The 115,343-nt window shown below is 71.3% G+C and carries 96 protein-coding genes and 1 pseudogene; 47 read left to right on the forward strand and 50 right to left on the reverse strand.

Annotation, left to right across the window (positions count from 1 at the left end):
• The 6 genes from HHX41_RS24675 to HHX41_RS24700 all read right to left on the reverse strand — a co-directional run.
• The coding region (locus HHX41_RS24675) for a hypothetical protein (protein WP_182907892.1) at positions 1 to 539 on the reverse strand (539 nt) is incomplete at its 3' end.
• Entirely contained in the window at positions 536 to 769 is a 234-nt protein-coding gene (locus HHX41_RS24680; RefSeq protein WP_076434397.1) for a helix-turn-helix transcriptional regulator, read from the reverse strand. The genes HHX41_RS24675 and HHX41_RS24680, both read right to left, overlap by 4 nt.
• A 30-nt stretch (positions 770 to 799) precedes the next feature.
• Complete coding sequence (locus HHX41_RS24685; protein WP_182907893.1) at positions 800 to 1,588, reverse strand: ABC transporter permease; 789 nt, start codon at positions 1,586 to 1,588, stop codon at positions 800 to 802.
• On the reverse strand, positions 1,585 to 2,427 hold the full coding sequence (locus tag HHX41_RS24690) for an ABC transporter ATP-binding protein (protein ID WP_182907894.1): 843 nt from the start codon (positions 2,425 to 2,427) through the stop codon (positions 1,585 to 1,587). The genes HHX41_RS24685 and HHX41_RS24690 overlap by 4 nt, the downstream gene beginning before the upstream one ends.
• Positions 2,428 to 2,521: 94 nt before the next feature.
• Positions 2,522 to 3,169 (reverse strand): nitroreductase family protein, encoded by a 648-nt coding sequence (locus HHX41_RS24695; protein WP_169984681.1) that lies wholly within the window; start codon positions 3,167 to 3,169, stop codon positions 2,522 to 2,524.
• Between the two features lie 89 nt (positions 3,170 to 3,258).
• Complete coding sequence (locus HHX41_RS24700) at positions 3,259 to 4,377, reverse strand: CaiB/BaiF CoA-transferase family protein (RefSeq protein WP_182907895.1); 1,119 nt, start codon at positions 4,375 to 4,377, stop codon at positions 3,259 to 3,261.
• Positions 4,378 to 4,451: 74 nt separating this feature from the next.
• Between HHX41_RS24700 and HHX41_RS24705 the strand changes: the two genes are divergently transcribed.
• The 3 genes from HHX41_RS24705 (at position 4,452) to HHX41_RS24715 (ending at position 8,280) form a co-directional block, all read left to right on the forward strand.
• Positions 4,452 to 5,441 (forward strand): NAD(P)-dependent oxidoreductase, encoded by a 990-nt coding sequence (locus HHX41_RS24705; RefSeq protein ID WP_182907896.1) that lies wholly within the window; start codon positions 4,452 to 4,454, stop codon positions 5,439 to 5,441.
• A 186-nt stretch (positions 5,442 to 5,627) separates the two neighbouring features.
• Positions 5,628 to 6,998 (forward strand): FAD-binding oxidoreductase, encoded by a 1,371-nt coding sequence (locus tag HHX41_RS24710; RefSeq protein ID WP_259401268.1) that lies wholly within the window; start codon positions 5,628 to 5,630, stop codon positions 6,996 to 6,998.
• 25 nt (positions 6,999 to 7,023) lie between these two features.
• Positions 7,024 to 8,280 carry a class I SAM-dependent methyltransferase gene (locus tag HHX41_RS24715; protein WP_182907897.1) on the forward strand — a complete coding sequence of 419 codons (1,257 nt, stop codon included), beginning with the start codon at positions 7,024 to 7,026 and terminating at the stop codon, positions 8,278 to 8,280.
• 10 nt (positions 8,281 to 8,290) lie between these two features.
• Here the strand turns inward: HHX41_RS24715 and HHX41_RS24720 are convergent, their stop codons facing one another.
• Together HHX41_RS24720 and HHX41_RS24725 are read right to left on the reverse strand one after the other, a co-directional pair.
• The gene (locus HHX41_RS24720) at positions 8,291 to 9,817 is read right to left on the reverse strand and encodes a long-chain fatty acid--CoA ligase (RefSeq protein WP_182907898.1); all 1,527 of its coding nucleotides are present in this window, start codon (positions 9,815 to 9,817) and stop codon (positions 8,291 to 8,293) included.
• A gap of 112 nt (positions 9,818 to 9,929) precedes the next feature.
• Positions 9,930 to 10,334, reverse strand: a complete 405-nt coding sequence (locus HHX41_RS24725) for a hypothetical protein (RefSeq protein WP_182907899.1) — start codon at positions 10,332 to 10,334, stop codon at positions 9,930 to 9,932.
• Between the two features lie 99 nt (positions 10,335 to 10,433).
• Between HHX41_RS24725 and HHX41_RS24730 the strand changes: the two genes are divergently transcribed.
• From HHX41_RS24730 to HHX41_RS24740, 3 genes are read left to right on the forward strand one after another with little or no spacing between them, the layout of a single operon-like run.
• Positions 10,434 to 11,474: a GlxA family transcriptional regulator gene (locus tag HHX41_RS24730; RefSeq protein ID WP_182907900.1), complete on the forward strand. Its 1,041-nt coding sequence runs from the start codon at positions 10,434 to 10,436 to the stop codon at positions 11,472 to 11,474.
• 43 nt (positions 11,475 to 11,517) lie between these two features.
• A complete protein-coding gene (locus tag HHX41_RS24735) occupies positions 11,518 to 12,801 on the forward strand; it encodes a cytochrome P450 (RefSeq protein ID WP_169984674.1) in 1,284 nt (427 codons plus the stop codon).
• A 17-nt stretch (positions 12,802 to 12,818) separates the two neighbouring features.
• Complete coding sequence (locus tag HHX41_RS24740) at positions 12,819 to 13,802, forward strand: phosphotriesterase (protein ID WP_182907901.1); 984 nt, start codon at positions 12,819 to 12,821, stop codon at positions 13,800 to 13,802.
• Here HHX41_RS24740 and HHX41_RS24745 read toward each other — a convergent pair.
• Positions 13,786 to 15,249 carry a hypothetical protein gene (locus HHX41_RS24745; protein WP_182907902.1) on the reverse strand — a complete coding sequence of 488 codons (1,464 nt, stop codon included), beginning with the start codon at positions 15,247 to 15,249 and terminating at the stop codon, positions 13,786 to 13,788. The two genes, HHX41_RS24740 and HHX41_RS24745, sit on opposite strands and share 17 nt — an antisense overlap.
• Before the next feature lie 539 nt (positions 15,250 to 15,788).
• On the opposite strand from HHX41_RS24745, the gene leuS reads away from it, so the two are divergent.
• The 3 genes from leuS (at position 15,789) to HHX41_RS40890 (ending at position 23,340) form a co-directional block, all read left to right on the forward strand.
• Positions 15,789 to 18,251: a leucine--tRNA ligase gene (gene leuS / locus HHX41_RS24750; protein ID WP_182907903.1), complete on the forward strand. Its 2,463-nt coding sequence runs from the start codon at positions 15,789 to 15,791 to the stop codon at positions 18,249 to 18,251.
• A 99-nt stretch (positions 18,252 to 18,350) separates the two neighbouring features.
• Complete coding sequence (locus HHX41_RS24755) at positions 18,351 to 21,500, forward strand: S41 family peptidase (protein WP_220504390.1); 3,150 nt, start codon at positions 18,351 to 18,353, stop codon at positions 21,498 to 21,500.
• Between the two features lie 184 nt (positions 21,501 to 21,684).
• Positions 21,685 to 23,340 (forward strand): cellulase family glycosylhydrolase, encoded by a 1,656-nt coding sequence (locus HHX41_RS40890; RefSeq protein WP_259401269.1) that lies wholly within the window; start codon positions 21,685 to 21,687, stop codon positions 23,338 to 23,340.
• A gap of 9 nt (positions 23,341 to 23,349) precedes the next feature.
• Here the strand turns inward: HHX41_RS40890 and HHX41_RS24765 are convergent, their stop codons facing one another.
• Together HHX41_RS24765 and lexA are read right to left on the reverse strand one after the other, a co-directional pair.
• The gene (locus tag HHX41_RS24765) at positions 23,350 to 24,444 is read right to left on the reverse strand and encodes a MalY/PatB family protein (protein WP_169984669.1); all 1,095 of its coding nucleotides are present in this window, start codon (positions 24,442 to 24,444) and stop codon (positions 23,350 to 23,352) included.
• 87 nt (positions 24,445 to 24,531) lie between these two features.
• On the reverse strand, positions 24,532 to 25,248 hold the full coding sequence (gene lexA / locus HHX41_RS24770) for a transcriptional repressor LexA (protein WP_169950829.1): 717 nt from the start codon (positions 25,246 to 25,248) through the stop codon (positions 24,532 to 24,534).
• 431 nt (positions 25,249 to 25,679) lie between these two features.
• On the opposite strand from lexA, the gene nrdR reads away from it, so the two are divergent.
• From nrdR to HHX41_RS24785, 3 genes are all read left to right on the forward strand, one after another.
• Complete coding sequence (gene nrdR, locus HHX41_RS24775) at positions 25,680 to 26,144, forward strand: transcriptional regulator NrdR (protein ID WP_182907905.1); 465 nt, start codon at positions 25,680 to 25,682, stop codon at positions 26,142 to 26,144.
• A gap of 120 nt (positions 26,145 to 26,264) precedes the next feature.
• A complete protein-coding gene (locus tag HHX41_RS24780; RefSeq protein ID WP_182907906.1) occupies positions 26,265 to 29,177 on the forward strand; it encodes a vitamin B12-dependent ribonucleotide reductase in 2,913 nt (970 codons plus the stop codon).
• A gap of 168 nt (positions 29,178 to 29,345) precedes the next feature.
• Positions 29,346 to 29,972 carry an NADPH-dependent F420 reductase gene (locus HHX41_RS24785; protein ID WP_220504392.1) on the forward strand — a complete coding sequence of 209 codons (627 nt, stop codon included), beginning with the start codon at positions 29,346 to 29,348 and terminating at the stop codon, positions 29,970 to 29,972.
• Between the two features lie 51 nt (positions 29,973 to 30,023).
• Here the strand turns inward: HHX41_RS24785 and HHX41_RS40895 are convergent, their stop codons facing one another.
• Positions 30,024 to 30,149 carry a hypothetical protein gene (locus HHX41_RS40895; protein ID WP_259401270.1) on the reverse strand — a complete coding sequence of 42 codons (126 nt, stop codon included), beginning with the start codon at positions 30,147 to 30,149 and terminating at the stop codon, positions 30,024 to 30,026.
• Between the two features lie 108 nt (positions 30,150 to 30,257).
• On the opposite strand from HHX41_RS40895, the gene HHX41_RS24790 reads away from it, so the two are divergent.
• Positions 30,258 to 30,800 carry a PadR family transcriptional regulator gene (locus tag HHX41_RS24790; protein ID WP_182907908.1) on the forward strand — a complete coding sequence of 181 codons (543 nt, stop codon included), beginning with the start codon at positions 30,258 to 30,260 and terminating at the stop codon, positions 30,798 to 30,800.
• Positions 30,772 to 32,202, forward strand: a complete 1,431-nt coding sequence (locus HHX41_RS24795; RefSeq protein ID WP_182907909.1) for a DHA2 family efflux MFS transporter permease subunit — start codon at positions 30,772 to 30,774, stop codon at positions 32,200 to 32,202. Before HHX41_RS24790 ends, HHX41_RS24795 begins: the two co-directional genes overlap by 29 nt.
• A 177-nt stretch (positions 32,203 to 32,379) precedes the next feature.
• Here HHX41_RS24795 and HHX41_RS24800 read toward each other — a convergent pair whose 3' ends face one another.
• Positions 32,380 to 32,814, reverse strand: coding sequence for a YbjN domain-containing protein (locus HHX41_RS24800; RefSeq protein WP_169984664.1), 435 nt, complete (start codon positions 32,812 to 32,814; stop codon positions 32,380 to 32,382).
• Positions 32,815 to 32,856: 42 nt separating this feature from the next.
• On the opposite strand from HHX41_RS24800, the gene HHX41_RS24805 reads away from it, so the two are divergent.
• Both HHX41_RS24805 and HHX41_RS24810 read left to right on the forward strand, forming a co-directional pair.
• The gene (locus tag HHX41_RS24805; RefSeq protein ID WP_182907910.1) at positions 32,857 to 33,750 is read left to right on the forward strand and encodes an RNA polymerase sigma-70 factor; all 894 of its coding nucleotides are present in this window, start codon (positions 32,857 to 32,859) and stop codon (positions 33,748 to 33,750) included.
• A 4-nt stretch (positions 33,751 to 33,754) separates the two neighbouring features.
• Positions 33,755 to 34,552 (forward strand): SDR family oxidoreductase, encoded by a 798-nt coding sequence (locus HHX41_RS24810; RefSeq protein ID WP_182907911.1) that lies wholly within the window; start codon positions 33,755 to 33,757, stop codon positions 34,550 to 34,552.
• Positions 34,553 to 35,119: 567 nt separating this feature from the next.
• On the opposite strand, the gene HHX41_RS24815 is transcribed toward HHX41_RS24810, so the two are convergent.
• The 3 genes from HHX41_RS24815 to HHX41_RS24825 all read right to left on the reverse strand — a co-directional run bounded on the left by HHX41_RS24815 (position 35,120) and on the right by HHX41_RS24825 (position 37,893).
• Positions 35,120 to 36,064, reverse strand: coding sequence for a hypothetical protein (locus HHX41_RS24815; protein ID WP_182907912.1), 945 nt, complete (start codon positions 36,062 to 36,064; stop codon positions 35,120 to 35,122).
• 64 nt (positions 36,065 to 36,128) lie between these two features.
• Positions 36,129 to 36,698, reverse strand: coding sequence for a carboxymuconolactone decarboxylase family protein (locus tag HHX41_RS24820; RefSeq protein ID WP_169984658.1), 570 nt, complete (start codon positions 36,696 to 36,698; stop codon positions 36,129 to 36,131).
• A 139-nt stretch (positions 36,699 to 36,837) separates the two neighbouring features.
• Positions 36,838 to 37,893 (reverse strand): saccharopine dehydrogenase NADP-binding domain-containing protein, encoded by a 1,056-nt coding sequence (locus HHX41_RS24825; protein ID WP_182907913.1) that lies wholly within the window; start codon positions 37,891 to 37,893, stop codon positions 36,838 to 36,840.
• 81 nt (positions 37,894 to 37,974) lie between these two features.
• Here HHX41_RS24825 and HHX41_RS24830 point away from each other — a divergent pair, with 81 nt between their 5' ends.
• Positions 37,975 to 38,553: a TetR/AcrR family transcriptional regulator gene (locus tag HHX41_RS24830; protein WP_169984656.1), complete on the forward strand. Its 579-nt coding sequence runs from the start codon at positions 37,975 to 37,977 to the stop codon at positions 38,551 to 38,553.
• A gap of 48 nt (positions 38,554 to 38,601) precedes the next feature.
• Here the strand turns inward: HHX41_RS24830 and HHX41_RS24835 are convergent, their stop codons facing one another.
• From HHX41_RS24835 to HHX41_RS24870, 8 genes are all read right to left on the reverse strand, one after another.
• Positions 38,602 to 39,240, reverse strand: a complete 639-nt coding sequence (locus HHX41_RS24835; RefSeq protein ID WP_182907914.1) for a pyridoxamine 5'-phosphate oxidase family protein — start codon at positions 39,238 to 39,240, stop codon at positions 38,602 to 38,604.
• A gap of 79 nt (positions 39,241 to 39,319) precedes the next feature.
• Complete coding sequence (locus HHX41_RS24840) at positions 39,320 to 39,493, reverse strand: hypothetical protein (protein WP_220504393.1); 174 nt, start codon at positions 39,491 to 39,493, stop codon at positions 39,320 to 39,322.
• A gap of 265 nt (positions 39,494 to 39,758) precedes the next feature.
• Complete coding sequence (locus HHX41_RS24845; protein WP_182907915.1) at positions 39,759 to 40,211, reverse strand: carboxymuconolactone decarboxylase family protein; 453 nt, start codon at positions 40,209 to 40,211, stop codon at positions 39,759 to 39,761.
• Positions 40,208 to 41,113, reverse strand: a complete 906-nt coding sequence (sigJ, locus tag HHX41_RS24850; protein ID WP_310742160.1) for an RNA polymerase sigma factor SigJ — start codon at positions 41,111 to 41,113, stop codon at positions 40,208 to 40,210. The genes HHX41_RS24845 and sigJ overlap by 4 nt, the downstream gene beginning before the upstream one ends.
• A 52-nt stretch (positions 41,114 to 41,165) precedes the next feature.
• Positions 41,166 to 42,167, reverse strand: coding sequence for a LacI family DNA-binding transcriptional regulator (locus HHX41_RS24855; protein ID WP_182907917.1), 1,002 nt, complete (start codon positions 42,165 to 42,167; stop codon positions 41,166 to 41,168).
• A 44-nt stretch (positions 42,168 to 42,211) separates the two neighbouring features.
• Entirely contained in the window at positions 42,212 to 43,093 is an 882-nt protein-coding gene (locus HHX41_RS24860; protein WP_182907918.1) for a carbohydrate ABC transporter permease, read from the reverse strand.
• Positions 43,093 to 43,989, reverse strand: coding sequence for a carbohydrate ABC transporter permease (locus HHX41_RS24865; RefSeq protein WP_182907984.1), 897 nt, complete (start codon positions 43,987 to 43,989; stop codon positions 43,093 to 43,095). Before HHX41_RS24865 ends, HHX41_RS24860 begins: the two co-directional genes overlap by 1 nt.
• A gap of 2 nt (positions 43,990 to 43,991) precedes the next feature.
• A complete protein-coding gene (locus HHX41_RS24870; protein WP_182907919.1) occupies positions 43,992 to 45,308 on the reverse strand; it encodes an ABC transporter substrate-binding protein in 1,317 nt (438 codons plus the stop codon).
• A gap of 207 nt (positions 45,309 to 45,515) precedes the next feature.
• On the opposite strand from HHX41_RS24870, the gene HHX41_RS24875 reads away from it, so the two are divergent.
• From HHX41_RS24875 to HHX41_RS24885, 3 genes are all read left to right on the forward strand, one after another.
• Positions 45,516 to 47,501 carry a beta-galactosidase gene (locus tag HHX41_RS24875; protein WP_310742161.1) on the forward strand — a complete coding sequence of 662 codons (1,986 nt, stop codon included), beginning with the start codon at positions 45,516 to 45,518 and terminating at the stop codon, positions 47,499 to 47,501.
• Positions 47,502 to 47,604: 103 nt separating this feature from the next.
• Complete coding sequence (locus HHX41_RS24880; protein ID WP_182907920.1) at positions 47,605 to 48,747, forward strand: arabinogalactan endo-1,4-beta-galactosidase; 1,143 nt, start codon at positions 47,605 to 47,607, stop codon at positions 48,745 to 48,747.
• 90 nt (positions 48,748 to 48,837) lie between these two features.
• Positions 48,838 to 49,929, forward strand: a complete 1,092-nt coding sequence (locus HHX41_RS24885; protein ID WP_169984644.1) for a glycosyl hydrolase 53 family protein — start codon at positions 48,838 to 48,840, stop codon at positions 49,927 to 49,929.
• A gap of 79 nt (positions 49,930 to 50,008) precedes the next feature.
• Here the strand turns inward: HHX41_RS24885 and HHX41_RS24890 are convergent, their stop codons facing one another.
• The 3 genes from HHX41_RS24890 to HHX41_RS24900 all read right to left on the reverse strand — a co-directional run bounded on the left by HHX41_RS24890 (position 50,009) and on the right by HHX41_RS24900 (position 51,445).
• Positions 50,009 to 50,260, reverse strand: coding sequence for a hypothetical protein (locus tag HHX41_RS24890; protein ID WP_182907921.1), 252 nt, complete (start codon positions 50,258 to 50,260; stop codon positions 50,009 to 50,011).
• Positions 50,253 to 51,128 (reverse strand): hypothetical protein, encoded by an 876-nt coding sequence (locus HHX41_RS24895; RefSeq protein WP_220504394.1) that lies wholly within the window; start codon positions 51,126 to 51,128, stop codon positions 50,253 to 50,255. Before HHX41_RS24895 ends, HHX41_RS24890 begins: the two co-directional genes overlap by 8 nt.
• 80 nt (positions 51,129 to 51,208) lie before the next feature.
• Positions 51,209 to 51,445, reverse strand: coding sequence for a hypothetical protein (locus HHX41_RS24900; RefSeq protein WP_169984568.1), 237 nt, complete (start codon positions 51,443 to 51,445; stop codon positions 51,209 to 51,211).
• Between the two features lie 177 nt (positions 51,446 to 51,622).
• Here HHX41_RS24900 and HHX41_RS24905 point away from each other — a divergent pair, with 177 nt between their 5' ends.
• The 5 genes from HHX41_RS24905 to HHX41_RS24925 all read left to right on the forward strand — a co-directional run bounded on the left by HHX41_RS24905 (position 51,623) and on the right by HHX41_RS24925 (position 60,015).
• The gene (locus HHX41_RS24905) at positions 51,623 to 53,887 is read left to right on the forward strand and encodes a TIM-barrel domain-containing protein (RefSeq protein WP_259401271.1); all 2,265 of its coding nucleotides are present in this window, start codon (positions 51,623 to 51,625) and stop codon (positions 53,885 to 53,887) included.
• Positions 53,888 to 53,910: 23 nt separating this feature from the next.
• Positions 53,911 to 55,230 carry an extracellular solute-binding protein gene (locus HHX41_RS24910; RefSeq protein ID WP_182907924.1) on the forward strand — a complete coding sequence of 440 codons (1,320 nt, stop codon included), beginning with the start codon at positions 53,911 to 53,913 and terminating at the stop codon, positions 55,228 to 55,230.
• Between the two features lie 74 nt (positions 55,231 to 55,304).
• Positions 55,305 to 56,207: a carbohydrate ABC transporter permease gene (locus HHX41_RS24915; RefSeq protein WP_169984639.1), complete on the forward strand. Its 903-nt coding sequence runs from the start codon at positions 55,305 to 55,307 to the stop codon at positions 56,205 to 56,207.
• Positions 56,204 to 57,043 (forward strand): carbohydrate ABC transporter permease, encoded by an 840-nt coding sequence (locus HHX41_RS24920; RefSeq protein ID WP_310742162.1) that lies wholly within the window; start codon positions 56,204 to 56,206, stop codon positions 57,041 to 57,043. Before HHX41_RS24915 ends, HHX41_RS24920 begins: the two co-directional genes overlap by 4 nt.
• A gap of 41 nt (positions 57,044 to 57,084) precedes the next feature.
• Positions 57,085 to 60,015 carry a glycoside hydrolase family 3 protein gene (locus HHX41_RS24925; RefSeq protein ID WP_182907925.1) on the forward strand — a complete coding sequence of 977 codons (2,931 nt, stop codon included), beginning with the start codon at positions 57,085 to 57,087 and terminating at the stop codon, positions 60,013 to 60,015.
• 61 nt (positions 60,016 to 60,076) lie between these two features.
• Here the strand turns inward: HHX41_RS24925 and HHX41_RS24930 are convergent, their stop codons facing one another.
• The 4 genes from HHX41_RS24930 to HHX41_RS24945 all read right to left on the reverse strand — a co-directional run bounded on the left by HHX41_RS24930 (position 60,077) and on the right by HHX41_RS24945 (position 66,481).
• A complete protein-coding gene (locus HHX41_RS24930) occupies positions 60,077 to 60,400 on the reverse strand; it encodes a DUF1330 domain-containing protein (RefSeq protein ID WP_169984637.1) in 324 nt (107 codons plus the stop codon).
• A gap of 129 nt (positions 60,401 to 60,529) precedes the next feature.
• Positions 60,530 to 62,521, reverse strand: a complete 1,992-nt coding sequence (locus tag HHX41_RS24935; RefSeq protein ID WP_182907926.1) for a protein kinase domain-containing protein — start codon at positions 62,519 to 62,521, stop codon at positions 60,530 to 60,532.
• 5 nt (positions 62,522 to 62,526) lie between these two features.
• Complete coding sequence (locus HHX41_RS24940) at positions 62,527 to 64,473, reverse strand: hypothetical protein (RefSeq protein WP_182907927.1); 1,947 nt, start codon at positions 64,471 to 64,473, stop codon at positions 62,527 to 62,529.
• A gap of 4 nt (positions 64,474 to 64,477) precedes the next feature.
• Entirely contained in the window at positions 64,478 to 66,481 is a 2,004-nt protein-coding gene (locus HHX41_RS24945) for a protein kinase family protein (RefSeq protein ID WP_182907928.1), read from the reverse strand.
• Positions 66,482 to 66,596: 115 nt separating this feature from the next.
• Between HHX41_RS24945 and HHX41_RS24950 the strand changes: the two genes are divergently transcribed.
• The 4 genes from HHX41_RS24950 (at position 66,597) to HHX41_RS24965 (ending at position 72,025) form a co-directional block, all read left to right on the forward strand.
• Complete coding sequence (locus tag HHX41_RS24950) at positions 66,597 to 68,105, forward strand: serine/threonine-protein kinase (RefSeq protein WP_182907929.1); 1,509 nt, start codon at positions 66,597 to 66,599, stop codon at positions 68,103 to 68,105.
• Positions 68,106 to 68,107: 2 nt separating this feature from the next.
• Complete coding sequence (locus HHX41_RS24955) at positions 68,108 to 69,484, forward strand: serine/threonine-protein kinase (protein WP_182907930.1); 1,377 nt, start codon at positions 68,108 to 68,110, stop codon at positions 69,482 to 69,484.
• Between the two features lie 841 nt (positions 69,485 to 70,325).
• Entirely contained in the window at positions 70,326 to 71,705 is a 1,380-nt protein-coding gene (locus tag HHX41_RS24960; protein WP_169984631.1) for a hypothetical protein, read from the forward strand.
• Between the two features lie 65 nt (positions 71,706 to 71,770).
• Positions 71,771 to 72,025: a hypothetical protein gene (locus HHX41_RS24965; RefSeq protein WP_169984630.1), complete on the forward strand. Its 255-nt coding sequence runs from the start codon at positions 71,771 to 71,773 to the stop codon at positions 72,023 to 72,025.
• Positions 72,026 to 72,040: 15 nt separating this feature from the next.
• Here the strand turns inward: HHX41_RS24965 and HHX41_RS24970 are convergent, their stop codons facing one another.
• Both HHX41_RS24970 and HHX41_RS24975 read right to left on the reverse strand, forming a co-directional pair.
• Positions 72,041 to 72,388 (reverse strand): hypothetical protein, encoded by a 348-nt coding sequence (locus HHX41_RS24970; RefSeq protein ID WP_169984629.1) that lies wholly within the window; start codon positions 72,386 to 72,388, stop codon positions 72,041 to 72,043.
• Positions 72,389 to 72,494: 106 nt separating this feature from the next.
• Positions 72,495 to 73,592, reverse strand: coding sequence for a cytochrome P450 (locus HHX41_RS24975; protein WP_182907931.1), 1,098 nt, complete (start codon positions 73,590 to 73,592; stop codon positions 72,495 to 72,497).
• Between the two features lie 651 nt (positions 73,593 to 74,243).
• Here HHX41_RS24975 and HHX41_RS24980 point away from each other — a divergent pair.
• The 5 genes from HHX41_RS24980 (at position 74,244) to HHX41_RS25000 (ending at position 82,015) form a co-directional block, all read left to right on the forward strand.
• The gene (locus HHX41_RS24980) at positions 74,244 to 75,455 is read left to right on the forward strand and encodes an ROK family transcriptional regulator (RefSeq protein WP_182907932.1); all 1,212 of its coding nucleotides are present in this window, start codon (positions 74,244 to 74,246) and stop codon (positions 75,453 to 75,455) included.
• Between the two features lie 218 nt (positions 75,456 to 75,673).
• On the forward strand, positions 75,674 to 76,585 hold the full coding sequence (locus tag HHX41_RS24985) for a PD40 domain-containing protein (protein ID WP_182907933.1): 912 nt from the start codon (positions 75,674 to 75,676) through the stop codon (positions 76,583 to 76,585).
• A gap of 347 nt (positions 76,586 to 76,932) precedes the next feature.
• A complete protein-coding gene (locus tag HHX41_RS24990; RefSeq protein ID WP_182907934.1) occupies positions 76,933 to 79,737 on the forward strand; it encodes a glycoside hydrolase family 3 protein in 2,805 nt (934 codons plus the stop codon).
• The gene (locus HHX41_RS24995) at positions 79,728 to 80,735 is read left to right on the forward strand and encodes a LacI family DNA-binding transcriptional regulator (protein ID WP_169984825.1); all 1,008 of its coding nucleotides are present in this window, start codon (positions 79,728 to 79,730) and stop codon (positions 80,733 to 80,735) included. The genes HHX41_RS24990 and HHX41_RS24995 overlap by 10 nt, the downstream gene beginning before the upstream one ends.
• Positions 80,732 to 82,015 carry a GH1 family beta-glucosidase gene (locus HHX41_RS25000; protein WP_182907935.1) on the forward strand — a complete coding sequence of 428 codons (1,284 nt, stop codon included), beginning with the start codon at positions 80,732 to 80,734 and terminating at the stop codon, positions 82,013 to 82,015. Before HHX41_RS24995 ends, HHX41_RS25000 begins: the two co-directional genes overlap by 4 nt.
• A gap of 82 nt (positions 82,016 to 82,097) precedes the next feature.
• Here HHX41_RS25000 and HHX41_RS25005 read toward each other — a convergent pair whose 3' ends face one another.
• Complete coding sequence (locus tag HHX41_RS25005) at positions 82,098 to 83,099, reverse strand: isopenicillin N synthase family oxygenase (RefSeq protein ID WP_182907936.1); 1,002 nt, start codon at positions 83,097 to 83,099, stop codon at positions 82,098 to 82,100.
• Positions 83,100 to 83,293: 194 nt separating this feature from the next.
• Here HHX41_RS25005 and HHX41_RS25010 point away from each other — a divergent pair, with 194 nt between their 5' ends.
• On the forward strand, positions 83,294 to 84,685 hold the full coding sequence (locus HHX41_RS25010) for an ATP-binding protein (protein ID WP_310742163.1): 1,392 nt from the start codon (positions 83,294 to 83,296) through the stop codon (positions 84,683 to 84,685).
• An 85-nt stretch (positions 84,686 to 84,770) separates the two neighbouring features.
• A complete protein-coding gene (locus HHX41_RS25015) occupies positions 84,771 to 85,709 on the forward strand; it encodes a DMT family transporter (protein ID WP_182907937.1) in 939 nt (312 codons plus the stop codon).
• Between the two features lie 30 nt (positions 85,710 to 85,739).
• Here HHX41_RS25015 and HHX41_RS25020 read toward each other — a convergent pair whose 3' ends face one another.
• Entirely contained in the window at positions 85,740 to 86,498 is a 759-nt protein-coding gene (locus HHX41_RS25020) for a DoxX family protein (protein WP_169984620.1), read from the reverse strand.
• A 155-nt stretch (positions 86,499 to 86,653) separates the two neighbouring features.
• Here HHX41_RS25020 and HHX41_RS25025 point away from each other — a divergent pair, with 155 nt between their 5' ends.
• On the forward strand, positions 86,654 to 87,856 hold the full coding sequence (locus HHX41_RS25025; RefSeq protein WP_182907938.1) for an RNA-guided endonuclease TnpB family protein: 1,203 nt from the start codon (positions 86,654 to 86,656) through the stop codon (positions 87,854 to 87,856).
• Positions 87,857 to 87,949: 93 nt separating this feature from the next.
• Here HHX41_RS25025 and HHX41_RS25030 read toward each other — a convergent pair whose 3' ends face one another.
• On the reverse strand, positions 87,950 to 89,539 hold the full coding sequence (locus HHX41_RS25030) for an MFS transporter (protein WP_182907939.1): 1,590 nt from the start codon (positions 89,537 to 89,539) through the stop codon (positions 87,950 to 87,952).
• A 236-nt stretch (positions 89,540 to 89,775) separates the two neighbouring features.
• Here HHX41_RS25030 and HHX41_RS25035 point away from each other — a divergent pair, with 236 nt between their 5' ends.
• Both HHX41_RS25035 and HHX41_RS25040 read left to right on the forward strand, forming a co-directional pair.
• Positions 89,776 to 92,139 (forward strand): AAA family ATPase, encoded by a 2,364-nt coding sequence (locus HHX41_RS25035; protein ID WP_182907940.1) that lies wholly within the window; start codon positions 89,776 to 89,778, stop codon positions 92,137 to 92,139.
• Positions 92,140 to 92,241: 102 nt separating this feature from the next.
• Positions 92,242 to 93,945, forward strand: a complete 1,704-nt coding sequence (locus HHX41_RS25040) for an ABC transporter family substrate-binding protein (protein ID WP_182907941.1) — start codon at positions 92,242 to 92,244, stop codon at positions 93,943 to 93,945.
• Between the two features lie 28 nt (positions 93,946 to 93,973).
• Here HHX41_RS25040 and HHX41_RS25045 read toward each other — a convergent pair whose 3' ends face one another.
• Together HHX41_RS25045 and HHX41_RS25050 are read right to left on the reverse strand one after the other, a co-directional pair.
• A complete protein-coding gene (locus HHX41_RS25045) occupies positions 93,974 to 95,476 on the reverse strand; it encodes a hypothetical protein (RefSeq protein ID WP_169984824.1) in 1,503 nt (500 codons plus the stop codon).
• Between the two features lie 225 nt (positions 95,477 to 95,701).
• Positions 95,702 to 95,884, reverse strand: a complete 183-nt coding sequence (locus HHX41_RS25050; protein ID WP_396705307.1) for a hypothetical protein — start codon at positions 95,882 to 95,884, stop codon at positions 95,702 to 95,704.
• A 173-nt stretch (positions 95,885 to 96,057) separates the two neighbouring features.
• On the opposite strand from HHX41_RS25050, the gene HHX41_RS25055 reads away from it, so the two are divergent.
• The 4 genes from HHX41_RS25055 (at position 96,058) to HHX41_RS25070 (ending at position 101,937) form a co-directional block, all read left to right on the forward strand.
• Positions 96,058 to 96,624, forward strand: a complete 567-nt coding sequence (locus HHX41_RS25055) for an HhH-GPD-type base excision DNA repair protein (RefSeq protein ID WP_182907942.1) — start codon at positions 96,058 to 96,060, stop codon at positions 96,622 to 96,624.
• A 177-nt stretch (positions 96,625 to 96,801) separates the two neighbouring features.
• Positions 96,802 to 98,883: a SpoIIE family protein phosphatase gene (locus HHX41_RS25060; protein WP_182907943.1), complete on the forward strand. Its 2,082-nt coding sequence runs from the start codon at positions 96,802 to 96,804 to the stop codon at positions 98,881 to 98,883.
• Positions 98,884 to 99,102: 219 nt separating this feature from the next.
• Positions 99,103 to 100,779 (forward strand): RNA polymerase sigma factor, encoded by a 1,677-nt coding sequence (locus HHX41_RS25065; RefSeq protein ID WP_310742164.1) that lies wholly within the window; start codon positions 99,103 to 99,105, stop codon positions 100,777 to 100,779.
• 267 nt (positions 100,780 to 101,046) lie between these two features.
• Positions 101,047 to 101,937 (forward strand): hypothetical protein, encoded by an 891-nt coding sequence (locus HHX41_RS25070; RefSeq protein WP_259401272.1) that lies wholly within the window; start codon positions 101,047 to 101,049, stop codon positions 101,935 to 101,937.
• A 1-nt stretch (position 101,938) separates the two neighbouring features.
• On the opposite strand, the gene HHX41_RS25075 is transcribed toward HHX41_RS25070, so the two are convergent.
• A complete protein-coding gene (locus HHX41_RS25075) occupies positions 101,939 to 102,688 on the reverse strand; it encodes a YaaA family protein (protein WP_182907945.1) in 750 nt (249 codons plus the stop codon).
• Positions 102,689 to 102,730: 42 nt separating this feature from the next.
• Between HHX41_RS25075 and HHX41_RS25080 the strand changes: the two genes are divergently transcribed.
• Positions 102,731 to 103,462 carry an N-acetyltransferase gene (locus HHX41_RS25080; protein WP_182907946.1) on the forward strand — a complete coding sequence of 244 codons (732 nt, stop codon included), beginning with the start codon at positions 102,731 to 102,733 and terminating at the stop codon, positions 103,460 to 103,462.
• Positions 103,463 to 103,684: 222 nt separating this feature from the next.
• On the opposite strand, the gene HHX41_RS25085 is transcribed toward HHX41_RS25080, so the two are convergent.
• Complete coding sequence (locus tag HHX41_RS25085; protein ID WP_169950713.1) at positions 103,685 to 103,915, reverse strand: hypothetical protein; 231 nt, start codon at positions 103,913 to 103,915, stop codon at positions 103,685 to 103,687.
• A 247-nt stretch (positions 103,916 to 104,162) separates the two neighbouring features.
• Here HHX41_RS25085 and HHX41_RS25090 point away from each other — a divergent pair, with 247 nt between their 5' ends.
• Positions 104,163 to 106,235, forward strand: coding sequence for a type IIA DNA topoisomerase subunit B (locus HHX41_RS25090; RefSeq protein ID WP_169984609.1), 2,073 nt, complete (start codon positions 104,163 to 104,165; stop codon positions 106,233 to 106,235).
• Between the two features lie 37 nt (positions 106,236 to 106,272).
• On the opposite strand, the gene HHX41_RS40900 is transcribed toward HHX41_RS25090, so the two are convergent.
• From HHX41_RS40900 to HHX41_RS25115, 6 genes and pseudogenes are all read right to left on the reverse strand, one after another.
• On the reverse strand, positions 106,273 to 106,569 hold the full coding sequence (locus tag HHX41_RS40900; protein WP_182907947.1) for a hypothetical protein: 297 nt from the start codon (positions 106,567 to 106,569) through the stop codon (positions 106,273 to 106,275).
• 109 nt (positions 106,570 to 106,678) lie between these two features.
• Positions 106,679 to 106,759, reverse strand: a pseudogene (locus HHX41_RS42380) (DUF6210 family protein); the annotation flags it as partial.
• 114 nt (positions 106,760 to 106,873) lie between these two features.
• Positions 106,874 to 107,164: a hypothetical protein gene (locus tag HHX41_RS25100; protein WP_182907948.1), complete on the reverse strand. Its 291-nt coding sequence runs from the start codon at positions 107,162 to 107,164 to the stop codon at positions 106,874 to 106,876.
• A 225-nt stretch (positions 107,165 to 107,389) separates the two neighbouring features.
• On the reverse strand, positions 107,390 to 107,713 hold the full coding sequence (locus HHX41_RS25105; RefSeq protein WP_169984607.1) for a hypothetical protein: 324 nt from the start codon (positions 107,711 to 107,713) through the stop codon (positions 107,390 to 107,392).
• Positions 107,714 to 107,728: 15 nt separating this feature from the next.
• Positions 107,729 to 108,736 (reverse strand): SPFH domain-containing protein, encoded by a 1,008-nt coding sequence (locus HHX41_RS25110; protein ID WP_182907949.1) that lies wholly within the window; start codon positions 108,734 to 108,736, stop codon positions 107,729 to 107,731.
• A 198-nt stretch (positions 108,737 to 108,934) separates the two neighbouring features.
• Positions 108,935 to 109,435, reverse strand: a complete 501-nt coding sequence (locus HHX41_RS25115) for a carbonic anhydrase (RefSeq protein ID WP_169984605.1) — start codon at positions 109,433 to 109,435, stop codon at positions 108,935 to 108,937.
• A gap of 138 nt (positions 109,436 to 109,573) precedes the next feature.
• Here HHX41_RS25115 and HHX41_RS25120 point away from each other — a divergent pair, with 138 nt between their 5' ends.
• Positions 109,574 to 109,945 carry a VOC family protein gene (locus tag HHX41_RS25120; protein ID WP_169984604.1) on the forward strand — a complete coding sequence of 124 codons (372 nt, stop codon included), beginning with the start codon at positions 109,574 to 109,576 and terminating at the stop codon, positions 109,943 to 109,945.
• Between the two features lie 4 nt (positions 109,946 to 109,949).
• Here HHX41_RS25120 and HHX41_RS25125 read toward each other — a convergent pair whose 3' ends face one another.
• Together HHX41_RS25125 and HHX41_RS25130 are read right to left on the reverse strand one after the other, a co-directional pair.
• Entirely contained in the window at positions 109,950 to 110,237 is a 288-nt protein-coding gene (locus tag HHX41_RS25125; RefSeq protein ID WP_182907950.1) for a DUF3817 domain-containing protein, read from the reverse strand.
• A gap of 2 nt (positions 110,238 to 110,239) precedes the next feature.
• Positions 110,240 to 110,722 (reverse strand): hypothetical protein, encoded by a 483-nt coding sequence (locus HHX41_RS25130; protein ID WP_182907951.1) that lies wholly within the window; start codon positions 110,720 to 110,722, stop codon positions 110,240 to 110,242.
• Between the two features lie 274 nt (positions 110,723 to 110,996).
• Here HHX41_RS25130 and HHX41_RS25135 point away from each other — a divergent pair, with 274 nt between their 5' ends.
• Positions 110,997 to 111,953: a GlxA family transcriptional regulator gene (locus HHX41_RS25135; RefSeq protein WP_169984601.1), complete on the forward strand. Its 957-nt coding sequence runs from the start codon at positions 110,997 to 110,999 to the stop codon at positions 111,951 to 111,953.
• A 44-nt stretch (positions 111,954 to 111,997) separates the two neighbouring features.
• On the opposite strand, the gene HHX41_RS25140 is transcribed toward HHX41_RS25135, so the two are convergent.
• Together HHX41_RS25140 and HHX41_RS25145 are read right to left on the reverse strand one after the other, a co-directional pair.
• Complete coding sequence (locus HHX41_RS25140; RefSeq protein ID WP_182907953.1) at positions 111,998 to 114,526, reverse strand: DNA topoisomerase (ATP-hydrolyzing) subunit A; 2,529 nt, start codon at positions 114,524 to 114,526, stop codon at positions 111,998 to 112,000.
• Between the two features lie 186 nt (positions 114,527 to 114,712).
• Complete coding sequence (locus tag HHX41_RS25145) at positions 114,713 to 115,288, reverse strand: GNAT family N-acetyltransferase (protein ID WP_182907954.1); 576 nt, start codon at positions 115,286 to 115,288, stop codon at positions 114,713 to 114,715.
• Positions 115,289 to 115,343 lie beyond the last annotated feature (55 nt).

Below are 115,343 nucleotides of genomic sequence, written 5' to 3' on the forward strand. Positions count from 1 at the left end.
TCGTCGTCGAGGTCGTCGTCCGGCGGCGGGTCGGGCAGCCGCCACCCGGCGACCAGCAGCGGCAGCAGGAAGTGGGTCCACCACAGGGCGAAGACGCCGAGGAAGACGGCGGCGCCGGGGATGTGCGCCTTCTCTCCCTCATCCCACATCGCGACCACGACGAACGCCGCCAGGCCGCCCAGGATGAGCCGCATCGCCGTGTTGGCGTACGTGTGGGCCCGGAGCCTTTCGGTGATCTGCCGCTCGTCGAGGTGGCTCTCCGGCAGCGAGGCGAGCCCGCGGGTGGCGCTGTTGAGGGCGGACACGACCGGGATGCAGATCGCCAGCATGACGACCAGCAGCACGAGGTTGACCCGGACGGCGGCGTCGCTCGGGGCGATCGCCCACGACACCGCGGCGTCCGCCCACAGCAGCAGCACGCTGGCCGCGCCCGCCACGACGAGCAGGCGGCGCCGCCGCCGGGTGCGGTGCAGCGGCACGAGGCGGTCCTGCTCCATCGCCCGGGCCATGTGGCGGTTCCAGCGCTCGCGCACGCTCACGACGTGCTCCCCAGCTTGGGAAACGGCTTGAGGGAGAAGACGACCTCCACCGGCACCTCGAAGAACTCCGCGATCCGCAGGGCCAGGTGGAGACTCGGGCTGTACTCGCCGCGCTCCAGGTAGCCCACCGTCTGGTAGTGCACCCCGAGCGCGGCGGCCAGGTCCCGGCGTGAGACGCCGCGGTCGGCCCTCAGCACCGCGATGCGGTTGAACACCGGCTCCTCGGCCACGTCTCACCTCCGTCGGGCCCACGGGACCGCTCACCTTCCGCGGACCCGGCGCAGCAACCAGGGGGCTAGAACCATACCGCCGACGGCCCACGCGCCCAGCACGGTGGCCGCCTGGCCCAGCCGCCACACGTGCGCGACCTCGGTCGCGAGGACCGAGTCGGGCAGGAGCGCCGCGCGCAGCCCGAGCGCCTGCCAGTAGAGCGGGAACACCTCGGCGATGCGGCGCACCAGGTCGGGCAGCGTCTCCAGCGGCAGCATCACCCCGGAGACGACCATCAGGAGCATCGCCGGCAGGGCGAGCATGGCGCCCGCCTTCGGGCCGGGCAGCAGGCTGCCGATGACCGCGCCCACCGGCACGACGGCCAGCGTGCCGAGCACGACGACCCAGGCGAGGGTGAACCAGCGCGCGGGAGTCGCCGGCGCCGGGACCCCGGCCAGCGGGATCGCGAACGCCAGGACCAGGGCGACGTTGACGAGGATCGTGAGCAGCACCGTGGTGGCGCGGCCGACCAGGTAGACCCGGATGCCCCGGGGCAGCGTGCGCGCCCGCAGCAGCGTCCCCTCCTCCCGGTCCGCGGCGATCAGCATGGGCAGCGCCGTCAGCCCGGTCGTGAAGATCGCGAACGCGATGAAGCCCGGCGTCATGAACGTCCCCGCGGTGACGGTCGTGCCCCCGACCGGAGTGTCGCCGATCCAGAGGATGAGCAGCCCGTAGGTGACGACGCTCCCCGCGACGGCGTTGAACAGCTCCTTGCGGTCGCTCCACTGGTTGAGCTGCTCGATCCAGCCCCGCCGCAGTCCCAGCATCGTCGCGTTCATCGGGTCCTCGCCTCCTCGATGAGGTCCAGGTAGCTCTCCTCCAGCGTCGGCCGCCGGATCTCCAGCCCGGGGACCGGGCCTCCGTACCGCCGGTGCAGTTCCCAGGCCACCCCGGACGGGTCGTCGGTCTCCAGTTCGCCCTCCGCCCAGCGCACCCGCGACGGCGCCTGTACGGCTCGCGCGAGCTCGGCCGGGCTGCCGCAGGTGAGCACCCGCCCGGCCACCAGCACGGCGATCCGCCCGGACAGCCGTTCGGCCTCGGCCAGGTCATGGGTGGTGAGCAGCACGGTCAGCCCCTCCTCGGCCGCCAGCCGCTCGATCAGCAGATGGAACTCGCGCCGGGCCTCGGGATCGAACCCGGTCGTCGGCTCGTCCAGGAACAGCACCTCCGGCCGCCCGACGATGCCGAGCGCCACGTCGAGCCGCCGCCGCTGGCCCCCGGACAGCACGGCGGCCCGGACGTCCGCCGACTCGGTGAGGCCGAGCACGGCCAGCAGGTCGTCGACGTCGCGGGGGTCGTCGTAGTGCGCGGCGACGTGGCGGAGCAGGTCGCGCACCCGCCAGCGCGGGTGGTCGCGCCACGACTGGAGCACCACCCCGAGCCGCGCCCGCCAGGCGTCGCCGGCCCGTGCAGGGTTCTCCCCGAGCACGCTCACCTCGCCGGTCCAGCCGGTCCTGAAGCCCTCCAGGATCTCGACGAGGGTGGTCTTGCCGGCGCCGTTGGGCCCCAGGAGCGTGAACACCTCGCCGCGCCGCAGGTCGAGATCGACCCCCTCCAGCACCCGGACGGATCCGTACGCCATGCGTAGCCCGCGTACGCGGATGACGACATCGTTCATACGCCCTCCAATGAAGCAGCCTTGCTCTCGAATGTAGTAGGTGTACTACATATGAAACAAGAGCTGCTGCATCAGAGGGCGTGTCGATGATCGCTCAGGGCGTCCAGAGAGGCTCGGGGATCTCGAAGCCGACCGGGTCGCCCCAGCGGTTGCGGTAGGCGACCTCGTGGGCGGGCCGGCGCGGGGCCACCCCCCAGCGGCCGGTCGGGTAGCCGAAGGTAACCATGCACGCCACCTGCCAGCCCTTGCCCTCGGGCACACCGAGGATCCGCATCGTCTCCGCGCCGTGGAACAGTCCCAGCACGGACGTCAGCGCGCTGCCCACGCCGAAGGCCCGGGCGGCGAGCTGGGCGCTCCACACCGAGGGGTAGATGGAGCCGCCGCCGGGGTCGTTGCGGGTGAAGGCGAACATGAGCAGGGGATAGGACTCGAAGTTGTCGGCCAGATGCTGGGCCGAGCGCAGCACGTTGAGCGTGCCGGTGTCGCCGGTCGCCTCGGCCCGCTCGCGCATCGGCTTGTAGTGCCCCTCGAACAGCCTGCCGAGCGCGTCCCGGTACAGCGGCCCCAGCTGGGACTTCACCTCCGGGTCGTCCACCAGCAGGAAGCGCCAGCCCTGGGTGTTGCCGGCGCTGGGGGCGCGGACCGCGGCGTCCAGGATGCGTTCCTGGACCTCCGCGGGGATCGGGTCGGGCTTGACCCGCCGCATGGCACGGGTCGTGTAGAGGGCTTCGAAAACGTCCATGTGCGGGGGGACTCCTCGTTCTGTCAGCACGATAGAAACCGGCACGGTCAGGCCGGCACGGTCAGGCCGGCACGGTCAGGCCGGCACGGTCAGGCCAGCACGCCGGCGGCGCGCAGGGCCTTCGCCTCGTCGTCGGGCAGGCCCCAGGAGCTCAGGTCCCGCAGCCGGGTGGCGGGGGACAGGTCGCCGCGCGGCGCGCCGACCAGCCGGGGCGCGGGCGCCGCCTGCGGCAGCCCGCCGACCTCCACGAACGTGCCGCGCGCCCGGTTGTGCGGGTGCCTTGCGGCCTCGCGCGGGTCGAGCACCGGGGACACGCAGGCGTCGGAGCCCTCGAAGACCGCCTCCCACTCGGCCCGCGTACGCGACCGGAACGCCTCGGTCAGCCGCTCCCGGACGGCCGGCCAGTTCGCCCGGTCGTCGCGGTCGGGCATGTCGTCGATGCCCATCCGGGCGAGCATCTTCGCCCAGAACTGCGGCTCCAGCGCGCCCACGGCGAGGAAGCCGCCGTCGGCCGTCTCGTAGGTGTCGTACATGGGGGCGCCGGTGTCGAGGAGGTTGGTGCCGCGCGGACCCCAGTGGCCGCCGTGCACCGCGCCGTAGAACATCGACAGCAGCAGCGCCGCGCCGTCGACCATCGCCGCGTCCACCACGCGGCCCCGGCCGGTGCGCTCCCGCTCCAGCAGGGCCAGCAGCACGCCGTAGGCCAGCATGAGCCCGCCGCCGGCGAAGTCGCCGAGGATGTTGATCGGCGGGGTCGGCTTGCCGCCCTCGCGGCCCAGCATCGACAGCGCCCCGGCGATCGCGATGTAGTCGATGTCGTGCCCGGCCGTGGAGGCGAGCGGGCCGTCCTGGCCCCAGCCGGTCATCCGGCCGTAGACCAGCCGCCCGTTGACCGCGTGGAGGTCGGCGGGCCCGATCCCGAGCCGTTCGGCGACCCCGGGCCGGAACACCTCGATCACCACGTCGGCCCGCTCGGCCAGTCGTCTGAACGCGGCGACGCCCTCGGGCGACTTCAGGTCGAGGCCGATCGTGCGCTTGCCGCGGTCCATCACGTCGCGGCGCGGGGTGTCGCTCACGGCCTTCACCCGGTCGATCCGCAGCACCTCGGCGCCGTGGTCGGCGAGCATCATCCCGGCGAACGGCCCGGGCGCGAGGCCGGCCAGCTCCAGCACGCGGACCCCCGCCAGCGGTCCCCGCGACTCGTCCATCCGAACCCTCCTCAACGCGGCATCACTTCACGCGACAGTAGAACATGTTTCTGGAGACGTGCGAGACTGCGCCCGTGACGTGGAATGTTCTCGCGCTGCCGCCGCTCCCCGAGGACGCGGTGCGCGGCCTGCTCGCCGACCTCGACGGGCGCGCCGAGGTGCGCGTCCCCGCCCGGCGCGACCGCGAATCGCTGCTCGAGGCGCTGCCGGACGCCGAGATCGTCGTCGGCGACTGGAGCGGCGCCCTGGCCCTCGACGCGCGGGCCGTACGGCTGGCGCCGCGCCTGGCGTTCGTGCAGCAGCCGTCCGTCGGAGTGGACGGGCACGACCTGGAGGCGCTGGCCCGAGCCGGGGTGCCCCTCGCCAACACCGCCGGGGTGAACGCCGCCGCGGTCGCCGAATGGTGCCTGGCCGCCGCGCTGGCGCTGCTGCGCCACCTCGCGGACGGCGACAGGGACATGCGGGCGGGGGAGTGGCCGCAGTTCGCCTACCAGCGCCGCGAGCTCGCCGGATGCCGTGTGGGAGTGGCCGGCTTCGGACCGATCGGCGCGGCCTGCGCCCGCCTGTTCGGCGCGCTCGGCTGCCGGGTCTCCTACTGGTCGCGCACGCCCAAGCCCGAGTCGTACGGCGCGGCCTACCTGGACCTCGACGCGCTGGCCGCGGGCAGCGACGTGCTGGTCCTGGCCGTGCCGCTCGCGCCGGAGACCCGCGGGCTGATCGACGCCGCCAGGATCGGGCGCATGCCCAGGGGGTCGGTGCTGGTCAACGCGGCCCGCGGCGGGGTGGTGGACCAGGCGGCGCTGCTGGCCGCGCTGGAGTCCGGCCACCTCGCCGGCGCGGCGCTCGACGTGTACGACAGCGAGCCCCCGCCGCCGGACGACCCGCTGCGCTCCTGCCCGAGGGTCCTGCTGTCGCCGCACGCGGCCGGGGTCACGCCCGAGGCGACGACGCGGCTGATCCGGTGCGTGCTGGACAACCTCACCGCGGCGATCGAGGGCCGTCCCGTCGTCAACGTGGTGAACGGCGCGGACCCGCTCGTGCGTCGGCGTCCGCCCAGGTCCTGACGGTTTCCACAGTTACACCAGGGGCGGCGGGGGCGATGTAAAGGGGCAAGATACGATCTACGCCGGTGGGCCGCCGTGAGAACACCGGATAGTTTTCGCGGGCGTAACGTGTCTACTCTGGTCTGCGATCCCCTCCAGGGATAGCGTGCCAAGAAAGCGATCTCTACGATCCATGGGGGTGGTGTCATGCCAGAGCGCACGGCCAGTATGACCGCCCATAACAAGGCCGTCGAGCAGATCAGGGACTCCTACGCCGCGATTCCCGCGGACGCGGCGCCACGGCTGGCCAAGGCCACGACGAACCTGTTCCGCTTCCGTACGCCGGCCAAGACGGCCTCGCTGTCCGCCCGCGATCTGGACCAGGTCATCCACGTGGACCCGGTGACCATGACGGCCGAGGTCCAGGGCATGACCACGTACGAGAACCTCGTGGACGCGACGCTGCCGTACGGGCTCATGCCGTACGTCGTGCCACAGCTCAAGACGATCACGCTGGGCGGCGCGGTCACCGGCCTCGGCATCGAGTCGACGAGCTTCAAGGACGGGCTGCCGCACGAGTCGGTCGAGGAGTTGGAGATCCTCACCGGCGACGGGCGGATCGTGGTGGCCCGGGCCGACAACGAGCACGCGGACCTGTTCCGGGCGTTCCCCAACTCCTACGGCACGCTCGGCTACGCCCTGCGGATCCGCATCAAGCTGGCCCGGGTGAAGCCGTACGTCAAGCTGACGCACATCCGCTTCGGCGACGCCGACAAGTGCATGCTCGCCATGCAGGAGATCTGCGAGAGCCGCGAGCACGACGGCGAGCAGGTCGACTTCGTCGACGGCACGTTCTTCGGCCCGGAAGAGCTGTACATCACGGTGGGCTCGTTCTCCGACCGGGCGCCCTACACGTCCGACTACACCGGTATGCGGATCTACTACCAGTCGATCCGCAGCCGTGTCCGCGACTGGCTGACCGTGCGCGACTACCTGTGGCGCTGGGACACCGACTGGTTCTGGTGCTCGCGCGCCTTCGGCGTGCAGCAGCCGCTGGTCCGCTCGCTCCTGCCGCGCCGCTACCTGCGCTCGGACGTCTACCGCAAGCTCGTCGGCCTCGACCAGAGGTACGGCGTGACCGCCCGCGTCGACCGCTGGCGGAACAACCCGGTGCACGAGTCGGTGATCCAGGACGTCGAGGTGCCGGTCGAACGCGGCGCCGAGTTCCTGGAGGTCTTCCACGACAGGGTCGGCATGACCCCGGTGTGGATGTGCCCGCTCAAGGCGACCGGCCGGTGGTCGCTCTACCCCCTGGAGCCCGGCCGTCTGTACGTGAACTTCGGCTTCTGGGGCATGGTGCCGCTGCCGCGCGGTCAGTACGACGGGTACTACAACCGGCTGATCGAGCGGGCGGTGCACTCGCTCGACGGCCACAAGTCGCTGTACTCCACCTCTTTCTATGAGCGTGAGGAGTTCTGGCGGCTCTACAACGGAGACGCTTACTGGCCGGTCAAAGGCGCCTACGACCCGGGTGGCCGGCTGCTTGACCTCTATGACAAGTGCGTCAGGGGCAGGTAGGCGTCGAAACGTCGGGAGAGGTGCAATGACTCTTGCGGAGATCTTTGAGAAGATCGTCGGTCCTGACGCAGGCGTCGAGTTCGTCGCCTACGACGGCAGCAAGGCCGGATCCTTGGGGGCGGAAGTCCGGATCGAGGTGAAGTCGCCGGCGGCGGTGGCCTACCTCGCGCAGGCGCCGGGGGAACTCGGCCTCGCCCGTGCGTACATCTCCGGGCACATCGACGTGCACGGTGACATGTACACCCTGCTCGACCGGATGTGGTCGCTGACGATCAACGACCTGCCGCTGAGCGAGAAGATCGCCGCAGTCCGCTCGCTCGGGCTCAAGCCGCTGCTGATGCGCGTCCCGCCCCCGCCGCAGGAGGCGCGGCAGAGCACTCTGGCCAAGCTGGGCAGCAGGCACGCCAAGCAGCGCGACGCCGAGGTGATCCATCACCACTACGACGTCTCGAACCGCTTCTACGAGTGGGTGCTCGGCCCCTCCATGGCGTACACCTGCGCGACGTTCCCACGGCCGGACGCGACGCTGGAGGAGGCGCAGTACACGAAGTTCGACCTGGTCGCCAAGAAGCTCGACCTCAAGCCCGGCATGCGCCTGCTCGACGTCGGCTGCGGCTGGGGCGGCATGGTCATGCACGCGGCCAAGGAGTACGGCGTCAAGGGCCTCGGCGTCACGCTGTCGCGCCAGCAGGCCGAGTGGGCGCAGAAGGCCATCGCGGAGGCCGGGCTGTCGGAACTCGCCGAGGTCCGTCACATGGACTACCGCGACGTCGCGGAAACCGGTTTCGACCGGGTCAGCTCGATCGGCCTGACCGAGCACATCGGCAAGGACAACCTCCCGTCCTACTTCTCCTTCCTGTACGGCAAGCTGAAACCGGGCGGGCGCCTGCTCAACCACTGCATCACCCGCCCGACGAGCACTGAGAAGACCCTGAACAAGGGTGGTTTCATCAACCGCTACGTCTTCCCCGACGGCGAGCTGGAGTCGGTGGGCTACCTGATCCGCCAGATGGAGGACACCGGGTTCGAGGTCCGCCACGAGGAGAACCTGCGCGAGCACTACGCGCTGACGCTGCGCGAATGGTGCAAGAACCTCGACGCCCACTGGGACGAGGCGGTCGAGGAGGTCGGCCAGGGCACCGCCCGGGTCTGGCGGCTCTACATGGCCGGTTGCGTCGTCGGGTTCGAGCGCAACAAGGTGCAGCTCCACCAGGTGCTCGGCGTCCGGCTCGACGAGGGACGGTCGCACGTCGCGCTGCGCCCGTCCCTCGACTGGCCGTAGGCACTCGTTATTACCGCAGCTCGCGCTTGAGGATCTTGCCGGTGGCGGTCATCGGCAGGGACTCGCGGAACTCCACGATCCGCGGGTACTTGTAGGCCGCCATCGTCTCCCTGCACCAGGCCACCAGTTCCTCCTCGGTGGTCGTGGCGCCGGGCTTGCGGATCACGTACGCCTTGATCTCCTCGCCGTGGGAGTCGTGGGCCACCCCGACGACCGCGGCGAGCGAGACGGCCGGGTGGGTCATGAGGACCTCCTCGATCTCCCGGGGGTACACGTTGAAGCCACCTCGGATGATCATGTCCTTGGCCCGGTCGACGATGAAGTAGTAGCCGTCCTCGTCGCGGCGGGCCACGTCGCCGGTGCGGAACCAGCCGTCCTTCATCACCTCGGCGGTCGCCTCGGGCCGGTTGTAGTAGCCCTTCATGATGTTGTGCCCGCGGATGGCGATCTCGCCGACGTCGTCGGCCGTGTTCCAGCCGGCGTCGACCAGCTTCATCTCCACGCCCCAGACCGGGGTGCCGATCGAGCCGGCCTTGGCGGGCCTGCCGGGCTGGTTGAACGACGCCACCGGCGAGGTCTCCGACAGGCCGTAGCCCTCCAGGATGTCCACGCCGAACGTCGCGTTGAATTCCTTGAGCACCTCCACCGGCAGCGCGGCGCCGCCGGAGACCGCCGTGACCAGCGACGACGGCACCTCGGCGGCCCCGGTCTGCACCGCGGTGAGCATCGCCCAGTACATGGTCGGCACGCCGGCGAACAGCGTGACCTCCTCCCGCTTCATCAGCGCGAGGGCCTCGACCGGCTCGAAGCGCGGCATCAGCACGAGCGTGCCGCGGCGCCGGAAACCGGCGTTCAGCAACACGGTCTGGCCGAAGGAGTGGAACAGCGGCAGCGTGACGAGATAGGCGTTCCGGGCCTGCCGGGGGAACATCTCGTCGCTGACGACGGCGTTCATGACCATGTTCTGGTGGGTGAGCTCGGCGCCCTTCGGCTGGCCGGTGGTGCCGCTGGTGTAGAGGATCACCGCAGTGTCCTCGGCGGAGGTCTGCACGGTCTCGAACTCGCCGGACACCCCGTCGAGGGCGGCCCAGAGCGTCTCGCCCAACTCGGACTCGGTCGCGAACGGCGTGGCCGGCAGTACGAAGAAGTGCTCGGTGATCTCGGTCTCGGCGAAACCGGCCCGGCCCCGCTCGCCCAGCGGCAGTTCCGGTGAGCCCTCGAAGCAGAAGAAGGCCTTGGCGTCGGAGTCGTTCAGGTGATAGGCGATCTCCCTGGTCTGCAGCAGCACGTTCAGCGGGACGACGGTCGCGCCCGCCTTGAGGATCCCGTAGTAGACGAACGGGAAGTACGGCAGGTTGGGGCAGGCCAGCGCGACCTTGTCACCCCTGCCGATGCCGCGCGAGACGAGCAGGTTGGCGACCTGGTTGGCGATGGTGTTCACGAGCGAGTACGGCAGGCGGAGGTCTCCGAAGACGACCGCTGTGGCGTCGGGCGTGTCTCGTGCGGTGTCTTCCAGCACGACGGCCAGGTTGAGCATCTGCCGCTCCCTCTTCTGTCGGACCCTCGGTCCATACCTACCGGTAGGTACCTCAGCGTAACGGCTCGGAGGGCGTATTTTGGGGGGCCGGTTATCCGGGCTGCTCCGGCCCTCAATGGGCGTACTCGTCGCGGCGCCGCAGCATGGCCGCCAGCATCAGCGGGAACATCGCGACGTGGGCCGCGACCATCAGGGCCATGCCGTCGATCAGGCCCAGCCACAGCACCGGGAACAGCGGCACGACCGGGGCGAACATCGCGCCGCACATCTCCAGGGCCGGGGCCCAGGCGTGGCCGCGCACACGCATCCAGGCCGCCATGCCGGCCGACATGTCGAACGCCATCAGCAGATAGGCGATCTCGGGGTCGCGTGCGTACGAGGGATCGATCCCCAGGGCGGACCACAGCAGGCCGAGCGCGAACATCCCGGCGAACATGGCGACGATCATCTCGAGGTAGTGCAGGGCGAAACGGCCCCAGCGCCGCGCGGCGTGTCTTTCAGGCGTCGTGTGCGTCATGGGCTCAACTGTCCGGTCGGCCCCGGGGCGCGCCAAGGAGGGAGACGGGGACAGGTCCGGAATCTTGGGCTCCCCGTCCGTCCGGCCTACAGTCGTGTCATGACCCAGCGGCGCATGGTCGTGGTCGGATACCACGCGGCGGAGCTCGTCGACATCGCCTGCGTGACGTCGACGCTGATCATGGCGAACGCCTACGGCGCGTCCCCGTGCTACGACGTGTGCCTGGCCACCCCGTCGGGCCTGCCCGTCACCTGCGGCAGCGGGCTGACGCTGCAGGGGCAGCAGGCGCTCGAACGCGTCACCGGGCCGCTGGACACGCTCCTCGTCTCGGGCGGGATCGGGCACGAGGAGGCGGCCGCCAACCGGGTGATCGTCGGCCACGTGCGGCGGCTGGCGCGGGAGAGCCGCCGCGTCGCGTCGGTGTGCACGGGCGCGGCGGTGCTCGCCGCCGCCGGCCTGCTCGACGGGCGGCGCGCCACCACGCACTGGCAGTTCGCGCACACGCTCGCCGCCCGCCACCCGGAGATCGCCGTCGACGCCCGCCCGATCTTCATCCGCGACGGCAACGTCACCACCGCCGCCGGCGTCACCAGCGCGCTGGACGTGACCCTCGCCTTCATCGAGGAGGACAACGGCCCCGCCCTCGCCAGGCAGGTGGCCCGCAACCTGGTGACCTACCTGCAGCGACCCGGCAACCAGGCGCAGATGAGCATGTTCACCGAGGGCCCGCCGCCCGGCGACGGCCTGGTCAAGCGGGTCGTCGACCACATCACCGGCCATCCGGGCGCCGACCTGTCCACCGCCGCCCTGGCGGCCGGTGCGGGCGTGAGCGAGCGCCACCTGACCCGGCTGTTCCTCAAACACACGGGGCAGACGCCGGGCCGGTTCGTCCGCCGGGCCCGCACCGAGGCCGCCGCCCACCTGCTCGCCTCCACCTCGCTGCCCATGGCCGCCGTCGCGGCGCGCTGCGGCTTCGGGACGGCCGAGGCCCTCCGCCAGGCGTTCGTCGACCTGTACGGCGTCCCGCCCTCGCGCTACCGCCTGACCCAGGCGACCGCGCTGCCGTCCTCCTTCGCCGACGATCCGCCTTCCCCGCCCGAACAGGCCCCTGTGGTTGGGCCGGGGAGTGTGGCAGACTGACGACCGAATATGGTTCTAGTCACTCGGAAGGGCCGGCCTCTCCATGACGACACAGCCGACGGAGCCCGCGGAGCGCACGCCCATCACCTCGGCCGCGGACATCGACCTGAACGACTGGAACTTCTGGGGCCGCCCCGACGCGGAGCGGGAACACGCCTTCCGGCTGCTGCGCGACCTGGACAAGCCCGCCTTCTTCCCCGAGCCGGAGTTCGGCTTCGCCGGCGCCACCGGGCCGGGTTACCACGCGCTCGTCCGGCACGCCGACATCCTGGAGGCCAGCCGCAACCCGGAGATCTTCTGCTCGGGCGACGGCGGGGCCACCAACATCCCGGACCTGCCGGCGGAGTTCGCCGAGTACTTCGGCTCGATGATCAACATGGACGACCCGCGCCACGCGCGGCTGCGGCGGATCGTCTCGCGCGCCTTCACGCCGAGGATGATCAAGCAGTTCGAGTCCGACGTGGACGCCGCCGCCACGCGCATCGTCGACGAGTTGCTGGAGACCGGCCCGGGCTGCGACTTCGTCACCGAGGTGGCCGCGAAGCTGCCGCTGAAGATCATCTGCGACATGATGGGCATCGCGGAGAAGGACTACCAGTTCGTCTTCGACCGCTCGAACATCGTCCTCGGCGCCACCGACCCCGAGTACGTCAGCGACCGCGAGGACATCGCCCACGCGCTGCTCACCGCGGGGATGGAGCTGCAGCAGCTCGTCCAGGACCTGGCCGCGCTGCGAATGGAGACGCCCACCGACGACCTCACCTCGTCCCTGGTGAACGCCAACATCGACGGGGAGCGGCTGACCGCGCAGGAGCTCGGCTCGTTCTTCATCCTGCTCGTCGTGGCGGGCAACGAGACCACCCGCAACGCCATCTCGCACGGCATGCGCCTGCTCACCCTCAACCCCGAGCAGCGGCGGCTGTGGCTGGAGGACTTCGAGGGCCGGGCACCGCGCGCCATCGAGGAGATCGTCCGGCTGGCCGCGCCGGTCAACTACATGCGCCGCAAGGTCACCCGCGACCACGAGATGAACGGCAACCTCTACCGCAGGGGCGAGAAGGTCCTGCTGTACTACTGGGCCGCCAACCGCGACGAGCGGGTGTTCGACGACCCGCTGCGCTTCGACATCCGGCGCGACCCCAACCCGCACGTCGGCTTCGGCGGCCCGGGTCCCCATTTCTGCCTCGGCGCGCACCTGGCCCGCCGCGAGATCACCGCGATGTTCCGCGAGCTGATGCGGCGGATCCCCCAGATCGAGGCGGGCGAGCCGGAGCGCCTGCTGTCCAGCTTCATCAACGGCATCAAGCACATGACCTGCGACTTCTGACCCCCGGCGGTGCCCGCATGGCCACTGTGAACACCGTCGGCGGCCCCGTCGACGTGGACGACCTCGGCGAGACGCTCATGCACGAGCACGTCTTCGTGCTCGCGACCGAGCATCTGGACAACTACGGCCGGGGCGTGTGGTGGGACGAGGAGACCCGGGTCGCCGACGCGGTCGCCAAGCTCCGGTCGCTGGTGGCCAAGGGAGTCACGACGATCGTCGACCCCACCGTCTGGGGACTCGGCCGCTACATCCCCAGGGTGCAGCGGATCGCCGCCGAGGTGCCGGGACTCAACATCATCGTGGCCACCGGCCTGTACATGTTCGAGAGCGTGCCGCACCAGTACGAGATGCGCGGGCCGGGCCTCGTCATGGACATGCCCGAGCCGATGGTGGACGACTTCGTCCGGGACATCACCGAGGGGATCGCCGACACCGGGGTGAAGGCGGCGTTCCTCAAGTGCGTGGTCGAGCAGCAGGGGCTCACCCCCGGCGTCGAGCGGATCTGCCGAGCCGTGGCGCGGACCCACCTGCGAACCGGCGCGCCCATCACCGTGCACACCAACGCCGCGGCCCGCAGCGGCCTCGCAGCGCTCGACCTTCTCGTCGCGGAGGGCGTGGACCCGCGGGCGATCGTGATCGGCCACGCCGGAGACTCCAACGACCTCGACTACCTCATGCGCCTGGCCGACACCGGCGCGATCCTGGGCATGGACCGCTTCGGCCTGGACCTCTACAACCCCACGCCCGCGCGTGTGGAGACGATCGCGGCGCTGTGCGAGCGCGGCTACGCCGACCGCATGGTGCTGAGCCACGACGCGGCGTGCTTCATGGACTACTTCGGCGGGGCGTGGGACCAGGTCATGCAGGTGACGCCGAACTGGCGGTACGACCACATCCACGACGACGTGCTGCCGGCCCTGCGCGAGCGCGGGGTGGGCGACGACCAGATCCGGCAGATGCTGGTGGACACCCCCCGGCGCTACTTCAGCCGATGGGCTTGATCGACCGGAAGACCGTGTTGACGTCGGGAAGCAGGTCGTCCTTGAGCTGCGGCACGGCCATGTAGACGATCGCGGGCAGGTCGGCGCCGGTGTTCACGGCCGCGATCACGACCGTGGTGGTCGCGCCGTCGGCGGTCACCTTGTACGCGGCCGTCAGGCCGGTGAGGCCGTTGCGCGCCAGGCGCTGCTGGGCGACCTTGGTGACCTTGTTGTCCTTGGGGAACTGGGTCTGCCGCGCCCGGAACATCACCGCGCTCACGACCGGGCCCAGGTTGTCGGGCGTGGTGTACTTCACGGCCAGCGACTGCGCCAGCCGGCCCGACATCACCAGGGCGAACTCCCGCTTGCCCTTGGTGGTCATGCCGGCGGGCACGTACTGCCTGCTGGTGAAGCCGTACGTCGCCTTGATCTGAGCCGGGTCGGCGTCCGCCTGCCAGGGGCCGCCGAGCCTGGGCAGCGTGATCCCGGCGGCGGTGTCGGTGACCACGCCGTTCACGGGCGAGGCCTGGCCCTTGTAGACGGGCAGCCGCGGGACCTGCGCCTGCGGTTTGGCCGTGGCGGCGGATTTGGCGGGGGAGGGCTTCGCGGACGTCGCCGCCTCGGCCGTGTCGCCGGAGCTGAGCGGCCCGGCGGCGAAGGCCCACACGAGCACCCCGACCAGCGCGGCGACGACCGAGGCCACCAGCGCGTACAGCCAGACCGGCCGGCCGGGCTCGTCCTCCTCGTACTCGTCGATGGCCCGGTAGTTCTCCCCGAACACCGTGTTCCACAGCTCCTGCTGCCGGTGCGCGGGAGGCGTCTTCGGCCCACTGATCTGCCCCGCCGTCACGAACGGCCGGTACGGATCCTCCGGCTGCGGCGGGGGCGGAGGCGCGGTGGCGGAGGGCGGGGCGGACTCGGCGAACGCGCGGACCGAGGGGGTGAACGGAGAGGAGGGCTGCGCGCGGTCCGTGCCTCCCGGGAACGTCGCCTCGTGGGGGCCCGACCGACCGCGGTCGTGGCCGTGACCGTGGCTCTGACCGGGGTTCTGATCGTGGCTCTGGGCGGGGCCCGGCATGCCGTACACGGGCGCGGGGCCGCCGGGCTGCGCGGGATTGCCGAAAGCCGCGGGGTTGCCGAAAGCCGCAGGCCCGCCGGGCTGCGTGTGCGGGCCGGCCTGCGGGTTCCCGCCGGCCTGCGGGTGGCCGGCGAAGGCCTCCGGGCCGCCGAAGGGAGGAGCGGGCCGGGGCGGATCGGGCTCGCCGAAGGCGGGGACGGGCTGCCGGGGAGCCGCACCGGGAAGCGAGCCCGCCATGGTCGCGGCGGCGTCCGGGGACTGCTGCGGCGTTCCCTCGACGAAGGACCGGACGGAGGGGGTGAAGGAGGAGGGCGGAGGCATCTCGGGCCACGCCGGCGGGATCTCCGGCCACGCCGGTTCCCGCTGGTGTTCGCTGCGGTCCGTGGGCACGGTACCTCCCGAGATCATGCCCGAATTGGGGGTGCCTGGCATGATCTCATGCGAGCCGGGGGCTGCCGCAGCGAAACCGCGGAATGCCTCGCGGAACTGCTCACCCGTGGGGTCGGTGGGCGGGTCCTGCATCGGCAGATCCGCGGGCGGATATGAGTTGGCCACGGCAGCACAGTAGGGGAATGGACATAAGAGCCCACAACGGAACTATCACCATCGGATATCACACTCTGACAGACGGGGTCAGCGAGTGAGCGCCGCGACCGACGAGATTCGCCCGGACGGGGCGAAGATCGGCGGGAGGGGCACAAGAGCGATCGGCGACTCACTTGCGGTCTGCGCTACGCTTGACACGCGTGCCGCACCCTGCTGCGCAGGCAGCCGCCTCACACCGGGAGTGTGAGAGCGCGGGCCGCCCTCCCCTCCCGGGGTCGAAGAACCGGGCCGGCGGAGGGCCGGAGCGGTAAGGGAGTGCGACGGGGTCCCGCCCCGGGCGCGCCTTCATCTGTGTGATTCCAGCCGCCTGGCGAGGAGTGGAAGTGGACGAGCCGGTGTACGACCCGCAGGCGCTGCAGGCCAAGTGGCTGCCGCGGTGGGAGGAGCTGAACCCCTTCGCGGCGGTCGAGGACCTCGCGGACACCAGGCCGCGCAAGTACATGCTCGACATGTTCCCCTACCCCTCCGGCGACCTCCACATGGGGCACGGCGAGGTCTTCGCGATCGGCGACGTCGTCGCGCGTTACTGGTTCCAGAAGGGCTACAACGTCCTGCACCCGATCGGGTGGGACTCCTTCGGCCTGCCGGCGGAGAACGCGGCCATCAAGCGCAACGCGCACCCCGCCGAGTGGACGTACACCAACATCGACACCCAGGCGAACTCGTTCAAGCGGTACGCGATCTCCTTCGACTGGTCGCGGCGCCTGCACACCAGCGACCCGGAGTACTTCCACTGGAACCAGTGGCTGTTCACCCGCTTCTACGAGCGGGGCCTGGCCTACCGCAAGGGCGGACTGGTCAACTGGTGTCCGCAGGACCAGACCGTGCTCGCCAACGAGCAGGTCGTGGCGGGCAAGTGCGAGCGGTGCGGGGCCGACGTGGTCCGCCGCGAGCTGACGCAGTGGTACTTCAAGATCACTGACTACGCCGACCGGCTGCTCGACGACATGGCGCAGATCGAGGGCGGCTGGCCCGAGCGCATCCTCACCATGCAGCGCAACTGGATCGGCCGCTCCACCGGCGCCGACGTCCAGTTCCGCATCGAGGGCCGCGACGAGCCGGTCACCGTCTACACCACCCGCCCCGACACGCTGTACGGCGCGACGTTCTTCGTCGTGGCGGCCGACGCCCCGCTGGCGGAGGAGATCTGCACCCCCGAGCAGGCGGAGGCGCTGGCCGCCTACCGCGCCGAGGTCGCCAAGCTCTCCGACATCGAGCGGCTGTCCACGGAGAAGGAGAAGACCGGCGTCTTCCTGGGCACGCACGCGATCAACCCGGTCAACGGGGAGCGCATCCCGGTCTGGGCGGCCGACTACGTGCTGTCCGACTACGGCCACGGCGCGATCATGGCGGTGCCCGCGCACGACCAGCGCGACCTCGACTTCGCGCGGAAGTTCGGCCTGCCGGTCAAGGTCGTCGTGCACACCGGCCTGGCCGACCCGGGCGAGACCGGCGTCGCCACCCCCGGCGAGGGCACCCTGGTCAACTCCGGCCCGCTGGACGGGCTGACGAAGACCGACGCGATCCAGAAGATCATCGAGGTCCTGGAGGAGCGCGGCACCGGCAAGGCCGCGGTCAACTTCCGGCTGCGCGACTGGCTGCTGTCGCGGCAGCGGTTCTGGGGCACCCCGATCCCGATCATCCACTGTGTGGACTGCGGCGAGGTCCCGGTGGCGGACGACCAGCTCCCGGTCACGCTGCCCGATCTGCGCGGCGCGGCGCTGAAGCCGAAGGGCGTCTCGCCGCTGGCCGCGGCCACGGAGTGGGTCAACGTCGAGTGTCCCAAGTGTGGCGGCCCCGCCCAGCGGGACACCGACACGATGGACACGTTCGTCGACTCGTCGTGGTACTTCCTGCGTTACTGCGACCCGCACTACGAAGGCGGGCCGTTCGACGTCGAGAAGGTCGGCCTGTGGGGCCCGATCGACCAGTACGTCGGCGGCGTCGAGCACGCGGTGCTCCACCTGCTGTACTCGAGGTTCTTCACCAAGGTCCTGCACGACATGGGCCTGGTGAGCTTCACCGAGCCGTTCCTGCGTCTGCTCAATCAGGGTCAGGTCATCAACCGGGGCAAGGCGATGTCGAAGTCGCTGGGCAACGGCGTGGACCTGGGCCAGCAGATCGACGCCTTCGGGGTGGACGCCGTCCGGCTGACGATGATCTTCGCCGGGCCGCCGGAGGACGACATCGACTGGGCCGACGTCTCGCCCGCCGCGTCCCAGAAGTTCCTGGCCCGCGCGTTCCGCGTGATGGCCGAGGCCGGTGCGGCGTCCGCCCCGGGGGCCGACTTCTCCGGCGGCGACGTCGAGCTGCGCAAGGTCACCCACCGGACCATCGACGAGGTGACCAAGCTCGTCGAGAGCTACCGGTTCAACGTCGCGGTGGCCCGCATGATGGAGCTGACCTCGGCCGCCCGCCGGGCGATCGACGCCGGTCCCGGCGCGGCCGACCCGGCCGTCCGCGAGGCCGCCGAGACCCTGGCGATCATGCTGTCGCTGGTCGCGCCGTACGCCGCGGAGGAGGGCTGGGAGCGGCTCGGGCACGCGCCGTCGGTCGCCACGGCCGGCTGGCCCGAGGCCGACCCGGCGCTGCTGGTCCAGGAGTCGGTCACGGCCGTGGTCCAGGTGGCGGGCAAGGTCCGCGACCGGCTGGAGGTCTCCCCGGACATCACCGAGGCCGACCTGCAGGCCCTGGCCCTGGCGTCGGACAAGGTCCGGCCCTACCTCGACGGCGAGCCGCGCAAGGTGATCGTGCGGGCGCCGAAGCTCGTCAACATCGTCCCGTAAGGGGTGACCCCGGCTCCGCCGTACCGTGAACGCACCTGTCCGGTACGGCGGAACCGTCGCCATTCGGCATAGGGTGCCGATGTGGCGAATGGTGCGTACTTGAGATACCCCCACCTGAACGGCGACCTCCTCACCTTCGTGGCGGACGACGACGTCTGGCTGGCACCCACGGGCGGCGGCAGGGCGTGGCGGTTCACGGCCGACCGGGTCCCGGTCTCCCATCCCCGGTTCTCCTCCGACGGCACGCGTATCGCGTGGACGAGCACCCGCGAGGGCGATCCCGAGGTGTTCGCCGCCGATCTGGACGGCGGCGAGGGCGAGCGGCTCACGCACTGGGGCAACGCCATGACGGGCGTGCGCGGCTGGACCGAGGACGGGAACGTGCTGGCCGTCACCGCGGCGGGCCACGGCTCACGGTCCCGGCAGTGGGCCCACGCGGTCCCGCTGGACGGCGGCCCGGCGACGGCTCTGCCGTACGGCAGGGTCAGCGAGGCCGCGGTCAGCGGCCGCAGGGTGGCGACCGTCTCGGCGGTGTGGCGCGAGCCGTCGCAGTGGAAGCGTTACCGCGGCGGCACCGCGGCCAAGATCTGGGTGGACGCCACGGGAGACGGCGAGTTCAGCCGCCTGTTCGCCGGCGATCCCGCGCAGCACTGGTCGGTCATGTGGGTGGGCGAGCGCCTGGCCTTCCTCGCCGACACCGACGGCGACGGCAACCTGTACTCCTGCCTGCCGGACGGCTCGGACCTGCGGCAGCACACCACGCACCGCGGCTTCTACGCGCGCCACGCCGCGACGGACGGCTCCCGCGTCGTCTACGGCTTCGGCGGAGACCTGTGGCTGCTGGAGAGCCTGGACGCCGAGCCGTACAGGCTGGACGTCACCCTGAGCGGGCCGCGCCCGGCCAGGGCCAGGCGGCCGGCGCCGAACAAGGTCGGCGGCTTCGCGCCGGACCGCACCGGACGGGCCAGCGCGGTGGAGATCCGCGGCACCGCCCACTGGCTGACCCACCGCGACGGCCCCGCGGGCGTGCTGCGCGCGGAGCCCGGCGTCCGGGTACGGCTGCCGCGGCCCCTCGACGACACCGGCCGGGCCGTCTGGGTGTCGGACGCCTCCGGCGAGGACGCGCTGGAGATCGGAACGCCCGGCGGTGAGATCCGCACCCTGGCCGCCGGGCAGCTCGGCCGGGTGCTCGACCTGGCCGCCGCGCCGGACGGCAAGCACGCCGCGGTCGCCACCCACGACGGGCGGCTCCTCGTGGTGGACCTCGACTTCGGGAACGTCCGCGAGCTGGACCGCACCACCCACGGCGACGTACGGCACCTGGCCTTCTCGCCGGACTCGGCCTGGCTGGCGTGGGCGCACGCCTACCAGCCCTGGCGCTGCCACCTGAAGCTCGCCCGCGTGGACGGCAGCACCGCGATCGAGGTGACGCCGCCGCGGTTCAACGACTACAACCCTTCCTTCACCAGGGACGGCAAGTATCTGGCCTTCCTGTCGGACCGCACGTTCAACCCGGTCTACGACAGTCACGTCTTCGACCTGTCCTTCCCCGCCAGCTGCCGCCCGTACCTGGTGCCGCTCAAGGCCACCACGCCCTCGCCGTTCGACCCCTCGCCGGCGGGCCGCGGCTTCAACGGGGAGGACGACGCCGGTGCGGACGCCAAGCGCCCCCGGAACGCCGAGAACGACGGCAAGCCGGGCCCGCCGCCGGTGACGGAGGTGGACGCCGACGGGCTGGCGGCGCGGATCGTGCCCGTGCCGGTGCCCGCCGCCACCTACTCCAACCTGCGTGCGGCCAAGGACGGCCTGCTGTGGCTGCGCCACCCGCTCGGCGGCCAGCTCGGCGACGGCACCGACCCAGGCGAGCCGGTCCTGGAACGCTACGACCTGGTCAGGCGCAAGCTCGGCGAGCTCTGCGGGGAGTTCGGGGCCTTCGAGGTCAGCGGCGACGGCACGCGCCTGGTGGCCACCGGCGGGCACGACCTGCGGACCCGTGCCACCGGAGAGGACGACGAGGTCGTCACCATCGACCTGGACCGGGTGGTCGTGACCGTCGACCCGGTCGCCGAGTGGCGGCAGGCGTACAACGAGGCCGGGCGGCTCATGCGCGACCACTTCTGGCGCGCGGACATGAACGGCGTGGACTGGCCGGGCACGCTCGACCGCTACGCGCCCCTCGTGGAGCGGTTAGGCGCCTACTCCGAGCTGATCGACCTGCTCTGGGAGGTGCAGGGCGAGCTGGCCACATCCCACGCCTACGCACGGCCGGGCGGCGGCGCCCGCGATCCCCGGCGCCGCCAGGGCCTGCTCGGCGCCGACCTGGCCCGGGACGAGAACGGGGTGTGGCGGATCAGCCGAGTTCTGCCGGGGGAGTCCTCCGACCACGAGGCGCGCTCGCCGCTGCTCGCGCCCGGCGTCGCCGTCCGGGAGGGCGACGCGATCGTGGCTGTGGGCGGGCGCCCGGTCGACCCGGTCCGCGGGCCGCTGGCACTGCTGTCCGGTACGGCGGGGCGGCCGGTGGAGCTGTCCGTCCAGCCCGGCTCCGGCGGCGAGACCCGCCGGGTCGTCGTCACGCCCATCGCCGACGAGACGCAGCTGCGCTACCACGACTGGGTGGCCGGGCGGCGGGCGTTCGTGCGTGAGGCGTCGGGCGGGCGGCTCGGCTACCTGCACGTGCCGGACATGATGTCGGCCGGGTGGGCGCAGTTCCACCGGGATCTGCATGCCGAGATGGGCTTCGACGGGCTCGTCGTGGACGTGCGTGACAACGGCGGCGGGCACGTGTCCGAGCTGGTGCTGGAGAAGCTGCAGCGGCGGGTGACCGGGTGGTCGCTGGCCCGGGGGTACGAGCCGGCGCGCTACCCGGAGGACGCGCCCCGCGGGCCGGTCGTGGCCGTCACGGACGAGTTCGCCGGGTCGGACGGGGACATCGTCAGCGCCGGGATCAAGAACCGCGGCATCGGGCCGCTCGTGGGCACGCGGACCTGGGGCGGCGTGATCGGCATCGACTCGCGGTACTCGCTCGTGGACGGGACCGTCGTCACGCAGCCGCGGTACTCGTTCTGGCTGGAAGGCGAGGGGTGGGGCGTCGAGAATCACGGCGTCGACCCGGACGTCGAGGTCGTCATGACCCCGCAGGACCTGGTGGCCGGGCGGGATCCGCAGCTGGCGCGGGCGGTGGAGCTGGCCCTGGCGGCGCTGGAGGAGAGGCCTCCGGCGACCCCGCCGGAGGTGCCGCCGCTGCGGTGACCCCGGGGACGTTGACGATCGGCCAGCCCAGCGGACAAAATTACGCCCGAGCCACAAACAAGTCATAGAGAAGTAGGCGTGCGGTCAGGGCATGCCGCGACCACCACCGCTCCGGCGGTGGTCTGGGGTGCGCGCCTGACCGTATGGCTCACCGTCGGCGTGCGCCCCGCGTGGGAGGCACGTCTTGTACAGACGCATTCTCGGCGGGCTGGCGACCGCCGCCGCGATGGCGGCGACCGTTCTCGTCGTCACCGGTACGCCGGCGAACGCCGCCGGCACGGGCACCGGCTACCTGCACACCAGCGGCAACAAGATCGTCGACAGCACCGGCGCCACGGTCCGGCTGACCGGCATCAACTGGTTCGGCATGGAGACCGACAACAAGACCTTCCACGGTCTGTGGGCCAACAACCCGTGGAAGAGCCAGATCGACCTCATGGCGAACCTGGGCTACAACACCCTGCGCGTGCCGTTCTCGGACGACGCGCTGAAGCCGGGCGCGCAGGCGACCAGCGTCAACACCTACTCCAACCCCGACCTGATCGGCCTGTCGCCGCTGCAGATCCTCGACAAGGTCGTGGACTACGCGGGCCAGAAGGGCATGCGCATCATCCTCGACCGGCACCGGCCGACCAGTGCGGGCCAGACCGCGCTGTGGTACACCTCCGGCGTTCCCGAGTCGACCTGGATCAACAACTGGAAGTCGCTGGCCCAGCACTACGCCGGCAACACCACCGTCATCGGTGCCGACCTGCACAACGAACCACACGCCGACGGCACCAACCCGAACGCCACCGGCTCCTGCTGGGGCTGCGGCGACCAGTCGCGTGACTGGCGCCTGGCGGCCGAGCGGGCGGGCAACGCGATCCTGTCCGTGCAGCCCAACTGGCTGATCTTCGTGGAGGGTGTGAGCTGCCCGAGCGGTGGCCTGTCCAACACCTGGGACAACGACCCCAGCAACGACGAGGACTGCGGCTGGTGGGGCGGCAACCTCACCAAGGCCGGCCAGTTCCCCGTACGGCTGAACGTGGCCAACCGGCTCGTCTACTCGCCGCACGAGTACGCCACATCGGTCTTCCACCAGAACTGGTTCGACGACCCGAACTACCCGGCCAACATGCCGGCCATCTGGGACAAGTACTGGGGATACCTGTACAAGCAGAACATCGCCCCGATCATGGTCGGCGAGTTCGGCACCACGCTGGCCAGCAACATCGACAAGGTCTGGCTCCAGGAGCTCATGAAGTACATGGGCACCGGAGTGAACGGCATGTCCTTCACCTACTGGTCGTGGAACCCCAACTCGGGTGACACGGGCGGCATCCTGAAGGACGACTGGGCCACGGTCGACCAGGCCAAGCAGAGCATCATCTCGCCGTACCTCATCCCGCCGGTGGGCGACAACCCGCCGGTGTCGCCCTCGCCGCGCGTCTCGCCGAGCGTGTCGCCGCCTGTGTCCCCGTCCGCGTCCCCCTCGGTGTCGCCCTCGGTGTCGCCCCCGGTGTCGCCGTCGGCGTCGCCGTCGTCTCCGGGTGGCAAGACCTGCACCGCCACGTACAAGGTCGCCAACCAGTACCCCGGCGGCTTCCAGGGCGAGGTCACGGTGAAGGCCGGTTCCTCGGCCATCTCGGGCTGGACCGTGAAGTGGGCCTTCCCGAACGGCCAGAGCATCAGCCAGCTGTGGAACGGCACGCTCAGCGCGAGCGGCGCCAACGTCACGGTGACGAACCTGTCCTACAACGGCGCGCTCGGGGCCGGGGCCTCGACCATGTTCGGCTTCAACGGCAGCTGGTCCGGCAGCAACGGCGTTCCGTCCTCGGTGAGCTGCACGGCGAGCTGAGCGGGCGCGTCACGTCAGCGCGGCGGCGATCCTGGACAGGATCTCCTCCAGGATCGCCTCCGATGTCGCGAAGTTGAGGCGGGCGAAGGTGTCGCCGCCTCCGTAGTTCGGGCCCGGGTTGAGTTTGACCCGGGCCTCCCGCTCCAGGAAACGCGCCGCGTCGGGCACGCCGAAGTCGAGCCATGCGAGATAGGTGGCCTCGGGCATGCGGTAGCCGACCGACGGGAGCCGCTCGGCGATGCGCCTGCGGTTGCGGTCCAGGATCGCCAGCACCTCCTCCAGCCACGCGTCGCCGTGCCGCCACGCGGCCACCGTGGCCTCAACGCCGAGGACACTGGGCGCCCCGTAGATGTGGGCGGGCTGGCGGCCGAGCGCGTCCCTGACGTCCTTCGCACCGATGTGGGCCACCGAGCAGTGCAGGCCGCCCATGTTGAAGGCCTTGCTGGCGGAGGTCAGCGTGACCGTGCGCTCGGGGAGGACCGTGGCGAACGGGATGTGGCGGGCCGGGGCGTACGTCAGGTCGGCGTGGATCTCGTCGGCGATCACGAGCGTGCCGTGCCGGTCGGCGTACGCGGCGACCGCCTCGAGCTCCTCACGGGTGAACGAGCGGCCCGACGGGTTCTGCGGGTTGACCAGCAGGAGCACCCGGACGGGCTCGCCCGGGACCTCGAACCTGCCGTCGGCCGTCAGCGGCATGGGCACCAGGCGGCGGTTCATCCCGGTGATGGTGGCGAGGAAGGGGTCGTAGGCCGGAACGTGCAGCGCCACGGCGTCGCCGGGGTCGGTCATGACGTGCAGCAGCACCTGGAGGGCCTGGTTGAGGTCGGTGTAGGACCGCACGCGGGCCGGATCGGCTCGCCAGCCGTACCGCGCTTCCATGCGCTCGGCGAACGCCTCCGCCAGGGGCCCGGCGGTCGGCTCGTCCAGCCAGGCGGGATAGCCGAGATCTGTCGCGGCGCGTCTCGCGATGGCCTCCGTGACCGCCTCGGGCACGGGGAAGTCCATGTCGGCGACCCAGGCGGGGATGACGCCGGACGCGGCGTGGGCCCATTTGATTCCGTCACGGCGGCGGGCCGCATCCAGGGACAGCGAGTCGAGTTTCATCCGACTCACCCTAATTGCCGATTAGCGACTACCGGAAAGGCGGTCGTCGCGCCCCGCGGTGCTGGGGTGCCGCGGGGCGCGACGCGGCTACAGCTTGCGCAGGACGGCCGTGACCTTGCCGAGCACGGTCGCCTCGTCACCGGGGATCGGCTCGTAGTTCGGGTTGTGGGGCACCAGCCACACGTGCCCGTCCTTGCGCTTGAACGTCTTCACGGTGGCCTCGCCGTCGATCATGGCGGCCACGATGTCGCCGTTGTCGGCGACCGGCTGCTGCCGCACCACGACCCAGTCGCCGTCGGCGATGGCGGCCTCGATCATCGAGTCGCCGGAGACCTGGAGCAGGAACAGCGTGCCCTCGCCCACGAGCTGCTTGGGCAGCGCGAACACGTCCTCGATGCTCTGCTCGGCGAGGATGGGACCGCCGGCGGCGATGCGGCCGACCAGCGGCACGTACGCGGCCGTCGGCCGGTTGAACCCGGCCTCCTCCTCGGTGGTGGCGTCCGGATCCACCCACAGCACCGGTTCTCCGGGCAGCCGGACCTCCAGGGCACGGGGGCGGTGCGGGTCACGCCGGAGGTAGCCCTTACGCTGGAGCGCCGTGAGCTGGTGCGACACGCTGGAGGTGCTCGTCAGCTGTACTGCCTCCCCGATCTCCCGCATGGACGGCGGATAGCCGCGCTGCTGGACCGAGTCGCGGATCACCTCGAGGATCTTCCGCTGCCTGGGGGTGAGGCCAAGCGAGTCGCGCCTGCGAACCGCGAGGTCGCTGACGCCATCCGCTTGCTCACTACGGTCACCCACGATGCCACCTCTCAATCCGTGTTCCTCATGTCGCACAGAGCGACCGTACCGCGATTCAAGATCACCGTCAAACAATTGTTCGATATCCAGCGAAATCGCCGATCTCGCCGTCCACATCATCGTACGGGAGTTCGATCGATCCCGTGTTCGATTTACCCGATCTTCCAGGGTCGATGTACGTCCAGGTCAGAGCCCCGCGGAAATCGCGGAGGAAAAGCGCCGTAAAGGGTCTGTTCCGCGGCCGGCGGGGCAGGTGATGCGGCCGTGACCGGAGGTGCGACACGCGCGCCGAACAGGCACTTCCCCTCCCTGGGCCGCTTCGACTTGCGTTCAAGGTCGGGCACTTCTACGGTTGGACCACAATATCTAGTAGTCACATCGGTGTAAGTTCACCACACCTTGTGTTCGGGATGGGCGTTCAGGGAGGCGATGGAGTGCACTGTCCGTTCTGTCGCAACCCGGACACGCGGGTCGTGGACAGCCGCGCCGCCGAGGACGGGGCGGCGATCCGTCGCCGGCGCACCTGTCCCGAATGCGGGCGCAGGTTCACCACCCAGGAGACGGTGCTGCTGATGGTGAGCAAGCGCAGCGGGGTCACCGAGCCGTTCTCCCGGGAGAAGGTCGTCGCCGGCGTGCGGCGGGCCTGCCAGGGACGCCCGGTCAGCGAGGACTCCCTCGCCCAGCTCGGGCAGCGGGTCGAGGAGAGCATCCGGGGCACCGGCGCGGCCGAGATCGCCTCCCACGAGGTGGGCCTGGCCATCCTCGGTCCGCTCCGCGACCTCGACGAGGTGGCGTACCTGCGCTTCGCGTCGGTCTACCGCAGCTTCGAGACGCTGGCGGACTTCGAGGCGGAGATCGAGCGGCTCCGCGCGGCCCACGGCCCGGGGGGCGAGGAGTAGGCGCCTTCCGGGGGACCGGGACGAGGCGGGCGGCGGCGCGCGACGGCGCGGCGCGACGATGTGGTTGTAACGAGCGTGGTCCGGAGAAGGGGCTCCATCGGGCCCTGGGAGGGGGAAGTCATGACGGAGACCGTGAGCGGCACCGTATCGGGTACGGGGGGCCGGGGGGGCAAGCGCCCGCGCAAGGGCCTGAAGATGAAGCGCGTCTTCACCACCCCGGGCGTCCACCCGTACGACGAGGTCCGCTGGGAGCGGCGCGACGTCGTGATGACGAACTGGCGGGACGGCTCGGTCAACTTCGAGCAGCACGGCGTTGAGTTCCCCGACTTCTGGTCGGTCAACGCGGCCAACATCGTCACCACCAAGTACTTCCGCGGGGCGGTGGGCACCCCGCAGCGCGAGTCGAGTCTCAAGCAGCTCGTCGACCGGGTGGTGGGCGTCTACACCAGGACCGGTGTCGAGCACGGCTACTTCGCCTCCGAGGAGGACGCCGAGATCTTCGACCACGAGCTCAAGCACGCGCTGATCCACCAGATCTTCAGCTTCAACTCGCCGGTGTGGTTCAACGTCGGCACCCGCTCGCCCCAGCAGGTGAGCGCGTGCTTCATCCTCGCCGTGGACGACACGATGGAGTCGATCCTCGACTGGTACAAGGAAGAAGGCGTCATCTTCAAGGGCGGCTCGGGCTCCGGGGTCAACCTCTCCCGCATCCGCTCGTCCAAGGAACTGCTGTCCAGCGGTGGCACGGCCAGCGGCCCGGTCTCCTTCATGCGCGGCGCCGACGCGTCCGCCGGCACCATCAAGTCGGGCGGCGCCACCCGCAGGGCGGCCAAGATGGTCGTCCTCGACGTGGACCACCCCGATATCGAGGAGTTCATCGAGACCAAGGCGCGCGAGGAGGACAAGGTCCGCGCGCTGCGCGACGCCGGGTTCGACATGGACCTCGGCGGCAAGGACATCGTGTCCGTCCAGTACCAGAACGCCAACAACTCGGTGCGGGTCTCCGACGAGTTCATGCGGTCCGTCGAGGCCGGCGGGCAGTTCGGCCTGCGGGCCCGGCTGACCGGCGAGGTCATCGAGGAGGTCGAGGCCCGCTCGCTGTTCCGCAAGATGGCCCAGGCCGCCTGGGAGTGCGCCGACCCCGGCGTGCAGTACGACGACACGATCAACGACTGGCACACCTGCCCCGAGACCGGGCGCATCACGGCCAGCAACCCCTGCTCTGAGTACGTCCACCTGGACAACTCCTCGTGCAACCTCGCGTCGATCAACCTGCTGAAGTTCCTGCGCGACGACGACAGCTTCGACGTCGCGAACTTCGTCAAGGTCACCGAGCTGATCATCACCGCGATGGACATCTCGATCACCTTCGCCGACTTCCCGACGCAGAAGATCGCCGAGACCACCCGGGCGTACCGCCAGCTCGGCATCGGCTACGCCAACCTGGGCGCGCTGCTGATGGCGACCGGCCACGCGTACGACTCCGACGGCGGCCGGGCCGTCGCGGCCGGGATCACCTCGCTGATGACCGCCGTGTCCTACCGCCGATCGGCCGAGATGGCCGGGATCGTCGGGCCGTACGACGGCTACCAGCGCAACGCCGAGCCGCACAAGCGGGTCATGCGCAAGCACGCCGCGGCCAACGACGACCTGCGCACGCTCGAGGACATGGACAAGGCCCTGCACGCCGAGGCCACCCGGCAGTGGCAGGAGTGCCTGCGGCTCGGCGAGAAGAACGGCTACCGCAACGCCCAGGCGTCGCTGCTCGCCCCGACCGGCACCATCGGCCTGATGATGGACTGCGACACCACCGGCATCGAGCCCGACCTGGCGCTGGTCAAGTTCAAGAAGCTCGTCGGCGGCGGCTCGATGCAGATCGTCAACCAGACGATCCCGCGGGCGCTGCGCCGGCTCGGCTACCTCGAGGAGCAGGTCGAGGCCATCGTCGAGTACATCGCCGAGCACGGCCACGTCGTGGACGCCCCCGGCCTGCGGCCCGAGCACTACGAGGTGTTCGACTGCGCGATGGGTGAGCGGGCCATCGCCCCGATGGGCCACGTCCGGATGATGGCGGCCGTCCAGCCGTTCCTGTCCGGTGCGATCTCCAAGACCGTGAACCTGCCCGAGTCCGCCACCGTGGACGACATCGAGCAGGTCTACCTGCAGGGCTGGAAGCTCGGTCTCAAGGCCCTGGCTGTCTACCGCGACAACTGCAAGGTCGGGCAGCCGCTGTCGATCGCCAAGAAGACCCCGGAGGAGGCCTCCCCGGAGACCGCGGAGAAGGAGCCGGTCGTCCAGGTCGTCGAGGTCGCGAGGCCGACCCGGCGGCGGATGCCGAACCAGCGGCCCAGCACCACCACCCGCTTCACGGTCGGCGGCGCCAAGGGCTACATGACCGCCTCGTCCTACCCCGACGACGGCCTGGGCGAGGTCTTCCTCAAGATGTCCAAGCAGGGCTCCACCCTCGCGGGTGTGATGGACGCATTCTCCGTGGCGATCTCGATCGGCCTCCAGTACGGCGTGCCGCTGGACACGTACGTGCAGAAGTTCGTCAACATGCGGTTCGAGCCGGCCGGGATGACCGACGACCCCGACGTCCGGATGGCGCAGTCCGTGATGGACTACATCTTCCGGCGGCTCGCGCTCGACTACCTGCCGTACGAGGACCGGGCGGCCCTGGGCATCTTCTCCGCCTCCGAGCGGGCCGCGCAGCAGCGCGGGGAGGACCCGGCCGCGCTGCAGGACGTCGACACCGCAGCCCTGGCGCAGTCTGCGCCCATCGAGAACGGCCAGTCGGCGCCGATCGAGAGCGGGCAGTCTGCGCCGATCGAGGCCAAGCCCGTCGAGGGGCCGTCCGCCGGGCAGCCCGCGCCGGTGGCCGTGCCCGAGCCGCGCCGGGCCGGCGCCTCGCTGGAGAGCCACCAGGGCCGTACGGCCGACGCGCCGCTGTGCATGACCTGCGGCACCAAGATGCGGCCCGCGGGCAGCTGCTACGTCTGCGAGGGCTGCGGCAGCACCAGCGGCTGCAGCTGAACCGCTGTCTGAACGCCCCGTGAGCGAAGGGGGCCGGCGAGTGTGCCGGCCCCCTTCGTATTCCTCCGTATTCCTCAGACCGTCGTGGCCGCGTGGTCCAGACGATCGGTGCTGCTCAAGAGTTCGCAGGCGGGAATGAGGACCGGGGGCGGGCGTGTTGCCGCAGCCATGGTCATCGGATTCATCGGCAGCGGGAAGATCGGCGGCACCCTCGCGAAGCTGGCGGTCGACGCCGGGCACTCGGTGGTGCTGAGCAACTCCCGGGGGCCGCAGACGCTCTCCGAACTCGTCGCCCGGCTGGGCCCTGACGCACGCGCCGCCACCGCGGCCTCGGCCGCGGAGGCGGGCGACATCGTGGTCGTCACGATCCCCTTCGGGCGGTATCGCGAGGTGCCGGTCGAGCCGCTGGACGGCAAAGTCGTGATCGACACGAACAACTACTACTTCGAGCGGGACGGTCACTTCCCCGCGCTGGACGCGGGGGAGACCACCGACAGTGAGCTGCTCGCGGCGCACCTGCCGGGGTCGCGGGTCGTGAAGGCGTTCAACGCCATCAATTACGTCCATCTCGCCGAGCAGGGGCAGGCCGCCGGCACGGAGAACCGCCGGGCGCTGCCCATCGCGGGCGACGACGCCGAGGCCAAGAAGGCGGTCGCCGAGCTGATCGACTCCTTCGGCTTCGACGTGGTCGACGCCGGCCCGCTCGCGGAGGGGCGGCGGTTCCAGCGGGACAAGCCCGCCTACGGGCCGCGGCTCACCGCCGCCGAGCTGCGTGACGCCCTGAGCCGCGGCTGACTCCGGGCGGCGCGGCGGCCCGGCGTCCGGCCGGGCCGCGCGGCGGCCCGATCAGTCGGTCTCGATGGCGAGACGGTCGGTGAGCCGGCCCAGGTGGCCGGCTGGCTGCTCCGGGGAGATGAACGTGAGCGCCGCGACGGCCATCGCGGTGGCGTTGACCGTGGTGGGTGCTCCCACCGCCTCGCCCCGGAGCCGCTATTGGCGAGAGCGCCGATCCCTGATCTGCGGAGAACCGGAGTGCCAGACTACCGTGTGTGTTAATCTAACCTAGGTTAATCTGGACGTGTGTACTCGGACATAGTGATCCTCCGTGGACTGCTCCAGGGGCCCAAACACGGCTACGAGATCAAGAAGTACGTCGCGCGCGTCGACGGCGGCCTGATCAACAACAACACCCTCTACCCCGCCCTGCGCAGGTTCGAGCAGCGGGGCGAGGTCGAGAAGATCATGGAGGAGGTGTCGGCCGGGCGACCCACGCGGAACGTCTACCGGCTGACGGAGAAGGGCCGGGCTCGGCTGATCTCGCTCCTGCACAACACCGACCCGGCGGTCCTGATGAAGGAAGAGGAGTTCCAGGTCAGGGTCGGCCTCTTCGATCTGGTCGAGGACCACGTCAAGTGCCGCATCCTGGAGGTCCGCAGGGAGTGCGTGGAGCACGCCCTCGCGATCCAGGAAGAGCTGGCGCCGGCCGCGGGCAAGCACCCCTGGGGCCTGCGCATCGTGCTTTTCAACATCGAACGGCACCGCCTCGAACTGACCTGGCTGAACGAACTCGAGGCGGCACTCGAGGAGACCCCCCATGACACGCCCGGAACGACCGTCCCCTAAGCCCACGGTGCTGATGTCGGCCGGGTTGATCGCCGGACCGATCCTGTCCATGGTCGACTCGTCGGTCGTCAACGTGGCCGTCCCGGACCTGGTGCGGGAGCTGGGCAGGCCGCTCGGCACCGTTCAGTGGGCGGTGAGCGGCTACCTCCTCGCTCTGGCGGTGGGCCTGGCTCTCACGTCGTACACCGCCCGCCGACTGGGGCTGCTGCCGGCGTACATCGGCAGTCTGGCCGGGTTCACCCTCGCCTCGGTCGCCTGCGCCCTGGCCCCGAACGTGGGCGCCCTCATCGCCTTCAGAGTGGTCCAGGGGCTGTGCGGGGCGCCGATGGTGCCCCTTGCGATCGGGCTCCTCATCGGCCAGGGCGGAGCGGTGGAGGAGCGGCGCTCGAAGATGCCGCTGAGCGCGGCGCTGGCGTTCTTCGCCGCGCCCGCCCTCGGCGTCTCCGTGGGCGGCCTCCTCATCAGTGTCTACGGCTGGCGCTCGATGTTCCTGGTCAACCTCCCCATCGGACTGTTCGCCCTGCCGGGTGCCGTCGCCGCCCAGCGGGCTGGCATGGGCACGCCCGCCGACCGCAACGCCCGCCTGGACCTGCCCGGCCTGGCGCTCCTCGCCTGCGGTCTGGGCCTGGCCACCTACGGGGTCGAGCAGGCGACCGCCCATGGATGGTCGAACCCCTGGTGGCCTGCGGGCCTTGTCCTGCTCGCGGGGTACGCGCTGTGGGCACGCAACCGGCCGCAGGCGGCCCTTGCCCTGGACCTCGTGAAAGATTCCGGCCGCGCACTCATCCTGGTCCTGTGCGCGGTGGCCGGCGTGGTGCTCTTCGCCGTGTTGTTCCTCGCGCCTCTCTACCTGCAGAACCTGCAGGGACATTCGACGACCGTCACCGGCCTGGCGCTGCTTCCACAGGGTTTCGCGATGGGGCTGTCCGCGCCGCTCGCGATGAAAGTCGTGGAGCGCTTCTCGGTGCGGGTCGCAGTGATCGCCGGAATGGTGTTCCTCGCGGCGATGACCGGATTGATGGCACTGTTCGCGGCGGACACGCCCGTCTGGTTCACCATGCTGGTGCTCTGCGGGCGCGGTCTGGCGATCGGGTTCACCAGCCAGCCGCTCGTCCTGTCCCTGCTCGGGGGGCTGGCGCCCGAGCGCATTCCCGACGGCAACTCCCTGTTCAGCGTGGCGCAGCGGCTGGCCGGATCTTTCGGTATCGCCTTGTTGGCCACCTATTTCGCCGCGCGCAGCGAGGCGAGCGGTTCTCCGCTCACCGCGCTGCACGAGACGGTCGGGATCCTGGCCGCGGTGGCCCTGCTCGGGGCGATCGCCGCGTGCTGGTTGCGGAACGCGTCCGTCAGCACGATGTCACCCGCGGGGGCTCAGGACTCCGTGCCTCCGACGCAGGGGTGATCAGGCGCTTTTCTCCATTGGGGCTGTGCGCCGGAGCGCCCGGGGCCGGCGGTACGAGCCGGACGCGCGTGCGTGGCGCCGAACCTGCGCGCGGCCTCGCGGGCGCAGTCCTCCCCGGCTGGTGGGCGGCGAGGCAGGACGTGCCGTTCCTGCCGGCGAGCCGCGCCGCCGGTCAGGTCAGTCGGTCTCGAAGGCGAGGCGGTCGGTGAGCCAGCGGTAGAACTTGATCGAGAACCTGACCCAGTGGGCCACCATCGTGGTCAGGTGCTCCCTGGTCACACCGGCCCCGATGTAGACCTGCGAGTCGCCGACGAGGCGGATGTCGCCGTTGTCCTGGGTGAACGTGTACACCTTCGGCCACATCGTGTCGGCGTTCCACTCGTTGAGCGCCGTGAGCAGCATCGGTTTGTCGTCCACCGAGTGCGGCCTGTCGTAGAAGGTGCGTACGGTGAAGAGATCTCCTTCCTTGCCGAACAGGAAGAAGATCGTGAGGTGGGCGGTGGAGATCGCCAGATCGCCCTCGGCGTCTATGGTGTGCTCGATGTCCAGCTCGTCGAGGATCTCCTGGAGGAGATCCCGGTCGGGCTGCACGACCGCTGGGGAAGGCGTCACCGTCCCATCCTGCCGCATGGGCTCGGTTCTACAGTGGCGGATGTGACAAGGGAGCTCGCCGAGGAGTTCGTCGAGTACAGAGCACGGCTGTTCGGGCTCGCCTACCGGCTGCTCGGCTCCGCGGCCGAGGCCGAGGACGCCGTCCAGGACGCCTACCTGCGGTGGAACGCCGCCGACCGGGCCGCGATCGCCGCACCCGGCGCCTGGCTGGCCAAGGTGCTCACCAACATCTGCCTCAACCGGCTGACCTCCGCGCGAGCGCGGCGGGAGGAGTACGCCGGCCCCTGGCTGCCCGAGCCGGTCCTGACCGACGAGCCGTCGGAGACGGCCGAGCAGCGCGACTCGATCTCGATGGCCTTCCTCGTCCTGCTCGAACGGCTCACCCCGGCCGAGCGCGCCGTGTTCGTCCTGCGCGAGGCCTTCTCGTACGGCTATCGCGAGATCGCCGAGGTGCTCGGCCTGTCGGAGGCGAACTGCCGGCAACTGCACCACCGCGCCCGGCAACGGGTGGGGGACCGGCGCCGGTTCGACGCCTCCGCCCCGGCCCGCCGCCGGGTGGTGGAGGGCTTCCTGCGGGCGGCCGAGAAGGGCGACCTCGCGGGCCTGGAGAGCGTGCTCGCCGCCGACGTCGTGGCGTGGGCCGACGGCGGCGGCAGGGCGAACGCCGCGTTGCGGCCGGTCGTGGGGGCGGCCAAGGTCGGGCGATACCTTGCGGGCCTGGCCGCGCGGGCCGCGGGGATGGGCGTCCGCCTCGGATTCGCCGAGGTGAACGGCGAGCCCGCCGTGCTGACCTTCCTCGACGGCGTGCTGCTCAGTGTGTTCGTCGTGCAGACCGATGGGGAACTGGTCCACGGCCTGCACGTCGTCGTCAATCCTGACAAACTCACCTACCTCGCCGCGCAGTTGTCACAACGGGAGGACGTCGCCGGTTCTTAGGGGCATGAGCGATTCCATCCTCGTCACCGGCGGCACCGGCACCCTCGGCCGCCACGTCGTCGGCAGGCTTGCCGAGGCCGGTGCCGGCGTACGCGTCCTGTCCCGCTCGCCCCGTCCCGGCACGGCGTACGCGTTCGTGCGGGGGGACCTGACAACCGGCGCCGGCCTGGAGGAGGCCGTGCGCGGCGTCTCCGCCGTCGTCCATCTCGCCAGCGACCCGCGCCGCCCCGCCACCGATGTCGAGGGCACCCGCCGTCTAGTTGAGGCCGCGCGCGCGGCGGGGACGGGGCATCTCGTCTACGTCTCCATCGTGGGTGTGGACCGGCACCCCTACGCGTACTACCGGCGAAAGTACGAGGCCGAGCGGGTCGTCGAGGTGTCCGGGCTGCCGTACACGATCCTGCGCACCACCCAGTTCCACGACTTCGTGCTCTTCCTGGCACAGTCGCTGGCCCGGCTGCCCGTCGTGCCCGTTCCCGCCGGGTGGCGCTTCCAGCCCGTGGACACGTCCGAGGTCGGCGAACGGCTGGCCGCCCTCGCGCTGGGCGCACCCGCCGGACGCGCGCCCGACATGGGCGGCCCGGAGATCCTGCCGGCACGTGACCTCGTGAGGGCCTACCTCACGGCCGCCGGACGCCGCCGGCCACTGGTGAGCGTTCCGGTGCCGGGGAAGACAGCGGCCGCCTTCCGGCAGGGCGTCCATCTCGCGCCCGGCCGGGCGACCGGCGTGCGCACGTTCGGGGAGTTCCTCGCCGGCCGGGTCGCCCCGGGGAGGCCGGCCGCCGGGTACGGCGCCGAATGAGCACGCCGTCCGCGTCTGGCGGCGGATCGGGCTCGGGTATCCCGCGATGACCGAGGTCGTCGTCGGCTCGACGCCGTCCTGCGGCGTACGGCCGCGGCCGGATACCTGCTCTACGCGCTTCCGCGTCTGGTATTTCACCTCGGCCATCTCCACGGTCTCACCACCGTGGACGTGATCGGGCAGGTCGTGACGCTGATCCTGCAGGTGGTGGTCGCTCTCGCGGTCGCGCTTGCGCGCGACGGAGCGTCATGAGGCCGGGGCTGAGCGCTTGTGGTAGCCGCGCTTACCAGTCTGTGATTGATGAGACACGTGGGGTAACCCTACGCTCACCGGCATGAGCATCCCCACCGAACCCATCGGCAGCCTCCCCCGTCCAGCGACGCTGCTGACCGCCCTGGCCGGCCACGCCGTGGGGCGGGTCGAGGACGACGAACTCGCCGCGCGACAGGAGGAGGCTGACGCGTGTGCCCATCGGCGAACGGGATGACCGCGCCGACCGCGTTCGCCAAGATCGCCGCGCGGCTGGAGGGCACCAGGCTCGCCGAACAGGCGCTCGGGCTGTAGGCGCTACCAGGAGGCGGTGGGGAACCACCCGTATCCGAACATCGCGGGCAGCCGTACGTCCCAGTAGAGGAACGTGAAGGCGCCGACGACGAGGAAGGTCACGGCGGTGATCGCCGCGATCCGCGTGGGCGACGCCGTGAGCCACTGCGTGAAACGGCCCCTGGTCGCGTAGAGGAGCACCACGAAGAGCAGGGCCATCAAGGTGATGTTGCCGAGGGACTGCAGGACGAAGACGGCGGCGCCGTAGAACGGGTTGCGCGTCGCCGCGGCGTACTCGAACAGCTTGTGGAACAACGGGAACGGACGGCCGACGAGGAACCCGCCGATCAGCGCGCCGACGACGACGATCCGGGCGTGCGGGAACCGGCCGGACAGGCGGGCGAACGGATCGGGCACGACGCGCAGGGCCGCCAGGCCGAGGTAGACGAAGGCCAGGCCGATCAGCCCGAAGACCACGGACGCCTGGATCAGCCGGGGCGGCAGGCCGGAGGCCGTCTGCACGGCGGACAACTGGGGAAGCCGGTCGCCGAGCAGCGCCCCGACCGCGCCGTACACCGCGGAGACGACGACCATGCCGAGCGCGAGCCTGCTGAGCGGGCGCAGCACGGCCCTGAACCTGCGGCTGCCCGCGGCCGGAGAGCCGGCCATCGGTGCGATCGCGCCGAACACGGCGATGTTGCACGCGGTGAACGTCCCGGCCAGGCCCGAGACGAACGCGAAGACGGTGCCCGCGGCGAGACCGCCGATCGCCGTCTGCTTGGCGTCGTAGCCGAGCAGGGTGTTGGCGACGTTGTCGCCGATCACGCTGTCCACGAACCGGAACGACCAGAGAGCGGCGATGAGCGCGCCGGCCAGCACGCTGAGGACGACGATCAGGCCCCGGCGCCGGGGCACGCCGTCGGAGCGCGACAGGGACGGGGATGTGGGAAGCGGCAGGGTCCGAGCCATGAGACACCTTTCTCCGGACGAGGACGTGACGGGGGAGGTGCGATCGGGAGCTGCGGAAGGAGGGTCAGGACCGCCCGGCGGCGGCCTGCATCTCGGCGAAGAGCCCCAGGTAGCCGTTGGCGACGATCCGCTCGGCCCGCGCGGCGTACGACTCGGGGTCGTCGGGCGCGATCGTGGCCAGGCCGTCGACGTACCGGTTGAACATGCAGAAGGCGGCGGCGATGAGCACGGTGTCGTGGATTTCCAGGTCGGTCGCGTCCTCGGCGCGCGCCGCGGCGATCTGCTCCTCGCTCACTTCTCTGCCGCCGCGCTGCACGGAGGCCGCGATGCGCAGCAGGGCCCTCATCTTGGGCGTGACCGGTGCGGAGTCGAGGTCGGTGCGCACCTGCTCGACCAGCGTCATCCCCTCGGGCAACTGGGCGGCGGCGTAGGCGGCGTGCGAGGAGAAGCAGTAACGGCACGCGTTGAGCGACGACACGTACGCCGCGATCAACTCGCGCTCGCCCCGGGAAAGAGTGCTGTCGCCGCGCAGCAGCACCTCGGCGAGCGCGTTCAGCGGCTGGGCGGTCTCGGGGCGGAAGGCGAACAGGCCGCGGATCCCCGGCGCGTCGGATCCGAGGGCGATGTGGGGCATGGACTCTCCCTTGCTGACGGGGGAAGGGGGAAGGGCATCTCCCCAAGCAGCGTCGGCGAGAAAGATCGTCCGGTCAACCTCTGTCTTGCTCACCCTGTCGACGAGCGCCGTGATGTCCCCGCCACGCCGGCGTCGGGCTTCAGGCCGTGATCACGAATTCGGCGCCGGCGGCCAGCGCCACCTCGGGGCCGAAGAGCCTGGCCGGGGTGAACGCGCCGGGGCGGCCCTCGCCCTTGGCCAGGCGCTGGGCCACCTCGGTGACGGCACCGGCTGTGAACGTCATGCCCTCGCCGGTGCGCAGCCAGCCCTCACGCACGCGACCGGACGGCCATTCGACTCGGGCACGGCCCCAGGACGATCGGCGCGGACGCTCCTTGGCCGTGGTCGTCGTGACGCGGGCGAGCCGCCGAGCGGCGAAGCCCGCCAGACCGGGCAGACGCAGCACGCCGACGATCGCCGGCAGGGCCGCTCGGACGGCAGGGTTGGCCGGGGCGAGAGCCGAGGCGCCGATCACGGAGGAGGCACCGCTGGCCCGCCAGGCCGCGAAGAGCTCGCCGCTGCCCAGGGCAGCGGTGGTGACCACGTCGCCGTCGGGGGTGGTCAATCGCTCCGCGGCACCCCCGGCCCGGGCGCGCACCATCCGGCCCTGCCGCACCTCGCGACCGCCCTCGAGCAACGCGTGCACGATGGTGGCGGCCAGGGCTTCGCCGAGGGCGCCGGGCTCGATCGCGACTGACGCGACGGCGTCGACGCGTACTCGCGAAGGCTTCTCCGCGGCCTCCAGCAGATGCAGCAGGATGCTCTCGGTCGCGAGCACGCCGAAGCCCGCGCCGGAGACCAGCGTGCGACCGGTCGCCGCCGCCTCCCGGTCCATGCCGTGGAGCAGCTCGAACGCGCTCAGCTCGTTGGAGACGTCGACGTAGTGGGTGCCCGGTGGGCAGGCCCGCGCGACCTGCGGCGCCGTGACCGCGAACGGCCCCACCGTGTTGATCACGACGGCCGGCGCCTCGGCGGCCAGCCGCGCGCAGACCTCGTCGAGCGAGCCGGTCACCGCCCGGGCGTCCGGACTCACCCGGGTCAGCCGCTCCCGATCGCGGCCGGCCACCACCACCTCGGCGCCCGCCTGCCGCAGACGCTCCACCGCCTCCCGGCCGACCCGTCCGGTCGCGCCGAGCACCCAGATCTCGCCCGTCATATTCGCCTCCATCAGCTATGACACGTCGTGTCATCACTATCGCATAGCATGACACGACGTGTCATCACTAGAATCGGCGACATGGGTCGATGGCAACCGGGTGCGCGAGAACGGCTCGAACAGGCCGCGCTCGATCTCTTCCTCGAGCAGGGGTTCACCGAGACCACCGTGCCGCAGATCACGGCGCGGGCCGGGCTCACGACCCGTACGTTCTTCCGGCACTTCGCCGACAAGCGTGAGGTGCTGTTCGCCGGCGAGGAGTCGGTGCCCGAGCGGGTGGCCCGCTTCATGGCCGAGGCCCCGCCGTCGCTCGGCCCGATGGAACTGATCAGCGAGAACCTGGCCCCCGCCGCGGCCGAGATCTTCGAGGGCCGCAGCCTCGACTACCTGCTACGCCGACGGGCCGCGATCGACGCCGAACCCGCCCTGCACGAGCGCGAGCTGCGCAAGTTCTCGCTGATGTCGCAGGCCCTGGAGCAGGGCTTCCGTGCCCGCGGCGTTGACGAGCTGACCGCCCAGCTGGCGGCGGAGGTCGCCGTGACCACGTTGCGGATAGCGGTGACCCGCTGGCTCAACCAGCACGGCGACCCCGGCCTGCCGGCCACCATCGACCAGACCCTGGCGGCGATGAGGCACCTGACGAACACGCCGTCGGCCTGAGGCCGCGGCCCGCCTGCGGACGCGGGCTCGGCGAACCCGGGAGCGCCGTCAGAGGCTCGTGCCGGTGCGGGCCAGGATGTGCGGCGGGACGGGGTGGGCGGCGGCCCGCGGGTCGGTCACGGGGGCCTGCCACGACGAGGTGAGCGGCAGGACGCCCGCCCACACGTCGTGCGGATCATCGGCGTCGTCCGGGTGGCCCTCGCGCACCTTGACCGACGCCTCGTCGAGCGGGACCGCGAGAATGGTCGTCGCGGCCAGTTCCCTGCGGTTCGGCTGCCGGGCGTGGTCCCACTGGCCCGGAGCGACGTGCTCGGTCAGGCACCGCAGGGCATCGAGCTTCTCGTCGTCCTCCAGCACGCGCGGCACGCCGTAGATCATCGCGCTGCGGTAGTTGACGCCGTGCTCGAAGACCGACCGGGCCAGCACGAGGCCGTCGACATGCGTGATCGTCACGCAGACCGTCGTGCGCCGGGTGAGGCTGCGGCTCGCCACCGAGCCGTGCACGTACAGATGGTCGTCGTCGAAGCCGTACACCGTGGGCACCACCATGGGGTCGCCGTCCACGACGACGCCGAGGTGGCAGACGAACCCGGCCCGGAGCACCTCGAACAGCGCCTCCCGGTCGGTGCGGCCCTGTTCCCGCAAGCGACGGTGCCGGGTCCGCTTCGTTGTGGACAGATCACTCATGAGGCGACATCTAAGCAGAAAGCCGACCCGCCCGGCGGGGATGCCGGGCGGGTCGTGGGATCGCTGCGGACGGACCGGATCAGGCGGCCGGCGTCGGTCCGGACGTCCTCGGGAACCGGATGACGTTCCCACCCGTGTAGGCCCGGAGGTCGACGATCTTCCTGTCCCCTCTGTCCCTCCTGGGCCTGCGGCGCAGCGCGGTCCTGATGTCCCTGACCTTGGCGAGCGACGGCACCACCGTGACCATGTTCATTACCCCCCGACCGTGATGGTTCCGTGACCTTGTCGGTATAGATACCGGAGACTCGGTAAAAGGGGCGTAAAGCCTCCCCTGTCGCGCCAGTCTCAGTAAGGGAGCAGCCGACCGGAGGGGGTGCGCAGGTCGAGATCGGCGGCGGGACGGCGGATGCGGAGCGGCTTGCGGATCCGGGTGCGTCTCATGGCCTCCTCCTTCCGTGATGGAGGAAGACTATTCGGCCCGCCTGCCATCGTCTTCCGGTTTTCGGGGACAGACCGGATCAGACCCCCGTGCCGGGGACCGTCCGGCTGACCACGGAGATCCGGTTCCAGGCGTTGATCTGCGCGATCGCCACCACCAGCGCGGCCAGCTGCTCCTCGGAGTAGTGCTTGGCCGCCTCCGCCCAGATTTCGTCCGGCACCGGGTCGGGCCGGTCGGCGAGCCGGGTCGCGGCCTCGGTCAGCGCGAGCGCGGCCCGCTCGGCGTCGGTGTAGTACGGCGCCTCCCGCCAGCCGGCCACCGACCACAGCCGCTCGTCGCTCTCCCCGGCCTTCTTGGCGTCCCGGCCGTGCATGTCGAGGCAGAAGGCGCAGCCGTTGATCTGACTGGCCCGGATCTTCATCAGCTCCAGGGTGGGGTGCGGCACCCCGCACTCCCGCAGAAAGCGCTCCACCCCGCTCATCGCCCGGTACGCGTCCGGGGCCAGGTCGCGCACACTGATCCTCGCGGTCATCTCTCGGCTCCTATCTCGCCGGCCCGCGTCACGCGGGCGAGCTTTCTCGGGTTGAGGACCATGTCGACGGCGGTGACCCGGCCCTGCGCGACGGTGATCCCGATCACCGCCACGAGCCGGCCGTCCCGGTAGCGCAGCAGCCCCGGCCGGCCGTTCACGGAGACCGGGACCAGTATGTGCTCGGACCGGCGGATGCCGAACAGCAGCCTGGCCACCTTGGCGGCGCCGAGGACCGGGCGGCGCGCCGCGGTCACGAGGCCGCCGCCGTCGCTGCGCAGCACGACGTCCGGGTCGAGCAGCGCGAGCAGCGCGTCCATGTCGCCGCCGAGGCAGGCCCGGGCGAAGGCGTCCACCACCCGCCGATGCTCCGCGGGATCCACGTCGAACCGGGGCGCACGGGACCGGACGTGCGCCCGTGCCCGCGCGGCGAGCTGCCGGCAGGCCGCCGGGCTGCGCCCGACCGCCGCGCCCACCTCGGCGAACGTCAGGCCGAACACGTCGTGCAGCACGAAGGCGGTCCGCTCGGCCGGGCTGAGCGACTCCAGCACGACGAGCATGGCCATGCTCATCGACTCGTCCAGGGTCACCCGCTCGGCGGGGTCGGGCCCCATCAGAACGGGCTCGGGCAGCCACGGCCCCACGTACTCCTCCCTGCGACGCCGCGCCGAGCGCAGCACGTCGAGGGCGAGCCGGGAGACCGTGACCACCAGCCAGCCGGTCGCGTCCCTGATCTCGTCGCCGTCCGCGGCCTTGGCGGCGCGCAGCCGCAGCCAGGCGTCCTGCACCACGTCCTCGGCCTCGTCCAGGCTGCCGAGCAGGCCGTACGCGACGCCGAGCAGCCGGGGCCGCAGCGCCTGGAACTCGGCGTCCAGGGCGGTCACCGCGCTTTCATGGTCGTTCACGCCTTGAGGACGAGACACATCCTCAGTGTGTGACATCGCCCTCTCGGGAGGCTCAGGCGGACTCTCTCACGACGAGGCGGGTGGGCAGGATCACCGGCTCCACCGGGCCGCCGCCGTCGATGAGCGTGAGCAGGAGCCGTACGGTCTCCTGCGCGACCTCGGCGAGCGGCTGGCGGACGGTGGTCAGCGGCGGATGCGTGGTGGCGGCCACCGACGAGTCGTCGAAGCCCCCCACGGCCACGTCGTCGGGCACCCGCCGTCCGGCCGCGCGCAGCGTGGACAGCGCACCGGCCGCCATGAGGTCGGAGGCCACGAAGACGGCGTCGAGGTCGGGCGTGCGCTCCAGCAGCCGCGCCATCGCGCTCTCGCCGCTGAGCTGGGTCCAGTCGCCGTGCTCGATGAGCTTCCTGGAGGCCTTCCTGCCGAGCACGTCGGCGAAACCCTCCAGGCGCTGGATGCCGCCGGGGGTGTCCATCGGGCCGGTGATCGTGGCGATCCTCCTGCGGCCCTGCTCGACCAGGTAGCGGGTCATCTGCCGGGCGCCCTCGCGGTCGTCGGCCGCCGCGTAGGGGATCGTGGTCTCCCGTCCGATGACCGCGCCCTGCGCCACGGCGGGGACCTTCGTCTCCACCAGGGCGTCCACGAGCGTGTCGCCGGCGTGCGTGGACATCAGGAACACGCCGTCGGCGTGGCCGCCGCGCACGTAGCGGAGCACCCGCTCGCGGTCCCCGTCGTCGCCGGCCAGCATGACGACGAGGGACACGTCGCGCTCGGCCAGGCGTTTGATGGCGGTGCGGATCATCACACTGTAGTTGGGGTCCTCGAACAGCTTCTCGTGCGGCTCGGACAGGACCATCACGACCGACCCGGTCCGCTGGGTGACCAGGCTCCTGGCGGCGCGGTTGACGACGTACCCGGTCTCGGCGATGGCCCGGCGGACGGCGGCGTGGGCGGCGGGGCTCACGTACCGGTCGTCGTTGAGCACCCGGGAGACGGTGCCCCGGGAGACGCCCGCCGCCGCGGCCACGTCGTGGATGGTCGGACGTTTCGCCATAGACGTATTTTCCCCCCGCCGATCAGCGTGTTTCCCCGTGTGCATCAGCTTTTCACGGCCCCGCCGGACAGGTCCGTACGCCAGTAGCGCTGCATCGTGAGGAACAGCGCGATCAGCGGGATGAGCGACAGCAGCGTCCCCGTGATGATCAGGTTGTACAGCGACGGCTGGTTGGCGCCCGCGGCCAGCAGCGTGTAGAGGCCGACCGTCAGCGGGAACCTGTGGTCGTCGCCCAGCATGATGAACGGCAGCAGGAAGTTGTTCCAGATCGCGACGAACTGGAACAGGAAGATCGTCACCATGCCCGGCGTCATCATCGGCAGCGCCACCTGGCGGAACAGCCGCCACTCGCTCGCGCCGTCCAGCCGGCCCGCCTCCAGCAGCGAGCCCGGGATCGCGGCCCTGGCGTAGATCCGGGCCAGATAGATGCTGTACGGATGCAGGATCTGGGGCAGCAGCACCGACCAGTACGTGTCGGCCAGGCCGGCCTTGGAGAACAGCAGATACTGCGGGATCGCCAGCACCACCGACGGCACGAGGATGCCGCCGATGAGTATGTTGAAGATCAGGTTCCGACCCGGGAAGTCGTACGTGGCGAGGGCGTAGCCCGAGACGGTGGACACCGCGGTCGACAGGACCGCGCCGCCCCCCGCGTACAGGAGGGTGTTGAGCAGCCAGAGCCAGAAGACGCCGTCTCGGTAGGCGAACAGGTCGGTCAGGTTGGACAGCAGGCCGGTCCCCGGCGCGAACGTCGAGGTGGAGAACAGCTCGGCCTTCGATTTGGTGGCCGCGACCACCACCCAGCTCACCGGGAACAGGGTGTAGATCGCGCCCAGCACGAGCACTCCGGTCGGCACGATCCCCAGCGGCCGGCGCGGCGCCCGCCGGGCGTGGCCGCGGGTCCGCGGCAGCGCGGTGGCGGCCATCAGCCCTCCCCGAACGCGCGGTTCTTCACGATCCGCAGGAAACCGAATGACAGGACGAGGGAGATCCCGGCGATCACCATGGATGTCGCGGCGGCCGAGTAGAGGTCGCCGGTGACGAACGCGTCGCGGTACACCTTCATCAGGGGGCTCCAGGTCGAGCTGATCGTGTTCGTCAGCGGCCGAAGGGTGGTCGGTTCCGTGAACACCTGGACGGTCGCGATGACGGAGAACACGGTGGTCAGGATGATCGACGGGACCAGGATCGGGATCTTGACGCGCAGCGCGATGCCCAGCTCGCTCGCGCCGTCGATCCTGGCCGCCTCGTAGTACTCCCGCGGCACGGCCCGCAGGTTCGTGTAGAGCACCAGCATGTTGAAGCCGGTTCCGCCCCAGACCGCCACGTTCGCCATCGAGAACGTCACCAGGTCGGCGCTGAGGAACGGGTGCTCGCCGAACGGGCTGAGGCTGGGCAGGTAGAGGAAGCCCCACATCAGCGTCGCGGCCACGCCGGGCACGGCGTACGGCAGGAAGATCGAGATCCGGGTGAGGCGGGCGAGCCGCACGTGCGCGGCGTCGAGCATGAGCGCGAACACGAGGGCGAGCCCCAGCATCAGCGCCAGCACCAGCGCGCCGTATCCGAGGACGCGCAGCCAGCCGGCCCACAGCTCGCCGTCGCCGACGGCGGCCGCGTAGTTGGCGAGCCCGGCGAAGACCTCGGTGCGGGCCCCCTTGCCGAGCCCCAGGCCGGAGACCTTGGTGCGCCGCAGGCTCAGATAGATCGTGTAGCCGATGGGCAGGGCCATGAAGAGCGTGAACAGCGCCATGGCCGGGGCGAGGAACAGGTAGGGCGCGGCGCCCGCGCGGCCGGCGCGGGCGCCTGTCTTCGGAGATCGCATCGTCACTGGGCGAGGCTGAAGCCGGACTTCTGCATGTCGGCGACGGTGGTGTCCTGCATCGCCGCGACGGCGGCGGCGAAGTCGGATTTGGCGGCGACGGCCTTGTCGAAGGCGTCCCTGTAGGCGTTGTACGTCACGTTGACGTTCGGGCCGAAGGTGAAGCCGCGTGCGGTGGCGCCGATGGCGGCGGCCTGCTGCCAGAAGTCGGGCTGGTTGGAGAAGAAGTCCGGCGCCTCGGTCATCAGCGCGGCGCCCTTGGCGGAGGCCGGGTAGACCGCGCCCTCCTTGATCAGCAGGTCGAGCGCCTGCGGGTCGGTGTTGAGCCAGGTGGCGAACTGCGCGGCGGCCGCCTTGTTGGGCGATTTGGCGGCGACGGCGGTGGACGAGCCGCCCCAGAAGCCGCTGTAGTTGTCACTCGCGCTCCACTGCGGCAGCGGGGCGATGGCCCACTTGCCCTTGGCCTTCGGCGCGTTGCTCGACAGCACGCCCGGGCCCCACACCGCCGACGGCCAGGTGAGCAGCTTGCCGTCGTTGAGCGCCTTGTTCCACTCGGGGGTGAAGTACGGCATGCCGTCGATGACGCCCTCCTTCACCAGGCCGCCCCAATAGGAGGCGACCTTCGTGGTGGCCTCGTCGTTCACCGCGACCTTCCAGGCGTCGCCGCTGATCGACCACCACTGCGCGCCCGCCTGCTGGGAGAGGCCGGCGAACCAGCCCGGGTCCTTGCTGGAGAACGTGCCGAGGAAGACCTTCGGGTCCTTCTTGTGCACGGCGCGGGCGGCCTCGGCGTACTCGTCCCAGGTCTTCGGCACCTCGATGCCGTACTTCTCGAACAGGTCCTTGCGGTAGTAGAGCATCATCGGCCCGCTGTCCTGCGGGACCGCGTAGACGGCGTCGGTGCCGAGGGTGACCAGCCCCCAGATGCCCTCGCCGAACTCGGCCTTCGCCTGCGCGGTCTCCGCCTTGAGGTCGGCCACGGCGTCGGCCGCGACGAAGGAGGGCAGCATCTGGTATTCGGCCTGGACCAGGTCGGGCGGGTTGCCGGCCTTGGCGGCGGTGAGGAACTTGGCGGCCGCGTCGTCCCCGCCCGCCTGCTTGCTGACCGTGACCTGGATGTCGGGGTGGGCCTGGTTCCACACCGTGACGATCTTGTCCATGTTCGGGACCCAGGTCCAGTAGGTCAGCTTCACCGGCCCGGCCGGTGCCGCGCTCTGGCTCGCGGCCTCGGAGGACGGCTCCTCGGTGCCGCCCGAGCAGGCCGCCGACAGTGCGGTGGTGAGGATCGCGACGGCCGCCACTGCTAACCGGTTCACACGCATAGGGCCCTCCAGGCAGGGGGGAGAGGGGGATGGGAGGATGAAACGTTCTGGGAGCGTTCACAGAGTGAAAGGTCGCTCAGGTGCTGTCAATGGCCGTTACCCGGTTGTTAACGGGCCGTCTCTATCAGCGCAAATCGCACGCACCTTCACGCCTGGGCGGCTGTGCGCTACTGTGCACGTTCACAGAAGCAGAATCGAGGGGGAGACGTGCCCGGATATCCCGTCCTGCCCGAGGGCCTCGCCTACGGCGGGGACTACAACCCCGAGCAGTGGCCGGAGGACGTGTGGCGGGAGGACGTCCGCCTGATGCGGGAGGCCGGGGTGAACCTGGTCACCGTGGGGGTCTTCAACTGGGGGCTCATCGAACCGGAGGAGGGCGAGTACGACTTCGCCCGGCTCGACCGGATCCTCGACCTGCTTCACTCGGCCGGCGTGTACGCCGACCTCGCCACCCCCACCTCGTCGCCGCCCACGTGGTTCCGCCGCCGCTACCCCGGCAGCCGCCTGGTGGACCGGGAGGGCCACGTGCTCGGCGGGGGCTCCCGGCACAGCTTCTGCCCGAGCTCGCCCGACTACGCCGCCGCGTCCGAGCGGGTCGTCACCGCCCTGGCCCGGCGGTACGCCGGCCACCCCGCCGTGGCCATGTGGCACGTGCACAACGAGTACGGCTGGGCCAACGCCCACTGTTACTGCCCGACGTCGGCCGAGGCGTTCCGCGCCTGGCTGAGGGACAGGTACGGAGACGTGGGCGCGCTCAACGCCGCCTGGGGCACGACCTTCTGGGGGCTGACCTACGGCTCGTTCGAGGAGGTCGAGCCGCCCGTGGCCGCGCCGGTGGGCCTGCTCACCGGGCTCCAGCTCGACTTCATGCGGTTCTCGGTCGACGCCCACATCGCCTGTTTCCGCAGGGAGCGGGACACGATCCGCCGGTTCTGCGACCTGCCCGTCACGACCAACTTCATGATCCCCAACTGCAAGCCCATGGACTACTGGCGGTGGGCGGCTGAGGTCGACGTGGTGGCCAACGACCACTACCTCGACTCGGGGCGGGCCGACCCGCAGATCGAACTCGCCATGGCCGCCGACCTCACCCGCTCGGTGGCCGGAGGCCGCCCCTGGATGCTGATGGAGCATTCGACGGGCGCGGTCAACTGGCAGCCGCGCAACCTCGCCAAACGGCCGGGGGAGATGCGCCGCAACACCCTCGCCCACGTGGCGCGCGGCTCGGACTCGGCGATGTTCTTCCAGTGGCGCGCCTCCCGATACGGAGCGGAGAAGTTCCACTCGGCGATGGTGCCGCACGCCGGGACCGACTCGCGGATGTGGCGCGAGGTGGTGGCGCTCGGCGCGGACCTGCGCGAACTCGCCGGGGTGAGGGGCTCGCGGGTGGCGGCCGAGGTCGCCGTGGTGTGGGACTGGGAGTCCTACTGGGCGCTCGAGTTCGAGTGGCGGCCGTCGGCCGACCTGCGCTTCCGGGAGCGCGTCGAGGCCTATTACGAGGCGCTGTGGCGGGAGCACGTCACCGTCGACTTCGTCCACCCGTCGGCCGACCTGTCGCCGTACCGGCTGGTCGTCGCGCCGAGCTCCTACCTGCTCGGCGAGGCGCCGGCGAAGAACCTGCACCGCTACGTGGAGGCGGGCGGGCACCTGCTCGTCTCGTACTTCTCCGGCATCGTGGACGAGAACGACACCATCCACGCGGGGCCCCATCCCGGTGCGCTGCGCGAGGTGCTCGGCGTTGCCGTCGAGGAGTTCCACCCGCTCCGCGAGCACGAGACCGTGACGCTGGAGCCCTTCTCCGCGACCGGCCGGATCTGGTCCGAGCGCGTACGGCTCGCGGGGGCGCGGGCCGTGCACGAGTTCGCCGACGGGCCCGACGCCGGGCACCCCGCCGTCACCCGGCACGACCTGGGCGCGGGCACCGCGTGGTACGTGTCCACCGCCCTGGACGCCGGGTCCGGCCTGCGCGGGCTCCTCGGCCGGGTGCTCGACGGCGCGGGCGTGTCCCGGCCGCGCGGCCTGCCCGACACGCTGGAGCTCGTATGGCGGGGCGACCACCTGTTCCTCATCAACCACGGGGACGCGCCGGTCACCGTGCACGGGGTGACCGGCACCGGAGTGCTCGACGGCGCCGCGTACGACGGTTCGGCGACGGTGCCCGCCGGGGGCGTCGTGGTGGTCCGCACCGCTTGAGACTCCCCGGCGCCGTGCCGCACCTGACCGGCGACGCGGCGCCGGGGCCCGCACAATCGAACACGGGGGAACACGGCTCGTCCTCTCCTGACCGGAGGATCTCATGGCTCGATTCCTGGCGGCCCTGCTGTGCGCGATGGCCGCGCTGTTCACCACCGTCGCCCCGGCAGTGGCCGCGGCACCGGCCGGCGGCGGCCGGAAGCCGGGCGGCCCACCACCCCACCTCGCGATCAGGGGCGCCGACGTGTCGAGCCTCGCCAAGTCCGAGGCGCTGGGCGGGACGTACCGCTACGCGAACGGGCGGCGGGGCGACGCGCTGGCGATCCTGCGGCACAGCGGGGTCAACTACATCCGGCTCAAGGTGTGGGTGAACCCCGCCGACGGCTACAACACCAAGAACCAGGTGCTCGCGATCGCGAAGCGGGCCAAGGCGCTCGGCATGGGCCTGCTGGTCGACTTCCACTACTCCGACTCCTGGGCCGACCCCGGCAAGCAGAACAAGCCCGCCGCCTGGTCCTCGCTGTCGTTCGAGGAACTGAAGCAGGCGGTGTACGACCACACCTACGACGTGCTGAGCGCGCTGAAGGCGCAGGGCACGACGGCCGACATGGTGCAGGTCGGCAACGAGATCAACGGCGGCCTGCTGTGGCCGGACGGCCGGTGGGACGCCTGGCCGGGAATGGCCGCCCTGCTGGGCGCCGGGTACGACGCGGTCAAGGCGGTGTCGGCCAGAACGAAGGTCGTGCTGCACCTGGCGGACGGCGGCGACAACGGCCTCTACCGGTGGTGGTTCGACACCGCCGCGTCCTACGGCGTCCGCTACGACGTGATCGGCCTGTCGTACTACCCGTTCTGGCACGGCACCCTCGCCGCGTTCCAGGCCAACCTGAACGACGTCGCCGCGCGGTACGGCAAGCCGGTCGTGGTGGCCGAGACCGCCTATCCCTTCACGACGGCCGACGACGACGGCTGGGAGAACATCGTCACCTCCGCCGAGCCGTACCCCGGATATCCGGCGACCCCCGCGGGGCAGGCGGCGTTCGCCCGCGACCTGACGAACATCGTGCGGGCGGTGCCCGGCGGACTCGGCCTGGGGGCCTTCTGGTGGGAGGCCACCTGGACGGGGGTGAAGGGCAACGGCTGGGATCCCGCCGACCCGTCGTCGGGCAACGCCTGGGAGAACCAGGCGCTGTTCGGCTTCGACGACCGGGCGCTGCCCGCGCTGCGGGAGTTCGCCCGCCGCTGAGTATCGAAGCGTCCCTCGCCGTGGCGACCTGACCTCGTGACGGCGGGGGTTCGGGGGCGTCCGTCCATTCCTCTCCTGACCGGAGGACTCATGAGAAAGATCCTGGCGGCGCTGGTCGTATGCGCCGCCGCGGTGCTCCCCGCCGCGCAACCGGCGCAGGCCGCCACCCCACTGACCATGCTCGGAGCCGACGTCTCCTCCGTGCAGCGCTCCCTCGACCTGGGGGCGAAGTACTACGACGCGAGCGGCGCCCAGAGGGACCCGCTCGACATCCTCAAGGGCGTCGGCGTCAACTACGTCCGCCTGCGGATCTGGAACAACCCGGCCAGCGGCTACAACAACAAAGCGAAGGTCCTGCAGTACGCCAGGACGGTCAAGGCCAAGGGCCTGAAGCTGATGATCGACTTCCATTACTCGGACACCTGGGCGGACCCCGGCAAGCAGTACAAGCCCGCCGCGTGGGCGAGCCACGGCATCGGCCAGTTGCAGACCGACGTCTACAACTACACCTACGACGTGTGCTCCAGCCTCAAGGCCCAGGGCACCACCCCTGACAGCGTGCAGATCGGCAACGAGATCAACGTCGGCATGCTGTGGAACGACGGCAAGGTCGTCAACAACGACTTCACGAACCTGAGCCTGCTGCTCAAGGCCGGCTACAACGCGACCAAGGCGTGCAACTCCGGCACTCAGGTGATCATCCACACCGCGAACGCCGACAGCGACGCGCACGCCCGCTGGTTCTACGACGGCATCCGGGCCAAGGGCGTCCCCTGGGACATCACCGGCCTGTCGTACTACTGCATGTGGCACGGCACGCTGTCCAACCTGTCCAGCGTGATCTCGGACATGCGGTCCCGCTACGGCAAGCCGGTCGTCATCGCCGAGACGGCCTACCCGTTCACTCCTGACAACGCCGACTGGGAGGGCAACTCGGTCACGTCGGGCTGCCCGGGATACGGCCTCACCTGGCAGGGGCAGGGCGCCGAGTTCGCGGCGGTGCAGAGCACGGCCCGCAACGCGGGTGCCGTCGGCGTCTTCTACTGGGAGCCGACGTGGTACGCCGTGCCCGGCAACGGCTGGGACCCGGCGAACATCAACGGCACCGGCGACGGCTGGGACAACATGGCCGTCTTCGACTGGACCGGCCACATCAACCCGAACGTCAGATGGACCCCGTAACCGCCTGAAGCCAAGCGGGCCGTCCTGAGGGTGCACACCCCCGGGCGGCCCGCCCACCGGCACACGGGCCGGCCCGCCTTCAATCGAACAGGTCGTCGGCTGATTTGACCTTGGGGGCCTTATGCAGCCACGTGACCAGTTGGTCGAGGCTCTTGCATCGGTGGATCCGTTCCGCCGCGTCGTCGGAAAACTCCACGCCGCGCATCTCCAGCACCCTGACGATCCCCGCGATCAGCGTCGCCTCCGCCTGCCCCAGGGCGCGGCCCGCTTCGATCCAGTGAGGGAAATATTTCTTACCGAGGTAGTCGAAGTCCTGCATGGTCTTACTCATCGAACAACTCGTCGGACGAGGTGATGACGGCGGCCCTGCGGACCCAGGCCTCCAGTTGGTTCGTGTCCTCACACCGCTGGATCCGTTCGCGTGCGTCGTCGGAGATCTCCAGGCCTCGGGCGTCCAGCACAGTCAAGATCGATTTGATCTCGCCTTTTACCTCGCCTTTCACCTCGCCTTTGGCCAGCCAGTGGGAGAAGTACTTCTCGCCGAGGTAGTCGAAGTCCTGAATGGTGGTCACCATCTCCTCCAGACGCTTGACCGTCACATCCCGTAGCGAGCTGATCACGTAGCTCAAATATACTCTGGCGCGATCCTCATCCAATGTCGCCAGCCCCGCCAGCATCGCCTCCAGCACCATCTCGTTGTCGGACTCGTCGGGGTGTGCCACGGCCGAGAGGACGGCGAGTTCCGGGCAGGCGCGGGCCTGGTCGGGGTCGGTGATGAGGGGCATGCGGCCGGGGTCGATCACGAGCGGCGTGATGGCGCCGTTCGGGCCCAGCCGGATCGTCCTCTCGCACCAGCGGGCCATCGACCGATCCGGGCAGATGACCAGCAGTGCGGTGTCGCACTTGTGCTGCGATCGCAACGTCGTGATGTAGACCGGCCAGCTGAAGCGCTTGCCATAGTCCCGGCCGAGCTGAACCTCCACGATGACGGCCATCAGTGCCGCACCGGTCTCGTCTCGCAGCACCACGACCGAATCGGCGCGGAACTCGATCGGCGCCTGGGTGCAGTCGACCGTCTCCACATGAGCGGTGGTGTAAGGGGGAACGTCGGCCCCCGGCGCGCGACGCAGCAGCTCGACCGCCGTCTCCGGCCGGTTGCGGATGAGTTCGAGTGGCATCTCGTGATCAATACCGGGCATGGCCGAGACATTACTGACTGTCGTCGGTCAATTACGAACGGTTCGCATAAATGGCGGCGATTGACGGTTATTAAAAGCGCTCAGGGCTCGGGGATGGCTTCCCATTCGCGGCAGGGGGTGAGCGCGTGGTGCTGGTAGATGACGCCGACCGCGGGGCGGGACCAGCCGAGTGCGACGGTGTCGCCGTCCGTGTACGGAACCGGCTCGCCGAGGTCGGCGGCGGTCACGGGCTGGCCTCCGGGGCCGCAGACGCACTCGGGGCTGCCCTCGTGGTCGATCACGTCGTCGAGCGGCATCACATGCACGAACCTGTCCATCTCACCTACCTTGGCGGGGGATTGCGGTCACATTACCTCAAACAGGCATTAATCGGAATAATTTGGACAAATCCGGAGCGACTTCGACCCCATTGACCTTTGTTGGGATGGACGGCAAACTAACTCCACAATCGCCGGATGAGCCGATGGAGTGCCGCAATGCCGTACCGTCCCCCATTGATCGCGCGCGAGTTCTTCGTGGCGGATCCTCCCGAGCTTCCGGTGCGCGAGCCGGGCGAGGCGGGCCTGTCCGCGCTGACCAGCGCGGATGTGGTGGCCTCCGACGGCCAGGGCGTGACGCTGAAGGGCTCCACCTCGGCCGAGGAGACGCTCGTCGTGCAGATCACGGTCGCGGGTGAGGGGGTGATCCGGGTGCGCCTGTCGGAGGACCCCGACGCGCGCACCCGGTCCGCCCGCGCGATCTCCATGGTCACCCCCGGCGAGTACGGCGAGGCCGTCGTGGAGGCGAGCCACAGCCGCGTGATCGTCGACGCGGGATCGCTGCGTGCCGAGGTGCGGCTGAACCCGTGGAACCTGCGCTTCACCGACCGGGCCGGCCGGACGCTGGTGGAGCAGGACCCGGGCCACCCCGACATCAGCGGCCGGCTGCGCACGCTGCCGTTTGGCCGCTCCGCCGTCGACGGCGCCCCCGTCGCCTACCACGACACGTTCGTGGCCCCCGCCGACGAGGCGTTCGGCGGCTTCGGCGAGTCGTTCACGCCGCTCGACAAGCGCGGCCAGCGGCCGCTCATGTGGAACTTCGACGCGTTCGGCGCCGAGTCGCAGCGCGCGTACAAGAACGTGCCCTTCTACCTGTCCAGCAGGGGTTACGGCATCTGCGTCGACAGCGGCACGCCGGTCGAGTTCGACGTGTGCCAGTCCACGCACAGCGCCGTGCAGATCATCGTGCCCGACGACCTCATCGACTACTACGTCATCGCGGGACCGGCCCCGGCGGAGGTCCTGGACCGGTTCGACCGGCTGACCTGCCGGCCGCAGCTGCCGCCGAAGTGGGCGTTCGGCACCTGGATCTCCTCGGGCTTCTTCCGTGACAGCCAGGAGCGCGTGCTGGAGCGCGCCAGGAAGATCAGGGAGCGGGGGATCCCCTGCGACGTGCTCCACCTCGACTGCTACTGGCAGGCGGACGGGCACTGGTCCGACCTCCAGTGGGACCCGGAGACGTTCCCCGACCCGGAGGGCATGCTCGCCACGCTCAAGGAGCAGGGCTTCAAGGTCTGCCTGTGGATGAACTCCTACGTCTCGCATCTCAGCCCGGCCTTCGCCGAGGCCTCGGAGAGGGGCTACTTCCTCAGGACGCGCGGCGGCGAGACCTACGTCGCCGACACCTGGCACGGCTCCTACCCGGCCTGCGGCATCGTCGACTTCACCAACCCCGAGGCGGTGGAGTGGTTCAAGGGCCTGCTGCGCGACCGCCTGCGTGAGGGCGTGGCGGCGTTCAAGACCGACTTCGCCGAGGGGGTGCCCGCCGACGCCGTGGCCTTCAACGGCATGACCGGCACCGAGCTGCACAACGTCTACACGCTGCTGTTCAACGACATCGTGGCGGAGGTGACCCGCGAGGTGAACGGGCACGACCTGGTCTGGGCCCGCTCGTCCTACCTCGGCGGTCAGCGCCACTCGGCCCAGTGGAGCGGCGACGTCGACACGACCTACTCCGCGATGGGCAGCACGATCAGGGGCGGGCTGTCGCACGGGCTGTCCGGAGTCCCCTTCTGGAGCCACGACGCGGGCGGCTTCACCGGCACGCCGAGCCCGGACCTCTACATCCGCTGGTCGCAGTTCGCCGCGCTGTCCCCGCTCGTACGGTTCCACGGCACGACCACCCGGGAGCCCTGGGAGTTCCCGGCGCACGCCGAGCAGGCCGCCGTCGAGGCCCTGCGGCTGCGGTACCGGCTCATGCCGTACATCTACTCGGCGGCCGTCACCGCGGCCGAGACGGGCGCGCCGATGCTGCGCGCGCTGTGCGTCGACCATCCGGACGACCCGGTGGCCTGGCAGGCGGACCTGCAGTACCTTCTCGGCACCGACCTGCTCGTCGCCCCGATGACCTCCGCCGACGGCACCAGGAAGGTCTACCTGCCCTCGGGGGTGTGGGTGGACTACTGGACCGGTGAGGCGGCCGACGGCGGACGCTACGTCACGGTGTCGCCGCCGCTCGACCAGATCCCCCTGTTCGTACGGCACGGCTCGCTGATCCCGGTCACCGAGCCGGGCGACACGGTGGCCGACGAGCCCCAAGTCTCGCTGCTCGCCTTCGGCGTGCCGGAGCGCGAGAGCCGTACGACGATCAGGGACCTGGACGGGGACACGACGGTCACGGCGGTGAGGGACGGCGACCGGCTGGTCGTCACCGCCGAGGGCCCCAAGCAGATCGACGGCGTCGAGTTCGTGGGCCCCGGCGTCCCGGTCGTCATCAACTAGAGAAACCCCCCTGGAGAAACACCATGTTCAGAGTAGGCAGGAGCGCGGCGGTGGCGGCACTGGCCGCGGCCGCACTGGCGCTCAGCGCGTGCGGTGGATCCTCTGACGATTCCAATAGCGGCAGCGGCGGCGGCTCCGCGGAGGGCAGGACCCTCACCCTCTGGCACTACGAGACCGGCAACAGCGCCATGGGCACCGCCTGGGCCCAGGCGATCAAGGATTTCGAGGCGAGCCACCCCGGCGTCAAGGTGAAGTTCGAGGAGAAGGGCTTCGAGCAGATCCAGAAGACGGCGTCGATGGTCCTCAACTCCGACGAGGCGCCCGACATCATGGAGTACAACAAGGGCAACGCGACGGCCGGTCAGCTGTCCAAGCAGGGCCTGCTCACCGACCTGTCGGAGGAGGCCACCAAGCGCGGCTGGGACAAGCTGCTCAGCCCGTCGCTGCAGACCACCGCCAAATATGACGAGCGGGGCATCATGGGCTCGGGCAAGTGGTTCGGCGTGCCGAACTACGGCGAGTACGTGATGGTCTACTACAACAAGGACATGTTCGAGAAGGCGGGCGTCAAGGTGCCCACCAGCTTCGACGAGTTCACCGCCGCGCTCGACGCGTTCGCGAAGAAGGGCACCACGCCGATCGCGATGGCGGGCGCCGAGTACCCCGCCCAGCAGCTGTTCTACCTGCTCGCGCTGAACAAGGCCAACCGTGCCTGGATCGACTCCTTCGAGCTCTACAAGGGCAAGGTCGACTTCCACGGTCCCGAGTTCACCTACGCCGCGCAGACCATCTCCGACTGGGTGAAGAAGGGGTACATCGGCAAGGACTCGGCCGGCATGAAGGCCGAGGACATGGGTGTGGCGTTCATCGGCGGCAAGTACCCGATCATGGTGTCGGGCAGCTGGTGGTTCGGCCGCATGCAGGAGGAGATCAAGGACTTCAAGTGGGGTTCGTTCCTGTGGCCCGGCCAGTTCGCCCCCGGCTCCAGCGGCAACATCTGGGTCGTGCCGGAGAAGTCCGAGAACAAGGACCTCGCCTACGACTTCATCGACATCACGATGAAGAAGGAGATCCAGAACCTGCTCGGCAACTCGGGCGGCGTCCCGGTCGCGGCCGACCCCACCGCGATCACCGACGCGCAGAACAAGGAGCTCATCGAGAACTTCAACAAGCTCTCGACGCAGGACGGCCTGGCCTTCTACCCTGACTGGCCGGCCCCCGGCTACTACGACGTGCTCGTCGCCGGCGTACAGGAACTGATCAACGGCAGCAAGAAGCCCGAGGAGGTCCTGGACGAGATCGCCCAGCCGTACAACGACAACCTGGCCGACATCGCCGAGTGACTCTCCCCGACTCCGGCGGCGGGGCTGCCTGACCGGCCTCCGCCGCCGGACCCCCTTTTCGAAAGGCTCCGCACATGGCACCACCCGGCGCGGGCACCGCCCGCCCGCGCGGGAGGGGCGGCTACTGGCTCTACCTGGTTCCGAGCCTGGTGCTGTTCCTCGCGATCATCGTCGTTCCGTTCCTGATGAATGTCGCGACGAGCTTCACCCGCTGGTCCGGCGTCGGCACCCCCAAATGGATCGGGCTCGACAACTACACCAAGCTGTTCAGGGACGAGCGCTTCTGGGCCTCCTTCCAGCACAACGTCGCGCTGATCGTCGCGATGGCCGTGGTGCCCACGATCATCGGCCTGATGCTCGCCGCAGCGCTGTTCGACTACATCGCCAAGCGGTTCGGCGGGCGTACGGCCTCGGCCCTGCGCGCGGCGTTCTACCTGCCGCAGGTGCTGCCCGTCGCGGTGGCCGGCGTGGTCTGGGGCTGGATGCTCCACCCGTCGTACGGCGCGGTCAACCAGATCTTCGGGCTCGAGGTCAACTGGCTGGGCGACCCGGACATCGCGCTGGCGACGGTCATGGCGATCATGGTGTGGTTCCAGCTCGGGTACCCGGTCGTCATCTTCATGGCCGGGCTCCAGCGGGTCGACCCCTCGTTGTACGAGGCGGCCGAGATCGACGGCGCCTCGTGGTGGCGCAGGTTCTGGCACATCACGATTCCGCAGATCCGGCCGGAGATCTTCGTGGTGCTGCTGACCTGCACGATCGCGGCGCTCAAGGTGTTCGGGCCGATCTTCGTGCTGACCAGGGGAGGGCCCGGCTCCGCGACCATGGTGCCGTCGTACTTCTCCTATCTGAACTTCTTCCAGAAGGTCAACGTCGGGTACGGCTCGGCGATCGCGACCGTGCTCGCCCTGATCATCGTCGTGGTGACCTTCCTCTTCCTGCGGGTCCAGGAGCGTGACCAGGAGAGTGAGTCGTGACCCCCGATCGCACCATCCGCCAGCCGGGACGATGGGCCGTGCTCGCGGCACTGGTCGTGCTCGCGGTCGTGATGCTCTTCCCGTTCGTCATCGTCACGCTCAACGCGTTCAAGTCACCGGCCGAATACTCCTCGGGCGGCCCGCTGAGCCTGCCCCACGGGCTCTACCTGGACGGGATCGTCGCCTTCTGGAACCGCGTCGACTTCGGCCTGAAGCTGTGGAACAGCCTCCTGATCAGCGGTGTCGTCGCGGTGGCCGCCGTGGTGCTGTCGGTGCTCAACGCGTACGCGCTGGGGATCGGCAAGGTCCGCGGCCGGCTGTGGATCCTCGTGCTCTTCCTGGTCGCCAACACGCTGCCGCAGGAGGCGCTGGTCTACCCGCTCTACTACCTGTCCAAGGAGGTGGGGCTGTACGACTCGAAGCTCGCCGTCATCCTGATCTTCACGGTGATCCAGGCGGCCTTCGGGACCTACCTGCTCTCGTCGGTGCTCGGGCAGTTCCCCCGGGGGATCCTGGAGGCGGCCGAGATCGACGGCGCGAGCAGATCGCGGATGCTGTGGCGCATCGTCGTGCCCATCAGCCGCCCGACCCTCTCGGTGCTGCTCATCTTCTTCTTCATCTGGACGTGGAACGAGTTCTTCCTGCCGATGGTGTTCCTCATCGCCAACGACAACCAGACCGTGCCGGTCGCCCTGGGCGTCCTGCAGGGCGAGAAGATGATGGACGCCACCATGTCCAGCGCGTCGGCGCTGCTCGGCATCATCCCGGCCGTGGCCTTCTTCCTGATCTTCCAGCGCACGCTGACCCGTGGCGTCACGGTCGGCGCCATCAAGTAACACCCCCCAAGTAACGCGTCACTACCTGACCTGGAGGCGCAATGTCCCATCGCCGTTCGGCGATGCTGTCCGCGTCGGCCGCCCTGGCTCTGGCACTGAGCCTGGCCGCCGGCCCCGCGAGGGCGGCCGACGACTATCCGTTCCGGAACCCGTCGCTGCCGCTCGCCCAGCGCGTCGACGACCTGCTCGGCCGGCTCACGCCGGACGAGAAGGTCGCGATGCTGCACCAGTACGCCCCCGCGATCGACCGTCTCGGCATCAAGATGTTCAAGACGGGCACCGAGGCGCTGCACGGCGTCGCCTGGTCGACCGACTACACGAACAACGGCGCCGTGGTCACCGCCAAGGGCACCGTCTTCCCTCAGGCGCTCGGCCTGGCCAGCACCTGGGATCCGGCCCTGATCAAGCGTGTGGGCTCCGCGGTGGGCGACGAGGCCCGCGGCTTCCACGCCGAGAACCCCACGGTGTGGGGGCTCAACCTCTGGGCACCCGTCGTCAACCTGCTACGCGACCCCCGCTGGGGACGCAATGAGGAGGGTTACTCGGAGGACCCGCTGCTGACCGGCGCCATCTCCACGGCGTACGGATCGGGCATGGTGGGCGACGACCCCGACCACCTGAAGACGGCTCCCACGCTGAAGCACTACCTGGCCAACAACAACGAGGTCAACCGCGACACCACGTCGTCGGAGCTGCCGCCGCGGGTGAAGCACGAGTACGACGAGGCGGCCTTCAAACCGGCCATCGAGGCCGACGCGGCGACCGGCGTGATGGCGTCGTACAACCTCGTCAACGGCCGGCCGAACACGGTCAGCCCGGACCTCGACGACGTGGTCCGCTCCTGGACGAAGCGGACGCTGTTCAACGTCTCCGACGCCTGGGCGCCGAACAACCTCGTGCAGACCGAGAAGTACTACGCCACCCAGCCCGAGGCCGCCGCCGCGCTGATCAAGGCGGGCCTGGACAGCTTCACCGTGGACGACACCAACGGCGGCCCGACGGTCGCGTCCGTCAAGGAGGCGCTGTCGAAGGGCCTGCTCAGTCAGTCGGACGTGGACGACGCCGTCCGGCACCAGCTCGGCGTCCGGTTCCGGCTCGGCGAGTTCGACCCCGACGGCGGGCCGTACGCGAAGATCACCAAGGACGTGGTCAACAGTCCGGCCAACCAGAAGCTGAACCGCGAGACCGCGGCCAAGGCCATGGTGCTGCTGAAGAACTCCGGCGGCGCGCTGCCGCTGAAGCCCGGCAAGAAGGTCGCCGTGGTCGGCCCGCTGGCGAACGTGCTCTACACCGACTGGTACTCGGGCAGCCTGCCGTACAAGGTGACCCCGCTCGACGGGATCAAGGAGCGGGCGGCGTCGGTGACCTCCTCCGAGGGCGTCGACCGCATCGCGCTGAAGGACGTCGCCACCGGGAGGTACATCAGCGCGCCCGCGGCCGGCGGTGACCTGAAGGAGAGCGCGACCTCGGCCGGCGTCACCGAGCAGTTCGACGCGTTCGACTGGGGCCAAGGCGTGCTGACCCTGCGCAGCGTGGCCAACGGCAAGTACGTCAGCCGGGCCAACTGGGCGACGCTCGCCAACACCTCCGAGCAGCCGTCCGGATGGTTCGTGCAGGAGCAGTTCAAGCTGGAGCAGCAGTCCGACGGGACCTACCTGCTGCGGTACGCCGGCTACGAGACGACCGAGAGCTGGTTCGGGTCGGACCCGTACGTCAAGGCGGCGGCCGACGGCACGCTGAGCCTGACCTCCGCCGACCAGGCCACGCACTACGCCAAGGAGGTCGTCTCCAGCGGCGTCGACGACGCGGCGGCCAAGGCCAAGGCGGCCGACGTGGCGGTCGTCGTGGTGGGCAGCATGCCGTTCATCAACGGCCGCGAGGCCCACGACCGCACCGACATGAACCTCGCCGAGCGGCAGGAGGCGCTGGTCAAGGCCGTGAAGGCGGCCAACCCGAACACGGTGGTCGTGCTGGAGAACAGCTACCCGACGACGATCAACTGGGTGCAGGACAACGTCCCGGCCATCCTGTGGACCACCCACGCGGGCGCCGAGACCGGGCACGCCCTCGCCGACGTGCTGTACGGCGACGTCAACCCGGCAGGGCGGCTCACCCAGACGTGGTACCGCTCGGCGGACGAGCTGCCGGGCATCCTCGACTACGACATCGTCAAGAAGGACCGGACGTACCTGTACTACCAGGGCAGGCCGCTCTACCCGTTCGGCTACGGCCTGTCGTACACGTCGTTCGCCTACCAGGGCCTCAAGGCGGTGCGGAAGGGCGACGCGTACGAGGTCTCGGTGAAGGTGACCAACACCGGCTCCCGGGCCGGCGACGAGGTCGTGCAGCTCTACACCCACCAGCACCGCTCGCGGGTGAAGCAGCCGGTCAAGCAGCTCCGCGCGTTCCAGCGCGTGACGCTGGCGCCGGGCCAGACCAGGACGGTCGCCTTCAGCGTCGCAAGGAGCGACCTCGCGCTGTGGGACGTCACGCGGAACAAGTGGACCGTCGAGAACGCCACCCACGACGTGCTCGTGGGGTCGTCCTCGGCGAACGTCCGGCAGCGGGCGACGATCAACGTGCAGGGCGAGAACATCCCCCACCGCGACCTGTCGAAGACCACCCGGGCGGTCGACTTCGACGACTACTCGGGCATCCACCTGGTCGACGAGACCAAGGAGCGCGGCGACGCCGTGGCGGGCGCGAACGGCGGCTGGATCGCGTTCAAGGACGTCCAGCTCCGCAACTCCAGGAAGGTGACGGCCGGGGTCGCCTCGGCGAGCGGTGGGACGATCGAGGTGCGCCTCGGCTCGCCGACCGGCGCCAAGGTGGCCACGATCCCGGTCGCCGCGACCGGCGGGATCTACAACTGGGCCGGCGCGACCGCGCCCGTGTCCGGCGCGAACGGCGTGAAGGACGTCTACCTCGTCTTCACCGGCGATCTCCGGATCAAGGACCTCACCCTGAGCTGAGGCCCCTTGGAGTACGGCGGACGCCCCGCGCGCATGCGCGGGGCGTTCCCCGTCACGGGGGTCAGCCCGCCAGCACGTCCGTCGCCTTGTGGTCCCCGGCCACGCCCTCGATCAGCACGGCGTCACCGGAGGAGTTCCGGGTGCGCAGCGGGAGGATCTCCTGGTAGGCGGGCGACCGGTACCACGCCCTCGCCCTGCCGAGGTCGGGGAACTCGATGACGATGAGGGTCTGCGTCCAGGTGCCCTCCAGCAGCTCGGGCTCGCCGCCGTGGATGATGAAACGGCCGCCGAACGGCTCCAGCGTGGCGTCGATGCGCCGCAGATACTCCACGATGTCCGCGCCCAGGTTGACGTCGCGGAGCTGGGCGACGGCGTAGGCAGTCATGGTTTCCTCCCGTGATCGTGTGCGGCCGGGTGCGGGGCGCCGGTGGGGCGCGTCCTCCCGCGGCCTTGAGCATCCCGCGGACGGGTCGCGAAGACGATGACCTGTGAGGTAACCGACGTCCCGTGCCGGTCAGCCGGGGGTGAGGCGGATGCTCCAGTACGTGTCGGCGGTCCCGGCGAACTCGGCGAAGAGCCGGACCCGGCGGCCGGACAGGTCGACGATGTGGACCCGCCACGGGGTGGACCCCTTGTCGAAGACGAGAAGGTGGTCCTCGTTGAACCAGCCCCACAGCGCGCCGTCGGCCGGGAGGGGAAGGCTCGCCCGGCGGCGGCCGGTGCCGGCGTCCACCACGCAGGCGCGCCCGTCCTCGCCGGGACACAGCGCCGCGAGCAGGCGTCCGGAGGGGGAGAAGCCGGCGTTCACGGCGGAGGTCCAGCGCACGCCGTCGAGGGTCCGGCGGAGGGTTCCGTCCAGGCCGTAGACGCGGACGCCGTCATTCCCGGACGCCGACGACCGGATCACCGCGGACCCGTCGGGCGTCCACTGGTAGGTCGCCGTGCCCGCCTCTCCGTCCTCGACCTTGGTGAAGGACACCCTCCTGGCCTGCACGTCGACGACCGCGAAGCCCGCGGCCCGCGGGTTCTTCGACGGCCCGGCGGAGATCGTGAGCAGCAGCCGCCGCCCGTCGGCGGACCACTCCGGCGAGGCCGCGAGGAGCGGGAGCATCACGGTCGGCACCGAGAAGGTCTCACCGGTCTCGCGACGGGTGAACCGCACCACGTTGTTCGGGTCCGAGGCGCGCCGCGGATCCCGCCCCACAACCGCGACCAGCCTGCCGTCCGGGGACACGACCGGGTCGACCAGGCCGTCGAGCTTCCGGAACGCGGCCCGGCCGGGCTCCCGGACGTAGGCGGGCTCGTCGACGCGGCCCGCCTGGCCGGTCTGCACGAGGAACGACGTGACGCGCACGGGGTCGCTCGGCGCCTCGTGAAGCGTGGCCCGCAACTCCGGTACGGCGACGCGGTCCGCGACCGGCGCGGGCGGGCCGCTCAGGGCGAGGCGCGGCGGCGGGTCCGGGCGGGTCGCCACGTACGCCGCCACGCCCGCGCTGAGGAGCACTCCCACGCAGGCGGCCGCGACGGCGCGCCGCGCTCTGCCGCCTTCAACCCTGCCGCTCTCGATCCTGCCGCCTGCAACCCTGCCGCTCGCGGTGGCCCCATCCGGTCCGCTGCCCGGTCCGCTGCCCGGTCCGCTCTCCGGCTCGGCGGCGGCGGAGCCGCGGTGGAGGAGGCCGGTCGTGTCCTCGGCGGTGCGGCCGAGCAACCGGAGCAGCGCCTGAGCGGCGCCGGGACGCGCGGCGGGATCCTTGCGCAGGCACGCGGCCGCCACCTCGCGCAGGTCCCCGTCGAGCCCGCCCAGATCGGGCTCCTCCGTCAGCACACGGCGGATGATCGCGGGGACCGTGTCGTGCCCGAACGGCGGGACGCCGGTGGCGGCGAACACCACGACCCCCGCCCACGAGAACATGTCGGCGGCCGGGGCGGGCGGCGCGCCCCGCAGCTGCTCGGGGGCCATGTAGGCGGGGGTGCCCAGCACTCCCTCGCCGGTGGGTTCCGCCGCGTCCCCGGGGCCGACCGCGCGGGCGATGCCGAAGTCGATCACCCGCGGGCCGTCGGGGCCCAACAGCACGTTGGCCGGTTTGAGGTCGCGGTGGACGACGCCCGCCCGGTGGATCGCCGCGAGCGCGGTCACCGTGCCGACGGCGAGCCGCCGCAGCTCCTGGCCGCGCAGCGGACCCCGCTGCGCCACGGCCTGCTGCAGCGTCGGGCCCTCGATGAATTCGCTGACGATGTACGGCAGGCCGTCCGCCGTGCCCACCCGCAGGACCTGGGCCGTGCAGAACGACGCCACCTGGGGCAGCACCTCCGCCTCCCGGCGGAACCTGGCGTCGGCCTCCGGGTCGCCGGAGGCGTGCAGGACCTTCACGGCCACCCGTTCGCCGTGCCCGGACTCGGCGAGATAGACGACGCCCTGCCCGCCGGACCCCAGCCTGCCGAGCACACGGTAGCCGCCGATCTCGGCCGGATCGCCGGGACGCGGGGGAGAGGCGGAGGCGGGCACGACGATCAGCGCGAGGTGTAGGAGAACCGGACCGGAGTGTCCGGGAGCTTCCGGGCCTCGGCGAGCGTTCTGACCTTCCGGCCCTTGAGATCCGTCACGACCGCCCGTACGCGGTCCTTGCCGGCGGGTTCGCTCACGATCAGGTGCTCCTCGTCGTACCACCCCAGGACGGCGCCGCCCTCATGGCCGGGAACCGTCGCGGCGCGTGCGCCCGTGGCGGCGTCCCACAGGCAGACGGCGCGACGTCTCTCGCACCTGGTGGTGACGAACAGGCGGCCGGACGGCGAGAACAGGTCGCCTCCGCCGATCGACGGGCCCGTCCAGTGCATGCTGCGCAGCAGTCGCCCGGACAGATCCCACACCCGTGTGCCGAGCGCCTGCTCGGGGGTGGTGTAGGGGCCGACGACCCCGGTCCCGTCCGGCGTCCACCGGAAGTAGCCCGTGGCGCGCGCCGACTTCGGCAGCGCCAGGTATGCCCGGGCGTCCTCGGGGTTGGCCGTCTGGACGTACCGCGCCCGGCGGGTGGCCGGATCGGCCACGAGGAACCCGGCCGGATACATCGCCTCCGGGCCTTTGCCGAAGTCGAGGACGGTGAGCAGCAGCCTGGCGCCGTCCCGTGACCACTGAGGGCCCTGGCTGAAGTAGGGCGAGCTCAGGCCGGTGACGGAGAACCGCTCGCCGGTCCGCCGGTCGGTGAAGGCGATGGACTGGCGTTCCGAATCGGCGTTGTGGAGCGTGTTCAGCACTGCCAGCCATCTGCCCCCCGCGGACACCGCCGCCTCGACGGTGTCGCCGCCGACGGCCTCGAAGCCGCCTTGGGGGAGCCGGGCGTAGGCGAGCTCGACCTGCCCGTCGACGGTGGCGTGGTAGGAGGTGAGGATCACGGGATCGGACGGGTTCTCGTGCAGGGTGAGCCCGGGGGTCGCGCCGGGGGACACCGCCGTCACGGGCGCCGGGCCTGCTTCCGCCGGCGTGGCCACGGCGGTCCGCGGAGCGGCCTGGCGTGGAGTCAGCGCGTACGCCGCGCCGCCGCACATGAGCGCGAGGGCCGTCCCCGCGACGGCGAGCACGAACCACGACCGGCCGGCACGGGACGCGGGCGGCGGCGCGGAGGGCCGCGCGGGCTCTTCCCGCGCCCCTTCTCCGGCCGCCGGCACGGTCGCCTCCCGCGCGGCGGGGATCACGGTGTCCAGTGCGCCGGAGTGGCCGATCAGGCGCAGCAGGGCCTCCTCTGCCGACGGGCGCGCGCCGGGCTCGGCGGCCAGGCAGTCGGCGACGAGCTGCCGCAGGTCGCCGTCGAGCGGGTCGAGGTTCGCCGCGCCGTGCGCCAGGCGTTCCTCCTCGGCGAACGGGGCCCGCCCGCTCGCCGCGTACACGATGGTCGCGGCCCAGCCGAACACGTCGGCGGGCGGGCCCACGGGGTCGCCGGCCACCTCTTCGGGAGAACGCCACAGGACGGGGTTCGGCGTGGCGGAGCCGTCGCAGAGGAGGCGGGGGCCGTCCGGGCCGAGCACGATCCGGTCGGGCCGCACGTGCCCCGAATGCAGACCGGCCCATTGCGAACCGGCCCATTGCGAACCGGCCCATTGCGAACCGGCGCGGTGCAGGGCCGCGACCGTGGTCATCGTGGCGATCGCCAGCCGGTGGAGCGCGGGGCCCGACCGGGGACCGGACGCGGCGACGTCCTCCTCCAGCGACGGCCCGTCCACGTGCTCGGTCACCACGTAGTCCGGGCCCGAACCGACGATGGTCGCGGTCCCGATGACGACGGCCCGCCGCAGTGCCTCCAGCCGGACCGGATCGGGGCGGGACGCGGCGGGAAACCGCTTCACCACGACCCGCTCCCCGGAGGGGGACAGGGCCGTGTACGTGGCGTCGCCGAGCCGTCCGGCGAGGCGGTGGGGACCGAGCGCGGCCGGGTCGCCGGGACCCAGCGGGGTGACGGTGGGCATCGCGTCAGCTCCCTGTGCCGGAGAGGGGGGTGTAGTAGAAGAGAAGGTCGTCGGTGTCGTCGGCCGCGGCGATGTCGGCGAGCGCCCGCTGCTCCCGCCCGCGCGTGTCCATGACGACCACCTGGTGCTCTTCGCGGCTCGGGTCCGTGACGAGCAGGTGCGCGTCGTCGTACCAGCCCAGGAAGGCGGAGCCCGAGAAGAAGATCGCGATCGAGTGCAGGCGGACGCCGGTGGCGGCGTCCCACAGGCACAGGGTGCCGCCGCTCGGGCAGTACGTGAGGAGGAGCCGCCCCGAGGGGGAGAAGAGGTGGCGGCCGACGCTCAGGCCCACCCAGGGGAGGTCGCGCGTCTGCCGTCCGGCGAGGTCGAGGAACCGCACGCCGTATCCGGTCTTCGTGGCGTGGCCGACGGCGACCCCTGACCCGTCGGGCAGCCAGGCGTACGTGCCCACCCCCTGCCGGCTCTCGTCGTGTGTGTCCACGTACGACGAGGTCCGTTTGGCGGGGTCGAGCACCACGAAGCCCGTGGGCGTGCTCTTCCCGATCACCACGGACAGCAACAGCCGGGTGCCGTCGGGGGACCAGACGGGGCGGCCGAGCTTCCCGCCGGGCACCGCCGGGGTCAGCGTGAACCGCGCGCCGTCGCGCTGGTCGCGGAACTCGACGGAGTTCTCCTTCATGAGGAACAGCGCGAGCCAGGCGCCGCCGGGGGACGCGAGGGGCTCCGCGTCGGGCGTCTCCAGCTTCGCGAACGCGTTTTCCGTCCGCAGGTAGGTGTCCGGGCCGACACGGTAGGCCGTCAGCCGTACGGCGTCCCTGGGATTCTCGAGCAGCGTCATGCGCACGCCGGGCACGGTCAGCCGGGTGGTGGCGGCGGGAGGAGCCGGCGGGTCGGCGGCGGCGGAGACGACCTCCACCGGCGGCGGCGACGCCGTGACCGGGCCGGACACGGCGCGCTGGCGCAGGGCGAGAGCGTGCCCGCCGATGGCCGAGGCCAGCGCGATCGCGAGCCCGGCCAGGGCCAGGACCGGCAGCCGCCACCGGTTCCGCGCACCCCGCGCGGACCCCGCCGCGAGCCGTTCCCCGGGGGAGGCGCCGGGGAGCACTTCCGGCTGTTCCGCCGGGGGCGGCGGTGTGGCCGGGTGCCGAGGGGGCGCCGGTTCCGGGTCGCGGTCAAGGGGGACGGTGAGCAGCGAGTGGCCGACCAGCGCGAGCAGGGCGTCGGCGGCGGTGGGGCGGGCGGCCGGGTCCTTGGCGAGGCAACCGGCGACCAGGCTCCGCAGCGGTTCCTCCAGCGCGGACAGGTCCGGTTCGTCGTGCAGCACGCGGGTGACGACGGCCGCGGGCGAGTGCGCCTCGAACGGCCGGTGTCCCGTGGCGGCGAAGACGACGGTGCGGGCCCAGGCGAACACGTCGGCCGGGGGTCCCGTCTCCCGCCCCGCGAGCCCCTCCGGCGTCAGCGCGTCCAGGTCGACGGGCAGGGTGGCGCCAGGATCGGTCCCCGGATCGCCGGGATGGGCGGCGGTCTTCAGGAGCGGGGCGATTCCGATGCCGGTTACGAGGGGACCGTCGGGTCCCAGGAGCACGGCGTCCGGCCCGAAGGCACCGTGCACGGTGCCGGCCTGATGGGCGGCCACCAGCGCGGAGACCGTCGCGACCGCGAGGCGGTGGAGCGCGGGACCCGGCAGCGGCCCCCGTCCGGCCACCTCCTCCGTCAGGGCCGGTCCGTCCACGTGCTCGGTGACCACATAGGGCCTGCCCCGGGCGGTGCCCGCGTCGAGGACGGGCACGAGATGGGAGACCGGAAGCCGCCGCAGGGCGTCCACCGAGAGGAGGAAGGAGCCGGGGTCCTCGAGCGTCACGTCGTACAGGGTGACGATCACCCGGCCGCCCGCGTCCGGCTCGGCGGCGTAGAGCACTCCGTGGGCGGTCTCGGTGATCCGGCCGAGCAGCCGGTAGTCACCGAGCCGCTCCCGATCGTCCGGTCGTAACGGGCTGGTGGCGAGCAACTCGTCCCCCGTTTTCGAGGCGATCCGTCTCTGGATGTCTCCATTATTCGTCGCTCAGGGCGGCCGTGCCGGGTTTCGTCGGGCGATCGATCACGCTTTCGCTATTCTCCCCCATATGGCCGAATCGCTGAGGGGGACGCTGGCCTCGCGATACCACCTCCTGCGCCCACTGGGCTCCGGCGGTATGGGCACGGTGTGGCTGGCCAGGGACTCCGTGCTCGACCGCGAGGTGGCGATCAAGGAACTTCGCCTCCCGGACGGCCTCGGCGAGCGCGAGCGGGCCGAGCTGATCGCCAGGGTCATGCGCGAGGCCGAGGTCACCGCGCGCGTCCGGCATCCCGGGATCGTCGCCCTCCACGACGTGCTCCTCCAGGACGGCAGGCCGTGGATCGTCATGGAACTGCTCCACGGCCACGACCTCGCCCGGCAGATCGCGGCGTACGGGCCGCTGCCGTACCGGCAGGTGGCCGACCTCGGCGCCCGCCTGCTCGACGCGCTGTCGGTCACGCACGCCGGGGGCGTGCAGCACCGCGACGTCAAGCCGGGCAACGTCTTCCTCTGCGCCGACGGCCGGGTGCTGCTCACGGATTTCGGCATCGCCCGCCAGGCCGGCCAGGCGTCGATCACCGAGGCCGGGCTGCTGGTCGGCTCGCCCGGGTTCATCGCGCCGGAACGGCTCGCGGGAGAGCCCGGCGGCCCGGCCGCCGACCTGTGGTCGCTCGCCGCCACCCTCTACACCGCCGTCGAGGGCGTCGCCCCGTACCAGGGCCCGCGTGCCGAGGTCATCCGGGCGACCCTCACCCAGGCCGCCCGTCCGCCGGTGCTCGCGGGGCCGCTCGGCCCGGTGCTGGCGTGGATGATGGCGCGCGACCCGGCCGGCCGTCCGGACGCGGCGACCGCGCTCACGCTGCTGCGCCAGGTCGCCGCCGGCGGCACGCCGTCCGTGGACCACGGGCCGGGCATCCGGGTCGAACCCCCGCCGCGCCGACGGCGGTGGTGGTGGATCGGCGCCGCGGCCGCCGTCGTGGTGGCCGCCGCGGTTCCCCTGACGGCGCAGCTGCTGAAGAACGAGCCGCCGGACGATTCCGCCCGCCGGGTCTCGCCGGCTTTCGAGCGTGCCGTGGACCTGTGCCGGTCGCTGTCGGCCGACCAGGTGCGGCGCATCCTGGGCGCCCCGGCGCAGGCGCGGCCGGGGGAGGCGAGCTGCCAGTGGGCCGTCACGGGCGCCGGCATCGCACTGAGCGCGGAGACCGACTCCGACACCCCCGAGCCGTGGGCGCTCGACACGGCCTCCGCGCACACACTCCTGGAGGGACTGCGCAGGCAGTACGCGTCGGGCCCGCGCGACCGCGACTGGATCTGGTACGAGATCGGTCTCGACCGCAGGAGCCAGGCCATCGAGTCGGCCGCCAGGGACGTGCCGAAGGCGGCCGACGAGGCGTTCGCCGTGGACCTCACCACGCCGGAGGGCAAGGCGCAGGCCACGGTCGTGTACTTCAGACTCGGCGATCTCGTGGCCCGGCTCCAGTACGCCGACCTCGACGCGAAGTCGCCCGCCGACCTGCGCGACCGGGCGGTCGCGGCGGCGACGTCGGCGGCCGAGGGCCTGAGGGGGCTGGCCTAGCCGTGGATCTGCTCGCCGGACGGTACCGGCTCGCCGAACCGCTGGGTGAGGGCGGCGGCGGCACGGTCTGGCGCGCCCACGACGAACTGCTGCGCCGGGAGGTGGCGATCAAGCAGGTGCGCGTCCCGCCCGGTCTGGACGACCGGACGCGCGCCGACTTCCTCGGGAGAGCCGTCGAGGAGGCCCGGGCGGCCGGGCGGCTCACCCACCCGGCCATCGTGACGGTCCACGACGTCGTCGGGCACGCCGGGCAGCCGTGGATCGTCATGGACCTGGTGCCCGGCCGCTCCCTCGACAAGATCATTCGTGAGGATGGGCCGCTTCCCGCCGAGCGGGTGGCCGAGATCGGCCTGGCCGTGCTCGACGCGCTGGAGGCGGCCCACTCCCGGGGCATCCTGCACCGCGATGTGAAGCCGGCCAACGTCCTCATCGGGCCGGACGGCCGCGCCCTGCTCACCGACTTCGGGATCGCCGCGCCCGTCGGCGGCGCCGGCGGCTCCTGGCAGAGCTCGGCGGGGTCGCCCAACTACATGGCCCCGGAACGGTTCCGGGACGAGCCCGACGGCCCGCCCTCCGACCTGTGGTCGCTGGGCGCCACGCTCTACACCGCCGTCGAGGGGGAGCCGCCCTTCCACCGGAACATGGCCGCCGCGCTCGTCGCCGCCGTCCTGCTCCACGAGCCCCGGCCGATGACGCGGGCCTCGCGGGTGCTCGCGTGGATCGTGCTCGCGCTGCTCGACAAGGATCCGGCGCGGCGTCCGCCGCCCGACGTCGTACGGCAGGCGCTGCGGGCCGCCGCCGCGCCGCCGGTGCCCGCGGCACGGCCCGCGCGGACATGGCGGCTCGTCGCCGCGGCGGCCCTGGTGATCGTCGCCGGCCTGGCGGCGGGCCTGGGCGCCTGGCTGCTGGTGTCCGGGGGACGGGACGGCTCCGCGCGGTTCACCGCGGTCCCGGACGCCTGCCGCAGCCTGACCGCGGCCCAGGTCCGCGACCTCATCGGCGCCGCGCCGCGCGCGGAACCCGCCGCCGAGGGGCGGTGCCAGTGGAAGGAGCGCACCACCGGCCGCGAAGGGGCGATCACGGTGACCTACCGGCTGCCCGCCGCCGGGGAGGACGAGGCGGCGGCCTCCCGTGACCTCGCGGCGCAGCGGGCCACCCGGGGCGCCGCGGCGCGCGACCGGCCCGGCATCGCCGACGAGGCCTTCACCTGTGACTTCTCCGACCCCGCCGCCGGTGCCACCGGGGCCACGGTCTGGTTCCGCCTCAGCAATCTCATCGTCGAGGTCGCCTATCGGCGTGCCGGTGACCCCTCGGTCACCCCGGCCGACCGGCACACCGCCGAGCGCGCCGCCGAACTCGTCGGCATCGGGCTCGGGTGACCTCCCGACCGTAGGAGACGATATGACCAGCGGTGACGACGCACCCGTCGAGCCCGGCGGGCCCCCTCCCCAGGACCGCCCCCGGCAGGGTGTGCCGCCGTACCCGCCCCCGTACGGCCCGCCACCCGGTGCTCAACCCGGTGCCCAGCCGGGCGCTCAGTACGGCCCGCCGCCGGGTGCTCAGCCGGGTGCTCCGTACGGCTGGCAACAGCCAGACGCACAGCCCGGCGTCCCGTATGGTCCACCGCCGGATGCTCAGCCGGGTGCCGCGTATGGTCCACCGCCGGGTGCCCAGTCCGGTGCGCCGCCCTATGGTCCGCCGCCGGGTGTCCAGTCCGGTGCCGCGTATGATCCGCAACCTCAGCCCGGCGCGTATCCGGGTGCCGTGCCCGGTGGTCAGCCCGCCCCCCAGCCCAACTTCGGCGGGTATCCCGGCGCCCAGGCCGGTCCGCAGCCGCCGCCCGGACCGTACCCGGGTCCTCAGCCTGGTCCTCAGCCCGGACCGTACCCCGGGTCGCAGCCCGGTCCGTACCCTGGACAGCAGCCTGGGGGGTACCCGGGTACGCCGGGCGGGCAGGTCTGGCCGCAGGCAGGGCCTCCGGGTGGGCCGCAGCCCCAGTCGAACCCCTATCCCTATCCCGGCGGGCAGGCCGCTCCGCCGTCCACTCCGCCGTCCACTCCGCAGGCCACTCCGCCATCTGTTCCGCCGCCCGGACCGCAGGCGCAGCCCGGTCAGTACTCCGGCCCCTACTCGAGCCCGTACCCCGGGCAGGGTGGCCAGGACGCGCAGCAGGGGCAGGGCTGGCAGCCGGCGACGCCGCCCCCGCCGGAGCTGTGGCAGATGCCGACCCAGCCGTCCGCCCCGGCGCGACGGGGATGGGTGGTGCCGGTGGTGGCGGTCGTCGCCGTACTGGCGGTGGCCGGGGGCACGTTCGCGTTCATGTCGGTACGCCAGACGGGGACGACGCCCAGCGCGGCGGGTTCGCCGGCGCCGTCGCAGGCCGCGAAGTCGGCGTCGGCCGCGCCGGTGGCGGCGACCGCCGACGTGTGCGCGATGCTCGACCCGGACGAGGCCGAGCGTCTCGTGCCCCGGGCCGAGATCGACTCATCCACCAGCGACAACCGCGACAGCACCCTCGTGAGCTACGTCCGGTGGCAGTGCCGCTGGGCCAACCGGAACATCTCGTACAAGGACGTCACCCGCAGCCGCGAGATCACGGTCAACGTGTCCAAGTACGAGGCGCTCGGGACGACCACGGCCGTGGACGCGGCGAAGATCCAGTACAAGGGCGAGCTCAGTCAATACAAGTACGGCGCGACCCACTCGGACGAGGAGCGCTATTACTCGGCGGTCCAGGAATACCAGGGTGTCGGGGACCAGGCGGCCGCGCAGTACCACTGGACGCGGGAGCGCGACAAGTACTGGTACTCCTTCGGCCAGGGCGTCGGCCGGGTCGGCGACGTGGTCTTCCAGGTGAAGTACGAGGCGAGCCAGAAGAAGAAGGAGGCGGAGCTCTTCTCCAACGAGACCACCCAGTCGATCACCGAGGAGAACGCCCTGCGTGAGGTGAAGGGCCTTCTCACACAGGTCGCGAAATCGGTGGCCGCCTGGCAGGACGGCAAGCCGCTGCCGTACCACGCGCGCCCGAAGCCGAGCCCGTCGTCGTCGCCCTCGCCCACCCGGATCCCGATGCCGAAGGCCTGCGTGAGCCTCGAGTCGCTGGCCGCCACCCTGGTGCCGGGGACCGAGGGCGCGGCGGTGCGGGGCAAGGAGGGCAACTCGACCGTCACCCAGTGCCAGTGGTGGAACGACAAGCTCCCGCTCGGCGGCGGCAAGGTCCGCTGGCGGAATCTCCGTGTCGCCGTCCACAGCTTCTGGGACGCCGAATCCGCTCGTTATTACCTCATCGACCAGCGCTCGAAGACCAAGTTCACGGCGAGCAGCGAGATCGGCGGCATCCGATGGGGCAAGGTCGAGAAGCTGACCGGCTTCGGGCAGGAGGCGTTCGGCCAGGCGATCCGGCAGCGCACCGACACGGCCCAGGGCAACCGGTACGAGATCTACGCGCTGGACGGCAAGAACGTCATATGGGTGCTGCTGTCCGGCAGCGACCGGCCGGAGAACACGCCGATCAACGCGCCCGATTCCGTGCTCATGGACCCGAAGGAGGCCGCGGACGGGGCCAAGTCCGTGGCCAAAGCCCTGCTCGGTGCCCTGTGAGACGGTGTTCGCCCAGGTTCGGGCGGGTACTTCCCCACTCGACCGCGAGTCGACGGGGGGAAACCATGGCTACCTGTGAAGTCTGCGGCAACGACTACGACATGGCCTTCGAGGTGCACAGCCAGGGCGCGGTGCACGTCTTCGACAGCTTCGAGTGCGCCATCACCCGGATGGCACCCGTGTGCGAGCACTGCGGGTGCCGGATCGTGGGCCACGGCGCCGAGTACGACGGCCGCTGGTTCTGCTGCGCGCACTGCGCGCGCGAGGAGGGCGCGACCAGGATCACCGACAAGGAGGTCACGACCGCCGGCATGCGGTAGCCGTACCGGCGGCGGTCAGGACTCGAAGGCGACGAGGCGGATGATGAGGAAGTGCTCGCCTTCGGGTTTGGGCGGCAGCGTGGTGCCCGGCACGGCTTCGAACACCTCCGGGTGCTCGTCCCGGGTCACCACGCCGAACAGGTCGTCCGGTATGGCCACGCCCCGCGCGAGCGCACGCCTCGCCGCGGCGTAGAAGCTGCCGCCCGCCTCCAGGTCTGCGGCGACCGCCTCCGCCGCCGACCGGCTGGGCACCTTGATGCGGGCCACCCGCGCCCGCTGCGGGCGTGCCGTACGGGCGCGCAGGTAATCCTCGATCTCCCAGATGAGCAGCTCGCCGAGATAATGCGAGACGTCCTTCTCCATGGCGTCCATACTGGCGTGTCCCGTTTGATGCCGACTTGCACTCCGTTTGTTTCCGATGACCGGCGCTTCCTCCGCCGCCCGTCGGCCGCGTGATCACCCGTCGGCGTCATCCAGCAGAGGTGACGTGCAGGGCGACCGGCCGCAGGACCAGGCCGTCGGTCCATGCCACCGACTCGGGCGAGGTGGTCAGGCGGAGGGCGGGCCGCCGGATGACCAGGGCTCTGATCGCCTCGGTGAGCTCGACCCTGGCGAGACTGGCGGCCAGGCAGCGGTGCGGGCCGTAACCGAACGCCACATGCGGGTTGGGGGGATGGGCGGTGAAGCGGTGGATGTCGAACCGGCCGGGCTCGGGAAACGCCTGCGGGTCGTGGTTGGCCGCGTTCAGGTTCGGCATGACGACCGTCCCCGCGCTCAGCGTGCCGCCGGACAGCTCGGTGTCCTCCGTGATGCGACGCATGAAGGCGCTGGCGGGCGGCCCGTCGAAGCGCAGGATCTCCTCGACGGCGGTGGCCGTCAGGGCCGGGTCCGCGACCAGCTCGTCCCACTGGCCGCGGTGGAGGAGCAACCGGAACACACCACGGGCGATCATCGAGGCGGTCGTCTCGTAACCGGCCGTGATCAGGGAGAAGACGGTGTTGACGAGCTCGCCCTCCGACAGCCGGTCGCCGGCGTCCCTGGCCTGGATGAGCAGGTCGATGAGGTCCTCGCCCGGTGAGAGGCGATGCTGGGCGACCAGTTCGGCGGCGTAGGCCATGAAGTCGGTGTAGCCCTCGTAACGCGCCTGCTCGGTGGCCGTGGAGGTGGTCAGGAACATGTCCGTCCACCGGACGAACTGCTCGTAGTGGTCCATCGGCACGCCGAGCATCGCGCAGATGACGTGGGCCGGCAGCCGCAGCGCGTATCCCTGGACCACGTCGAAGTGGTCGCCCAGGCCGTCGAGGAGATCGTGGGCGATCCGCGCGATGCGGGGGCGCCACGGTTCGATCTGGCGCGGGGTGAAGGTGCCCTGCATGATCCGGCGGTAGCGCGTGTGCTCCGGCGGATCCTGGTTGATGAGCGCGTCCGGGTCGTCGTCGATGCCGACGCCGCTCACGAACCGCGGCAGCCCGGGAAGGCGCAGATTGCGGCTGGATGTGGGCGAGGCCAGCAGGGCTCGGACGTCCTCGTACCGGACGGCCATCGGCACGCGGTCGCCACTGGGCATGGTCGCCGGCTCCAACGGCCCCGACTCCCGTCTGCGGGCGAACTCCGATGGTGGAGTGGCGAGCGGTCCCGGCACGATATCCGGCCCGAAACCAGGCTCAATCCCGTTCGAATCCGGCTCGGTGGTCAATGCAACCCCTTCCGGTTCGGGGCGCCCGGAGGACGGCCTAGGCGGAACGTACGAAATGGTGCACCGCCCGTCAACATGCGAACAACGTCGGCTGCCCCCCGGCGAACCGCCGACTCGAAGGGGGCCCCGATCATCGCGCCGGCCCGATGGGCGGGGGCAGCCGCTAAGCAGAGAGGAAGGACCGCAGGTTGTCGGTGGTGGGGCCCCAATGGAAGTGGCAGCCCCGGCGGCCCACCCGCGGACGAAGCTGCGAATGAGACGGAAGGGGCCGAGTCCGGCCCGTGACGTGCCCCTGGATTCGCTTGGCTCTCCACGGTAGGCTTTAGTTAGTCTTATGGCCAAACAAATGACGGAGGGGCGAGTGCCACCAGGTTACCCGGGAGGCGCTGGGGCCGGTGGCCGGTGCCGAGCCGGACGCGGCGCGGCCCGTGCGTCCGTCCGTGCCGCGATGCTGGCCGCCGATGTCGTGTCAAATTGCTCGCAATTGCGGCATGATGAGCCCGAGCGGGAACGGGGCGGACATTGATCACATCGCACAACGGGCCACAGCCGGCCGACTTCACCGACGTACGCGCGACCAACCTCGCCGTCGTGCTGCGGTTCGTGCGGGAGAACGCGCCCTGCTCGCGTGCCGACATCGCCGCCTCGACCGGCCTCAACAAGGCCACCGTGTCCAGCCTGGTCGCCGACCTCATCGACCGGCGCCTGCTGCGCGAGACCGGCCTGACCGAGCACCGCGTCGGCCGGCCCGCCACCATGCTCGTCCTGGACGGCTCGCCGTACGCCGCGATCGGCATCGAGGTCAACGTCGACTACATCACGGCGGTCGCGGTGGACCTCAAGGGCGAGGAACTGCTGAACTGGCGGCGCTCCTTCCCCGGCGGGACCTCGAGCGCGGGCCAGGCGGTCGTCGCGATGGCCGCGCTCGCCCGGCGGGTCGTCAGCAGGATGACCAAGGAGGCCCGTCAGGTGCTCGGCCTGACCGTGGCCGTCCCCGGGCTGGTGGACGTCAACGGCACCGTACGGGTCGCGCCCAACCTGGGCTGGCGCGACGCGGACCTGGCCGGCGACCTCACCAAGGCACTGCGCGACCCGGGCTTCCCCGTGCTGGTCGACAACGACGCCAACCTGGCCGCACTCGCCGAGCACCGGTTCGGGCCCCACCGCAACGCCGCCAACCTCGTCTACGTGACCGGCGAGGTGGGCGTCGGCGCGGGGATCGTCATGGACGGCAGGCTCAGGCGAGGCGGGCAGGGCTACAGCGGCGAGATCGGCCACATCGAGCTCGACCCGGCGGGGCCCACCTGCCGGTGCGGCCGGCGCGGCTGCCTGGAGGCCGTCGCCGGGATGGGCGCGATCCTCGCCCGCACGGCGCCCGACGCCTCGCCGTCCGAGTTGGAACTCGAGATCGACGAGGTCGTGCGGCGCGCCCGCAACGGCGAGCGCGACATCCTCGCGCTGCTGGAGGACGTGGGACGCCACCTCGGCAGGGGAATGGCCGCCGTGGCCAACATGCTCAACCCCGAGGTCGTGATCCTCGGGGGCTACTACGTGCCGCTGGCGCCCTGGCTCGTCGCGTGCGCGGAGGAGGAGATGTACGGCAGGGTGCTCGCCCCCGGCGGGGGAGGCTGCCGCCTGGAGGTGTCGACGCTCGGGTACGGCGCCGCGGCTCTCGGGGCGGCCGCGCGGGTGCTCGACTCGGTCGACTCCGGCCGCCTGCCCGCGCAGCGCTGACCGCCGCCGGCCTCGTCCCCCGTCCGGGAAGCGTCCGCCGGCCTCGTCCCCCGTCCGGGAAGCGTCCGCCGGCCTCGTCCGCCGTCCCGGAAGCGGGCGCCGGAGCCATGCGCCGGACGCGGGGTCCGGCGCGGTGGCCGATGCCGATATGGGATACCCGCGAACCGGGCCGGGGCCCGCGGCGTCGAACATCGGCAACGTCGACGAATTGGGACACGATGAACACTCGCCTGCTCTGCGCCGCCGCGCTCTCCACCGCGCTCGCGGGTGCGCTGGCCGCCCCCGCGGCCGCCGCCCCGGCCGGAACCTCCGCCGCGCCCAAGCCCCTCATCGGGGTCGCCGTCTACCTCTCCTACGGCAAGGGCTTCCCGATCAGCCGGTACGAGCCCGGCACGGGCTTCTCGAAGCTCGGGGTCATGCCGATGACGGGCCAGTTCTCCGCGTCCCCGGACGGCGGGAAGCTCGCCTGGATCACGGACCGCGGCGAGGTCCGGGTCGGGAGCGGCAGCACGTCCACAACCGTGGCCAAGGGCGCCGCGGCCGGGTTCCCGTGCGCCACCCCGGTCTGGTCGCCCGACTCCAAGCAGGTCGGGTACGTGAACAAGGGCAACTCCGACGCCGGGTCCGTCTCGGTCGTCGGCGCGGACGGCAAGGGACGCAGGAAGGCGGGCACCACCCTCGGGGTCTGCCACCTGGCGTGGTCGGCCGACGGCCGCTACCTCGCCGGGTACGCGGGGACGACCGAGGGCGTGTACCGCCTCGACGTGAAGACCGGCAAGGCGATCAAGGTGAAGGGCGTCGACCTCGCCAACCACGTGCAGAGCCTGTCGCCCGACGGCACGAAGGTGGTCGTGACGCCGCTGTCGCGCAACGCGCCCGGGGGCGACGGCTCCTGGCCCGGCGGCTTCCGCCCCGCCGTGGTCGACGTCGCCACCGGCAAGAAGACCGCCATCCCGGTGAAGGGCTCGCTCATCGGGGCCTTCTACCTGCGGGACGGCCGCCTGGTCGTCCGGGTCGCCGGACGCACCGCCAACACCCTGGTCGTGCTCGACAAGAACGGCAGGCAACTGCAGAGCCTGAGCGAGCCGGCCGCGGCCAGGCGGCAGGCGCTGCTGCAGATCGTCCGCTGACCGGGGAACTCCCGGGGCATCCATCCGAGGGCGGGCGCGGACCGGCGGGTCCGTGCCCGCCCCCGTGCCCGCCCCCGTGTCCCCCCGTGTCCCGCCGCGTCCGCCTCCGCGTACGGCCGAGGTGACATCGGGGTGAAACCGGCGCGACGGGGGTCTTGACCTGAGCCGAGGATGCGGGCAATCTTCCGGATGAGCCCGGATTTACACACCGGAAACTCGCGGTAACCCTTTCGAAGCGCTTCGACAGCGGGCGCTTCCCCAACCGAACAGCGGATCCTCGCGGCGCCCTGTGGGCGCGTTTTTCGGCAGGTCATCGAAGCGCTTCGACGCGAAGGGTAACTCTCCAGATGAACGAACCGGCTCAAGACCCGGCATTCCGGAACCCCGCGCTGTCTCCCGCCGACCGGGTGGACGACCTGCTCGGCAGGCTCACACTCGACGAGAAGATCGGCCTGCTGCACCAGTACCAGGCGCCCGTGGACCGGCTCGGCCTGCGGCCCTTCCGCACCGGCACCGAGGCCCTGCACGGCCTGGCCTGGCACGGCCCGGCCACCGTGTTCCCCCAGGCCGTCGGGCTGGCGAGCACCTGGAACCCCGACCTGGTCCGCCGGGTGGGGGACGCGACCGGCGACGAGGTCATGGCCTTCCACCTCAAGGACCCGCAGAGTGTGGGCCGCAACGTCTGGGCACCGGTGGTCAACCCGCTGCGCGACCCGCGCTGGGGCCGCAACGAGGAGGGCTACTCGGAGGACCCCTGGCTCACCGGCGTCATGGGCACGGCCTACGCGAGCGGCCTGCGCGGCAGCCACGAGGTGCTGAAGACGGCGCCCACGCTGAAGCACTTCCTCGGCTACAACAACGAGACCGATCGGTGCGTGACCTCCAGCGGCCTGCCGCCGCGGGTGCTGCACGAGTACGAACTCAGGGCGTTCCGCCCGGCGCTGCAGGCCGGAGCCGCGGTGGCCGTGATGCCGTCGTACAACCTCGTCAACGGCCGGCCGGCCCACCTGTCGCCGCTGATCGACAGCCACCTGCGGACCTGGGCGCCCGACGACATCCTCGTGGTCAGCGACGCGTACGCGCCGGGCAACCTCGCCGGGATGCAGGGCTACCACAAGGACCTGCCCCAGGCGTACGCGCACGCGATCAAGGCCGGGCTGGACAGCTTCACCCAGGACGACGCCGACAGCGCCACCACCCTCGGCCACATCAGGACGGCGCTCGACCGCGGCCTGCTGACCGAGGCCGACATCGACGCCGCCGCCCGGCACGCGCTGTCGATCCGGGTGCGGCTGGGCGAGTTCGACCCCGCCACGCCGTACGACGACATCACCCACGACGTGGTCAACAGCCCCGAGCACCGGCGGCTCGCGCGGGAGGCGGCCCGCCAGTCGATCACTCTGCTGAAGAACGACGGTCTGCTTCCGCTGGCCGCCCCGCGTACGGTCGCGGTGATCGGCCCGCTGGCCGACGCGTTGTTCGAGGACTGGTACAGCGGCACGCTGCCGTACCAGGTGACGGCCCTGGCGGGGCTCGCCGAGCGGTGCGAGACCGTCTACTGCGAGGGCGTCGACCGGGTGGCCCTGCGCACCGAGGGCGGGTACGTCGGCGCGTCCGCCGACCCTGCGGGCGGGCCGCTGCACGTGGGGAGCGAGCGGTCCTGCTTCGACGTGTTCGACTGGGGCGGCGGCGCGTTCGCGTTCCGGTCCTGCGCCAACGGGCGGCACGTCTCGGCGGGGGAGGACGGCGTGCTGGTCAACGACCAGCCGGGCCCGAACGGCTGGGAGGTGCGCCAGACCTTCCGGATCGAGGAGCGGCCGAGGGGCGTCGTGCTGCGCAACATCTCCTCCGGCAGGTACGTCACCGTGGTGGACGGCGTCGTCCGCACCACCGACGACCCCGACGCCGCGGCCGTGCTGGCCGTGGAGCCGGTGGAGAGCGGCGCGGCCCGCGCGGCGGAGGCGGCGGCCCGCGCCGACGCCGCGGTCGTCGTGCTCGGCGACCACCCGCTGGTGAACGGCCGCGAGACCGAGGACCGTGCGACGCTGGCGCTGCCCGAGCGGCAGGAGGCCCTGCTGAAGGCCGTCCACGCGGCCAACCCGGCCACGGTGCTGGTGATCTCCAGCGGCTACCCCTTCGCGGTCACCTGGGCGCAGGAGCACCTGCCCGCGATCGTCTGGTCGTCGCACGGCGGCCAGGAGTACGGCCACGCGCTCGCCGGCGTGCTGCTCGGCGACGACGACCCGGGCGGCCGCCTCACCCAGACGTGGTACCGCTCGGCCGCCGAGCTGCCCGACCTGCTCGACTACGACATCATCGCCTCCGACGCCACCTACCTCTACTACCGCGGCCGGTCGCTCTACCCGTTCGGGCACGGCCTGAGCTACACCCGCTTCGCGTACTCCGGTCTGGAACTGTCGTCGGCGGAGGTCACCGAGGACGAGACGCTGACCGTCAGCGTGACCGTGACGAACGCGGGCGAGCGCGCGGGGGAGGAGGTCGTGCAGTTCTACACCCACCAGCGGCGCTCGCGGGTGAAGCAGCCGCTACGCCAGCTGCGCGGTTTCGCCAAGGTGCGGCTCGCGCCGGGCGAGAGCCGCACGGTGTCGGTGGACGTGCCGGTCGGCGACCTGGCCTTCTGGGACGTGACGCGGGGCAGGTTCGTGGTCGAGGAGGCCGCGCACAAGGTGCAGGTGGGCGCCTCGTCGGGGGACATCCGCCTGTGCGCGTCCTTCCGCGTGCGGGGCGAGCGCATCCCGCCCCGGGACCTGACCGTGGGGTCACTGGACGCGGCCGACCACGACGAGTACGACGGTGTGGTGCTGTGCGACGCCGCGCTCGACGCCGGGGACGCGGTGCGCTCCACGTCACCGGGATCGTGGATCGTCTTCCGCGACTGCGATTTCGCGGACGGGGAGCTGTCGGCCTGCGTGCTGGCGGTGTCGAGCGACGAGGGAGGGGTGGTCACGCTGCGGCTCGACGATCCCCTGACCGGCGAGGTCGCCGGCGCGGTCAGCGTCCCGCCCACGGTCGCCAGGCATGATTTCGTCGAGGTGAGCACCCCTCTGGCGGGAGCGGCCGGAGTGCGCGATCTTTATGTGGTGTACGAGAGCGAGGGGGTCACGGTGAACGCGCTGGGGTTCTGCCGGTGAGGACCGTGACGATCGCCGACGTCGCCAAGCACGCGGGGGTCGCCGTCTCCACGGTGTCGTACGTGCTGAGCGGTAAGCGGGCGATCTCGGCGACCACGCGGCAGCGGGTCCTGGACAGCGTGCGTGCGCTCGGTTACCACCCCAACGCCGGCGCCCGCGCCCTGGCGAGCAAGCGCGCGAAGGTCATCGCGCTGGTGCTGCCGCTGCGGGCCGGCATGAACCTGCCGGTCCTCATGCAGTTCGCGACCTCGGTCGTCACCACGGCCCGGCAGTACGACCACGACGTGCTTCTCATGACGGCCGACGAGGGAGCGGACGGGCTGCACCGGGTGGCGGCCAGCGCGCTGGTCGACGGGCTGCTGCTGATGGACGTGGAGATCCACGACCCCCGCGTGCCGCTGCTGCGCAAGCTCGCCGAGCCGAGCGTGCTGATCGGTTTCCCGGCCGACCCCGAAGGGCTGACCTGCGTCGACCTCGACTTCGCCCGGGCCGGGGCGCTGTGCGCCGACCACCTGGCCGACCTCGGGCATCGCGAGATCGCGCTGCTCGGCGCGCCGCGCGTGGTCTACGAGCGCGGCACGGGCTTCGCCGAGCGGACGATGGCGGGCTTCGTCGAAGCGGCCCGGCGGCACGGCCTGGAGGCCGACGCGCGGCCCTGCGAGGAGTCGTTCGACGAGGTCCACGCCGCCGTGAAGCTGCTGCTCGACGAGCGGCCGCGGCTGTCCGGGCTCGTCGTGCACAACGAGGCGGCCGCCGGCCATGTGCTGGGGGCGTTGCGGATCCTCGGCAGGCGGGTGCCCGAGGACGTTTCGGTGGTGGCGATCTGTCCGGACGACATCGCCGAGCGGGCCAGCCCCGCGCTGACCTCCGTGCTCATTCCCGCCGAGGACGTCGGCAGGCAGGCGGTCCGGCTGCTCATGGCCAAGCTGGAGGGCCAGGCCGTACCTGACTCGACGCTCCTCGAACCCCGGCTGACGATCCGCGAAAGTTCACGATGACCTCATTCCCCGACGGCTTCCTTTGGGGCGCCGCGACCGCGTCGTACCAGATCGAGGGCGCGGTGCGCGCCGACGGCCGCGTCCCCTCGATCTGGGACACCTTCTCCCACACCCCCGGCATGGTCGTTGACGGGCACACCGGCGACGTGGCCTGCGACCACTACAACCGCTATCTCGAGGACGTCGAGATCATGGCGTGGCTGGGACTGAAGGCGTACCGGTTCTCGGTGGCCTGGCCGCGCCTCGCCGACCTGAGTTTCTACGACCGCCTCGTCGACGCCCTGCTCGACAGGGGGATCACGCCCGTCGCGACGCTCTACCACTGGGATCTGCCGCAGACGCTGCAGGACGAGGGCGGCTGGGCCAACCGCGACACCGCCTACCGGTTCGCCGACTACACCGCCGCCGTGCACAAGCGCCTCGGCGACCGCGTCGCCACCTGGACGACGCTCAACGAGCCCTGGGTGTCGGCGTTCGTGGGGTACGCCTCGGGCCGGCACGCGCCCGGCGTGACCGACCCGGCCGCCGCGTTCGCCGCCGCCCACCACCTGATGCTCGCGCACGGCCTCGGTGTGCAGGCGCTGCGGGCGGGAGGCGCGGAATCGGTCTCGCTGACGCTGAACCTGACGCCGATCCTCGGCGACGCCGAGCCGGCCCGCCTGATCGACGGGCTGGCGAACCGGCTCTTCCTCGATCCCGTGCTGCGCGGCGAGTACCCCGCCGACGTCCTCGCCCACCTGGAACGTTTCACCGAGGTCGACCTGGACGACCTGCCCACCATCGCGCAGCCGATCGACGTGCTCGGCGTCAACTACTACACGGTCAACCGGGTCGTCGCCGACCCCTCGTCCGAGGGGCATCCGGAGTATCCCGGCAGCGAGGGCATCGCCTGGGAGGACCCGCACGGCCCGGTCACCGAGATGGACTGGGAGATCAACCCGGCAGGGCTGGAGGACCTGCTCCTACGGCTGTCGCGGGACTACCCCGGCACGCCTTTGATGATCACGGAGAACGGTGCCGCCCTGACCGACGAGGTGGCCGACCCCGGCAGGATCTCCTACCTCGACGCCCACTTCCGCGCCGCCCGGTCCGCCATGGACCGCGGCGCCGACCTGCGTGGCTACTTCGTGTGGTCGCTGCTGGACAACTTCGAGTGGGCCCGGGGCTACGACAAGCGGTTCGGGCTCGTCCGCGTCGACTACGAGACGCTGGAGCGCACGCCCCGCGACAGCGCCAGGTGGTACCGCGAGGTGATCGCCGGGAACGGCCTCGCCGGCTGAGGCCGCTCAACCCGCGTCCCGGCGGGGACCGCACCGGTCCCCGCCGGCGACCGGGCCGATCGGGATCTTCCGAAGGCACACCTCAACTCTCGCCCGGTACGGGCGGAAGCACGCGGTCGCCGAGGTGCGGGAAGACCTTGGCGACCTTCGCCGTCAGGTAGTCGCCGTACGTGCCGGTGAAGGCCCGCAGGTCCAGGCCGTCCCAGCGGGCCCGGCCCCCCTCGCGGCCGGGCAGGGCGGGCAGCGGCGGCACCTCGCAGTCCCAGCTCGGGTCGAAGAAGAAGGGGAAGGACAGCCTGTCGCGGCCCGTGGCGTTGCGCACGCGGTGCGGGGTCGACCGATACAGGCCGCCGGTCAGCTTGTCGAGCATGTCGCCGATGTTGCAGACCAGTGTGCCGGGGATGGGCGGAGCCTCGATCCAGCCGCGGGCGGTGTGCACCTGGAGGCCGGGATTGTCGTCCTGGAGTAGCAATGTCAGCAGGCCGTAGTCGGTGTGCTCGCCGACCCCCCACTCGTCCGGATCGGCGTACGGCGGGGGCGGATAGTGGAAGATCCGGAAGAGGATCGTGGGCGTGGCCGTGTACCCGGCGGCGAAGTAGTCCTCGTCGAGTCCCAGGCTCAGCGCCACGCCCCGCATGACCGCCTGCCCGACGTGGCTGAGGGCGTCCATGTACGCCAGCACCGCCGGGCGCATCTCGGGCACGTCGTCGGGGAAGAGGTTGCGCCCGTGCAGCGGCCGGGGATCGTCGTGGTCGTGCTCGGCGCCGAAGTAGACGCCCTCCTTCAGGTCGGGCCGGCCGGAGGTGAGCTCGCCGCCTACGGGGAAGTACCCGCGCCAGGCCCGCCCGCCCCGGTCCATGGAGATGCGCGACTTGTGCTCCGGCGGCAGCCGGAAGAACCGCGCCGCGGCCTCCTTGAGCCGTGCGATCAGGTCTTCGGGCACCCCGTGGCCGCTGATGTAGAAGAAGCCGCTGTCCAGGCAGGCCGCCTCGATCCGGCGCGCGACCTCGGCGCGCGCGTGGCCCGCTCCGGAGCCGGTGAGAGCGGACACGTCGATCACCGGCAGTGGCCCGGCTGTGTTCATATCTCCATATCCCACCATCCGGGGGCATCGTCCCGGAAGGCTCCTTTACCTGCTTGCCGGACGTGTTGCGCGTGCGGGGATTTCGCGCGCACAGGACCATCTCGTCCGGTTTGTCTCGTTACCGGCGTATAACGCCCTGAAGAGTAGATTTCTTACGCACGGTCAATCGGGCCGCATCGTAAGTGGGCGATCACGTGGGTTTCGGGGATCGATGGTCGGTCAGGAGCCGCATCGCGCTGTTCACCGGCACGGTGGTCGCCCTGCTGTGCGCCGGGTTTTCGGTCGTCCTGGTGTGGGCGCTGTACATGACGGCCGGCGAGAACCTCTTGAAGGAGGTGACGACGGCCGGTGCGCGGGTCGCCTACCTCGTGGACCGCGGGGAGGCCGGAAGCGTCCTGCCATACGATCCCCCCTCCGCGCGCGACCGGCCCGTCCAGGTGGTGGGCCCGCAGGGCAGGGTGCGTGCGGCGACGCCGGACATGGCCGGAAAGCCGGCCATGGCGACCTTCCGTCCCCGGCCGCCGCTCCGTAAGGCCATACGGGAGGTCTGCGACGGTGTCTTCGGCCGGGACGGATGTCACATCGTGGTCGCGCAGCAGGTCTATCGCGACGGCGGAGACTGGATCGTCTACAGCGCCGCGCCGGCCAACGCCTTCGACGTCCCGCCGGGCCTGGTGGCCGGCCTGGCCGTGGGATCGGTGCTCGTCACCGCCGCCGTCGCGTACGGCACCCGGCGAAGCGTCAAGCGCGCGCTCATGCCGGTGCGGGCGATCCGGGGCGAGCTCGACGAGATCAACGCCTCGGACCTCGGGCGGCGGGTGCCGGTCCCGGAGGCCAAAGGAGAGATCCGCGAGCTCGCGCAGAGCGTCAACTACACGCTGGACCGGCTGGAGGAGACGCTCGAACAGCAACGGCGCTTCACCTCCGACGCGTCCCACGAACTGCGCAGCCCGATCACCGCGATCCGCGCGCAGGTGGAGGGCGCGCTCCTCGCGCCACAGGAGTCCGACGTGAGCGAGATCGGGCAGGCCGTGCTGAAGAGCCTCGACCGGCTCCAGGCGATCGCCGCCGACCTGCTGACGCTGGCCCGCCTGGACGCGGGCGCGCCCTGCGAGCGAGAGCCGCTGGACCTCGGCCGGCTCGTGGCCGCCAAGCTGGACACCCGCCGCCCGCTCAGGAGGGTCGTCCCGAATCTTGCCCCCGGCGTGATCGTCCGGGGGGACCGCATCCGGCTCGGCCGCCTGGTCACCAGCCTGCTCGACAACGCCGAGCGGCACGCCGCGACCACCGTACGGCTGGCCGTGCGGCGGGAGGACGCGCCCGACGGCGACCCCCGCTTCCGCTCCGGCGCGGCCGTCCTCGAGGTGCTCGACGACGGCGCGGGCATCGCGCGGAACCAGCGGGAGCTTGTCTTCCAGCGGTTCACCCGGCTCGACACGGCGCGCAGCAGGAACGCCGGGGGCGCGGGCCTGGGCCTGCCCATCGCCCGGCAGATCGCCGAGAGCCACGGCGGCACTCTGACGATCATCGACAGCCCGCACGGCGCGTGTTTCCTCCTGCGCCTGCCGCTCTCCCGGGAGTCCTGATTTCCCGGGTCCGAAAACCGCTGCCGCTAATGTGTCATGCCCCACTACGCTCCTTACCGGCACATGAGCGGAGGGAATTGCACATATGCGACGGTGGCTTCCGTCTTTCATCCTGCTGGCGCTCGTCTGGGGGAACAGCTTCTTCTTCATCAAGGTGGCGCTCGGGAGCCTCCATCCGCTCCAGATCTCCTTCCTCCGGATGGCCGTCGGGGCGTTGACCCTGCTGGTCGCGGTGCTCGCGACCGGCCGCCGGCTGCCCCGCGACCCGCGCCTGTGGGGGCACTTCGCGGTCGCCTCCGTCGTGCTGACCACGGTGCCGTTCACTCTCTTCGGGTACGGCGAGCAGCACGTCTCCTCCGTCGTCGCGGCGATCTGGAACGCCACGACGCCGCTGTGCACGCTGCTGTTCGCGCTGCTCCTGCGCAGCGAGAAGGCGACGGCCGCCAGGGTGACCGGGCTCGGCCTCGGCTTCGCCGGCGTCATGGTGGTGCTGGGCGTGTGGCAGCCGATCTCCGGCGGCGCGGCCGTCGGCAGCCTGGCCTGCTTCGGCGCGGCCGCCTGCTACGGCGTGGGCGGGGCGTACATGGGCAGGTTCATCACCCCGCGCGGTGAGGAGCCGATGGTGCTGGCGGCCGCGCAGCTGGTCGCGGGAACGGCCGAACTCGCGGTGATCACGCCGCTCGCGGGGGTGAGCCTGGTCGAGGTCGACGTCCCTCTGACGGTCTGGGGCAGCCTCCTCGCGCTCGGCGCTTTCGGCACCGGCATCGCCTACCTGCTGCTGTACGGGATCCAGCGGAAGGTGGGAGTGACGGCCGCCTCTGCCGTGACCTACCTGATCCCGGTGTTCGCCGCCGCCTCCGGCGTGGTCTTCCTCGGCGAGCACCTGACCTGGAACCAGCCCGCCGGAGCGCTGGTGGTGCTGCTGGGCATCGCCGTGATCCAGGGGATCGTCCCCCGGCGCCGCGGCGGGCGTGCCGCCACGGCGGCACGCGCCGTCCCCGCCGAGACCGACGCCGCGGCCTGATCCGATCGGCGCGGCGCGCTCTCCGGCTCCTCAGCGGGCCGGGGGCGCCTCGGCCCGGCTCTCCGTGGTGGTGTCGTCGTCCCGCCTCGCACGCCGCTGTCTCGGCGTGGCCTTGCGTACCGTCGTGGCCGGAGCCTCCCCGCCGGGCGGGTCCGCGACCGTCCCGGCGGCGGTGGAGCCCGTGTCCGCACCGGCCGTCGGGGGCGGCTCCGGCGACCCGGGCGAGGGCCGCCGCTCCCCGGAGGAGGGATCGGGTGCCGCCGGGGCGGCGGGCCGTCCCGGCGATCCGTCCGCGCCCGGCTCGCCGGGCCATGGCGGGCGCAGCGCCGCGATGACCGCGTCGGCCTCGGCGTCGGCGGCGAACTCGCCGGCCGCCTCGGCCTCGCGCCGTTTGATCACCACCATGTGGTCGGCCGAGATGCGGCCCGCGCCGGTGACCGCCAGCAGCACGGAGGCGGCCCCGAGAGCCACGATCAGTTCGATGTCGCCCCCGGTGAGCGGCAGGCCGGTGTCCCCGGCCGTGAGCACGAACACCGCGAGGGCCTCGGCGAACAGCAGCAGTCCGACGACCGGCACGGCGAGGCCCGCGATCAGCAGCGTGCCGCCCACCAGCTCGGTCAGCATGGTCACCGGCGCCCACACGTGGGGCAGCGGGGCCTGCAGCTCGGTGAACTGGTCGGCGGTGGCGTTGAGGCCGGCTTCGAGCTTCTGCCAGCCGTTGGCGAAGAAGATCCCGCCGACGCCCATGCGGGCGGCCAGCGAGGCTAAGTCGTGCAGGGTTTTCTTCACCGAATCCTCCGGAGGAAGCCCGGCCCTTCAAAGCCGGGAGGAATAGGGATCCCCAAAGGGGTGGCCCGGCGAAGCCGGGATAGCCCAGAGCGCCAAGTGCGCACGACTTGCTCCTTCCACTGACCGACCAGGCAAAGGGCTAGTAAATCGCGAACATGCGTACGGCTTACAAGGTGCGGGTCTACCCCACCGACGAACAAGCTGCGGTGCTGAACCGCACGTTCGGCTGCGTACGCCTCGTGTGGAACAGCGTCCTGGCGTGGCGGCAGGCCCGCTACCACGCCGAGGGCGTGACGACCTCTTATGCACAATCGGACCGGTATCTGACCGAGCTGAAACGCGACGGCGGCCACGACTTCCTGTACGAGGTCTCCAGCGTCCCGTTGCAGCAGGCGTTGCGGCACCAGCACACGGCGTTTGTGAACTTCTTTGCGGGACGCGCGAAGTATCCGCGGTTCAAGTCCCGCCACGGCCGCCAGTCCGCGACCTACACCCGCTCGGCGTTCCGCTGGCGCGACGGGCGACTGTGGCTGGCCAAGATGGATGGCCCGATCGCGTTCGTATGGTCCTGGCCCGAACTTGACCCTGCCACGCTCAACCCGGCCACGGTGACCATCTCCAGAGACCCCGACGGCCGCTGGTACGCCTCCATCACGATAGAGACCGAGACCGAAGCTGAGCCGCTGCCCGCCACGGGCGGTCACGCCGGGGTCGACCTCGGAGTGACCGACTTCGCCGTCCTGTCCACGGGGGAGAAGATCCCCAACCCGCGCCATCTGGAGCGCAAGGCCAGGAATCTGGCCCGCTACCAGCGCAGGATGGCCCGCAAACAGCGCGGCAGCAACAACCGGGCCAAGGCCAGGGCGAAGGTCGCCCGCGCCCACACCAAGGTCCGCGACGCCCGCGCCGACTTCCTGCACCGCACCTCCACCCGGCTGGTCCGCGACCACGACCTCATCGTGATCGAAGATCTCAACATCAAAGGAATGGTCCGCAACCGCTGCCTGGCGCGGGCGATCTCCGATGCCGGGTGGGGCGAGTTCCGCCGCCAACTGGAGTACAAAGCCCAGCGGTTCGGGCGGCACCTGGTTGTGATCGACCGCTGGTTTCCCAGTTCGAAGACGTGCAGCGCGTGCGGGCACCTGCTCGCCGAACTCTCTCTGTCCACACGGCACTGGACGTGCCCGGACTGCGGCGCCCGGCACGACCGGGACGTCAACGCCGCCAAGAACATCCTGGCCGCTGGTCGAGCGGTGCCTGCCTGTGGAGCTGATGTGAGCCATTCCGGGTCCTCCCGGGTGCGGTCGGCTGCGAAGCAGGAAGCCCGGCCCGTGAGGGCGGGAGTCCTCCGCCATTAGGCGGGGGAGGAAGTCAAGGCTTCTCATCCTGGGGTGGGGGATGACTTGCCCGGACACTTCCCCGCCTGTGCCGCCGTCATGCGCCCGGCCGGCTCAGTCGCGTACGCCGCCGGGCTCCTCGGCGCCGGCGTCCGCAGGGGTGGGAACGTGGCGGGGCAGCAGCAGGGCCACGGCCAGCGCGGTGAGCCCGAGCAGTGCCACGCTGACGACGATGGTGGAGTGCAGGGCGGTGACGAAGGCCACACGGGCGGCGCCCAGCAGCGCGGCTCCGGTCGCGCCCGCCTCGCCGGCCGCGTGCGCGGCCGCGGCCAGCGACTCCCGGGCCTGCGCCATGAGCCCGGCCGGGATCCCGGGGACGGTCCCGAGCGAGGGGGCGTACACGATCGTGGTGATCGTGCCGAGGACGGCGATGCCGAGGCCCGCCCCGAGTTCGTAGGCCGTCTCCTCGATCGCGGCGGCGCCGCCCGCCCGTGCCTCCGGCACCGACGCCATGATCGTGTCGGACGCCGCCAGCAGGGCGACCTCGACGCCGAATCCGATGCCGACGAAGCAGACGGTCAGCATCACCGGATGCTGCTCGGTGCCCCAGCTCAGCACCGGGGTGAGGGACAGCGCGGTGAGGGCGAGACCGCCGCCGACCGTCGCGCGCAGCCCGATCCGCCCCAGCACGTGCGCGGCGGCCAGGCCGCCCGCGATGGCCGCGACCATGAGCGGCAGCATCCGCACGGCGGCCCGCAGGGGCGACAGCCCCAGCACGAGCTGGAGGTACTGCGCCAGCATCAGCTCCAGCCCGACCAGGGCGAAGATCGCCAGCAGCACGCAGCCGACGCCGGTCGCGAAGCCGCGCTGCGTGAACAGCCCGATGTCGAGCAGGGGGAAGTCGAGCCGCCGCTGCCGCCGCACGAACCAGACGAGCAGCGCGACGCCGGCCAGGAGGACGGCGAGCGAGGGACCGCGGCCCAGCAGGTGTCCCGACCCCGCCTCCTTCAGCCCGAACGCGACGGCCAGGATGCCGACGGTGGACAGCGCCGCGCTCAGCGCGTCCCACGGATGCTCGGCCCGCCGCGGCGAGGCAGGCAGGATGCGTACGGCGAGCGGCAGCGCGACCAGCAGCAGCGGGACGTTGATGAGGAAGACCGCGCCCCACCACAGATGCTCGACGAGGACCCCGCCGACCAGCGGCCCGACGGCCGCACCCGCGGCGGCGACGGCGCTCCACACGCCGAGGGCGATCGCCCGCTCGCGCCGGTCGGTGAACACCTGCCGGATGATCGAGAGCGTCGCCGGCATGATCATCGCGCCGCCGACGCCGAGGAACGCCCGCGAGGCGATGAGCGCGAGCGGGGTCGCGGCGAACGCGGCCGACAGCGAGGCCAGGCCGAACACCACGTAGCCGCCGAGCACGAAGGGCCGCCTGCCGTACCGGTCGCCCAGGGTGCCGAACGTGACCAGCAGCGGCGCGACGACCAGCGAGTAGATGTCGATGATCCACAACAGCTGCACGGACGACGGCTCCAGCGCCGCGGTGAGCGCCGGGACGGCGATGTGCAGCACGGTCGCGTCGACCGCGATCAGGAGCAGGCTGAAACACAGGAGCACGAGCACCGACCACCGGTTCGCCCGATGCTCGCGCAGGGCGCCTGCGGCGCGGACGGCGGCGGACTCGACCGAAACCATGATCATAGACCGCTCAGTGCTCCTGCCCGAAAATTCCGGCCCGCTGGAACATGCGTGGCAGCTTAGGCCATGGGAAGCGGATCTCTCAGCCCTTCCAGGGATGTCGGGAACATATCGCCGGATCCGTATCGCTCCAGGTGATCGAACAGGGGCCGGCGACGTGCGTCGTCCACCGTGCCGCAAGGGTCCACCCATTCCGTCCGCACGTGCGGTATAACCGGGGTCGAAGCGGGGAGGCGTCGATGCGGGACTCCGGCAGGGCACGGGCGGCGAGCCTCTTAAACCGGACTGCGGCACGTGATCTGTTCGAACAGGTGCGTTTCCGCTATTTCAGGCTTCCGCCGTTCGCGCGACGCGCGCTGTTCGCGGTGCTGCTGGTCGCGACAATGGGAGTGGCCGCGGCGCTGAACTGGTCGCTGATGCCCACGTTCATCTACACGTTCCTGGCGCTGTGCTTCCTCGCGCTGGCCCTCAGCTATCCGCGTGCCGCCGCGACCGTGCTCGTGCTCGCCGGATGGGGCCTGCTGCTGCCGCTGTTCATGGGTGCTTTCGGCGGGCAGTCGATCGTGCCCGGTCTGCTGATGCTGCTGGGCGCGCTGGCCGGTGGCGCGGCCCACCTGATCCGGTGGGTCCCGCCGTGGCTGACGACGCTGATGTCCCTCGTGCCCGCCGGGGTCGTCGCGCTGTCGCTGTCGCCGCTGTCGCCGGCCGCCGCCCTGTGGGGGGCGTACGGCGCGGCCGCCGCGGTGCTCCTCTACCGCCTGGTGCTCGCCCGCAAGGTGCGCGGCGAGGCGGAGCGGGAGGCGGCGGGCGCCGAGACCCAGGTGCAGGTGCGCGCATCCGGCAGGACAGGGGGGCCCGGCGGCCACCAGCCCGCCCCGGCCGAGGCCGCCGCTCCGCCGCCCATCACGGTCGAGCAGGCGCTCGCCGAGCTGGAGTCCATGATCGGCCTCGAACCGGTCAAGGAGCAGGTGCGCGCCATCGCCGCGTCGATCGAGGCGGCCCGGCTGCGCAGGGAGGCGGGCTACACCAACGAGCGGCCGATGCGCCACTTCGTGTTCGTCGGCCCTCCCGGCACCGGCAAGACCAGCGTCGCCCGGTCGCTCGCCAAGATCTTCTACGCGTTCGGGCTGCTGGAGACGCCGTTCGTGGTTGAGGCGCAGCGGGCCGACCTCGTGGGGGAGTACCTGGGGGCCACGGCCATCAAGACCAACGAGCTCATCGACCGCGCGCTCGGCGGGGTCCTCTTCGTCGACGAGGCGTACGGCCTCATCAACTCCGGCGACGGCCAGCCCGACCGGTTCGGCGCGGAGGCCGTGCAGACGCTGCTGAAGCGGGCCGAGGACGACCGCGAACGGCTCATCGTCATCCTGGCCGGCTACGAGCGGGAGATGAACGACTTCCTCGCGTCCAATCCGGGGCTGTCGAGCCGCTTCGCGACCCGGGTGCGCTTCCCCAGCTACAGCCCCGCGGAACTGCTGGAGATCACCGAGGCGCTGCAGCGGCGCCGGGGAGACCTGCTCGCCCCCGAGGCGCGTCCCGTGCTGCGCCGGCTGTTCGAGGACGTGCACCGCCGGGCGCTCGTCGACGACCTCGGCAACGCGCGATTCGCCCGCAGCCTCGCCGAGGCCGCCGCACAGGCCCGCGACGTGCGCGTGGTGAGCGCGGGCGGGGCGCCGCGCGGGGAGGACCTGGTCACCGTCACCGCCGACGACGTGACCAAGGCGTTCAACGAGATCACCGCGCGATACCGCGGCTACCAGGTCACCCCGACCCTGGACGAGGCGCTCACGGACCTCGACAGGATGGCCGGCCTCGACCCGGTCAAGCGGCAGGTCCACGCGATCACCGCCCAGCTCAAGGTGGCCAGGATGCGGCAGGAGCAGGGCCTGCCGGTCCAGTCGCAGATGCGGCACATCGTGTTCGTCGGCCCTCCGGGCACCGGCAAGACGACCGTCGCGCGGATCCTCGGCCGGATCTTCTCGGCCCTGGGCCTGCTGGCCCGGCCCGACGTGGTCGAGGCGTCGCGGGCCGACCTGGTCGGCCAGCATCTGGGCGCGACCGCGATCAAGACCAACGAGCTGGTCGACCGCGCGCTCGGCGGCGTGCTGTTCATCGACGAGGCGTACAGCCTGGTCAACACCGGATACTCGGGGGGCGACGCCTTCGGGGCCGAGGCGGTGCAGACCCTGCTGAAGCGGGCCGAGGACGACCGCGACCGTCTGGTCGTCATCCTGGCGGGCTACGAGCGCGAGATGGACGCGTTCCTGGCGACCAATCCCGGCCTGGCCTCCCGGTTCAACCAGCGCGTGTCGTTCCCCTCCTACTCGCCGTCCGAGCTGACCGAGATCGCGGAGCTGCTCGCCGCGCGGAGCGGCGACAGGTTCGACGCCTCCGCCGCACGGGACCTCGCGGACGTCTTCGACTGGGTCTGCCGGGAGGGGCTCATCGACGGGCTGGGCAACGGCCGCTTCGCCCGGTCCCTGTACGAGCGGGCCGCGCTGCGGCGCGACGTCCGCCTCGCCGAGCAGGGATCGGCGAACGCCGCCGAGCTGACGACGATCACCAGCGAGGACGTCCGCAGCGCGGTGGACGAGTTGTCCTGATGTCGTAGGGAAATCCACAGGGCGCGTGTCCCGATGGCCGACGGTCGTCACTTCCTGCTACTAATCGACAGCGTAGGGTAGCCAGGAGGATCGGAGAAGCACGTGAGAGCACGATGGCCGGTTGCCCTGGCCGCACTGGCCGCTCTGTGGGCCGTCGGCGCCTGCGGCGTGCAGCGGGGGCCGGGCGAACCGGACACCGGGCTCGCCCCCTCCCCGGTCAGGGCGTACGACATCAACCCGCTGGCTCGTGACAAGGTCAAGGACGGCGGCACGCTCCGGTGGGGGCTCACCGACTTCCCGTCCCAGTGGAACCGCAACCACGTCGACGGCGACACCACCGCCGTCAAGGTGGTGACGGACGCGTTGCTGCCGCGCACGTTCCGGTCGGACGCGCGGGGGCGGCTGACCATCGACACCGACTACGTGACCAACGCCAGGATCACCGCGACCTCCCCCCGCCAGGTCGTCACCTACTCGATCAACCCCAAGGCGAAGTGGTCGGACGGCAGGCCGATCACCTGGACGGACTTCGCCGCGCAGTGGAAGGCCATGAGCGGCCGCGACCGGGACTACCGGGTCGACTCGACCATCGCGTACGAGAACATCCAGAGCGTGGCCCGGGGCGCGAGCGACCGCGAGGTGGTGGTCACCCTCGCCCAGCCGTTCAACGAGTGGCAGTCCCTGTTCACGCCGCTGTATCCCGGCACCACCAACGCGACCGCGGCGGCGTTCAACGCCGACTGGATCAACCGCATCCCGGTGACCGCGGGGCCGTTCAAGGTGGAGAGCCTCGATGTCAAGGGCAAGACGGTCACGCTCACTCGCAATCCCGGCTGGTGGGGCAACCGGGCGAAGCTGGACGGCATCGTGTTCCGCGCCGTGCGCCCCGACCAGATGGTCCACGCGTTCACCAAGGGGGACGTGGACGTCTTCGAGGTGGGCCCGTCCCCCGGCGACTACGCGCGGGTCAGGGAGGCGTGGGACGCCGTGATCCGGCAGGCCGCCGGCACCCAGTACCGGCAGTTCACCTTCAACGGGGAGAGCCCGGTCCTGGCCGACGCGCGGGTGCGCGAGGCCGTCGCGGCGGCGCTCGACCGCCGCGGTCTCATGCAGGCGGACCTGAAGGGCCTCGGCTGGCCGGCCGTGACGCTGGACAACCACTTCCTCATGAACAGCCAGTACGGCTACCGGGCCAACGCCGGCGAGATCGGCGCGTACGACCCGGGGCGGGCCGGGCGGCTTCTCGACCAGGCGGGCTGGAGGCTGTCGGGCAAGACGCGCGTGAAGAACGGCAAACCGCTCACGCTGCGCTTCGTCGTCCCCGACGGGATCGTCATGAGCGGCGTCGAGGCCGACTCCGCCCGGCAGATGCTGCAGCGCGTCGGCATCCGGGTCGAGGTGCGCAGGGTGTCCTTCGACGACTTCTTCGGCAAGCACCTCATCCCCGGTGACTTCGACATCACCGCCTTCGCCTACCCGAGCACGCCGTACCCCGTCTCGGGCGCCTTCGACATCTACGCCGACGGCGAGAGCGGCGGCCGGGGCGACGACACCGAGTGGTACGCCAACATCGGGCGCAGCGGCAGCAAGCAGATCGACGAGGCGATGTACCGCGCCGGCAGCACGCTCGACGCCGACAAGGTGCCCGGCCTGCTCAACGAGGCCGACCGGATGGTCTGGAAGAAGGTCAACGTGCTGCCGCTCTACCAGTGCCCGCAGGGCGTGGCGGTGCGGTCCGCGCTCGCCAACATCGGCGCCAACGGGTTCCACGACCTCAGGTACGAGGACATCGGCTACGCCTCCTGAGCGGCGGCCGCCCGGGCCGGAGGGGCCGTCAGGCGGGAGGCTCGTCCGGGATGTCGGCGATGTCGTCCAGGGCGGCGGCCAGCTCGTCCGGGTGGTCGCCGATCCGCTCGGCGATCTCGATGAGGACGTGCAGCACGTCGTGCCGGTCGTGCCCCAGGTCGATCAGGCGCTGGGCGGCCTCCCACAGCTGCGGCGGGTCGCCCACCCACAGCCGCCCGGCGATCTCCTCGTGCCAGGCGAGGTGCTCCTCCAGGTCCGTACGGCCCAGCTCACCGGCGTGGTCGATCTCCAGCAGGATGCGCCGGTCGGCCTCGTCCGCCGGGTTCAGCAGGTCGAGGTTGGTCGATCCGCGCATGCCCTGCAGCAAGGGGAACGCGAACGCGCGCCGGGCCAGCGCGGACAGGTCGCCGTCCGGCAGCAGCCGTTCCACGAGAGAGCGGTCCAGCCCGAAGGTGGCCGGGTCGCGGTAGGCCTCGGTGAACCGGGCGGTCGCCTCCCAGACCGCGTCGAGCGTGGCCCGCACGCCCTCCTCGGGCAGCCCGATCCGGGGGCCGGCGAAACGCACCCACGCCGACAGCACGTGCGGCATCGCGTCCTGCTCCGCCGGGGTGAGCAGGACCTTGCGAGGCAGCCAGTCGAGCAGGAACGTCTCGCACTTGGTCGGGCTCACCCGCATCGGCCGGCCGAAGTCCTGGTCGCAGCCGTGGTCGATGATGTGGTCGGCGCACCGGGAGGCGGCCGAGGGATCCGACAGGTTCTCCGCCGCGTCCGAGGCGAGGAACTCGGCCGCCAGCATCGCGCGGCGGTCGCGGCTGTAGGGCGCCTCCGTGTGCGCGGGGGCGGGCCGCATCCGCCCGGGCGGCAGCGCCTTGATCCGCGCCCGCGCGAAGGCGTGGTAGGCGCTGTAGCTGTCGCTCACCAGCTTCGGGCCGCCACGGCCGTGCGCGGCGGCGCTGGTGGCCTTCATGGCGAACTCCAGCAGCGCCCGCGCCTGCTGCGGCTCCAGCTCCTCGAACCGCAGCAGCGCGTTGCCCGCCGCCTCCAGCCTGGCCTGCTCCAGAAGCTTTTCGACCTGGGACGACACCCACGCGTCGCGGGCCATCCCGCCCATGTTGTAGTCGACGACCACGACCAGCGCGTGCCGGTCCTCGCCGTTGTAGGCGAACGTGCACACCACGGTGTCCTGGTCGCCGTACACGTCCCTGGAGACGTAGCAGCCGGTCGGTTTGACGGCGCCGACGCGGTCCGCCCAGCGGGGCCGGGCCACGTCGGACTCCATCAGCGCGAGCGCCGCGCCCTCCGCCTTGGCCGCCTGGCGGGCGGTGCCGAGATAGGCGACCGAGACGAGCAGGGTGAGCGCGGCCGGCGTGCCGGCCTTGGCGGCGTAGTCCACCAGGCCCTCGCCGAGGATCTGCTCGACGTCGCCGCCGCGCAGCCGCCTGCCCCACCAGGCGCCGAGCATGTCGGAGACCATGAGCTCCGCGTCGAGCGGACTGCGCACGGCGAGCAGCTCCCTGGCCGCCAGCAGCATCTCCGCGAACACGTCGTCCGGCGGCCGGGTCTCCCGGGGGTCACGTCGGCGCCGGCGACTCACGAGATCTCGCTCCGCTCGCTCACGGTCACCACCTTCTCGCATTCCCGCCGCGAAGGGCATCAGGAACACGGGCCGGTGACTTCCCCGTTATCTGCCGCTCCAGCCTTTCCCAGACTACGGCGGCGGGCCGGGGCGACGGTCGTGCGAGCGTCGTGCGCCGCCTCACCTCCGGGAAGGCGGCGCCGAGTTCACGAGACCCAGGAGGCGTTCCCGGGCGACCCGCTCGACGATCTCCGGTGTGACGTCGAGTCCCAGGTGCTCCCCGCACACCCATGCGTCGGCGACGCAGCGGGCGACGGCGGACAGGGGGACGGTCAGGAATTCCGCGGCCAGACGATCGGTCACCAGCTCCGCCGGTTCGCGGAGACCCGGCTCCGGTGATGGGCCGCCACTGATTCGTGCTGCGAGTACGGGCATGGACTGCATTCCTCGCTGAATGGGGACCTGCCGCCCCTTATTCCACCTCTTTCCCGGGCAGTGTCAAGCCTTGGCGGGCCACCGCGTGGGAAGCTTGACCCATGCGCATCCGGCTCGCCCAGGATCCCGAGGCCGACGAGCTGCTCGGCCGCAGCCCCCTCGCACTGCTCGTCGGCATGCTGCTCGACCAACAGGTGCCACTGGAGCGGGCCTTCGCGGGGCCCGGCGCGATCGCCGACCGGCTCGGCCGCGACCTGGACGCGCGTGAGATCGCCTCCTATGATCCTGACCAGTTCGCGGCACTGTTCGCGGCGGCGCCCGCCGTTCATCGGTATCCGAAGGCGATGGCGGCCCGCGTCCAGGCGCTCGCGACATATCTCGTCGAGCACTACGATGGCTCGGCCGAGAAGGTATGGGAGGATGCCCGCGACGGTGCCGAGCTGCTGCGCCGGCTGCTGGCCCTCCCCGGATTCGGCCGGCAGAAGGCCCAGATCTTCCTGGCCCTGCTGGGCAAACAGTGCGGCGTGCGCCCGGACGGCTGGCGTGAGGCGGCCGGGCCGTACGGCGAGGAGGGGGTGCACCGGTCGGTGGCCGACGTCGTGGACGCCGAGAGCCTGCAACTGGTTCGCGCGACCAAGCAGGAAGCGAAGCGGGCCGCCAAGAAGTAGGCCCGATCCTCCTGCGCGAGGCGCCGGTCTTTTGACAGGATGCGTTGACCGCATGCCGGGCGGGGCTTCCGTCCGCGTATGCCGATCGCCCATGATGTAGGGCAGATCTGCGCTACCAATCACAGTTATGGAGATGTGCCTCGTGGGAGACGCTGGCACGCGACGGAGGTGCCGACCATGAGCGCCGAAACCTCCGTGCCCCGGCCCCGGGAGCCCGGTTTGGACATATCAGACTCCGACCTCTTCAGAGGCCTGATGTCGGAGGCGCCGTTTGCCTTCGCGTTTTTCGACCCGGATGGGCGTTTCGTCCGGGTCAACTCCACCTTTACCGAGCTGACCGGCCATCCTGTCGAGCTGCATCTTGACCGCCAACCGGCCGAGTTGCTGCCGGCCGACCTGAGCACCCTGATCGAGGCGGCGCTGGGCCGGATCGCCGACGAGGCGCTGCCGATCACCGACCAGCGGATCAGGACCCGCGCGGAGAACGGCGACAGCCGCCACTGGACGGTGTCGTTCTTCCCGCTGCACGGCGACGACGGCGTCATCGGGACCGCGCTCTTCGGGGTCGACGTGACCGAGCGGCAGCTGAACGAGGAGGTGCTGGAGCGCAGCGAGGAGCGCTACCGCTCGCTGGTGGAGTCGCAGCAGCAGCTGGTGTGGATCAGCTCGCCCAGCGGCTCGGTGGCCGAGGACGCGCCCCAGTGGCGCGCCATCACCGGTCAGGGCCTGGAGGAGTACCTCGCGCACGGCTGGCTGGACGCGGTGCACCCCGACGACCGTCCCGGCACCGAGGAGGCGTGGCGCGAGGCGCTGCGCGGCCGCACGATGTTCGAGTGGAGCTACCGGGTGCGCACCCGGGCCAGCGGCTACCGGCACTTCGAGGTCCGGGCCGTGCCGATCGTCAGGCACGGCCGCGTGGTGGAGTGGGTCGGGGCCAACACCGACGTCACGCCGCAGCGCGAGGCCGAGGAGATGCGCGGCCGCCTCACCGACCAGCTCGGCGCCGCCGCGCTGCGCACCGCCCGCCTCCAGGGCGCGACCGCCCAGCTCGCCGAGGCGCTCACCGTCGAGCAGGTGGTGCAGGTCATCATCGACGTCGGCCGTACGGCCCTCGCCGCCGATCACTCGTCCGTCGCGCTGCTCGACCCGGACCGGGCCACGCTGAAGGTGATCAACAGCGGCGGCACCCCGGACGCCCCGGGCGAGGAGATCGACCTCGCGCACCCCAACGTGATGACGATGGCGGTCAACAGCCGCCGCCCGCTCTTCGCCGAGTCCCCCGACAGCCTGCGCGCCCAGCTCGTCGACGCCGGCGCCGACGAGGCGCGGATCTCCGGCTTCCTGGCGCAGTCGGACGAGCGGGCCTGGGTGGGTCTGCCGCTGCTCGCGGCCGGCCGGGCGCTCGGCGCGCTGCGGTTCTCGTTCATGCGGACCCAGAAGATCTCACAGGAGGACGGCGTCTTCCTGGAGGCGCTGGCCGGCCAGTGCGCCCTCGCGGTCGAGCGGGCCACGCTGTTCGAGCGCGAGCACAAGACGGCCGAGACGCTGCAGCGCAGCCTGCTGCCCGAGCGCCTGCCGGTGGTGCGGGGGATGACGCTCGCCTACCGCTTCCGCTCCGGCTCACGCCACGTGCAGGTGGGCGGCGACTGGTACGACGCGTTCGTCCTGCAGGACGGCCGGGTGGCGGCGGTGGTGGGCGACGTCATGGGCAAGGGCGTCAAGGCCGCCGCGGGCATGGGCCGGATCCGCAACGCCATGCGGGCGCTCGCGCTGACGAACCCGCCCCCGGCGGCGGTGCTGACGGGACTCGACCGCGTCTTCGAGGCGACCGAGGAGGAGGAGCAGGTCACCACCCTGGCGTACATGGTCGTCGAGCCGGGGACCGGGGAGGGCACGCTGGCCCTGGCCGGTCACCCGCCGCCGCTGCTGGTCTCGCCGCAGGGCGTCGGGCTGCTGCACGAGACCGAGCCCGGCACCCCGCTCGGCTGGGCCACGAGCCGCAAGCAGTTCAGGTTCTGCGTGCCGCCGGGTCACACCGCCGTCCTGTACTCGGATGGTTTGGTGGAGAACCGCAAGCGCGGGCTGGATGCCGGACTCAGGGAGCTTTCGTCCGTAGTGGCCGAAGCGCCCCCGGAGGTCCTGAACAGCCCGAATATGCTGCTCGATTTCCTGGTGGACCACATGCTGTCCGGGTATGAACAGGACGATGACGTAACGGTACTCGCGGTCCACGTCCCACCGGCCACGAAGAGTGACTGAATGAAACAGTCATAACGGTTGCTTTCGGGTATCAGTGACCTCCTTCCGTACGCACTAGTGTCTCGGTCGGCCTAGGGTGGAGGGGCAACCCGGCGGGACGCGGCCGTATCACGTGCCGTGGCGTGCCACAATGGCATGTCGCGGTCTGCGCGACCTCACCACCGGAAAAGAAGAAGCACCTGGGTCCATTCTCGCCATGCGTTCGTTCGAGAGGTGTTCGTGTCGCCTGCAAGTTCGACTCGCTCGAAGCCGTCGGAGCTGAACGAGCCAGTGATTCAGCAGCTCCTCGAGCGTGGGCGCTCGCAGGGTTTCCTCGAGTCCGAGGATGTCCGCAAGGCCTTCGAGGAAGCGGACATCCCGATGTCGCAAGCCGCTGGATTCCTGCGCAGCCTCAGCAAGGAGGGTGTGACCGTCGTGGTGACGGCCGCCGACTCCGCGGCTCCCAAGCGCTCTCGAGGTCAAGCCAAGCGCCGCACCACCGCGCCCGTCAAGAAGACCACCAAATCCGCGGCGGCCAAGGAGTCGCAGCCGGAGACCGTGACCGCAGTGGTCACCGACTCCGCGCCGGCGCCGAAGAGGCCCGCCCCGGCCAAGCCCGCGCCCGCCGCCAAGCCGGCTGCCGCCAAGGCTCCGGCGAAGCCCGCTCCGCCGAAGAAGGCCGCGCCCGCCAAGCCGGAGGCCCCCGCCGCGGGGCCCGAGGGCAAGGCGCCGAAGGCCGACTCCAAGCCGAAGTCGGCCGACATCGCCGAGGACGACGAGGACATCGACCTCGAAGGTGACGTCGAGATCGAGGACTTCGACATCGAGGTCGAGGACGTCGAGATCGACGCCGAGGCGGAGACCGAGGAGGCCGACGCCGAACCCGAGGGGGAGACCGAGGGCGAAGAGCCCAAGGCCGAGGCGCTCGTCCAGTCCGAGGACGAGGTACTGATCCTCACCGACGACGATGACGACGCGCCCGTCGCCCAGGTCGCGGCGGCCGGCGCCACCGCCGACCCGGTGAAGGACTACCTCAAGCAGATCGGCAAGGTGCCGCTCCTCAACGCCGAGCAGGAGGTCGAGCTCGCCAAGCGGATCGAGGCCGGCCTGTTCGCCGAGGAGCAGCTCGCCCAGGAGGCCGACGGCCTGCCCGTCGACGTCCGCGCCGAGCTGGAGTGGATCGCCGAGGACGGCCACCGTGCCAAGAACCACCTGCTGGAGGCCAACCTCCGTCTCGTGGTCTCGCTGGCCAAGCGGTACACCGGCCGCGGCATGCTGTTCCTGGACCTGATCCAGGAGGGCAACCTGGGCCTGATCCGCGCCGTCGAGAAGTTCGACTACACCAAGGGCTACAAGTTCTCGACGTACGCCACATGGTGGATCCGGCAGGCGATCACCCGGGCCATGGCCGACCAGGCGCGGACCATCCGCATCCCGGTCCACATGGTCGAGGTGATCAACAAGCTGGCCCGTGTCCAGCGGCAGATGCTGCAGGACCTCGGCCGCGAGCCCACGCCGGAGGAGCTGGCCCGCGAGCTCGACATGACCCCCGAGAAGGTCATCGAGGTGCAGAAGTACGGCCGCGAGCCGATCTCCCTGCACACTCCGCTGGGTGAGGAGGGCGACAGCGAGTTCGGCGACCTCATCGAGGACTCCGAGGCCATCGTCCCGGCCGACGCCGTCAGCTTCACGCTGCTGCAGGAGCAGCTGCACTCCGTTCTCGACACGCTGTCGGAGCGGGAGGCGGGCGTGGTGTCGATGCGGTTCGGCCTCACCGACGGGCAGCCGAAGACCCTCGACGAGATCGGGAAGGTCTACGGCGTGACCCGTGAGCGGATCCGCCAGATCGAGTCCAAGACCATGTCGAAGCTGCGGCACCCCTCCCGGTCCCAGGTGCTGCGCGACTACCTGGACTGACGCACGAGTCGATCGTCCCCCGGCCACGTACGGCCGAGGGGGCGATGGCGTAGGAGTGTCTCGCAGATCTCGCCGTAGCGAGGCGCCGCCTGGGTGACCGCAGTAGGCGAAAGATCTAAGGGAGACGACTTTACACCCCCGTAACCTCGTGGTAGCGCCCCGGGCACGTCGAGGCTCCTAGGCTCGCGCCTCATGGGAGTGATCGAAGTGGATCGGGCGCGTGCTCGGGGGCCACGAGTGATCCCGGACCGCCCGTGGGCGGACTCAATGCTCGACGAGGCGGTCGAGGCCGCCTGCCGGGGCGACCTCGGACCGGCCGCGGCCGCCCTCGCGGACAGCAGGGGCGACCCGGAGACGCGGTCGCTGCGGGTGGAGGCGCTGTCGCGGACCGTCATCGGGGCGAGCCGGTCGATCGAGGCGCTGCTCGCCTATCACCAGGGCAATCCGGACCTCTGGCTGTGGCTCGGCCGGGCCCGCCTGGAGGAGGCCTGGGAACTGCGGCCCGACGTACGGGCCAGAGCGGTGCAGGCGGACCGGCTGCACACCTATCAGTCGGCGATGGAACGGGCCAGGCAGCCGCTGCTGACGGCGGCGGCGCTCGCGCCGGGCGACCCGGTGCCGTGGGAGGGCCTGATGTGGCTGGCGGTCGGGCTGGACCGGCCGCGCGGCGACAAGGACGCGGTCTGGTACGAATGCTCCCGCCGCTGGCCGACGCTGTATTCGGGGGCGGTGGCCCGTCTGATCACGCTGTCGCCCGGCTGGGGCGGCACCGCCCAGGAGATGCTCGCTTTCGCCCGCTCGGCCGCCGCGCACGCCCCGGAGGGCAGTCCGCTGCCCGCGCTCGTGCCGCTGGCCCACTTCGAGATCGTCGCCGCCGGGCGCACCCCCATGTCGCGGGGTGGCTGGTTCTCCTTCGAGGCGCAACGCGAGATCGTCTCGGCCTCCGCCCACTGGTCGGAGCGGCGCCTCGGCGGGGCGCACCCGCGGGCGGTCGAGGCGCACAACGTCTTCGGCGCCGCGTTCTACCTGTCGGACCTGCGGCGTCCGGCGCGTGGCCACCTGGCCAGGACGGGCGGCCGGTTCAGCCGGCTGCCCTGGTCGCACCTCGGCGACCCCGGGCAGCAGTACCGCCGGGCCTGTTCCCGGCTCAACCTCTGACTCACTCGTTCACGATCACGTCGAGGGTCCGCGGCCGTCCCCGGCCGGCGGACGCGGCCAGTTCCACCCGGTGCCCCAGGCCGGTCAGCAGGTCGGCGAGGTCGCCGGCCGTGCGGGGCCGGTCGGGGGTCTCGACGAGCGATCGAGCCACCACGCCCCTGGTGGCCTTCGCCATGTGGCTGACGACCGTCCGCTTCCCGGCCGCCTCCCTCAGCACCCGTACGGCCACGCCGCGTTCGCCGGGTTGCCAGGCGGCGGCGTACGTCGCGGACCGCATGTCCACCACGAGCCCCTTCGTCGCGTCGAGCACGGCGCTGATCGACGGCCGCCAGAACGCGGCCAGGCCGCCCATCGGCGGCAGCCGTACGCCCATGGACAGCCGGTAGGGCGGCACGCGGTCGGACGGGCGCAGCAGGCCCCACAGCGCCGAGAACACGACGATCCTCCGATCCGCCCGCCGCCGGGCCTCGGGGGAGAGGGTGGCCAGGCCGAGGTTGTCGTACAGCACGCCCGTGTAGAGGGCGGCGACGGGCAGCGTGCGCGCCGTGGGCAACGCCAGGTCGCGCTCGATCTCGCCGGCCTGCCCCTCGGACAGACCGAGCACGTCGCGCGCCTCGGGGGTGTGGCAGAGCGAGACGAGGGCGTCGAGGACCTTCTCGCGCGGGGAGGCGAGTTCGGGGAAGCTGAGCCGCCGGACGGTGGAGGTCCCCCGCTCGGCCTTCCCCTCCGAGGGCGGAAGCAGGATGAGCACGGTTCCGCAGCTTATCCGGCCCCCCAGGTTAGGCTGCGGCGGGTGGATGAGGAGATCGCACAGTTCGACCTGCTGGTCGACGAGGCCTGGCCGGCGCCGGGGCGGGCCGAGGACGGCGGCTGGGTCTACCGGCACGCGGGCGGCGTGACGAAGCGGGCCAACTCGGTGCTCGCGCTGGGGGAGCGTACGGACCTGCCGGAGGCGGTCGGCCGGGCGGAGCGGTTCTACGCGGGCCTCGGCCAGCCCTGCGTGTTCTCGGTCGGCATGGGCGCGTCGCGCGGGCTCGACGACGAACTCGCCCGCCGGGGCTACCGGCTCGTGGACCCCACTCTGGTGATGACCAGGCCGCTGACCTCCGGTGGCCTCGCCGCCGGGGCGGTGGTGGAGGACGCGCCGTCGGAACGGTGGCTGCACACGTGGTGGAGCGTGGACGGAGGGCGGCATCGCGACACCGGGGAGATTCCGGCGCGGACGTGGGGCGAGCGGATCCTCAGCGGAGTGCCCGCCGGGTACGTCCTCCTCGACGAGGGCGCGGTGGGAAGGGGCGTCCCGCAGGGCCGGTGGCTCGGAATCTACTGCATGGCCGTCGAGCCACGCGTGAGACGGCGTGGGCTGGGCGCGGCCGTGCTGCGCACCCTGCTCGCCTGGGGCGAAGGGCACGGCGCGGACAGCGCGTACCTGGTGGTGACGGAGGCCAATGCCGCGGCCCGAGCGCTCTACGAGCGGGAGGGCTTCACCGTCGCCGGCCGCTATCACTACCGCGTGCGGCCCTGACGGGCGCCGCCGCAGGAGAGTCCGTGCGCCGGCTCGGGCCGGTCACGGCACCCGTACAGCGGCCGCCGGTGCGCCGACGGCCGTTGATCACGCCCGGGACGGCATCCGTCGGGGCCCCGGGGGAAGCGGGGATCGGCGGGTGTCCGGCCCGGGCCGGTGGCTTATAAGGCGACGGCGTGCGGAGCGGACATCGTCGTGACGCTCCGGCACGCCGTCTATGGGTCAGCGCTCGCCGTCAGAGGCGGTCGCGGGGGATTCACTGAGTCGGGCCGACTCGTCCTGGATCTCAGCACCTTTGTCGCGCAGCACAGTCACGTGCTGACGCCCGTGGTGGGCGCAGAACAGCAACTCCCCACCCACGGGCAGGGTCGCGCGGATGTAGGCCTGAGCACCGCACCGGTCGCACCGGTCCAGGGCCGTCAGCGGCTTGATGGGGGCGAGAGCTCCAGTCACGTATCGCCTTTCGGGTCGCCCCACATTTCGTGGGGACGTTGGCGTCAGTCACTTGGGACAACATCTAACCGGATGAAGGGCTTCCCAATCATGCTCCGACTACGCCCAGAGCAGAATGATCCGGAAAGTGACCGGGATCACAGCGAAAGTGCCGGTCATCGTGCTGCGCCTGGCAAGCTTGTACGCGTACAAACATGAGTGGCGTTAAGCTGCGTACGCGTGTTCGATTGATAAGTGGGAGTTGGGTGTGACTGCGGTTCGCGCGGAGACGGGGTACACCGCCCGTCATCTCTCTGTGCTGGAAGGCCTGGAGGCCGTCCGCAAGCGCCCGGGGATGTACATCGGCTCCACGGACACGCGCGGCCTCATGCACTGCCTCTGGGAGATCGTGGACAACGCGGTCGACGAGGCGCTGGGCGGCTACTGCACCCGCATCGAGGTCGAGCTGCACCCCGACGGCTCGGTCGAGGTCCACGACAACGGGCGCGGCATCCCCGTCGACATCGAGCCCAAGACCGGCCTGGCCGGCGTCGAGCTCGTCTACACCAAGCTCCACGCGGGCGGCAAGTTCGGCGGCGGCTCCTACGGCGCCTCGGGCGGTCTGCACGGCGTCGGCGCCTCGGTGGTCAACGCGCTGTCCTCCCGGGTGGACGTGGAGGTCGACCGCGACGGCAAGGTCCACCAGATCAGCTTCCGCCGGGGCGTGCCCGGCGTGTTCGACGGCGACGGCCCGTCCGCCAAGTTCCGCAAGAAGTCCGGCCTGCGCGACGGCGGCCCGGCCCCGCGCGACGTCACCGGCACGCGCGTGCGTTTCTGGGCCGACCGGCAGATCTTCCTGCCCGAGGCGGAGGTCTCGCTCGACGAGATCCACGTCCGGCTGCGCCAGACGGCTTTCCTGGTGCCGGGGCTCACGCTCGTGGTGCGCGACCTCCGCGGCGAGGAGCCGGTCGAGGAGTCGTTCCGCTTCGACGGCGGCATCGGCGAGTTCACCGAGTTCCTGTCCCGCGACGAGGCCGTGTGCGACGTGCTGCGGCTGCAGGGCGAGGGCCACTTCCACGAGACGGTCCCCGTGCTCGACGAGCAGGGCCACATGACGCCCACGGAGACCGAGCGGGAGCTCACCGTCGACGTCGCGGTCCGCTGGGGGAAGGGCTACGAGACGACCGTACGCTCCTTCGTGAACGTGATCGCCACGCCGAAGGGCGGCACGCACGTCGCCGGGTTCGAGCGGGCGCTGGTCCGCACGATCAACGAGCAGCTGAGGGAGACCCGGCTGCTGAAGAACGGCGACGAGCCGGTGACCAAGGAGGACATCCTCGAAGGGCTGACCGCGGTGGTCACCGTGCGGGTGCCCGAGCCGCAGTTCGAGGGCCAGACCAAGGAGGTGCTCGGCACCTCCGCGGCCAGCCGCATCGTCGCCCACGTGGTCACCCGGGAGCTCAAGGCGCTGTTCGCCAACCCCAAGCGGGGGCAGAAGCAGCAGCTGCGCGCGGTGCTCGAGAAGATCGTCGCCGCCGCCAAGGCGCGTATCGCCGCCCGCGTGCACCGCGACAACCAGCGGCGCAAGTCCGCCCTGGAGAACTCGGCGCTGCCCGCCAAGCTGGTCGACTGCCGCAGCGACGACGTCGACCGCAGCGAGCTGTTCATCGTCGAGGGCGACTCCGCGCTGGGCACGGCCAAGCTCGCACGCGACTCGGAGTTCCAGGCGTTGCTGCCGATCCGGGGCAAGATCCTGAACGTGCAGAAGGCGTCGGTCGCCGACATGCTCAAGAACGCCGAGTGCGCCGCGATCATCCAGGTGGTGGGCGCCGGGTCCGGCCGTTCGTTCGACATCGAGTCGGCTCGCTACGGCAAGATCATCTTAATGGCCGACGCGGACGTGGACGGGGCGCACATCCGCTGCCTGCTGCTCACGCTGTTCCACCGCTACATGAAGCCGATGGTCGAGGCGGGGCGGGTGTTCGCCGCCGTGCCGCCGTTGCACCGCATCGAGGTCACCAACCCCGGGCGCGGCCAGGACAAGTACATCTACACCTACAGCGACGCCGAGCTGCACAAGGTCCTGCGCGACCTGGAGCGGCGCGGCAAGCGCTGGAAGGACCCCGTGCAGCGCTACAAGGGCCTCGGTGAGATGGACGCCGACCAGCTCGCCGAGACGACCATGGACCCCCGCCATCGCGTCCTGCGCCGCGTCAAGATCGAGGACGTGGAGGAGGCCGAGCACATCTTCAGCCTCCTCATGGGCAGCGACGTGGGCCCGCGCCGCGAGTTCATCATCGGCAGCGCCGCCGAGGTGGACCGCGACCACATCGACGCCTGACCGGTGCCCCGCCGGGCACCGGCTCACCGGCGTGAGCTCAGCAACCCTGGGCGGTGAGAAGGTCCATGATCTCCGGACGGAAGTTCACCGTCCGGCAGCCATAGGTCCCGGACGGGATGGCGATCGTCCCCCCGCCGACGGTGCCGGTAGTGCTCGGCCCCGTGCAGCCGGTGGCGATGATGAAGTAGCCCGCCAAGTCGGATATGAAGTTTCGGTTGCCGCTCGTGCAGGTGTAGGTGGCGGTGCCCTGCGCCGCGGCGGGCGCGGCGGTGACGGCGCTCGCCAGGGTGATCGCGGCGCAGATCGTGGACACGCGCGTGAGCAAAGCGTGCATTGGGGGCGTCCTTCCCAGGGGGGAGGTGTGTGGACGCATGCCTCCCTACCCGGACAACCCCTGGCCCGATCTGGCAGGCGGTGTCCGGAAGCGGCCAGTTCGGGACGAGGAAGCCTTCCACCTGCCCCTGGCGGCAGGCCGTGCCGCCGTACTGCTGCTGGTAGAAGATCCCGGTCCCGGCCTCCACCACGACGTACAGCCGGCGGTCGCCGCTCGTCCGCGGTCACCACGCCGCCCGAGGTGGACCGCGACCACATCGACGCCTGACCGGTGCACCGCCGGGCCCCGGCTCGCCGTCGTGAGCTCAGCAGTCGTAGCCGGCGATGTAGAGGGGTTCCGTGTCGGTGACGCGGACCACCCTGTGGCAGTGGTAGGTCCCGGTCTCGAGAGTGATCGTCCCCGCGACGCCGGTGCCCGACCCCGTGCATTCCCGGGCGAGGATGCCGTAGCCCTGCCAGTCGTTCACGAGGATTCGGGTGCCGTACGTGCAGGTGTAGGCGGCGGTGTCCTGCGCTGCGGCGGGTGCGGCGGTGACGGCGCCCGCCAGGGCGACTGCGGCGCAGATCGTGGACACGCGGGTGACCAGAGCCTTCATGGGGGGCGTCCTTCCGGGGGAGGGGGTGTCGGACGCACGCATCTCTACCCGAACCGGCCCTGCCCGATCCGGCGGGCGGTGTCCGGAAGCGGCCAACGCGGCCATCTCCCGGGCGTGATCGCGACCGGAAGAGCCATGTGACCGTGCGGCCTCCCCCCGCCGAGGACGTCGCCCGGGTGCGGGAGTCGTTCATCGAGGGGCTGTCCTCGCCGCCCTCCGGCGGGCTCAGCCGGACTCGATCTCCAGCGTGCTGACCCGGTTGCGGGCCTCCACCATGCCCTCCCGGTAGAGCTCGTCCCAGTCCGGGTCGTCGTCCCGGATCGCCTTGACCGTCTGCCTGGCCAGCTCCACCGGCCCGGCGGGGCCGAGGGCGACCTTGCGCACGACGATCAGGGTCCACCCGTTCTCCATGACGGTGTCGGTCTCCCACCGGGGTGCGCCGGCCGCCTCCCGGCGGGACGCCGGTTTCCCGCCGCGTGCGAGCGTCACGAGCAGATACACGAGTATCGCGATGACGATGAGCGTGATGGGAAGGGCGAGCAGGCGCATCGGGGTCCCGGCTCCCTACTTGGTGGGCAGAGCGACGCCTCCAGTATTGCCCGGCGCGTACACCGTGATGCCCTGGGGCAGAGCCTTCAGCTTCTCGATCTCCGCACAGGTGGGGCACTTGTTGTAGCCGTCCTGCCGGGCCTTGTTGGCCTCCGCCTCGGCGCGTGCCTGGGCGACCTTGGCCTGTGCCTCCGTGACCTTCGCGAACGCGGCCTGCGCCTGGTTGACCGCCTCCTGCACCTCGGTCGGCAAAGTGACCCGCGAGAGGTTGAAGTGGATGTTGGTGAGGAAGTCGGCGCCGAGGGTCGACTTGAGGTCCTCGGCCAGGCTCGTGTTCACCGCGTTCTGGATCTTGGCGATGTTCGCGTTGTTGCCCTGTTGCGGCACGCCCGCCTGCTGGCCGGCGCTGTTGTTCTGCACGAGCGCACAGGAGGAGACCAGCTCGGCGCAGCGGAAGTTGTTGATCTGGGTGCGCAGGTCGTTGTCGATCACCGGCCGGATGATCTGGTCGAGGAAGGCGGACCAGCCCTCGTCGCCCTCCCAGGGGTAGTAGGTCCCGCCGTTGGTGCTGCGGAACTTGCGCGTGCCGAACTTGTCGTCGAACGACGCCAGTGTCCGGTGGTCGAGGTTGAGCCCGAAGTACAGCGTGCCCTCGATGCCCATGTTGACGCCGTCGCTGCTCGGCACGTTGACCACGTCGACGCCGGACTTCTCGCCTTCGCCGGAGTTCGAGGTGATCGTGTAGAACCGCTGCTGCGCCGGATAGCGGTGTATCTGGGACCACCAGCCGATCCAGGCGACCCCGGAACCGGGGTCGATGACCTGGCGGACCTTGTTGTCGTCGAGCGGCCCGCCGTCGCGGACGACCGCCACCTCTCCGCCGCTGGTGCGCTCGAACCCGCTGAACGCGCCGATCAGGGCCGGCGCGCCGACGACGATGAGCGCGAGGATCACCAGGATGGCGATGCCGCGGTAGGACCGGCGCGACGTGCCGCCGGAGGCGGAGGAGGGGGTGCGGGGCATGCGGGCTCCTGTGGGGGCTCGGAACCGGTGATGTGACCGGGGGGAGAGAGGCGCGCGTTTTCGCGATTCAGCAGAAGAACGTAGCAGCCTCCCGGCCGGGTTCCGTCCCGCCGCCCGAAGCGCGCCGCCGGTCCCGGAGGCGCCCACGCCCGGCCCGTACGGCAGGCCCGCGGGGAGCCTGCCGCTGGGAACCGTAGATCAGAGCTCGACGGGCTGGAGCCGTCCCGTGTGCACGTCGTACAGCGCGCCGCCCACCACGAGGTCGCCCGGCAGGTAGGGGCTGGACTTGATGCGGGTGATGTCGTGCCGCAGCGCGGCCCGCTGGTCGGGGACCGTCTGGAACTCCAGGCTCCGGGTGTCGACGCCGTGCTCGGCGGCGATGAGGTTGTGCACGTCTTCGTCGGTCGACTTGGACATCCGGCAGTCGGTGTGCGGCATCACCAGCACGCGGTCGACGCCGAGCAGGTAGACGGCGAGGACGAGGGTACGCAGGACGTCGTCGGTCACCCGGGCGCCGGCGTTGCGCAGGATCTTCGCGTCGCCGGCGGTCAGGCCGAGCAGGCCGAGGGGGTCGATGCGGGAGTCCATGCACGTCACCACGGCGAGTCCGCGCGAGGCGCGGCCGCTGAGTCCGGAGTGGGTGAACGTGCTCGCGTACTTCTCGTTGGCGGCAAGCAGATCGTCGAAGGCAGCGGTCATGTCACAGATGTTGCCCGATGCCCTCTCGCCGCTCCCTGCGGGGGTGGCGATTTTCGCCACCGCGGCGTCTGGCTCCCCGGCAAAACACCGGTATAAGGTCTTTACTGGTGTTGTTCCCATCGGAAGAGAGGTCCACCCATGAGCGGTGTCGCACGCATGTACTCGGTGGTGCTCGACTGCCCGGATCCCAAAGCCCTGGCCGCTTTCTACGCCGGGCTGCTGGGCTGGAAGGTGACGAGCGAGGAGGATGACTGGGTCACCCTCACCGGGGACGACCAGGGCCGTCTCTCCTTCCAGCGGGTGCCCGGCCACAGGCCGCCCGCGTGGCCGGACGCCGGGCACTCGCAGCAGTTCCACCTCGACCTGGTCGTGGACGACCCGGTCAGGGCGGAGAAGGAGGCGCTGGCCCTGGGCGCGGTCAGGCATGACCACCAGCCCGGCGCGGGGCATGGATGGACCGTCTACCTCGACCCCGCGGGACACCCGTTCTGCCTGTGCGTCTCGTCCTGACGCCTCACCGCGGGGAATCGGAGGCGGCCTTCTCCCGGGGCGTGCGCGCGAGGCGCCGCAGGACGAGAAGGCCGCCGATCCCCGGCAGCCAGGCCAGCATCTTGCCGGCCGGGTCGCATCCCGCGTCGCGGGCGGCGGCCACGACGACGAACAGGTACGCGCAGCCGTGGAGGGGGCCGACGAGCGAGGACACGGGCGGCAGGTGCGTGGTGGCCAGGTTGACCAGGAGGACGGCCAGGGACCCCAGCTCGACGGCGGCGGCGGCACGCAGGGCGGCGTGAGGGCGCGACATGGTCAGACTCCCGTGGTCGAGCCGGGACGGACGATCATCAGCACCGTGACGGCCGCCCACAGCAGGTTGAAGACGCCGGTCGGCATCGCGAGCCTCGCCGCCCCGGCGTCGGCGGACGGGGGATCCCCGGCGGTGAGCCGGGCGAGGACGGTGTCCTGGCGGGGCAGGACCGCCAGGGCCAGGATCGCGGCCGCGGCGCCGGTGAGCGCGACGGACGCGATGACCCAGGCGTCGCCGAGCACACCGAGGGCGCTCGCCGTGGCGAACCCGAAGACCGGCACGGCCAGGCCCGCGACGGCGTAGACGCGGCAGACGCGGTGCAGGACGCGGAGCACCGCCGGGCCGCCGGCCTGTGTGTTCCGATCCGCTGTGCTCCGATCCGCCGCACGCCGGGCGGCGGTGGGAAACATGCTCGCCGCCACGGCGACCGGGCCGATCGCGAGGATCGCGGCGAGGACGTGGACGGCCAGGAAGAACTTGGTCATCGTGCGCGGTCCCCGATCAGCGGGCGGCGCGCGAGGACGGGTACGGCGCGAGGACGTCCAGGGGGTCGAACCCGTCGGACAGCACGAACTGCGCTTGCATCGGCATCTCTCCTCGTCGTCGGTGTGCGGTCACCAACCGTAGGAGTGCGGCCGTCGTCGATCCCAGCGGCGAGAACGACAAAGGTCAACGGATTCCCGCCAAGTCCGGTCACCAGGATGTTCACGCGACGGCGGAGGTATCTCCACTGGCGGGATCCCGTCTATGGTGGCGACCGTGCACACCGTGGCGATCCTGGCGCTGGACCATGTCGTGCCGTTCGATCTGGCGACCCCGATCGAGGTGTTCGGCCGCACCCGCCTGCCGGACGGCCGCACGCCGTACCGGGTGCGGGTGTGCGGGCCCGCCCCCGAAGTGGCGACCGAGGCGTTCGCCCTGCGCGTGCCGTACGGCGTGGACGCGCTGGCGGAGGCCGACACGATCATCGTCCCCGGCTGCTCGGAGCGGTCCGGGCCGGCCCCGGCCGAGGCGCTGGAGGCGCTGCGCGAGGCGGCCGCGCGGGGCACCCGGCTCGCCTCGATCTGCGTGGGCGCGTTCACGCTCGCGGCGGCCGGGCTGCTGGACGGCCTGCGCGCGACCACCCACTGGGCGGCGGCGCCCGAGCTGGCCCGGCGGTTCCCGTCGGTGGACGTGCGGCCGGACGTGCTGTACGTCGACAACGGGCAGGTGCTCACCTCCGCGGGCGCGGCGGCCGGGCTCGACCTGTGCCTGCACATGATCAGGCGCGACCACGGCTCGGCCGTCGCGGCCGACGCCGCCCGCCTGTCGGTGATGCCGCTCGAACGGGAGGGCGGCCAGGCCCAGTTCATCGTCCACGAGCATCCGCCGGTGCCCGGCGGCTCGTTGCTTGAGCCGGTGCTGGCGTGGATCGAGGACAACCTCGGCCGCGACCTCACCCTGGCGGAGATGGCGGCCCGAGGCGGGATGAGCGAGCGCACCTTCAGCCGGCGCTTCCGTCAGCAGACCGGCACCACTCCGCTGCAGTGGCTGCTGCGGGCCCGGGTGCGGCGGGCGCAGTACCTGCTGGAGAACACCGACCACGGCATCGAGCGCATCGCGGCGCAGGCCGGGTTCGGGTCGCCGACCGCGTTCAGGGAGCGGTTCAAGCGGGTCGTGGGGACCACGCCGCAGGCGTACCGCTCGTCCTTCCAGGGCGGCCCGGCCGGCACCTGAACCGGAGTCCGCCCGGCGCGGGCGGCGGGCGGACTCCGAGACGGCTACGAGACCGGCTCTTCGCCGCCGGTGTCGCCGGTGGTGGCCATGCCGCCCTCGGTCGCGGCGGCCTCGTCGTCGCCGTCCGCGCCGAGCGCGCCGCCGATCGCGGCGATGGCGTGCACGAGGCGCACGCCCGAGCCGTCGCGGCGGCCCAGCTCATCCGGCAGCGGCACCGGCTTTCCGGTCGAGGAGACGGCCTTCACCGGGACGGGGCCGGCGTAGGCGAGCAGCAGGACGTCCTCGCCCTTGAGGAAGCGCTGGGCGCGCACGCCGCCGGTCGCCCGGCCCTTCGGCGGGAAGTCGGCGTAGTCGGAGACCTTGCCCGCGCCCATCTGGGTGCCGGGCAGGGCCGTGGAGGAGCCGGCGACCGTCACCACGCGTGCCTCACGCGCCGGATCGACCACGCCGAAGAAGACCACCTTCGCGTCTCCGTCGAGGCGCACGCCGGCCATGCCGCCGGCCGGGCGTCCCTGAGGCCGTACGACCGAGGCGGGGAAGCGCAGCAGCTGCGCGTCGCTGGTGATGAAGACCAGGTCGTGGTCGGCGGAGGTCAGCTCGACGGCGCCGACCACCACGTCGCCGTCCCGCAGGCCGATCACCTCGAACTCGTCGCGGTTGACGGGATATTCGGGCACGACCCGCTTGACCACGCCCTGGCTGGTGCCGAGCGCGAGGCCCGGGCCGTCCGGGTCGAGCGAGCCCAGGCCGACGACCTTCTCGTCCGGTTCGAGCGAGACGTACTCCGACACCGGGTGCCCGCCCGCCAGCGAGGGCGGGTTGGCCGAGGGCGGCAGCGCGGGCAGGTCGAGCACCGAGACCCGGATCAACCGGCCCTGGGAGGTCACCACGCCCACCTCGCCGCGTACGGTCGAGCGGACCACCGACACGAGCACGTCGTGCGCCGTGCGCTCACCCTCGCCGGAGATCGGCGAGGCGTCGGTCGTACGGGCGAGCAGGCCGGTGGACGACAGCATCACCAGGCACGGGTCGTCGGGCACCTCCAGCGGCACGACGGCGCTCCTGGCGGCATCCGAGGACTCGAGCAGGACCGTGCGGCGCGGCGTGCCGTACGTCTTGGCCACCTCGGCCAGCTCGGACGACACGACCTTGCGCAGCCGGTCCTCCGAGCCGAGGATCTCGTTCAGCTCGGCGATGTCGGCCTGGAGCTGCTCCTTCTCCCGGTCGAGCTCCAGCTTGTCGTAGCGGGTCAGGCGGCGCAGCGGGGTGTCGAGGATGTAGTTGGCCTGGATCTCGCTCAGCTCGAAGGTCTCCATGAGCCGCGCGCGGGCCTGCGCCGTGTCGTCCGAGTTCCGGATCACCCGGATGACCTGGTCGATGTTGAGCAGCGCGATGATGAGGCCGTCGACGAGGTGGAGCCGGTCCTCGCGCCTGCGCAGCCGGTACGCCGAGCGCCTGCGCACGACGTCGAGCCGGTGGTCCACGTAGACCGACAGCAGCTCGCGCAGGCCGAGCGTGCGCGGCTGGCCGTCGACGAGGGCGACGTTGTTGATGCCGAAGGTCTCCTCCATCGGCGTCAGCCGATAGAGCTCCTCCAGCACGGCCTCGGGGTTGAAGCCGTTCTTGACCTCGACGACCAGGCGCAGGCCCTTGTGCCGGTCGGTCAGGTCCTTGAGGTCGGCGATGCCGGTGAGCTTCTTGGCGTTCACCAGCTCCTTGATCTTCGTGACCACCCGCTCGGGGCCCACGTTGAACGGCAGCTCGGTGACGACGATGCCCTTGCGGCGCGGGGTGACCTGCTCGATCGTGGCCTTGGCCCGCATCTTGAAGGTGCCGCGGCCGGTCTCGTACGCGTCCCTGACGCCGCCCAGGCCGATGATCGTGCCGCCGGTCGGCAGGTCGGGGCCGGGGACGAAGCGCATGAGCTCGTCGAGTGTGGCGGTCGGCTTCCTGATCAGGAAGCGGGCCGCGGCGATGACCTCGCCGAGGTTGTGCGGGGCCATGTTGGTGGCCATGCCGACCGCGATGCCGGAGGCGCCGTTGACCAGCAGGTTGGGGAACGCCGACGGCATGACCGACGGCTCGGTCTCCTGGCCGTCGTAGTTGGGCTTGAAGTCGACGGTGTCCTCGTCGATCGACTGCACCATGAGCATGGCGGCCGGGGCGAGGCGGGCCTCGGTGTACCGCATCGCGGCGGGCAGGTCGTCGGGAGACCCGAAGTTGCCGTGCCCGTCCACCAGCGGCAGGCGCATCGAGAACGGCTGCGCGAGCCGTACGAGCGCGTCGTAGATGGCCGAGTCGCCGTGCGGGTGGAGCTTGCCCATCACCTCGCCGACGACGCGGGAGGACTTGACGTGCCCGCGCTCGGGCCGCAGGCCCATCTCGCTCATGGAGTAGAGGATGCGGCGCTGGACGGGCTTGAGGCCGTCGCGCGCGTCGGGCAGCGCGCGCTGGTAGATCACCGAGTAGGCGTACTCAAGGAAGCTCGTCCGCATCTCCGCGGAGACGTCGATGTCGACGATCCGCTCCTCGAAGTCCTCGTCCGGCGGGGGTGTCGTCGTGCGTCGGGCCATGTCGTGGTTTCCTGCGTGTCGAGGAGCCGGGCCCCGGCCCGTCGGAGCCGGGGAAGGTCAACATCGGTGGTGTGTCTCGAACATTCTGCCGAGAGTTCATCCTGTTCGCGACTCACACCATATCGCCGGGCCCGCGCCCGCCGTCCCGGCTTCCCCGACGGGACAGCGCCTGCGGTCGCGGGCCGGTCAGTCGCGGGGGCCGGCGCCGGGCCATGGGCCGGGCGTCTCGCCCTCGTCCTCGTCGCCCGGCACGTTCAGCTTCTCGTCGTAGATCCGGAAGCCCCGGGCCTTGTAGTTGGCGAGCGCGGCCGGTCCGTCGAGGGAGCAGGTGTGCACCCAGACCCGCCGGGTGGTCCCCCGCCCCGGCCATCGCTCGGCGAGATCCCAGGCGCGGGCCACGGCCTCGCCCAGCAGCCACCCGCCGAGGCCCTGCCCGATCGCGTACGGCAGCAGCCCGAAGTTGACGATCTCGACCGTGCCGCCGTCCTGGGCCACCAGTTCGGCGTACCCGGCGGGGGTGCCGCGCACCCAGGCCACCCAGGTCTCGACGCCCGGCCGGTCGAGCCAGTCCTTCCACTGCTTCCAGGTCCACGGCAGCCGGTTGGTCCACTGCCAGTCGCCGCCCACGGCGGTGTAGAGGAAGCGGCTGAACTCCGGGCTGGGGACCTCGGCGCGGACGACCCGCGCGGGCAGCGCGGGCGGCCGTCCCGGCCGCAGGTCGGCGGGGCTGGTCTGTTCGAGATACCAGGTGGTCACGTCCATAGCGGGATTCATCCAACCACGACGCCCGTCCGGGTCGGTCCCGCCGCAGGCGTCG

Source organism: Microbispora sp. H13382, from assembly GCF_014161445.1.
In the GTDB taxonomy this organism is placed as follows: domain Bacteria; phylum Actinomycetota; class Actinomycetes; order Streptosporangiales; family Streptosporangiaceae; genus Microbispora.

Excerpts from the sequence above, each read along its gene's own strand:
- HHX41_RS24685 (WP_182907893.1), bottom strand. The coding sequence starts at position 1,588 with ATGAACGCGACGATGCTGGGACTGCGGCGGGGCTGGATCGAGCAGCTC.
- HHX41_RS24690 (WP_182907894.1), bottom strand. The coding sequence starts at position 2,427 with ATGAACGATGTCGTCATCCGCGTACGCGGGCTACGCATGGCGTACGGA.
- HHX41_RS24695 (WP_169984681.1), bottom strand. The coding sequence starts at position 3,169 with ATGGACGTTTTCGAAGCCCTCTACACGACCCGTGCCATGCGGCGGGTC.
- HHX41_RS24700 (WP_182907895.1), bottom strand. The coding sequence starts at position 4,377 with ATGGACGAGTCGCGGGGACCGCTGGCGGGGGTCCGCGTGCTGGAGCTG.
- HHX41_RS24710 (WP_259401268.1), top strand. The coding sequence starts at position 5,628 with ATGCCAGAGCGCACGGCCAGTATGACCGCCCATAACAAGGCCGTCGAG.
- HHX41_RS24715 (WP_182907897.1), top strand. The coding sequence starts at position 7,024 with ATGACTCTTGCGGAGATCTTTGAGAAGATCGTCGGTCCTGACGCAGGC.
- HHX41_RS24720 (WP_182907898.1), bottom strand. The coding sequence starts at position 9,817 with ATGCTCAACCTGGCCGTCGTGCTGGAAGACACCGCACGAGACACGCCC.
- HHX41_RS24725 (WP_182907899.1), bottom strand. The coding sequence starts at position 10,334 with ATGACGCACACGACGCCTGAAAGACACGCCGCGCGGCGCTGGGGCCGT.
- HHX41_RS24730 (WP_182907900.1), top strand. The coding sequence starts at position 10,434 with ATGACCCAGCGGCGCATGGTCGTGGTCGGATACCACGCGGCGGAGCTC.
- HHX41_RS24735 (WP_169984674.1), top strand. The coding sequence starts at position 11,518 with ATGACGACACAGCCGACGGAGCCCGCGGAGCGCACGCCCATCACCTCG.
- HHX41_RS24740 (WP_182907901.1), top strand. The coding sequence starts at position 12,819 with ATGGCCACTGTGAACACCGTCGGCGGCCCCGTCGACGTGGACGACCTC.
- HHX41_RS24765 (WP_169984669.1), bottom strand. The coding sequence starts at position 24,444 with ATGAAACTCGACTCGCTGTCCCTGGATGCGGCCCGCCGCCGTGACGGA.
- HHX41_RS24780 (WP_182907906.1), top strand. The coding sequence starts at position 26,265 with ATGACGGAGACCGTGAGCGGCACCGTATCGGGTACGGGGGGCCGGGGG.
- HHX41_RS24785 (WP_220504392.1), top strand. The coding sequence starts at position 29,346 with ATGGTCATCGGATTCATCGGCAGCGGGAAGATCGGCGGCACCCTCGCG.
- HHX41_RS24795 (WP_182907909.1), top strand. The coding sequence starts at position 30,772 with ATGACACGCCCGGAACGACCGTCCCCTAAGCCCACGGTGCTGATGTCG.
- HHX41_RS24810 (WP_182907911.1), top strand. The coding sequence starts at position 33,755 with ATGAGCGATTCCATCCTCGTCACCGGCGGCACCGGCACCCTCGGCCGC.
- HHX41_RS24815 (WP_182907912.1), bottom strand. The coding sequence starts at position 36,064 with ATGGCTCGGACCCTGCCGCTTCCCACATCCCCGTCCCTGTCGCGCTCC.
- HHX41_RS24820 (WP_169984658.1), bottom strand. The coding sequence starts at position 36,698 with ATGCCCCACATCGCCCTCGGATCCGACGCGCCGGGGATCCGCGGCCTG.
- HHX41_RS24825 (WP_182907913.1), bottom strand. The coding sequence starts at position 37,893 with ATGACGGGCGAGATCTGGGTGCTCGGCGCGACCGGACGGGTCGGCCGG.
- HHX41_RS24830 (WP_169984656.1), top strand. The coding sequence starts at position 37,975 with ATGGGTCGATGGCAACCGGGTGCGCGAGAACGGCTCGAACAGGCCGCG.
- HHX41_RS24835 (WP_182907914.1), bottom strand. The coding sequence starts at position 39,240 with ATGAGTGATCTGTCCACAACGAAGCGGACCCGGCACCGTCGCTTGCGG.
- HHX41_RS24840 (WP_220504393.1), bottom strand. The coding sequence starts at position 39,493 with ATGAACATGGTCACGGTGGTGCCGTCGCTCGCCAAGGTCAGGGACATC.
- HHX41_RS24845 (WP_182907915.1), bottom strand. The coding sequence starts at position 40,211 with ATGACCGCGAGGATCAGTGTGCGCGACCTGGCCCCGGACGCGTACCGG.
- HHX41_RS24855 (WP_182907917.1), bottom strand. The coding sequence starts at position 42,167 with ATGGCGAAACGTCCGACCATCCACGACGTGGCCGCGGCGGCGGGCGTC.
- HHX41_RS24860 (WP_182907918.1), bottom strand. The coding sequence starts at position 43,093 with ATGGCCGCCACCGCGCTGCCGCGGACCCGCGGCCACGCCCGGCGGGCG.
- HHX41_RS24865 (WP_182907984.1), bottom strand. The coding sequence starts at position 43,989 with ATGCGATCTCCGAAGACAGGCGCCCGCGCCGGCCGCGCGGGCGCCGCG.
- HHX41_RS24870 (WP_182907919.1), bottom strand. The coding sequence starts at position 45,308 with ATGCGTGTGAACCGGTTAGCAGTGGCGGCCGTCGCGATCCTCACCACC.
- HHX41_RS24880 (WP_182907920.1), top strand. The coding sequence starts at position 47,605 with ATGGCTCGATTCCTGGCGGCCCTGCTGTGCGCGATGGCCGCGCTGTTC.
- HHX41_RS24885 (WP_169984644.1), top strand. The coding sequence starts at position 48,838 with ATGAGAAAGATCCTGGCGGCGCTGGTCGTATGCGCCGCCGCGGTGCTC.
- HHX41_RS24890 (WP_182907921.1), bottom strand. The coding sequence starts at position 50,260 with ATGAGTAAGACCATGCAGGACTTCGACTACCTCGGTAAGAAATATTTC.
- HHX41_RS24895 (WP_220504394.1), bottom strand. The coding sequence starts at position 51,128 with ATGCCCGGTATTGATCACGAGATGCCACTCGAACTCATCCGCAACCGG.
- HHX41_RS24900 (WP_169984568.1), bottom strand. The coding sequence starts at position 51,445 with ATGGACAGGTTCGTGCATGTGATGCCGCTCGACGACGTGATCGACCAC.
- HHX41_RS24910 (WP_182907924.1), top strand. The coding sequence starts at position 53,911 with ATGTTCAGAGTAGGCAGGAGCGCGGCGGTGGCGGCACTGGCCGCGGCC.
- HHX41_RS24915 (WP_169984639.1), top strand. The coding sequence starts at position 55,305 with ATGGCACCACCCGGCGCGGGCACCGCCCGCCCGCGCGGGAGGGGCGGC.
- HHX41_RS24925 (WP_182907925.1), top strand. The coding sequence starts at position 57,085 with ATGTCCCATCGCCGTTCGGCGATGCTGTCCGCGTCGGCCGCCCTGGCT.
- HHX41_RS24930 (WP_169984637.1), bottom strand. The coding sequence starts at position 60,400 with ATGACTGCCTACGCCGTCGCCCAGCTCCGCGACGTCAACCTGGGCGCG.
- HHX41_RS24940 (WP_182907927.1), bottom strand. The coding sequence starts at position 64,473 with ATGCCCACCGTCACCCCGCTGGGTCCCGGCGACCCGGCCGCGCTCGGT.
- HHX41_RS24950 (WP_182907929.1), top strand. The coding sequence starts at position 66,597 with ATGGCCGAATCGCTGAGGGGGACGCTGGCCTCGCGATACCACCTCCTG.
- HHX41_RS24960 (WP_169984631.1), top strand. The coding sequence starts at position 70,326 with ATGCCGACCCAGCCGTCCGCCCCGGCGCGACGGGGATGGGTGGTGCCG.
- HHX41_RS24965 (WP_169984630.1), top strand. The coding sequence starts at position 71,771 with ATGGCTACCTGTGAAGTCTGCGGCAACGACTACGACATGGCCTTCGAG.
- HHX41_RS24970 (WP_169984629.1), bottom strand. The coding sequence starts at position 72,388 with ATGGAGAAGGACGTCTCGCATTATCTCGGCGAGCTGCTCATCTGGGAG.
- HHX41_RS24975 (WP_182907931.1), bottom strand. The coding sequence starts at position 73,592 with ATGCCCAGTGGCGACCGCGTGCCGATGGCCGTCCGGTACGAGGACGTC.
- HHX41_RS24985 (WP_182907933.1), top strand. The coding sequence starts at position 75,674 with ATGAACACTCGCCTGCTCTGCGCCGCCGCGCTCTCCACCGCGCTCGCG.
- HHX41_RS24990 (WP_182907934.1), top strand. The coding sequence starts at position 76,933 with ATGAACGAACCGGCTCAAGACCCGGCATTCCGGAACCCCGCGCTGTCT.
- HHX41_RS25000 (WP_182907935.1), top strand. The coding sequence starts at position 80,732 with ATGACCTCATTCCCCGACGGCTTCCTTTGGGGCGCCGCGACCGCGTCG.
- HHX41_RS25005 (WP_182907936.1), bottom strand. The coding sequence starts at position 83,099 with ATGAACACAGCCGGGCCACTGCCGGTGATCGACGTGTCCGCTCTCACC.
- HHX41_RS25015 (WP_182907937.1), top strand. The coding sequence starts at position 84,771 with ATGCGACGGTGGCTTCCGTCTTTCATCCTGCTGGCGCTCGTCTGGGGG.
- HHX41_RS25025 (WP_182907938.1), top strand. The coding sequence starts at position 86,654 with ATGCGTACGGCTTACAAGGTGCGGGTCTACCCCACCGACGAACAAGCT.
- HHX41_RS25030 (WP_182907939.1), bottom strand. The coding sequence starts at position 89,539 with ATGATCATGGTTTCGGTCGAGTCCGCCGCCGTCCGCGCCGCAGGCGCC.
- HHX41_RS25035 (WP_182907940.1), top strand. The coding sequence starts at position 89,776 with ATGCGGGACTCCGGCAGGGCACGGGCGGCGAGCCTCTTAAACCGGACT.
- HHX41_RS25045 (WP_169984824.1), bottom strand. The coding sequence starts at position 95,476 with ATGCTGCTGGCGGCCAGGGAGCTGCTCGCCGTGCGCAGTCCGCTCGAC.
- HHX41_RS25055 (WP_182907942.1), top strand. The coding sequence starts at position 96,058 with ATGCGCATCCGGCTCGCCCAGGATCCCGAGGCCGACGAGCTGCTCGGC.
- HHX41_RS25060 (WP_182907943.1), top strand. The coding sequence starts at position 96,802 with ATGAGCGCCGAAACCTCCGTGCCCCGGCCCCGGGAGCCCGGTTTGGAC.
- HHX41_RS25070 (WP_259401272.1), top strand. The coding sequence starts at position 101,047 with ATGCTCGACGAGGCGGTCGAGGCCGCCTGCCGGGGCGACCTCGGACCG.
- HHX41_RS40900 (WP_182907947.1), bottom strand. The coding sequence starts at position 106,569 with ATGCACGCTTTGCTCACGCGCGTGTCCACGATCTGCGCCGCGATCACC.
- HHX41_RS25100 (WP_182907948.1), bottom strand. The coding sequence starts at position 107,164 with ATGAAGGCTCTGGTCACCCGCGTGTCCACGATCTGCGCCGCAGTCGCC.
- HHX41_RS25105 (WP_169984607.1), bottom strand. The coding sequence starts at position 107,713 with ATGCGCCTGCTCGCCCTTCCCATCACGCTCATCGTCATCGCGATACTC.
- HHX41_RS25110 (WP_182907949.1), bottom strand. The coding sequence starts at position 108,736 with ATGCCCCGCACCCCCTCCTCCGCCTCCGGCGGCACGTCGCGCCGGTCC.
- HHX41_RS25115 (WP_169984605.1), bottom strand. The coding sequence starts at position 109,435 with ATGACCGCTGCCTTCGACGATCTGCTTGCCGCCAACGAGAAGTACGCG.
- HHX41_RS25120 (WP_169984604.1), top strand. The coding sequence starts at position 109,574 with ATGAGCGGTGTCGCACGCATGTACTCGGTGGTGCTCGACTGCCCGGAT.
- HHX41_RS25125 (WP_182907950.1), bottom strand. The coding sequence starts at position 110,237 with ATGTCGCGCCCTCACGCCGCCCTGCGTGCCGCCGCCGCCGTCGAGCTG.
- HHX41_RS25130 (WP_182907951.1), bottom strand. The coding sequence starts at position 110,722 with ATGACCAAGTTCTTCCTGGCCGTCCACGTCCTCGCCGCGATCCTCGCG.
- HHX41_RS25140 (WP_182907953.1), bottom strand. The coding sequence starts at position 114,526 with ATGGCCCGACGCACGACGACACCCCCGCCGGACGAGGACTTCGAGGAG.
- HHX41_RS25145 (WP_182907954.1), bottom strand. The coding sequence starts at position 115,288 with ATGGACGTGACCACCTGGTATCTCGAACAGACCAGCCCCGCCGACCTG.